100 protein-coding genes and 12 pseudogenes (2 of these 112 running past the window's edge) are annotated in these 113702 nt (G+C 71.3%); 55 read left to right on the top strand and 57 right to left on the bottom strand.

What is annotated here, in order from left to right; translation table 11 throughout:
* The 4 genes from ACQEV8_RS05485 to ACQEV8_RS05470 form a co-directional block, all read left to right on the top strand.
* On the top strand, positions 1 to 1526 hold the 3' portion of the coding sequence (locus ACQEV8_RS05485; RefSeq protein ID WP_432957825.1) for a putative baseplate assembly protein. Its footprint begins 2335 nt before the window's first position; 1526 of the gene's 3861 nt are visible here — the last part of the coding sequence; its start codon lies beyond the left edge, outside the window; the stop codon is at positions 1524 to 1526.
* On the top strand, positions 1526 to 3709 hold the full coding sequence (locus ACQEV8_RS05480) for a hypothetical protein (RefSeq protein ID WP_432957823.1): 2184 nt from the start codon (positions 1526 to 1528) through the stop codon (positions 3707 to 3709). Before ACQEV8_RS05485 ends, ACQEV8_RS05480 begins: the two co-directional genes overlap by 1 nt.
* Positions 3710 to 3805: 96 nt before the next feature.
* Entirely contained in the window at positions 3806 to 5350 is a 1545-nt protein-coding gene (locus ACQEV8_RS05475; protein WP_432957821.1) for a DUF6519 domain-containing protein, read from the top strand.
* A complete protein-coding gene (locus tag ACQEV8_RS05470) occupies positions 5350 to 6246 on the top strand; it encodes a peptidoglycan-binding protein (RefSeq protein WP_432957819.1) in 897 nt (298 codons plus the stop codon). Before ACQEV8_RS05475 ends, ACQEV8_RS05470 begins: the two co-directional genes overlap by 1 nt.
* A gap of 37 nt (positions 6247 to 6283) precedes the next feature.
* Here ACQEV8_RS05470 and ACQEV8_RS05465 read toward each other — a convergent pair whose 3' ends face one another.
* From ACQEV8_RS05465 to ACQEV8_RS05440, 6 genes are all read right to left on the bottom strand, one after another.
* Positions 6284 to 7534, bottom strand: a complete 1251-nt coding sequence (locus tag ACQEV8_RS05465; protein ID WP_432957817.1) for a glucarate dehydratase family protein — start codon at positions 7532 to 7534, stop codon at positions 6284 to 6286.
* Positions 7531 to 8439, bottom strand: coding sequence for a 5-dehydro-4-deoxyglucarate dehydratase (locus ACQEV8_RS05460; protein WP_432957815.1), 909 nt, complete (start codon positions 8437 to 8439; stop codon positions 7531 to 7533). Before ACQEV8_RS05460 ends, ACQEV8_RS05465 begins: the two co-directional genes overlap by 4 nt.
* A gap of 27 nt (positions 8440 to 8466) precedes the next feature.
* On the bottom strand, positions 8467 to 9411 hold the full coding sequence (locus ACQEV8_RS05455) for a carbohydrate ABC transporter permease (protein ID WP_432957813.1): 945 nt from the start codon (positions 9409 to 9411) through the stop codon (positions 8467 to 8469).
* Positions 9408 to 10319, bottom strand: coding sequence for a carbohydrate ABC transporter permease (locus ACQEV8_RS05450; protein ID WP_432957811.1), 912 nt, complete (start codon positions 10317 to 10319; stop codon positions 9408 to 9410). Before ACQEV8_RS05450 ends, ACQEV8_RS05455 begins: the two co-directional genes overlap by 4 nt.
* A complete protein-coding gene (locus ACQEV8_RS05445) occupies positions 10316 to 11659 on the bottom strand; it encodes an ABC transporter substrate-binding protein (RefSeq protein ID WP_432957809.1) in 1344 nt (447 codons plus the stop codon). Before ACQEV8_RS05445 ends, ACQEV8_RS05450 begins: the two co-directional genes overlap by 4 nt.
* A gap of 205 nt (positions 11660 to 11864) precedes the next feature.
* Entirely contained in the window at positions 11865 to 12257 is a 393-nt protein-coding gene (locus ACQEV8_RS05440; protein WP_432957807.1) for a DUF5997 family protein, read from the bottom strand.
* Between the two features lie 58 nt (positions 12258 to 12315).
* On the opposite strand from ACQEV8_RS05440, the gene ACQEV8_RS05435 reads away from it, so the two are divergent.
* Positions 12316 to 13119 (top strand): LysR family transcriptional regulator substrate-binding protein, encoded by an 804-nt coding sequence (locus tag ACQEV8_RS05435; RefSeq protein WP_432957805.1) that lies wholly within the window; start codon positions 12316 to 12318, stop codon positions 13117 to 13119.
* A 51-nt stretch (positions 13120 to 13170) separates the two neighbouring features.
* On the opposite strand, the gene ACQEV8_RS05430 is transcribed toward ACQEV8_RS05435, so the two are convergent.
* The 4 genes from ACQEV8_RS05430 to ACQEV8_RS05415 form a co-directional block, all read right to left on the bottom strand.
* Positions 13171 to 13935 (bottom strand): DUF4142 domain-containing protein, encoded by a 765-nt coding sequence (locus ACQEV8_RS05430; protein ID WP_432957803.1) that lies wholly within the window; start codon positions 13933 to 13935, stop codon positions 13171 to 13173.
* A 151-nt stretch (positions 13936 to 14086) separates the two neighbouring features.
* Positions 14087 to 16909, bottom strand: coding sequence for a beta-L-arabinofuranosidase domain-containing protein (locus ACQEV8_RS05425; RefSeq protein ID WP_432957801.1), 2823 nt, complete (start codon positions 16907 to 16909; stop codon positions 14087 to 14089).
* A gap of 146 nt (positions 16910 to 17055) precedes the next feature.
* Complete coding sequence (locus ACQEV8_RS05420) at positions 17056 to 17751, bottom strand: HAD family hydrolase (RefSeq protein ID WP_432957799.1); 696 nt, start codon at positions 17749 to 17751, stop codon at positions 17056 to 17058.
* A gap of 43 nt (positions 17752 to 17794) precedes the next feature.
* Entirely contained in the window at positions 17795 to 18274 is a 480-nt protein-coding gene (locus tag ACQEV8_RS05415; RefSeq protein WP_432957797.1) for an Lrp/AsnC family transcriptional regulator, read from the bottom strand.
* A gap of 196 nt (positions 18275 to 18470) precedes the next feature.
* Here ACQEV8_RS05415 and ACQEV8_RS05410 point away from each other — a divergent pair, with 196 nt between their 5' ends.
* Positions 18471 to 19961 (top strand): FUSC family protein, encoded by a 1491-nt coding sequence (locus ACQEV8_RS05410; RefSeq protein WP_432957795.1) that lies wholly within the window; start codon positions 18471 to 18473, stop codon positions 19959 to 19961.
* Positions 19962 to 20111: 150 nt separating this feature from the next.
* Positions 20112 to 21140, top strand: coding sequence for a lactonase family protein (locus ACQEV8_RS05405; protein WP_432957793.1), 1029 nt, complete (start codon positions 20112 to 20114; stop codon positions 21138 to 21140).
* Between the two features lie 146 nt (positions 21141 to 21286).
* Here the strand turns inward: ACQEV8_RS05405 and ACQEV8_RS05400 are convergent, their stop codons facing one another.
* Both ACQEV8_RS05400 and ACQEV8_RS05395 read right to left on the bottom strand, forming a co-directional pair.
* On the bottom strand, positions 21287 to 22210 hold the full coding sequence (locus ACQEV8_RS05400; protein WP_432957792.1) for a sirohydrochlorin chelatase: 924 nt from the start codon (positions 22208 to 22210) through the stop codon (positions 21287 to 21289).
* A 125-nt stretch (positions 22211 to 22335) separates the two neighbouring features.
* Entirely contained in the window at positions 22336 to 23322 is a 987-nt protein-coding gene (locus ACQEV8_RS05395) for an N-acetylglucosamine kinase (RefSeq protein WP_432957790.1), read from the bottom strand.
* A 168-nt stretch (positions 23323 to 23490) separates the two neighbouring features.
* On the opposite strand from ACQEV8_RS05395, the gene ACQEV8_RS05390 reads away from it, so the two are divergent.
* The 3 genes from ACQEV8_RS05390 to ACQEV8_RS05380 all read left to right on the top strand — a co-directional run bounded on the left by ACQEV8_RS05390 (position 23491) and on the right by ACQEV8_RS05380 (position 25803).
* Positions 23491 to 24168: a uracil-DNA glycosylase gene (locus ACQEV8_RS05390; RefSeq protein WP_432957787.1), complete on the top strand. Its 678-nt coding sequence runs from the start codon at positions 23491 to 23493 to the stop codon at positions 24166 to 24168.
* 131 nt (positions 24169 to 24299) lie between these two features.
* Positions 24300 to 25052 (top strand): LamG domain-containing protein, encoded by a 753-nt coding sequence (locus ACQEV8_RS05385; protein WP_432957785.1) that lies wholly within the window; start codon positions 24300 to 24302, stop codon positions 25050 to 25052.
* 154 nt (positions 25053 to 25206) lie between these two features.
* Positions 25207 to 25803, top strand: a complete 597-nt coding sequence (locus ACQEV8_RS05380; protein ID WP_432957783.1) for a sigma-70 family RNA polymerase sigma factor — start codon at positions 25207 to 25209, stop codon at positions 25801 to 25803.
* On the opposite strand, the gene ACQEV8_RS05375 is transcribed toward ACQEV8_RS05380, so the two are convergent.
* Positions 25785 to 26750, bottom strand: a complete 966-nt coding sequence (locus tag ACQEV8_RS05375; protein ID WP_432957781.1) for a hypothetical protein — start codon at positions 26748 to 26750, stop codon at positions 25785 to 25787. The genes ACQEV8_RS05380 and ACQEV8_RS05375 overlap by 19 nt on opposite strands.
* A 218-nt stretch (positions 26751 to 26968) precedes the next feature.
* The gene (locus tag ACQEV8_RS05370; RefSeq protein WP_432957779.1) at positions 26969 to 27346 is read right to left on the bottom strand and encodes a hypothetical protein; all 378 of its coding nucleotides are present in this window, start codon (positions 27344 to 27346) and stop codon (positions 26969 to 26971) included.
* 422 nt (positions 27347 to 27768) lie between these two features.
* Between ACQEV8_RS05370 and ACQEV8_RS05365 the strand changes: the two are divergent.
* A pseudogene (locus tag ACQEV8_RS05365) lies at positions 27769 to 29376 on the top strand (FtsK/SpoIIIE domain-containing protein); the annotation flags it as partial.
* A 423-nt stretch (positions 29377 to 29799) separates the two neighbouring features.
* Positions 29800 to 31431, top strand: a complete 1632-nt coding sequence (locus ACQEV8_RS05360; RefSeq protein ID WP_432972449.1) for an FtsK/SpoIIIE domain-containing protein — start codon at positions 29800 to 29802, stop codon at positions 31429 to 31431.
* 122 nt (positions 31432 to 31553) lie between these two features.
* On the opposite strand, the gene ACQEV8_RS05355 is transcribed toward ACQEV8_RS05360, so the two are convergent.
* The 10 genes and pseudogenes from ACQEV8_RS05355 to ACQEV8_RS05310 all read right to left on the bottom strand — a co-directional run bounded on the left by ACQEV8_RS05355 (position 31554) and on the right by ACQEV8_RS05310 (position 40963).
* Positions 31554 to 31994 (bottom strand): SMI1/KNR4 family protein, encoded by a 441-nt coding sequence (locus ACQEV8_RS05355; RefSeq protein WP_432957777.1) that lies wholly within the window; start codon positions 31992 to 31994, stop codon positions 31554 to 31556.
* A 47-nt stretch (positions 31995 to 32041) separates the two neighbouring features.
* Positions 32042 to 32308, bottom strand: a complete 267-nt coding sequence (locus ACQEV8_RS05350) for a hypothetical protein (protein ID WP_432973418.1) — start codon at positions 32306 to 32308, stop codon at positions 32042 to 32044.
* Positions 32309 to 32413: 105 nt separating this feature from the next.
* Positions 32414 to 33327 (bottom strand): annotated as a pseudogene (locus tag ACQEV8_RS05345) (RHS repeat-associated core domain-containing protein); the annotation flags it as partial.
* 1980 nt (positions 33328 to 35307) lie between these two features.
* Positions 35308 to 35580: pseudogene (locus tag ACQEV8_RS05340) on the bottom strand (DUF6531 domain-containing protein); the annotation flags it as partial.
* A 946-nt stretch (positions 35581 to 36526) separates the two neighbouring features.
* On the bottom strand, positions 36527 to 37252 hold the full coding sequence (locus tag ACQEV8_RS05335; RefSeq protein WP_432957775.1) for a hypothetical protein: 726 nt from the start codon (positions 37250 to 37252) through the stop codon (positions 36527 to 36529).
* A 31-nt stretch (positions 37253 to 37283) separates the two neighbouring features.
* Positions 37284 to 37598, bottom strand: a complete 315-nt coding sequence (locus tag ACQEV8_RS05330) for a hypothetical protein (protein WP_432957774.1) — start codon at positions 37596 to 37598, stop codon at positions 37284 to 37286.
* Positions 37599 to 37671: 73 nt separating this feature from the next.
* The gene (locus tag ACQEV8_RS05325) at positions 37672 to 37971 is read right to left on the bottom strand and encodes a WXG100 family type VII secretion target (protein ID WP_432957771.1); all 300 of its coding nucleotides are present in this window, start codon (positions 37969 to 37971) and stop codon (positions 37672 to 37674) included.
* Between the two features lie 125 nt (positions 37972 to 38096).
* Positions 38097 to 38297, bottom strand: a complete 201-nt coding sequence (locus ACQEV8_RS05320) for a hypothetical protein (protein WP_432957770.1) — start codon at positions 38295 to 38297, stop codon at positions 38097 to 38099.
* 42 nt (positions 38298 to 38339) lie between these two features.
* Positions 38340 to 39785: an MFS transporter gene (locus ACQEV8_RS05315; protein WP_432957767.1), complete on the bottom strand. Its 1446-nt coding sequence runs from the start codon at positions 39783 to 39785 to the stop codon at positions 38340 to 38342.
* On the bottom strand, positions 39782 to 40963 hold the full coding sequence (locus tag ACQEV8_RS05310) for an FAD-dependent monooxygenase (protein WP_432957766.1): 1182 nt from the start codon (positions 40961 to 40963) through the stop codon (positions 39782 to 39784). Before ACQEV8_RS05310 ends, ACQEV8_RS05315 begins: the two co-directional genes overlap by 4 nt.
* Positions 40964 to 41115: 152 nt before the next feature.
* Between ACQEV8_RS05310 and ACQEV8_RS05305 the strand changes: the two genes are divergently transcribed.
* Positions 41116 to 41721, top strand: coding sequence for a TetR/AcrR family transcriptional regulator (locus ACQEV8_RS05305; protein ID WP_432957763.1), 606 nt, complete (start codon positions 41116 to 41118; stop codon positions 41719 to 41721).
* 144 nt (positions 41722 to 41865) lie between these two features.
* Here the strand turns inward: ACQEV8_RS05305 and ACQEV8_RS05300 are convergent, their stop codons facing one another.
* Entirely contained in the window at positions 41866 to 42018 is a 153-nt protein-coding gene (locus tag ACQEV8_RS05300; RefSeq protein WP_432957761.1) for a hypothetical protein, read from the bottom strand.
* Between the two features lie 39 nt (positions 42019 to 42057).
* Positions 42058 to 43215, bottom strand: coding sequence for a WD40/YVTN/BNR-like repeat-containing protein (locus ACQEV8_RS05295; protein ID WP_432957758.1), 1158 nt, complete (start codon positions 43213 to 43215; stop codon positions 42058 to 42060).
* Positions 43216 to 43427: 212 nt separating this feature from the next.
* Here ACQEV8_RS05295 and ACQEV8_RS05290 point away from each other — a divergent pair, with 212 nt between their 5' ends.
* Positions 43428 to 44012 (top strand): Rv1733c family protein, encoded by a 585-nt coding sequence (locus ACQEV8_RS05290; protein ID WP_432957756.1) that lies wholly within the window; start codon positions 43428 to 43430, stop codon positions 44010 to 44012.
* 142 nt (positions 44013 to 44154) lie between these two features.
* Here ACQEV8_RS05290 and ACQEV8_RS05285 read toward each other — a convergent pair whose 3' ends face one another.
* Together ACQEV8_RS05285 and ACQEV8_RS05280 are read right to left on the bottom strand one after the other, a co-directional pair.
* Entirely contained in the window at positions 44155 to 46182 is a 2028-nt protein-coding gene (locus ACQEV8_RS05285; RefSeq protein WP_432957753.1) for a HEAT repeat domain-containing protein, read from the bottom strand.
* A 152-nt stretch (positions 46183 to 46334) separates the two neighbouring features.
* Complete coding sequence (locus tag ACQEV8_RS05280) at positions 46335 to 48011, bottom strand: acyl-CoA dehydrogenase family protein (protein ID WP_432957752.1); 1677 nt, start codon at positions 48009 to 48011, stop codon at positions 46335 to 46337.
* A 75-nt stretch (positions 48012 to 48086) separates the two neighbouring features.
* On the opposite strand from ACQEV8_RS05280, the gene ACQEV8_RS05275 reads away from it, so the two are divergent.
* Complete coding sequence (locus tag ACQEV8_RS05275) at positions 48087 to 48845, top strand: PaaX family transcriptional regulator C-terminal domain-containing protein (RefSeq protein WP_432957750.1); 759 nt, start codon at positions 48087 to 48089, stop codon at positions 48843 to 48845.
* 75 nt (positions 48846 to 48920) lie between these two features.
* On the opposite strand, the gene ACQEV8_RS05270 is transcribed toward ACQEV8_RS05275, so the two are convergent.
* Both ACQEV8_RS05270 and ACQEV8_RS05265 read right to left on the bottom strand, forming a co-directional pair.
* The gene (locus tag ACQEV8_RS05270) at positions 48921 to 49709 is read right to left on the bottom strand and encodes a pectate lyase (protein ID WP_432957747.1); all 789 of its coding nucleotides are present in this window, start codon (positions 49707 to 49709) and stop codon (positions 48921 to 48923) included.
* Positions 49710 to 49758: 49 nt separating this feature from the next.
* Positions 49759 to 50736: a pectate lyase family protein gene (locus ACQEV8_RS05265; RefSeq protein WP_432957745.1), complete on the bottom strand. Its 978-nt coding sequence runs from the start codon at positions 50734 to 50736 to the stop codon at positions 49759 to 49761.
* Between the two features lie 293 nt (positions 50737 to 51029).
* On the opposite strand from ACQEV8_RS05265, the pseudogene ACQEV8_RS05260 reads away from it, so the two are divergent.
* The 4 genes and pseudogenes from ACQEV8_RS05260 to ACQEV8_RS05245 all read left to right on the top strand — a co-directional run.
* Positions 51030 to 51692: pseudogene (locus tag ACQEV8_RS05260) on the top strand (non-reducing end alpha-L-arabinofuranosidase family hydrolase); the annotation flags it as partial.
* 98 nt (positions 51693 to 51790) lie between these two features.
* A pseudogene (locus ACQEV8_RS05255) lies at positions 51791 to 51961 on the top strand (non-reducing end alpha-L-arabinofuranosidase family hydrolase); the annotation flags it as partial.
* Positions 51962 to 51976: 15 nt separating this feature from the next.
* On the top strand, positions 51977 to 52126 hold the full coding sequence (locus tag ACQEV8_RS05250; RefSeq protein WP_432973415.1) for a hypothetical protein: 150 nt from the start codon (positions 51977 to 51979) through the stop codon (positions 52124 to 52126).
* Positions 52127 to 52178: 52 nt separating this feature from the next.
* Positions 52179 to 53495, top strand: a complete 1317-nt coding sequence (locus ACQEV8_RS05245; RefSeq protein ID WP_432957743.1) for an extracellular catalytic domain type 1 short-chain-length polyhydroxyalkanoate depolymerase — start codon at positions 52179 to 52181, stop codon at positions 53493 to 53495.
* Between the two features lie 31 nt (positions 53496 to 53526).
* On the opposite strand, the gene ACQEV8_RS05240 is transcribed toward ACQEV8_RS05245, so the two are convergent.
* Complete coding sequence (locus tag ACQEV8_RS05240) at positions 53527 to 54606, bottom strand: NADH:flavin oxidoreductase/NADH oxidase (protein WP_432957740.1); 1080 nt, start codon at positions 54604 to 54606, stop codon at positions 53527 to 53529.
* Between the two features lie 118 nt (positions 54607 to 54724).
* Between ACQEV8_RS05240 and ACQEV8_RS05235 the strand changes: the two genes are divergently transcribed.
* On the top strand, positions 54725 to 55075 hold the full coding sequence (locus ACQEV8_RS05235) for an ArsR/SmtB family transcription factor (RefSeq protein WP_432957739.1): 351 nt from the start codon (positions 54725 to 54727) through the stop codon (positions 55073 to 55075).
* On the opposite strand, the gene ACQEV8_RS05230 is transcribed toward ACQEV8_RS05235, so the two are convergent.
* Complete coding sequence (locus ACQEV8_RS05230) at positions 55072 to 56415, bottom strand: FAD-dependent oxidoreductase (protein ID WP_432957737.1); 1344 nt, start codon at positions 56413 to 56415, stop codon at positions 55072 to 55074. The two genes, ACQEV8_RS05235 and ACQEV8_RS05230, sit on opposite strands and share 4 nt — an antisense overlap.
* A 210-nt stretch (positions 56416 to 56625) precedes the next feature.
* Between ACQEV8_RS05230 and ACQEV8_RS05225 the strand changes: the two genes are divergently transcribed.
* On the top strand, positions 56626 to 57090 hold the full coding sequence (locus tag ACQEV8_RS05225) for a DUF6214 family protein (RefSeq protein ID WP_432957735.1): 465 nt from the start codon (positions 56626 to 56628) through the stop codon (positions 57088 to 57090).
* Between the two features lie 265 nt (positions 57091 to 57355).
* Here ACQEV8_RS05225 and ACQEV8_RS05220 read toward each other — a convergent pair whose 3' ends face one another.
* Together ACQEV8_RS05220 and ACQEV8_RS05215 are read right to left on the bottom strand one after the other, a co-directional pair.
* Positions 57356 to 57727 (bottom strand): VOC family protein, encoded by a 372-nt coding sequence (locus tag ACQEV8_RS05220; protein ID WP_432957733.1) that lies wholly within the window; start codon positions 57725 to 57727, stop codon positions 57356 to 57358.
* Positions 57728 to 57795: 68 nt separating this feature from the next.
* Positions 57796 to 58449 (bottom strand): DUF305 domain-containing protein, encoded by a 654-nt coding sequence (locus ACQEV8_RS05215; protein ID WP_432957731.1) that lies wholly within the window; start codon positions 58447 to 58449, stop codon positions 57796 to 57798.
* Positions 58450 to 58639: 190 nt separating this feature from the next.
* Here ACQEV8_RS05215 and ACQEV8_RS05210 point away from each other — a divergent pair.
* Positions 58640 to 60141, top strand: a pseudogene (locus tag ACQEV8_RS05210) (LVIVD repeat-containing protein).
* On the opposite strand, the gene ACQEV8_RS05205 reads toward ACQEV8_RS05210, so the two are convergent.
* From ACQEV8_RS05205 to ACQEV8_RS05185, 5 genes are all read right to left on the bottom strand, one after another.
* The gene (locus ACQEV8_RS05205; RefSeq protein ID WP_432957730.1) at positions 60129 to 60815 is read right to left on the bottom strand and encodes a TetR/AcrR family transcriptional regulator; all 687 of its coding nucleotides are present in this window, start codon (positions 60813 to 60815) and stop codon (positions 60129 to 60131) included. The pseudogene ACQEV8_RS05210 and the gene ACQEV8_RS05205 sit on opposite strands and share 13 nt — an antisense overlap.
* A 175-nt stretch (positions 60816 to 60990) precedes the next feature.
* Positions 60991 to 61680, bottom strand: coding sequence for an HAD family hydrolase (locus ACQEV8_RS05200; RefSeq protein ID WP_432957727.1), 690 nt, complete (start codon positions 61678 to 61680; stop codon positions 60991 to 60993).
* A 40-nt stretch (positions 61681 to 61720) separates the two neighbouring features.
* The gene (locus ACQEV8_RS05195) at positions 61721 to 62389 is read right to left on the bottom strand and encodes a phosphatase PAP2 family protein (protein WP_432957725.1); all 669 of its coding nucleotides are present in this window, start codon (positions 62387 to 62389) and stop codon (positions 61721 to 61723) included.
* A gap of 115 nt (positions 62390 to 62504) precedes the next feature.
* Entirely contained in the window at positions 62505 to 63437 is a 933-nt protein-coding gene (locus ACQEV8_RS05190) for a M56 family metallopeptidase (RefSeq protein ID WP_432957723.1), read from the bottom strand.
* Positions 63438 to 63548: 111 nt separating this feature from the next.
* Positions 63549 to 64082 (bottom strand): DUF5134 domain-containing protein, encoded by a 534-nt coding sequence (locus tag ACQEV8_RS05185; protein ID WP_432957721.1) that lies wholly within the window; start codon positions 64080 to 64082, stop codon positions 63549 to 63551.
* A 162-nt stretch (positions 64083 to 64244) separates the two neighbouring features.
* Between ACQEV8_RS05185 and ACQEV8_RS05180 the strand changes: the two genes are divergently transcribed.
* Both ACQEV8_RS05180 and ACQEV8_RS05175 read left to right on the top strand, forming a co-directional pair.
* The gene (locus tag ACQEV8_RS05180) at positions 64245 to 65909 is read left to right on the top strand and encodes an FUSC family protein (protein ID WP_432957720.1); all 1665 of its coding nucleotides are present in this window, start codon (positions 64245 to 64247) and stop codon (positions 65907 to 65909) included.
* Positions 65910 to 66162: 253 nt separating this feature from the next.
* A complete protein-coding gene (locus ACQEV8_RS05175; protein WP_432972446.1) occupies positions 66163 to 66798 on the top strand; it encodes a MarR family winged helix-turn-helix transcriptional regulator in 636 nt (211 codons plus the stop codon).
* Positions 66799 to 66810: 12 nt separating this feature from the next.
* On the opposite strand, the gene ACQEV8_RS05170 is transcribed toward ACQEV8_RS05175, so the two are convergent.
* Positions 66811 to 67572 carry a VOC family protein gene (locus ACQEV8_RS05170; RefSeq protein WP_432957718.1) on the bottom strand — a complete coding sequence of 254 codons (762 nt, stop codon included), beginning with the start codon at positions 67570 to 67572 and terminating at the stop codon, positions 66811 to 66813.
* Positions 67573 to 67748: 176 nt separating this feature from the next.
* Between ACQEV8_RS05170 and ACQEV8_RS05165 the strand changes: the two are divergent.
* Positions 67749 to 68655, top strand: a pseudogene (locus ACQEV8_RS05165) (N-acetyltransferase).
* Between the two features lie 2 nt (positions 68656 to 68657).
* On the opposite strand, the gene ACQEV8_RS05160 reads toward ACQEV8_RS05165, so the two are convergent.
* Positions 68658 to 69050 carry a VOC family protein gene (locus ACQEV8_RS05160; protein ID WP_432957716.1) on the bottom strand — a complete coding sequence of 131 codons (393 nt, stop codon included), beginning with the start codon at positions 69048 to 69050 and terminating at the stop codon, positions 68658 to 68660.
* Between the two features lie 71 nt (positions 69051 to 69121).
* Here ACQEV8_RS05160 and ACQEV8_RS05155 point away from each other — a divergent pair, with 71 nt between their 5' ends.
* Complete coding sequence (locus ACQEV8_RS05155; RefSeq protein WP_432957714.1) at positions 69122 to 69670, top strand: GNAT family N-acetyltransferase; 549 nt, start codon at positions 69122 to 69124, stop codon at positions 69668 to 69670.
* Positions 69671 to 69862: 192 nt separating this feature from the next.
* On the opposite strand, the gene ACQEV8_RS05150 is transcribed toward ACQEV8_RS05155, so the two are convergent.
* On the bottom strand, positions 69863 to 70546 hold the full coding sequence (locus ACQEV8_RS05150) for a glycerophosphodiester phosphodiesterase (RefSeq protein ID WP_432957712.1): 684 nt from the start codon (positions 70544 to 70546) through the stop codon (positions 69863 to 69865).
* A gap of 250 nt (positions 70547 to 70796) precedes the next feature.
* On the opposite strand from ACQEV8_RS05150, the gene ACQEV8_RS05145 reads away from it, so the two are divergent.
* From ACQEV8_RS05145 to ACQEV8_RS05135, 3 genes and pseudogenes are all read left to right on the top strand, one after another.
* Positions 70797 to 72194: a DUF6421 family protein gene (locus tag ACQEV8_RS05145; protein ID WP_432957711.1), complete on the top strand. Its 1398-nt coding sequence runs from the start codon at positions 70797 to 70799 to the stop codon at positions 72192 to 72194.
* Positions 72195 to 72244: 50 nt separating this feature from the next.
* Positions 72245 to 72994: an SDR family NAD(P)-dependent oxidoreductase gene (locus ACQEV8_RS05140; protein ID WP_432957709.1), complete on the top strand. Its 750-nt coding sequence runs from the start codon at positions 72245 to 72247 to the stop codon at positions 72992 to 72994.
* A pseudogene (locus ACQEV8_RS05135) lies at positions 72991 to 74060 on the top strand (threonine aldolase family protein). The gene ACQEV8_RS05140 and the pseudogene ACQEV8_RS05135 overlap by 4 nt, the downstream one beginning before the upstream one ends.
* A gap of 10 nt (positions 74061 to 74070) precedes the next feature.
* Here ACQEV8_RS05135 and ACQEV8_RS05130 read toward each other — a convergent pair.
* Positions 74071 to 75381, bottom strand: coding sequence for a hypothetical protein (locus ACQEV8_RS05130; RefSeq protein WP_432957707.1), 1311 nt, complete (start codon positions 75379 to 75381; stop codon positions 74071 to 74073).
* Between the two features lie 248 nt (positions 75382 to 75629).
* On the opposite strand from ACQEV8_RS05130, the gene ACQEV8_RS05125 reads away from it, so the two are divergent.
* Positions 75630 to 76202: a transglutaminase domain-containing protein gene (locus ACQEV8_RS05125; protein WP_432957705.1), complete on the top strand. Its 573-nt coding sequence runs from the start codon at positions 75630 to 75632 to the stop codon at positions 76200 to 76202.
* Positions 76203 to 76238: 36 nt separating this feature from the next.
* Here the strand turns inward: ACQEV8_RS05125 and ACQEV8_RS05120 are convergent, their stop codons facing one another.
* Positions 76239 to 76967, bottom strand: a complete 729-nt coding sequence (locus tag ACQEV8_RS05120; RefSeq protein WP_432957703.1) for a lysophospholipid acyltransferase family protein — start codon at positions 76965 to 76967, stop codon at positions 76239 to 76241.
* Positions 76968 to 77152: 185 nt separating this feature from the next.
* A complete protein-coding gene (locus tag ACQEV8_RS05115) occupies positions 77153 to 77569 on the bottom strand; it encodes a DUF4395 domain-containing protein (RefSeq protein WP_432957701.1) in 417 nt (138 codons plus the stop codon).
* Between the two features lie 77 nt (positions 77570 to 77646).
* Here ACQEV8_RS05115 and ACQEV8_RS05110 point away from each other — a divergent pair, with 77 nt between their 5' ends.
* The 4 genes from ACQEV8_RS05110 to ACQEV8_RS05095 all read left to right on the top strand — a co-directional run bounded on the left by ACQEV8_RS05110 (position 77647) and on the right by ACQEV8_RS05095 (position 80681).
* Positions 77647 to 78060 (top strand): thioredoxin family protein, encoded by a 414-nt coding sequence (locus ACQEV8_RS05110; protein ID WP_432972443.1) that lies wholly within the window; start codon positions 77647 to 77649, stop codon positions 78058 to 78060.
* Positions 78061 to 78155: 95 nt separating this feature from the next.
* A complete protein-coding gene (locus tag ACQEV8_RS05105) occupies positions 78156 to 78647 on the top strand; it encodes a flavin reductase family protein (protein ID WP_432957699.1) in 492 nt (163 codons plus the stop codon).
* Positions 78648 to 78874: 227 nt separating this feature from the next.
* A complete protein-coding gene (locus ACQEV8_RS05100; RefSeq protein ID WP_432957697.1) occupies positions 78875 to 79663 on the top strand; it encodes an electron transfer flavoprotein subunit beta/FixA family protein in 789 nt (262 codons plus the stop codon).
* 55 nt (positions 79664 to 79718) lie between these two features.
* On the top strand, positions 79719 to 80681 hold the full coding sequence (locus ACQEV8_RS05095; RefSeq protein ID WP_432957695.1) for an electron transfer flavoprotein subunit alpha/FixB family protein: 963 nt from the start codon (positions 79719 to 79721) through the stop codon (positions 80679 to 80681).
* A 57-nt stretch (positions 80682 to 80738) separates the two neighbouring features.
* On the opposite strand, the gene ACQEV8_RS05090 is transcribed toward ACQEV8_RS05095, so the two are convergent.
* Entirely contained in the window at positions 80739 to 81644 is a 906-nt protein-coding gene (locus ACQEV8_RS05090) for an endonuclease/exonuclease/phosphatase family protein (RefSeq protein ID WP_432957693.1), read from the bottom strand.
* A gap of 194 nt (positions 81645 to 81838) precedes the next feature.
* Here ACQEV8_RS05090 and ACQEV8_RS05085 point away from each other — a divergent pair, with 194 nt between their 5' ends.
* Both ACQEV8_RS05085 and ACQEV8_RS05080 read left to right on the top strand, forming a co-directional pair.
* On the top strand, positions 81839 to 83140 hold the full coding sequence (locus ACQEV8_RS05085; protein WP_432957691.1) for a DUF6986 family protein: 1302 nt from the start codon (positions 81839 to 81841) through the stop codon (positions 83138 to 83140).
* Positions 83141 to 83284: 144 nt separating this feature from the next.
* Entirely contained in the window at positions 83285 to 85018 is a 1734-nt protein-coding gene (locus ACQEV8_RS05080; RefSeq protein ID WP_432957690.1) for a serine/threonine-protein kinase, read from the top strand.
* On the opposite strand, the gene ACQEV8_RS05075 is transcribed toward ACQEV8_RS05080, so the two are convergent.
* Positions 84964 to 85782, bottom strand: coding sequence for a hypothetical protein (locus ACQEV8_RS05075; RefSeq protein ID WP_432957688.1), 819 nt, complete (start codon positions 85780 to 85782; stop codon positions 84964 to 84966). The two genes, ACQEV8_RS05080 and ACQEV8_RS05075, sit on opposite strands and share 55 nt — an antisense overlap.
* 7 nt (positions 85783 to 85789) lie before the next feature.
* Positions 85790 to 86854, bottom strand: coding sequence for a LacI family DNA-binding transcriptional regulator (locus tag ACQEV8_RS05070; protein WP_432957686.1), 1065 nt, complete (start codon positions 86852 to 86854; stop codon positions 85790 to 85792).
* Between the two features lie 172 nt (positions 86855 to 87026).
* On the opposite strand from ACQEV8_RS05070, the gene ACQEV8_RS05065 reads away from it, so the two are divergent.
* From ACQEV8_RS05065 to ACQEV8_RS05005, 13 genes and pseudogenes are all read left to right on the top strand, one after another.
* Positions 87027 to 87980, top strand: a complete 954-nt coding sequence (locus tag ACQEV8_RS05065; protein WP_432957684.1) for an ROK family protein — start codon at positions 87027 to 87029, stop codon at positions 87978 to 87980.
* Between the two features lie 148 nt (positions 87981 to 88128).
* The gene (locus tag ACQEV8_RS05060; protein ID WP_432957682.1) at positions 88129 to 88551 is read left to right on the top strand and encodes a hypothetical protein; all 423 of its coding nucleotides are present in this window, start codon (positions 88129 to 88131) and stop codon (positions 88549 to 88551) included.
* Between the two features lie 46 nt (positions 88552 to 88597).
* Complete coding sequence (locus ACQEV8_RS05055; protein ID WP_432957680.1) at positions 88598 to 89071, top strand: helix-turn-helix transcriptional regulator; 474 nt, start codon at positions 88598 to 88600, stop codon at positions 89069 to 89071.
* Positions 89072 to 89081: 10 nt separating this feature from the next.
* A complete protein-coding gene (locus ACQEV8_RS05050) occupies positions 89082 to 89495 on the top strand; it encodes a VOC family protein (RefSeq protein ID WP_432957678.1) in 414 nt (137 codons plus the stop codon).
* Between the two features lie 96 nt (positions 89496 to 89591).
* Positions 89592 to 91985, top strand: coding sequence for an ATP-binding cassette domain-containing protein (locus ACQEV8_RS05045; RefSeq protein WP_432957675.1), 2394 nt, complete (start codon positions 89592 to 89594; stop codon positions 91983 to 91985).
* Positions 91986 to 92055: 70 nt separating this feature from the next.
* Entirely contained in the window at positions 92056 to 92280 is a 225-nt protein-coding gene (locus ACQEV8_RS05040) for a hypothetical protein (RefSeq protein WP_432957673.1), read from the top strand.
* 66 nt (positions 92281 to 92346) lie between these two features.
* Complete coding sequence (locus ACQEV8_RS05035) at positions 92347 to 92589, top strand: hypothetical protein (RefSeq protein ID WP_399015509.1); 243 nt, start codon at positions 92347 to 92349, stop codon at positions 92587 to 92589.
* A 147-nt stretch (positions 92590 to 92736) separates the two neighbouring features.
* The gene (locus ACQEV8_RS05030) at positions 92737 to 93780 is read left to right on the top strand and encodes an NUDIX hydrolase (RefSeq protein ID WP_432957670.1); all 1044 of its coding nucleotides are present in this window, start codon (positions 92737 to 92739) and stop codon (positions 93778 to 93780) included.
* Positions 93781 to 94086: 306 nt separating this feature from the next.
* A complete protein-coding gene (locus ACQEV8_RS05025; RefSeq protein ID WP_432957668.1) occupies positions 94087 to 95118 on the top strand; it encodes an ABC transporter permease in 1032 nt (343 codons plus the stop codon).
* A 77-nt stretch (positions 95119 to 95195) separates the two neighbouring features.
* A complete protein-coding gene (locus tag ACQEV8_RS05020; RefSeq protein ID WP_432957666.1) occupies positions 95196 to 96872 on the top strand; it encodes an ABC transporter substrate-binding protein in 1677 nt (558 codons plus the stop codon).
* Positions 96873 to 96950: 78 nt separating this feature from the next.
* Positions 96951 to 97942: pseudogene (locus ACQEV8_RS05015) on the top strand (ABC transporter permease).
* Between the two features lie 26 nt (positions 97943 to 97968).
* Positions 97969 to 99060: an ABC transporter ATP-binding protein gene (locus tag ACQEV8_RS05010; protein WP_432957664.1), complete on the top strand. Its 1092-nt coding sequence runs from the start codon at positions 97969 to 97971 to the stop codon at positions 99058 to 99060.
* Positions 99057 to 100142, top strand: a complete 1086-nt coding sequence (locus ACQEV8_RS05005; RefSeq protein WP_432957662.1) for an ABC transporter ATP-binding protein — start codon at positions 99057 to 99059, stop codon at positions 100140 to 100142. The genes ACQEV8_RS05010 and ACQEV8_RS05005 overlap by 4 nt, the downstream gene beginning before the upstream one ends.
* Positions 100143 to 100382: 240 nt before the next feature.
* Here the strand turns inward: ACQEV8_RS05005 and ACQEV8_RS05000 are convergent, their stop codons facing one another.
* A complete protein-coding gene (locus tag ACQEV8_RS05000; RefSeq protein WP_432957660.1) occupies positions 100383 to 101738 on the bottom strand; it encodes a dipeptidase in 1356 nt (451 codons plus the stop codon).
* Positions 101739 to 101871: 133 nt separating this feature from the next.
* On the opposite strand from ACQEV8_RS05000, the gene ACQEV8_RS04995 reads away from it, so the two are divergent.
* Positions 101872 to 103113, top strand: a complete 1242-nt coding sequence (locus ACQEV8_RS04995; protein ID WP_432957659.1) for a geranylgeranyl reductase family protein — start codon at positions 101872 to 101874, stop codon at positions 103111 to 103113.
* Here the strand turns inward: ACQEV8_RS04995 and ACQEV8_RS04990 are convergent.
* Entirely contained in the window at positions 103097 to 103546 is a 450-nt protein-coding gene (locus ACQEV8_RS04990) for a nitroreductase family deazaflavin-dependent oxidoreductase (RefSeq protein ID WP_432957657.1), read from the bottom strand. The two genes, ACQEV8_RS04995 and ACQEV8_RS04990, sit on opposite strands and share 17 nt — an antisense overlap.
* Positions 103547 to 103730: 184 nt before the next feature.
* Between ACQEV8_RS04990 and ACQEV8_RS04985 the strand changes: the two genes are divergently transcribed.
* The 3 genes from ACQEV8_RS04985 (at position 103731) to ACQEV8_RS04975 (ending at position 106490) form a co-directional block, all read left to right on the top strand.
* Positions 103731 to 104441 carry a TetR/AcrR family transcriptional regulator gene (locus ACQEV8_RS04985; protein WP_432957655.1) on the top strand — a complete coding sequence of 237 codons (711 nt, stop codon included), beginning with the start codon at positions 103731 to 103733 and terminating at the stop codon, positions 104439 to 104441.
* Positions 104442 to 104564: 123 nt separating this feature from the next.
* Complete coding sequence (locus ACQEV8_RS04980; protein WP_432957653.1) at positions 104565 to 105788, top strand: sensor histidine kinase; 1224 nt, start codon at positions 104565 to 104567, stop codon at positions 105786 to 105788.
* Positions 105789 to 105824: 36 nt separating this feature from the next.
* On the top strand, positions 105825 to 106490 hold the full coding sequence (locus tag ACQEV8_RS04975; RefSeq protein ID WP_432957651.1) for a response regulator: 666 nt from the start codon (positions 105825 to 105827) through the stop codon (positions 106488 to 106490).
* On the opposite strand, the gene ACQEV8_RS04970 is transcribed toward ACQEV8_RS04975, so the two are convergent.
* Together ACQEV8_RS04970 and ACQEV8_RS04965 are read right to left on the bottom strand one after the other, a co-directional pair.
* A complete protein-coding gene (locus tag ACQEV8_RS04970; RefSeq protein WP_432972440.1) occupies positions 106451 to 106555 on the bottom strand; it encodes a DUF6332 family protein in 105 nt (34 codons plus the stop codon). The genes ACQEV8_RS04975 and ACQEV8_RS04970 overlap by 40 nt on opposite strands.
* Before the next feature lie 59 nt (positions 106556 to 106614).
* Positions 106615 to 107112 (bottom strand): annotated as a pseudogene (locus tag ACQEV8_RS04965) (MFS transporter); the annotation flags it as partial.
* A 72-nt stretch (positions 107113 to 107184) separates the two neighbouring features.
* Between ACQEV8_RS04965 and ACQEV8_RS04960 the strand changes: the two are divergent.
* Positions 107185 to 107580, top strand: a complete 396-nt coding sequence (locus tag ACQEV8_RS04960; RefSeq protein ID WP_432957649.1) for a MarR family winged helix-turn-helix transcriptional regulator — start codon at positions 107185 to 107187, stop codon at positions 107578 to 107580.
* Between the two features lie 19 nt (positions 107581 to 107599).
* Here the strand turns inward: ACQEV8_RS04960 and ACQEV8_RS04955 are convergent, their stop codons facing one another.
* The 3 genes and pseudogenes from ACQEV8_RS04955 to ACQEV8_RS04945 form a co-directional block, all read right to left on the bottom strand.
* The gene (locus ACQEV8_RS04955; RefSeq protein ID WP_432957646.1) at positions 107600 to 108328 is read right to left on the bottom strand and encodes a maleylpyruvate isomerase family mycothiol-dependent enzyme; all 729 of its coding nucleotides are present in this window, start codon (positions 108326 to 108328) and stop codon (positions 107600 to 107602) included.
* Between the two features lie 55 nt (positions 108329 to 108383).
* The gene (locus ACQEV8_RS04950) at positions 108384 to 109262 is read right to left on the bottom strand and encodes an SDR family oxidoreductase (protein ID WP_432957644.1); all 879 of its coding nucleotides are present in this window, start codon (positions 109260 to 109262) and stop codon (positions 108384 to 108386) included.
* Positions 109263 to 109366: 104 nt separating this feature from the next.
* Positions 109367 to 110625: pseudogene (locus tag ACQEV8_RS04945) on the bottom strand (MFS transporter).
* Positions 110626 to 110722: 97 nt separating this feature from the next.
* On the opposite strand from ACQEV8_RS04945, the pseudogene ACQEV8_RS04940 reads away from it, so the two are divergent.
* Positions 110723 to 112199 (top strand): annotated as a pseudogene (locus ACQEV8_RS04940) (glutamate--cysteine ligase).
* Positions 112200 to 112218: 19 nt separating this feature from the next.
* Here the strand turns inward: ACQEV8_RS04940 and ACQEV8_RS04935 are convergent.
* Together ACQEV8_RS04935 and ACQEV8_RS04930 are read right to left on the bottom strand one after the other, a co-directional pair.
* Entirely contained in the window at positions 112219 to 113340 is a 1122-nt protein-coding gene (locus ACQEV8_RS04935; protein ID WP_432957642.1) for a Gfo/Idh/MocA family protein, read from the bottom strand.
* A protein-coding gene (locus ACQEV8_RS04930) for a ThuA domain-containing protein (RefSeq protein ID WP_432957641.1) crosses the window boundary here: on the bottom strand, positions 113310 to 113702 show its 3' portion. 318 nt of this gene lie beyond the right edge of the window; the window shows 393 of its 711 coding nt (coding positions 319-711); its start codon lies off the right edge, out of view; the stop codon is at positions 113310 to 113312. The genes ACQEV8_RS04935 and ACQEV8_RS04930 overlap by 31 nt, the downstream gene beginning before the upstream one ends.

Raw genomic sequence — 113702 nt, 5'->3', positions numbered from 1 at the left:
ACGAGCCCCTCGGCGAGGACGTGCACGGCAACGAGATCGAACTCGCCGAGCTGTACGAGGGGTTGCGGCCCGGCCGCACGCTGATGGTGGCGGGTGAGCGCAGCGACATCCCGGGCACGGCCGGAGTGAAGGCCACCGAGGTGGTCACCGTCGCCGCCGCCGACCCGGCGGTCGACCCGCAACTCCCCGGCGACCACGTTCACACGCGGCTCACCCTCACCGCAGACCTCGCCCACCGCTACCGTCGCGAGACGGTCCGCATCCTCGGCAACGTCGTCGAGGCCACCCACGGCGAGAGCCGCGAGGAGGCCATCGGCAGCGGGGACTCGGACCGCGTCAACCAGACCTTCGCGCTCTGGCAGTCCCCGCTGACCTGGCTCGCCGACGACAACCCCCTCGGCGCCACCCCCGTGCTGGAGCTCCGCGTCGACGGCGTGTTGTGGCACGAGGTCGACAGTCTCGCCGGGCGCAGCCCGACCGAGCGGGTCTACATCAGCGGTGCCACGGCCGACGGCCGGACGACCGTGACCTTCGGCGACGGAGTGCACGGCGCCCGGCTGCCCTCCGGTCACGAGAACGTCCGCGCCCGCTACCGCTTCGGCACCGGCAGGGCCGCCAACGTGCCCGCCGACCGCGTCACCCAGCCACTCACCCGGCCCCTGGGCGTCACCGCGGTCACCAACCCGCGCCCGGCCACCGGCGGCGCCGACGCCGACGGCCCCGGCCTGACCCGCCGTACGGTCCCGCTGGCCGTCTCGGCGCTGGACCGGCTGGTGTCCGAGTCCGACTACGAGGACTTCGCCCGCTCCCGCGCCGGCATCGGCCGGGCCTCGGCACGCGAACTCTTCGACGGGCGGCGGCGGGTGCTGCACGTGACGGTGGCGGGCACGGACGATGTGCCCATCGCCCCCGACTCGGACACCCTGCGCGCCCTGCGCGGCGCCCTCACCGAGTACGGCGACCCCAACCTCCCGGTCCGCGTCGACGGCCGGGAACTGGTCCTGCTGCTGATCGCCGCGCAGGTGAAGGTGGCCCCCGACCACGCCTGGCACCACGTCGAGCCGCGCCTGCGGCAGGCCCTGCTGAACCGGCTCGGCTTCGAGGGCCGGGAGCTGGGCCGGCCCGCCCGCCTCTCCGAGGTCCTGGCCACCGCCCACACCGTGCCCGGCGTCGACTACGTGGACGTCGACGTCTTCACCGGCGTGCCCGCTTCCGCCACCCCGGAGGAACTCACCGAACTGCTCACCCGGCCAGGCCCGCCCAAGGCGTCCGTCCCCGCGCACCCGGCGACGTACGACGAGAAGATCCACACGGTCCGCGCCGAGAACGGCGAGACGCTGTCGGAGATCTGCGTGAAGTACGGCGTCCCGCTCGCCGAACTGCTGCGCCTCAACCCTGACATCACCGACACCCGGCGCCTGCCCAAGGGCCGGTCGGTGTACGTCTTCCGCGGCATCCGCCCGGCCCAGCTCGCGCTGCTGTCGCCCCGGGCCGCGGACACCCTGATTCTGACGGAGGTCAAGTGATGTCCCCGGATCCCCAGTTGGAGGCCCCGGCCCCGGTGGTGCCCAGGGAGCCGGACGGGCTCGCCGACCTGCTGCCCCGCTGGCACCGGCTGCGCGACACCGAGGAGGGCGAGCCGCTGCGCGCGCTGCTCGCCGTGATCGCCGAACAGGTCGACCGCGTCCGCGACGGCGTCCAGCAGGGCTACGAGGACCTGTTCGTGGAGACGGCGGCCCCCTGGGTGCTGCCGTACCTCGGCGACCTCGTCGGCTACCGCACCCTGCCCGGCTACGAACGAGTCCTCACCACCGGCCTCCACGACGGCGGCCGGGCCGCTCTCGCCGAGGCCGTGGCGCCGCGCCGGGACGTGGCGGCCACGGTCGCGAGCCGCCGTCGCAAGGGCACCCTGCACCTGCTGGAGGAACTGTCCGAGCAGGTCGCGGCCTGGCCCGCGCGTGCCGTCGAACTGTCCCGGCAGGTGGCCCACACCCAGCCGGTGAAGCTGTACGGCACCGGCACCCACAGGGGCGAGCGCGGCCGGCTGACCGATCTGCGCGACGGAGCCGAACTCGCCCTCGGCGGCGGCCCCTTCGCGAACGCGGCCCGTACGGCCGACGTCCGCCGCGCCGAGTCACGGCACCGGCAGGGCGGCTGGACCCCGGCCGGCGTCGCCCTGTTCGTATGGCGGCTGAAGGCGTACGCGCTGACCCGGACCCCGGCCTACTGCATCGACCGGGCCCGCAACCTCTACACCTTCTCGATCCTCGGCAACGACACCCCGCTGGTCACCAAGCCGTTCCCGGAGCCCTCGCCGACGCTCCCCCACTCTCGACTTCGCTCGAGCGGGGGGACCCCCACCGCCACCGTCGACAACGTGCCGGCGTTCGTCACCCGCCGTCTCCTGCACGACCGGCTGCTCGACTTCTACGGCCCCGGCAAGAGCTTCGTCATCCGGCGCGACGGCGAGGACAACCCGGTTCCGCCCTCGGACATCGTGGTCGCCGACCTGTCGGACTGGCGCTACCGCCCCAAGCGTGGCCAGGTGGCCGTCGACCCCGAACTGGGCCGGATCGCCTTCGGTTCGCGGTCCGCGCCCCGGCAGGGCGTATGGGTGGACTACCACTACGCGTTCGGGGCCGACATGGGCGGCGGCGAGTACGAGCGCGACCGTGAGCCGCGCCCGGACGCGGATTTCTACCGGGTCGGGCCCGGACAGCCCTACCGGCAGATCATGGACGCCTACCGGGCCTGGCAGCACGACCGCCGGGCGGGCCGCACCGGGCCCGACGGCATCATCGAGATCACGCACAGCGGCGCCTACCAGGAGCAGCTGGACTTCGACCTCGACCCGGGCGACCGGCTCGAGGTGCGGGCGGCGGAGGGCACACGCCCCGTGATCCGCCTGCTCGACTGGTACAGCAACCGCCCGGACGCGCTCAACATCCGCGCGGTGTCGGATGACTGCGGCCCGCACGAGCGTCCGCGCGTCGTCCTCGACGGGCTGCTGGTCGCCGGACGAGGCATCAACGTGACCGGCGCGATGGGCGCCGTCGTCGTACGGCACAGCACGCTCGTGCCCGGCTGGTCCCTGGAGCCGGAGTGCGATCCGCACTCGCCCGAGGAGCCGAGCATCGTCCTGGACCGCACCACCGGGTGCCTCCAGATCGAGCACAGCATCCTCGGCACCATCGAGGTCATCGGCGACGAGGTGGGCGAGGACCCCCTCGACATCCACATCCGGGACAGCGTCCTCGACGCCACCGCCGACGACCGCGAGGCCCTGTCCGCCCCGGACTGCCGCCACGCCCACGCCGTGCTGCACCTGCACCGCACCACCGTCATCGGCGAGATCCACACGCACGCGGTGAAGATCGCCGAGAACAGCGTCTTCACGGGCCGGCTCCACGTGGCCCGGCGCGGCATCGGCTGCGTGCGCTACTCCCGCGTCCCCACCGGCTCGCGCACCCCGCGCCGCCACCGCTGCACGGACATCAAGCCGTCGTTCACGTCCCAGCGCTACGGCACGCCCTGGTACGGGCTGCTCGCCGATCGGTGTCCCGAGGAGATCCGGCGGGGGGCGGACGACGGCGCCGAGATGGGCGCCTTCCACGACCTGTACCGGCCGCAGCGCGAGGACGGCCTGCGGGCCCGGCTCGCCGAGTACACGCCGGCCGGCACCGACGCCGGGATCTTCTTCGTGACGTGAGCCGCACCGCCACCGGCTGAGCCGCATCGCCACCGGCTGGCCGTACCGCCACCGACTTCGTGAACCCGCACTTCTGAACCCGAGGGGACACCCTTCATGCACGCAGACCTCTCCCGCTCCACGTTCCGCCCGGAGCGGCACTACTCGGCGGTCGTCGCCCAGCAGGGCCGCGTCCAGCTCGACGCCGATCTCAACGAGCAGACCGCCATCCAGCTCCACCAGGCCCGCAGTCTCGCCGCCGACCTGATCGGACCGCACGGCGGACCGCGCGACGCCGCCGGCTTCCGCATCGAGTACGTGGGAGGCAAGCACGAGATCGACACCCTCGTCGTCCACGGCGGCCGCTACTACGTCGACGGCATCCTGTGCGACGCCGACCGCCCCGCGGCCGGGGTGCCCGTCACCGACGAGGAGAGCGAGGAGTCCGCGCCGGAGCCGCCCGCGCAGTGGACCTACTGGGACCAGCCCGACGCCTTCCGCGACCCGGAGAAGCCCGGCGACCGGCTGCCCTCGCCCGCCCAGACGCCGTTCCTCGTCTACCTGAACGTGTGGGAGCGCTCGGTCAACGCGGCCGAGGACCCCGCGCTGCGCGAGGTCGCCCTCGGGTCGGCCATGCCCGACACCGCCGCCCGCCTCAAGGTCGTCTGGCAGGTACTGCCGCTCTCCCTCACTCAGCTGGAGATCGAGGAGACCGACCCGTCCAAGGAGGTCGTCCGGGCCGCCTTCACCCGCTGGGCGCAGCGCCAGTCGGCGCCCTCGGCCCGGCTGGCCGCCCGCAGCGAGCGGCCCGGCCACGCCGACGAGGACCCGTGCCTGGTCAAGCCGGACGCCCGTTACCGTGGCCCGGAGAACCAGCTGTACCGGGTGGAGGTCCACGCGGGCGGCGAGGCGAAGGACGCCACCTTCAAGTGGTCCCGGGAGAACGGCTCCGTCGTCTTCCCCGTCGACGAACTCGACGGCACCTGGGTGCAGTTGGCATCCCTCGGTCATGACGACAAGCTGGACCTGGACGTCGGCGACCACGTGGAGTTCACGGACACCGCCTACGCCTCCCGCCTGGAGCCCCTGCCGTTGCTGCGTGTCGAGGAACTGGACCTGCCCGGCCGCCGGGTCCGCCTCTCGGCCGAACCCGACCCGGGTGTCGGACGGCTGGCGCATCTGAACCCGTACCTGCGCCGCTGGGACCACCGGGGCGGCCCGAAGCGCAAGGGCCGCAGCACCGATCTGCGCGGCGGCGCGATCCCCGTCACGGAGGGGGAGTGGCTGCCCCTCGAGGACGGCGTCGAGGTGTACTTCGCCAAGGGCGGCGCCTACCGCACCGGCGACCACTGGATCGTGCCCGCCCGCACCGCCACCGGCGGCGTCGAGTGGCCGGTCGATCCGGCCCGCCGCCCGCTGCTCCGGGGACCGGCCGGCATCGCCCGGCACTTCGCCCCGCTGGCCCTGATCAAGGGCGAGGGCAGCGCGGTCGATCTGCGCCTGGCGTTCGGCCCGCTGGCGAGCAGCATGCCGGCCGCCGACGAGGCGACGCTCGCCGCCGAAGAACAGGCCCGCCGCGAGGAGCTGGCCGCCGAGGACCCTTCACAGGGGAGGTCCCAGACCACAGCGGAGGCGGAAGCCTCCGTCGAAGGAGAGAACTGATGGCCAAGCCGCTCAGCGCGTCGAAGCTGGTGGAGATCCTGCGGGCCGAGGGCGTGACCGTCCACGAGGTCCGCAGCTGGCGCACCCACAACCGCAACAGCAAGGGCCCCTGGGGCCCGGTGAACGGCGTGATGATCCACCACACCGTCACCTCCGGCACCGCCTCCTCCGTCGACATCTGCTACGACGGCTACTCGAGCCTGCCCGGACCGCTGTGCCACGGCGTCATCGACAAGAAGGGCCATGTGCACCTGGTCGGCAACGGCCGGGCCAACCACGCCGGTCTCGGCGACAGCGATGTCCTGCGCGCCGTGATCAACGAGTCGAAGCTGCCGGGCGATAACGAGGCCGACACCGACGGCAACCGGCACTTCTACGGCTTCGAGTGCATCAACCTCGGCAACGGCAAGGACCCTTGGCCCGAGGCGCAGAAGGAGGCCATCGAGAAGGTGTCGGCGGCGATCTGCCGCCACCACGGCTGGTCCGAGCGCTCCGTCATCGGTCACAAGGAGTGGCAGCCGGGCAAGGTGGACCCGCGCGGCTTCACCATGGACGGCATGCGCAAGCGCATATCGGACCGGCTGAAGGGCGCCGGGGGCGGCACCAAGCCGGACCCGGACCCCAAGCCCGCGCCCAAGCCGTCCTACGAGCCGTTCCCGGGCGCAGCGTTCTTCCACGTCGGACAGCGCTCCCCGATCATCACGGCGATGGGCCGCCGCCTGGTCGCCGAGGGCTGCAGCCGCTACGAGGAGGGGCCCAGCCCCGACTGGTCCGAGGCCGACCGCCGGTCCTACGCGCTCTGGCAGCAGAAGCAGGGCTTCTCCGGACGGGACGCCGACGGCATCCCCGGGAAGCACACCTGGGATCGGCTGAAGGTGCCCCGGTCCGGGAAGTGAGCGCGTGCGCCCCTCCCGGCGGAGGGGCGCACGGGTGTCACCAGCGGGGGAGCAGCCGCTCGTACTCCGGCTGGAACCGTTGCATGTAGCCGGTGTCGTCCCGGCTGCGCATCCCGGACTCCACGTACCGCCGGTGCAGCCGGTCGAGCTGGTCGTGGTCGAGTTCCACACCGAGACCAGGACCTGTGGGCACCTTGACCTCCCCGTCGCGCAGCTCCAGCACACCCGGCACGATGACGTCGTCCGCCGAGTTCCACGGGTAGTGCGTGTCGCAGGAGTGGTCGAGGTTGGGGATGGCCGCGCCGACATGGGTCATCGCGGCGAGGCTGATGCCCAGGTGCGAGTTGGAGTGCATCGACAGGGCGAGCCCGAAAGCCTCGCAGACGGCGGCCAGTTCACGAGTGCGGCGCAGTCCGCCCCAGTAGTGGTGGTCGGTGAGCAGGACCTGGATCGAGTCCTGCTCGACGGCCGGCTTCAGATGCTCCCAGGCGATCACACACATGTTGGTCGCGAGCGGCATGGGGGAGTCCTTCGCGACCTCCGCCATGCCGGGGATGCCCAAGGCCGGGTCCTCCAAGTACTCCAGCACACCGTCCAGTTCACGGGAGACGTACTTGGACGTCTCGACCGTCCAGGCCCCGTTCGGGTCCAGCCGCAGCGGCTGCCCGGGGAAGGCCTCCGCCAGCGCCCGGATCGCGGCGATCTCCTCGTCGGGCGGGAACACCCCGCCCTTGAGTTTGAACGACTTGAAGCCGTAGCGCTCCTGCATCAGCCGGGCCTGCTCGACGATCCCGGCCGGGTCGAGGGCCTCGCCCCAGTCGTCGGTGATGGCCGGGCGGCCGTCCAGCGCGGGGTGCTCGGCCCACTTGTAGAACAGGTACGCGGCGAACGGCACCGCGTCGCGGACCCGGCCGCCCAGCAGGTCGCTGACCGGGCGGTCGAGCAGCTTGCCCTGTGCGTCGAGGCAGGCCACCTCGATCGCCGAGGTGGTCCAGCCGCGCTCGTGGGAGCTGGGCACGGTCGGCAGCAGGGCCGCGTCGATCGCGGCGGCCAGGGCCGTGGTGTCGAAGACGTCCAAGCCGACGATCGTCTGCGCGGCGATGTGCAGCCGCTCCAGGCGGGCCGTGCCGCCCGGGGACTCCCCGAGGCCCACCGTGCCGTCCTCCAGCACCAGTTGGAGGATGATCCGCAGGGCGAGCGGCTCGTGCACACCGTTGGAGTTGAGCAGCGGCGGGTCGCCGAAGGCGATCGGGGTGATGATCAGTTCCCGGATGCGCGTCGCGCTCATGCGGCGGCCACCTTCAGTCCGTGGTCGAGGAGTTCGGAGAGCCGGGCGAGGTGCTCCGGTGCCGGATCGAGCAGCGGGGCCCGTACGCCGCCGACGTCCAGGCCGCGCAGCGTCACCCCGGCCTTGACGAGCGACACGGCGTAACCGGGAACCTCGTCGCGCAGGGCGACCAGCGGACCGTAGAACTCGTCGAGGAGTCGGTTGACCAGGGCGTCGTCGTCCTCGGCGAGGGCCCGGTGGAAGGCCAGGGCGATCTCCGGGGCGAAAGCGAACACCGCCGAGGAGTACAGGTCGACGCCGACGCCCTTGTAGGCGGGCGCGGTCATCTCGGCGGTGGGCAGGCCGTTGAAGAACTGGAAGTCCTCCGTGCCCGGCACGGCACGCACCGCGCGGACGATGCGGTGCATCCGCTCGATGTCCCCGATCCCGTCCTTGAGTCCGACGACCCCGGGCAGGGCGGCGATCTCGGCTGCCGTCTCCGCGGTCAGCCGTGCGGTGCCGCGCTGGTAGAAGACGACGGGCAGCCCGGTCGCGGACGTGACCTCCTCCACATACCGCACGAGACCCTGCTGCGGGGCGCTGACCAGGTAGGGCGGCAGCAGCAGGATGCCGTCGGCACCGGCCCGTTCGACGCGGGTGGCATGATCCCGGGCGACCGGGGTCGGGCCGCCGGCCGCCGCGAGGACCGGGACGCGTCCGGCGGTGGTCTCGACGGCGACCCGGGTGGCGCGTTCGATCTCCTCCGCCGACAGCGCGTGGAACTCGCCGGTGCCGCAGGCGACGAACACACCTCCCGCCCCTGCGGCGACACCCGACTCGATGTGCTGGGCAAGCCGTTCCTCGTCCAGTGAACCGTCCGCCGCGAACGGCGTGACCGGGAAGAACAGCACTCCGTGGAACTTCATGTCTCCCTCAAACGTGGGGGTGAGTGGTCAGCCCTTCGTGGCCCCGGCGGCGATGCCGGTGACCAGCGAGCGCTGGAGGAGCAGATAGACGAGCAGGCTGGGTATCAGGGCGATGACCGCACCGGCCAGCACCACCCCGGAGCCGACCTCGGGGTCGGTGCGCAGGATGGACAGGGCGACGGTGACCGTGTAGTCGGTGGGGTCCTTGGCGGCGATCAGGGGCAGCAGGTACTGGTCCCAGATCATGATGAAGCCGAGCACCCCGGCCACGCCGAGCGCGGGCTTGCACAGCGGCAGGATGACCTGCCACAGCATCCGCAGCTCGCCCACGCCGTCGATACGGGCGGCCTCCTCGATCTCGGTGGGTATGTCCTTCATGAACTCGGTGAGCACCATCACCGAGAAGCCCCAGGCGCCGAGCGGCAGGATCACACCCCAGACGGTGCCCTTCAGGTCGATGCCGACCACGGGCACATGCCCGAGTACCAGGGACAGCGGGATGGCGATGACCTCCTCGGGGAGCATCATCGTCAGCATGAACAGGGTCAGGATCAGGGCCTGCCCACGGAACTTGTGCCGGGCCAGCGCGTACGCGGCGAGCGTACAGACGACGAGCTGGAGCAGCAGTCCGCCGCCGGCGATGACCAGGGAGTTGCCGAAGTAGTCCCAGATGCCGCGCTCGCCCGCCACCTTGAAGTTCAGCAGGGTCGGGTGGTGCGGGAGGAACGACAGGGTCGAACCACTGGCTTTCTCACTGAAGGAACCGGAGAAGATCGTCAGGAACGGCGCCGCGAAGACGCCCAGGGCGAGCAGGCAGAGCAGCACGCGCAGCGCCCAGGCGGGGCCCGGCCGGTCGTTCCAGCCGAGGGCGGTGTCGAAGCGGGCGGGGGTGGTGCGCTGTTTCCCGGCGGACTTGCGCGCGGGAGAGGAGGTCACCGGTGTCCGGACGGGGTCGATGGCGGGAGCGCTCATCTCACGTCTCCCCTCTTGCGGAGGTAGTTGACCGTGACGGTGAGCAGCAGCGTCACGCAGAGCAGAACCACGGAGGCGGCCGAGGCGCCGCCGATGTCGTTACGGGTGAAGCCGAGGGTGTAGGCGCGGGTCATCCACACATCGGTGGACCCGGCCGGGCCGCCGCCGGTGAGGACGTACACCTCGGTGAAGACGCGCAGCCCGCGGATGGCGGCGAGGGTGAGGACGATGCCGAGGGCGGGCCGGATCGCGGGCAGCGTGATGTGCCGCAGCCGCTGCCACAGCGAGACACCGTCCATCGCGGCGGCCTCGTACAACGAGCGGTCCACGCCCGCCAGTCCGGCGAGGATGATCACCATGTTGTACGGGGCGAGCATCCAGATGCCCATGACCATCGTCGCCCACAGCGCCGTGTCGGGGTTGTCCAGGTAGGGCACGGGCCCCAGACCGAAGAGTCCGAGACCGCTGTTGATGAGGCCGTCGGAGGTCGGGTAGTACATCAGCCGCCACAGTTCGCCGACCACCGCGGTCGCGGTGACGACGGGCAGGAACACGGCGGTACGGATGAACTTCAGCGAGCGGGCCTGACCTTCCAGCAACAACGCCAGTGCGGAGCCGACGACTATGCCGCCGAGCGACATCCCGACGCCGAGGAGCAGGGTGTGGCCGATGGCGTCCTGGAAGCGGTGGTCGGTCAGGACCCGGGTGTAGTTGTCGAGGCCGACCCACTGGTCACCGAGGAAGGGCCGCACGTCGAAGAAGCTCAGCCAGACGCCCTTGCCCATGGGCAGGAACTTGAAGACGAGGGCGAGCAGCAGGCCCGGGGCGAGGAACAGCCAGGGCAGTACGGTCTTCTTGCCGATGATCCGGGCTCTGCGCGGCCCGGGTGTCGTCACGGTCGCGGTCATTTCAACAGGTCCTGGTCCTTGAGGTCACCGGCGAGGGTGTCGTTGAGTTCCTTCAGGCCGGAGCGGACGTCGCTGCCGCAGTACGTGAAGATCGCGTTGAGCGCGTCGGCGGTGTCCTGCTTGATCGGGGCGAAGTTCGGCGCGTTGGGGAACTGCACGGAGGCCGTCTCGTACGCCTTCTGCACCACGCTCCAGCGGGGGTCCTTGCGCACCTTCGCCGCGTCGAGCGTGGAGTTGACGGGGATACGCACCACGGGTTGGTGCTCGCCTGTCATGGCGAGCTCCTGGCCCTCGGGGGAGACCAGGAACGCGGCGAGCGTCTGTTCCTGCTTCGCCTTGCCGGTCTTGGCGCCGAAGTAGACGTTCTCGCCGTCGGCCAGCACGTTGTTGTTCCCGGCCGGGCCCGTGGGCGCGGGCAGGACCTCGTACTTGTCCTTGCCGAGCGCCTGGTCGAACGTGGAGATGTTGTACGGGCCGGTGAGGTACATCCCGGCGTTGCCGTCCTGGAAGTTGGTGGTGTTCGCGGTGACGGAGGTCAGGGCGCTGGGCTGGATGACACCGCTGTCGCCGCAGAAGAGGTTCTTCTTCATCCAGGTGACGGTGCGCAGGGCCGCCGCCGAGTCCATGGCGGGCCGGTAGCCCGTGCCCTCCTTCTGGAGGATCTGCACGCCGCCCTGCCACAGCCAGCTGGAGCCCCACCAGGCGGCATAGCCGTTCTGGGCGCTGCCGGGCACGACCATGCCGTACGTGTCCTTCCTGCCGTCCCCGTCGGGATCGCGGGTGGCGAAGGCCTTGGCGAGGGCGAGGGTGTCCTGCCAGGTCTTCGGCTGCGGAAGGCCGAGCTTCTCCCGCCAGTCCTTGCGGACGAACAGCGTCATGGCCTGACGGGAGTACGGGATGCCGTAGTGCCTGCCGTCGCGGCCCACGGTGGAAGACCAGGACTTGGCGGTGATCTCGTCATGTCCGGAGATCGAGTCCGGGGTGATCGGCTTGAGCAGGCCCTGGGCCTGGTAGCTGCCCATCAGGGCCGTGTCGTTGATCATGACGTCCGGCAGGTCCTTGGTGGACGCGCGGCTCTGGAGCTGCTGGTCGAAGTTCATGACCGGCTGGTAGTCGATCTTGATGCCGGTCTTCTTGGTGAAGGCGGCGAAGACCCTCTGGTAGGTCTGGGCGGACTCCGGATCGCTCCGGGTCCACACCTCCAGCGTGTTCGGATCGCCGGCACGGGAGCTGCCGGAACCGGAGCCGCAGGCGGCCGTTCCGAACAGGAGCCCCGAGACGGCGAGCGCGGCAGCCAGGCGGCGGAGCCGCATGTCGATGCAGCGTCGGCGATCCCGCATGGGTGGTTCTCCGTTCATATTCGTGAACTCACTTCACGAATCTAAATGATCGGCCAAGCTACGGATCGTTTCATCGGCATGTCAATACATGGCCGAAAGATTTCACCGAGGCCATACTCGCGGCCGTACGGTGCGGGATCTTCGGCCGGAGAACGACGAAGGCCCCGACCGGATGATCCGGTCGGGGCCTTCGGGGCAGGGGGCGTCAGGCCTGGCGTTCCGCCTGCTCGGCGTTCTTCTTCTTGATGCGGGCCGTCTCCTTGCGGACCTCCGCCTGGGTGGCGCGCTCCCGCTCCAGCCACTCAGGACCTTCCTGCCTCAGTGTCTCGATCTGCTCGGTGGTCAGGGGCTCGGTGACCCCGGCGCGGGCGAGCCCCGCGATGGAGACCCCGAGCTTCGCCGCGACCACCGGGCGGGGGTGCGGGCCGTTGTGCCGCAGGTCCTGCAGCCACTGCGGCGGGTTTGCCTGGAGCTCGTTGAGCTCGGCGCGCGAGACGACACCCTCCTGGAACTCGGCGGGTGTGGCCTCGAGGTACACACCCAGCTTCTTCGCCGCGGTGGCGGGCTTCATCGTCTGGGTGCTCTGGTGCGACGTCATGGCATCAAGCGTATCGAGCGTGTGCACGACCCCTGACCACGCCCGGTAGCCTGGCCCGGTGACAGGCTCGGATGTTTCTCTCTCGTTCCGGCTCGTATACGTCCCCGGGGTGATGCCCGACAAGTGGGTGCGTATCTGGAACGAGCGGCAGCCCGACGTCCCGCTGGCTCTGACGCAGGTGGCCGCCGGGGCGGTGGCCGAGCGGCTGCTGGGCGGGGACGCCGACGCGGGCCTCGTCCGGCTGCCCGTGGACCGGACGGTCTTCAGCGCGATCCCCCTCTACACCGAGCAGACGGTCGTCGTGGTGCCCAAGGACCACCTGGTCACGGCGGTCGACGAGGTGTCCCCGGAGGACCTCGCCGACGACATCGTGCTGCACCCCCTCGACGACGTCCTCGAATGGGAGAGCCTCCCCGGACGGCCCGCCTTCGAACGCCCCGCCACCACGGCCGACGCGATCGAACTGGTCGCTGCCGGGATCGGCGTCCTCGTCGTGCCCCTGTCGCTCGCCCGTCTCCACCACCGCAAGGACCTCACGCACCGCCCCCTCAAGGACGCCCCCGAGTCGAGCGTGGCACTGGCCTGGCCCCACGACGCGACGACGGACCAGGTCGAGGACTTCATCGGCATCGTCCGGGGCCGCACGGTCAACAGCACGCGGGGCCGCAAGCAGCCGGACGAGTCCGCGGCGTCCGACCGGGGCGGCGCCCGGCGTAAACCGGTGTCCGGGAAGCCGGCGGCGGGGAAGCCGGCGGCGGGGAAGCCGGCGGCCGGGCGGTCCGCGGGCGCGAAGCGCACCGGCAAGGGCGGCCGTGGCGCCCCCAAGGGCGACGGGCGCGGCAAGCCCCGCCGCCGTTCCTAGTCGGTTCCGGGGCCCGCCGCAGTGCGCGAGGCCCTCGCGAACCGTTCCGACTCAGCCGGCCGACGGGGACGGCTGAGGCGCCCCGTAGGACGGGTTGGGGGCGACCGTCTGCAGATCCTTCAGGTTCTCCGGGACCTCCAGCACACGGACCGGCGCACCCTGCTGCGGCGGCGGCGGTGTCGTCTGCTCCTGGGGCAGCTTGGGCGGGGCGGTGATCTGGAAGCTGACCTGCTCGTGGTTGATCAGACCGGTCTTCTCCAGGACCGAGATGTGGTCGAGCACGGTGTCGTTGGTCGTGTCGGCGAGCTCCCGGACCATGCTGTTCCGGGTGGTCGCCCGGATCTTGGCGATCGTCGGGAAGATGCCCCCGTGCGCGATGCGCATGAGGGTCACGGCCGTGGACTCGAACTCCCTGCCGGTGCTGCCCTCCGCCGTCGCCACGAAGTTCTGCTGCTGCGGCGACGCCTCGTTCGGCAGGGTGATGCCCAGGTCCGTGGAGACCTTGCGGCAGCCCGCGTCGAGCCGGCCGTGCCCCACGAGCAGATGCTCCGCGACCTCGATCATCGCCGGCGACTTGCTCCGCTCCAAGATCATTTGCCCCAGCGGCTGCTCCCACAGCCCGGCCGCGCGCACCTTTACCACGAAGTCGCGGTCCGCCTCGGTCAGCGGGCCCCACTGAGTGTTGGCGATGATGCGGTCCTGGCCGGAAGCCGCGTTCTCCACACCCAGCATGCTGGGGTAGGCGAGCGCGGTGAGCGTCAGGATCATCGCACCGCCCACGAACGCGGTTCCTGCCGTGCTGCGCGAGATGCGCATCGTGCCTCCTGGGGTATGAACGGCCCAACACCGAGAAGTACGGATGCCGGACGCGAAACAATCACCCCTGCCGCAAAAAAGTTCCGGATGTGACGGAGCCCGGTGCCGGAACCGCACAGCACCGGGCCCACCCGAACGCCGCTCCGCCCCCTCAGGGTTCGTAGGAGGCCGCTCCCGCCGTGCTCACGGCCTTGTCCCCGTCGGCCCTGCTCAGCAGTCCGGCCGTCACCCACGCGTCCACCGTGAACCGCACCCGCGCCACCAGCGCCCCCTTGTTCCGGAAGGGCGCCCCGGCCCAGACCTCGTCCAGCAGCGTGGTGCCGTCGGCCTTCGCAGGGTTCGCGACGCCCGAGTCCCGGCCGCCGAAGACGACCTTCGGCTCCGCGCGCCGGAAGTAGGCGTGCGTCGGATCCTCCGTCCCCTCGGCGAACGGCGCCCATTCGGTCCCGTCCAGCGTGAAGTGGAGCGGCTTGCCCGGCACCGGCGTGAGGGAGGCCGTCAGGTCGCCGGACAGCCCGGCGTCGCGGTACAGCCCGGCCCTGAGGAACTCCGTCGCGGAGGAGCGGGCGACCAGGTTGACCGGGCCGTGGAACAGGGTCTGCAGGGACGGGTCGTCGAGAGCCTTCTCCACCCGTGTCCGGAACGGCAGGGAGACCCGGACGGTGTCGCCGGCCCGCCAGGTCCGGGACACGGCGAAGTAGCTCCCCGGCGTCGGAGCGCCCGGCACCGCACTCCCGTTGACGGTCACCCGGAACCCTGCGGTCGCCCACGACGGCACGCGCAGCCGCAGCGTGAAGGCGGCGCGAGAGCCGCCGAAAGTGAGGGTGCTGCCCTGCTCCCTGGGATAGCCGGTGGTCTGCGTGACCGTCACGCCCTTCTCGGCCCAGGTCAGCGTGGACGGGCTGTAGAGGTTGACGTACAGGGCGCTGCCGTCGGACTTCGCGAAGTACACCGAGTCCTGGTACTTCGTGGCGCTCTCCATGCCGGTGCCCTCGCAGCAGGTCGTGCCCTGCTTGGGTGTGTAGTCACGGACATGACCGGGCGTCAGCCCGATGAAGTACGTGACGAGCGGCTTCTCCGCATCCGGCTTGTCCTGCTTCGAGCCGAGCACCTGGTTGTACAGGGCCCGCTCGTAGTAGTCCATGTACTTCGGGTCCTGCGCGTGGAAGAACAGGGTCCGGCTCAGCTTGAGCATGTTGTACGCGCAGCAGGTCTCGGCCGTGGTCGCGCTCAGGGTGCCCGCGATCACGTCCCGGGCCTTCCAGAACTCCCCGGTGCTGGTGCCGCCGATGCCGTACATCCGGTGCGGAACGACCATGTCCCAGAAGTTCTTCGCCGAGGTGAGATACCGCTCCTCGCCCGTCTCGTCGTGCAGCCGCACGTACCCGGTGAAGATCGGGATGTGCTGGTTGGCGTGCAGCCCGTCGAGGACGTCGGTGTTCGCGGCGCACGCGTCGATCAGCCGGTCCAGGTCGAACAGCTTGGCCAGCGCGAGGTGTTCGGCCTTGCCTGTGATGCTGTGCAGATCGCAGATCGCCTCGACGATGCCGCCGAACTCCCCACTGGAGAAGATCCCCCACATCCGCTGGAGCGTGGACTCGGGCAACTTGGACAGCCGGGAGTGCATCCAGTCGCACATGCCGGACGCGAGGTCCAGGGCCCGGTCGTCGTCCGTGGCGGTGTACGCGTCGAGCAGCCCTTTGAGGATCTTGTGCGCGGTGTAGTACGGCGCCCACACCTTCGTGTAGTCGGGAGAGGTCCTCGACTCCAGGTCGATGAACTGCGTCTCCGGGTACGCCGCGAGGAACCCGGGGTGGCTCGGTGCGCCCCAGGTGCGGCGCAGGGTGGCGGTCAGTCCGCGTCCGGAGGCGTCCGCGAAGGTCCCGCCGGCCGTCTCGTCGAAGGCGTACGACGCCAGGTCGCCCCGGCCCGTCGAGGCGTCGGCGGCCCGGCGGCTCTGCAACTCGGTGATCTCGGCGGCGGTCAGCGCCCGTGAGAAGACGTTGAACTCCTCGAAGGCGCCCGCGAAGACGGGGTCCGCGGAGTAGTTCGAGCGGCCCAGCCAGTTGTTCTTCAGCGTGCCGAGAGCCGCCGGGGTGAGGCTCATCGCGGTGTTCCGGGCCACGGCGGTGCCGTTGACGTAGAGGGTGCCGGTGCCGCCCGCGATCGTCACCGCCAGATGGCTCCACTGGTTCAGCGGCAGCGGGGCCGTGCCGTCGAGGCCCTGCTCGCCGCCCGCTCCTGACGTGGTGACGGCGAAGCGCGGCACCCCGGTCTGGTTGCGGGCGGCCAGGTACAGGTAACGCGTGGTGTCGTTGCCGAAGTCGAAGACACGGGTCCAGCCGGCGTCGTGCGTGGGCCGCACCCAGACGGAGAGGGTGACGGCCGGGGTGCCGCCGAGCGCGGCGGCCGGCAGATCCACGTACTGGTAGGAGCCCCGTACCTGGTCCGCGGCGGTCCCGAACTTCCCGGCGACGCTCAGCACCGCCGGCTCTCGCCGCAACGCCGTCCGCACCTCGGCCAGCGCCCCGACCATGGTGCCGATCCGGTCGGCGAACACCTGCTCCTTCGTGCTCCGGTACGCCTGCGCCAGCATGGTCAGGAAGTGGCCGGTGTAGTGCCCGCGCAGATTGCCGTTGGCCTCGCCGTCCAGGCCTTCCCAGCCGCCCGGGGCGACCGCGCCGCCCGTGGCGAGACCGGCGTTGGCGCGGAACACCTGGAGCAACCGGTTCACGTCGTAGCCGCGGGCGTGGTCCAGCATCAACTGCCGCTTGTCGGCGAAGACGCCCCGGCCGAGGCTCACGTCCTCCAGCCCGAACGGCCGGACGGTCCAGGAGGCCGGGATGCCGGCGGCGGCCGTGGCGGCCGCGGGGGCCGCGACGGCCCGGACGGTCGCCGCCTCGGAGAGTGCGGGTACGGCGGCGGCGAGGCTCGCTGCCTTGAGAAGGGATCGTCTGGAGAGGGGCCGTGCCATGTGTGCTCCTCCACGGGGCCAACGGGTCCACGCACTTGACGCGTTCGACGTATGTCAACGCATTCGACATGTCGAACGCCGTACGAGTGATCGACCAGACCCTAGGGAGGGGACGGGAGAGCGTCAACGGGGCGGGGGAGGTGAGTTCAGGAAAGACGTGCTGAGCGGACCAGCCAGTCGACAGCCGCCCGTGCGGTGAACTCTTCCTGACCGCCCCGCAGGAGCAGGCCGGCGGTGGTGAACTCCGGGGCGTCCGCCTGCGCCGGGACGTACGGGATCGCGATGCACCGCATCCCCGCCGCGTGCGCGGCGGCGGCCCCCGGGGCGGCGTCCTCCAGAACCACACAGCCGGCCGGGTCCGCGCCGAGCCGGCGGGCCGCCTCCAGGAAGACATCGGGGGCCGGCTTGCCCTGCGCGACCTCGTCGGCCGAGACGACGGTGCGCAGATGGGCGTCCAGGCCCGTGCCGGACAGGACCGCCTCGATGGCCCCGGGCGAGGACCCCGAGGCCACGGCCATGGGCACGCCCTCGGCCGCCAGCAGCTCGACGAACCTGCGCATTTCGGGGTAGGCGCGCGTGGAGCTGCGGGCGAGTTCGAGATAGCGGCGGTTCTTGACGGTGAACAACTCCTGCACCGAAGCCCGCAGACCGTACCGCTCCTTCCAGTCCGCGACCGTCTCCTGGGTGCTGATGCCGACATACCGCTCGTGGTCCGCCCAGCTGAAGTCAGGGACGCCGTGTTCGGCGAGGGTCTGCCGGCCCGCCTCGTAATAGTTCGGCTCGCTGTCCACGAGCGTTCCGTCGAGATCGAAGATGACCGATACGCCGCCGAGATTGCTCATGGTGTCAGCATGTCAAAGGCCATGATCCGGACGCCTTGAGGGGTCAGGACCGGGCCGCCGCCCGGCCGATCGACTCCACCAGCGGCAGCAGCCGGTGGGGGACGCGCTCCCGCAGGGCGATCTCGGTACGGGTGCGGACCACCCCGGGCAGGCTGATCAGCTTCTGCACGACGTCCTCCAGATGCGCGTTGTCCCGCGCCACGACCCGGGTCAGCAGATCCCCGCCACCTGTGATGGAGAACGCCTCGACGATCTCCGGCACCGCCGCGAGCGCGTCGCCCACCTCGTCGAGATGTCCCTGGGTGACCTCGATGTGCACGAACGCGAGCACCGGATGGCCGAGCGCGGCGGGGGAGAGGTCCGGCGCGGTGCCGGTGATCACACCGTCGCGCTCCAGCCGGTCGAGCCGGGCCTGGAGCGTGCCCCGGGCCACGCCGAGGACACGGGCGTACTCGCGCACGCTCGTGCGCGGCTGCTCCAGCAGCAGCCGCAGGATGCGGGTGTCGAGCTCGTCCACGGGCATGCCGCGCCCTCCTCGTCCGTTGGCTCTGCCGCGGCCGCTCCAGGACCGCCCCGGCTGTACCAATGGCTCAGTCTAGAAGGAGCCAGTTGAGCCAGTGGCGTCCGGGATGCTCATATGGACGCGTCGATGGCGCTGCGGACCCCGTGGCGCCTTTTTCATGCTTTCCCATGCCTGTGCGCGAAGGAGGCGGTAAGCGGTGCTGACGAGGGTGTTCCTGGCTCCGGATCCGGGGCGGACGCGGTTGCGGTTCGGCGCGCGAGCCGTGTTCGGCATCGCGGTCGCGGTCGCCGTCTGCGGCCTCGCCGGACACTCCCTCACGGGGGCCGTCACCGGCGGTCTCGCCGCGCTGCTCGCCCTGTTCACGGTCACCGACGCCACGGTCCGCGGCCAGACGGTCACCACCGCGCTGCTCCCCGTCGTCGGACTGCCCGTGCTCACCGCCGCGGCCGGACTGCACGACCACCCCGTGGCCCGGGACCTCACCTTCCTCGCCGTGGTCGGCGCGGGCGTGTACGCCCGCCGCTGGGGCCCGCGCGGGCACAGCCTCGGCGTCTTCGCCTTCATGACCTTCTTCGTGGCGCAGTTCCTGCGCGCCACCACGGACCAGCTGCCCGAGCTGTACGCCGCGGTCCTGCTGTCCGTCCTCGCCGCCGCCGCGGTGCGCTTCGGGCTGTGGTGCTACGAGCGCCGCCTGCCCCCGCCTGCCGTGCCCGCCCCGCCGGGCGGCACCGGTCTGGCCCGGGTGACCACCCGCCAGGCGATCCAGGCCACCGCCGGGGCGGGCTTCGCCCTGGTCGTGGGCCAGCTCGTGTCCGGCCAGCGCTGGTACTGGGCCGTCGGCGCCACCTGGTGGATCTTCGTCAACACCACCTCGCGCGGCGAGACCCTGGTCCGGGGCTTCCGGCGGCTGCTCGGCACGGTCATCGGCATCGCCCTCGGCCTGCTCGTCGCCGTGCCGGTGCACGGGAACCCGGTCGCCACGGCCCTGCTCGCCGCCGTCTGCGTCTTCGGCATCTTCTACACGGCCGCCGTGTCCTACACCTGGATGATGCTCTGCGTGACCCTGCTCGCGGGCCTGCTCTACGGCCTGCTCGGCGTGCTCGGCCCCGGCCTGCTCGCCCTGCGGCTCGTCGAGACGGGCGTCGGGGCGCTGGGCGCCGCACTCGCCGTGATCCTCCTGCTGCCCGTCACCACGCACAGCGTCACCGACACCTGGATCCGGCGGGCCCTGCGCTGCGTCCACGCCTGCACGGTGGAGACGGCCCGGCGGCTGGCGGGCGCCGCGGACGCCGACCCGGCCCCGCGGGTGGCCGAGCTGGAGCAGCTCCTCGCCCGGGTACGGCTCTCGGTCGCCCCGCTGGTGCACCCGCTGAACCCGATGCTCGGCCGCAAGCGGCGGGCCCGGCACGTGCTCGCCCTCCTCGACGACTGCGCCCGGGAGGTCCGCGGCCTGGTCGCCGTCGCCGCCGACCCGGAGGCCTCCCACGACGCCCGTCTGGCCACCGCCGCGCGGCGCGTGGAAGTCGCGGTCGAGGCGCTCACCGAGGGTGGCGAGGTCCTGGTCCAGATGGACGGACCGTCCGCGACGGAACCGGTCCTGGCCCACCTGCACGGCCTGGAACGAGCCCTGGCGGAGCTCGCCCGGCCGCTGCGGACGCCGTCGGGCTCCCCGCTGGTCGGCGCCTGAGCGCCTGACCGGAGCCCGAGTGCTTGCCCGGGGCCCGAGCGCCTGACCGGAGCCTGAGCGACGAGCCGTACCCCTTGACCCTTTGGTCTAGACCGCGCATGATCGACCGCGCGGTCATTCCGGACGGCGCAGGGGCGAAAGGGCACAGCGATGGCGGACGGCAGCAGGCGGCGGGCGTTCATCGGGTCGTTCACGGCGGCAGGCGGCCCCGGGATCGTGACGGCGGAGGTCGACGCCGACAGCGGCGCGCTGACCATCCTGAGCAGCGTGAACGCCGTCCCCGACCCGGCCTACCTCACCTTTTCTCCCGACGGGGACATGCTGTACGCGGTCAGTGAGACCGCCGCGGGCGCGGTGGCCGCGTACCGCGTGACCGGAGACAAGCCCGAACCGGCCGGACCGCCCGTGCCGCTCGGCGCCGGCGGGCCGACCCACCTGAGTCTGTACGCCGGACACGTCCTGACCGCCAACTACGGCTCGGGCAGCGTCACCGCCGTCCCCGTCCGCTCCGACGGCACCCTCGCGCGGTCCGCCTCCGGCGTGCTCCAGCACACCGGCGGGGGTCCGCACACCCCACGCCAGCACGGGCCGCACGCCCACCAGGTGCAGCCCGACCCGAGCGGGCGCTGGGCCGTCAGCGTCGACCTCGGCACCGACTCGGTACGGGTGTGCACACTGACCGACGGCACCCCTGCCGTGCACCGGGAGACCGCCCTGCGGCCCGGCTCGGGACCGCGCCACCTGGCCTTCCACCCGGACGGCTCGTACGCCTACGTCGTCAACGAACTCAGCCCCTCCGTCACCGTCTGCCGCTGGGACGCGGCGGAAGGCGTGCTGGCCCCGCTGACCGAGACCCCGGTCCTGCCAAGCGCACCGGTGCGCGACGCCTACCCCTCGGGGATCGTCACCTCACCCGACGGCCGCTTCGTCTGGACCGCCACCCGAGGCGAGGACGTCCTGTCCGTGTTCGCGGTGGAAGGAGCGGACCTGCACCTGGTCACCACGGTTCCGTGCGGCGGCCACTGGCCACGCGCCCTGACCGCGTCCGACGGCTTCCTGTACGTGGCCAACGAGCGTTCGGGGGATGTGACCTGGTTCACCGCGGACTCGCGCACGGGCATCCCGAGGCGAGAAGGGGCCATCAGGGTGGCGGCGGCATCATGCGTGGTCATCGGCTGACCCCAGGGGCGCGGGGCGGTGCTGATATGCGGCGCTGCCGCGTGCGCGCGCCCGGCCACGACGCACCCGCGCCCGGCCGAAGAGCCACACCCCTACGGCGAAGGCCCGCCCCGAAACGGAGCGGGCCGTCCCAGCAGTAGGCCGCGTCAGCGAACCGGCGTCTGCTGAACCTGCTGCGGCGTGATACCCAGCGTCGTCGTGTACTTCGCCAGCGCCAGCTTCCCGATCGCCGGGTACGGCCCGAGCGACTCCGCCGCGGAGCACCCCGCCTCCTTGGCCGCCTCCTCGACCAGCCCCGGCTCGATCTCCGGGCCGATCAGATACGGCGCGAGGGCCAGCTGCTGCGAGCCCGAGTTGCGCAGCTGCTCGGCGACGGAGGCGATGGAACCCTCCTGGTCCAGGGCCGCGGCCATCACCGGCACCGCGAGGCGCGCGGCCAGCAGCATGCCGGTGATCCCGGCCGCCTGCACGGCCTCGTCACCGCCCACGGAGGCCAGGACGATGCCGTCGGCGGCGGTCGCCACGGTGAACAGGCGGGCACGGTCCGCGCGGGCCAGGCCGGCTTCGGAGAGCCGGACGTGCAGCGCCTCGGCGAGCAGCGGGTGCGGGCCGAGGACATCGGTCAGCTCCGCCGCGATGTGGCTCTCCATGACGGCCTGACGGACCCGGCGCAGCAGCGCGCTGTCCGGGCCGGCGAGCAGCGGCACGACGACGGCGACGGGCCCGTCGGGCTCCCTGACGTCCATGCCGGCGGCACGGGCCTGCTCGAAACGGGCGGTGCGCTCCTCGGCGGCGTGCGCGAGCACGGCCTGGAGCGTGAAGTACTCCGCGTTGTCCCCGTCGAGATACCCGATACGGGCGTCGAGGCCGGGCAGCTCGGAGCGGGCGATGCTCACGACCTCCTCGGCGAGGCTGCGCGTGGCGCTACTGGGCGTGCCCGGCACGGCGAGGACGAGCGCGGGCGCGCCCTCGGGAGCCACCAGCGGCTCGGGACGGCGGTGCCGTCCCGGCTGGCGGGGTCGCGGCATTCGTACTGGCAGGCCGGACTCGGGTCCAGTGGGGGAACTCATGGCGCCGCATGTTACTGGTTTCCTGGGCTCTCCTGTTCGGGGAGGGTGCAGGTGAGCGGTATACGTCCGGTTTTGTCTGATGAGTTACGTACGGATTGAGTTACGTACGGATCATGCGGGTCGGATTATTCACCCGAATGGGTTGTCACGGACAGCATCGCCTCGTGACCCGGCAGCGTGAGGGGACCGGTACTCAACTCGGTCGCCAGACGCACGGAGCCGTGCAACGGGTCGCCCTCGGCCCGCACCCGGCGCGCGTGCGGGAGCCGCTTTGCCAGTTCCTCGTCCACGGGCCCGAGGAGGGGGTCGCCCAGCTTGAACAGGCCGCCGGTGACGGCGACACGGGGCTCGCCGGCTGAGGGGCACACGGCTGCCGCGGAGTCGGCCATGTGCCGCGCGGCACCGCGCAGGATGTCCGCCGCGACGGGGTCCTTGTCGGCGCAGGCGGCGACGTGGGGCGCGAAGGACGCGAGGACGGCGGGCCGGTCCGGCCGTGGATACAGCCGTCCGGGCAGCCCGGCGATGGGCCCGAACACCTCCTCGGCGCTCGTCAGCAACCGGGCCGAGCCGCCCTCGCGACCGTCATGGGCGCGCAGCGCGGCCTCGAGTCCGGCCCGCCCGATCCAGGCACCGCCCCCGCAGTCGCCGAGCAGATGCCCCCAGCCGTCCGCACGACGCCAGCCGGTCAGGTCGGTGCCGATCGCGATCAGCCCCGTACCGCCGGCGATCACGGCACCGGGACGTGACCCGAGAGCGCCCACGTACGCGGTCACGGCGTCGGCGGCCAGCGCGATCCTCCGTACGCCCAGCTCCCGGGCCAGCGCGCCCGGCAGTTCGGCGCGCAGCGCGTCCCCGAGGGAGGCGAGCCCGGCGGCGCCGACGGCGACGGCGGTCAACCGCACCGGTCCGGCCTCCGCGGTCAACGCGCGCACCAAGGGCATCAGGTGTGCCATGAAATGTCCGGGGTCGATGCCACGGTCGCCCGTGCGGACCGGCTCCGCCGACTCCCGCCGGGCCACCGGCCCGCGCTCGGTGGTTCCCACCACCGCCCGGAGCCCGGATCCGCCGGAGTCCACGGCGAGAAACGCGGATCCCTCCGACACCCCGGTCACGGCGGACGCCGGTCCACCGGCCGGCCGCCCCGGCGGAGTGGTTTGAGCACTGGATGCAACGGGATCCCCTCCTTCCCGTAAGGCAGAGTAGCCCCGTGGGCGGCGTCCGGGCGTGCGGGATCGTGTGCTTGTGCGGGGACCGGTTGTGTGCCAGTAGGGTGACGCGCTGTGGCACCACGACCCTTGCATGAACTTGTCGAAGCAGGCTGGGCGAAGGCCCTGGAACCTGTGTCCGAACGTATCGCCGCGATGGGGGACTTCCTGCGGGCCGAGATCGTGGCCGGCCGGACCTACCTCCCGGCCGGGGCGAATGTCCTGAGGGCCTTCCAGCAGCCCTTCGACGACGTCCGCGTCCTCATCGTCGGCCAGGATCCCTATCCCACGCCGGGGATGGCCGTCGGGCTGAGTTTCGCGGTGGCGCCCGAGGTGCGATCACTGCCGGGCAGCCTGGAGAACATCTTCCGGGAAATGCATACGGACCTGGGGCTGCCCCGCCCGTCCAACGGCGATCTGACGCCGTGGTCGCAGCAAGGGGTGCTGCTCCTCAACAGGGCGCTCACCACCGCCCCGCGCAAGCCCGGCGCCCATCGGGGCCAGGGCTGGGAAGAGGTCACCGAGCAGGCGATCCGGGCCCTGGCGGGTCGCGGCAAGCCGCTGGTGTCGATCCTTTGGGGCCGCGACGCCCGCAATCTGCGGCCACTCCTGCGAGACCTTCCGGCGATCGAGTCCGCTCATCCCTCGCCGATGTCGGCGGACCGCGGTTTCTTCGGTTCGCGCCCGTTCAGCCGGGCCAACGATCTGCTGGTGCGGCAGGGGAGCACGCCGGTGGAGTGGCGTCTGCCGTAGGCCGGGGCGTCCGGGGCGCTTGCACGGGTGTTCACATCGGCCTGTCACACTTTGGTGGTACGTCAAACTATCTCCAGAACGGACAGTTGATCACCAGTGACATTGCTTTACCGCGCGTACCAGGGAGCATCATGACGCGCAGATGGTCGCTCATCACCACGATCGCCGTACTGACCGTCGCCCTGGCCTTCGTCGTCACCCAGTTGGTGCGCGGTCAGGAATCAGGGGAGTCGAAGGAGCAGCGGGCCTCGCCGGATACGAGCGCCGAGTCGCTGCGCGGCGCGGGGTGGTGGCCCCTGCACCGGTCCGGCACCGCGAAGGCGGGTGAGCACGACGCCGTCGTCAGCGGCGACGTGGAGTGGACCGATGAAGGTCCCGAGGGCGGCGCCCTGAGGCTGGACGGCAACGGATACGTGGACGCCGCCTCCCCGGTCGACACCACCGGCGCGGACTACTCGGTCGCCGCACGGGTCCGGCTCACCTCCACGAACGGCTTCCACACCGCCGTCTCCCAGGACGCCCTCGGGATCAGCACGTTCTTCCTCCAGTACTCCGGCCAGGACGAGAACTTCGCGTTCAGCTTCCCCGGTGCCCGCACCGTCGCGGAGAAGACCGAGCGGCCGCGGACCGACCGCTGGTACCACCTCACCGGCACGTACAGCGACAAGGACCACCGGATGCGGGTCTACGTGGACGGCAGACTCGCGGGCAGCAGAGAGGCCTCCAGCAAGGAGAAGCCCACCGGCGACGTGGTGATCGGACGCGGCAAGATCGGGGGTGAGGCCGCCGACCACTGGAACGGCGACATCTCCGACGTGCACGTCTACGACCGGGAACTGACGCCCGGTGAGGTGGACTCGCTTTCCGCCCGTGAACCGGACTGACATCCGCGAACCGGACTGACGGCGGGCATCGGCGCCCCTCCCCCTACGAGGGGCGCCGGCCCCCGGACGATGCGCCCCGGCCGCCGGAACGACGGCGGCACCGGGGCGCGTTCACCGTCGCCACCCCCACAGGCGACAGGAGAGGAAAAGGCCTTTGTCGGCCAGCACTTCGACCGAATCCTCGACCGAAACCCGAACAACCCGTCCCCCCACCGCGGAACTCCGTCCCGAGGAGTTCCTCAGAGCCTTCTACCAGGTTCACGGCCGTGCGTTGCTGCAGTTCGCCGCACGGCGACTGCACGGCGACTGGCACCGCGCCGAGGACGTCCTCCAGGAGGTCGCGATCCGCGCCTGGCGCCATGCCGGGAAGCTCGACCCGACCACGGACGCGGCGAGACCGTGGCTGTTCACCGTGCTGCGCAACCTCGTCATCGACGATCTCCGGGCCCGCCAGGCCAGACCGGCGGAGACCGGCGACCCGGAACTCGCCCACCCGGCGGTGCCCGACGACGTGGATCACATGCTCACCTCCCAGGTGCTCTTGGAGGCACTGCGGGATCTGCGGCCGCCGCAGCGTGAGGTGCTCATGCACGTGCACTACCTGGGGCGCAGCGTCAACCAGACGGCCAGGGTCCTGGGCGTCCCGCCGGGCACGGTCAAGTCGCGGACGTTCTACGCCTCCCGCGCCCTGCGGGAGGCGCTGTACAGCCGAGGTCTGTACGCGGACGGCCGCTACCGCGACGCCGGGTGAGACTCGGCGAGACGCCCCACGTGCCGGGTGATCTCCAGGCCGAGCGGGCCGGTGTCGAGCGATCCGCCCGCACCGGCGCGCCAGCGCCACCCGGCGGGCGCGTCGCCGAGCACCAGCAGCGCGTCCCCGCGCCGCAGGCCGTCCAGCGCGCCCTCCCGCCGTGGGAGCTGTGAGGCGTCCACAACGAACAGGTGCGGCGCCACACCCTCGACGGCGACCCGGCTGCTGCCCTCGATCAGCCGGAAGATCTGGGTGACGTCGGACGATCCGGGCTCCGGCCGCACCGGGCCCGCCGCGTCCGCCACGGCGAACGCCTCCTCCAGGCTGGCCGCGGTGTGCAGCCGCGAGCCCTGCGGTACGTCGTCGGCGACGAGCCCCTCGCCGGCCACGGATCCCACCAGGGTGACCTCGGCGAGAGCCCCCACCGGGCCTGCGAGCGCCTCGGTGACGACGGCTCGCGCCAGGCTGCGCACCTCCTCGTCGGGACCCGCCACCGAGACGGGCCCCGACGCCCGGGAGAGGTCGACCAGCACCCGGTCGGCGCCCTCCAGCCCCACCGTCACCGTCAGCGCGTAGGGCAGGGCCGGTTCGCCTTCCGGGCCGGAGCGGCGCAGAGCGTCGGTCGAGACCGTCCAGCGCTCGCCGTCCGCCTCGGCGGTCCAAGGCGCCGGAGCGTCCTCCTCCGCGCCGGCCAGCAGCAGCCCGAGCCGCTCCTCGGAGCAGACGACGGCATACATGTCGGGCAGCGACCGGCCCGAGCGCAGGCACTCGCCCGTCAGCCGGCGCAGGCCCGCGTCGACCACGTCCAGTGCCTCCCGCCCCTCGACGGCGGCCGAGGGGGCGACGGGCTTCGGCGGGCGGGTCTGCCGCTCGGTGACGACCAGCGCGGCCACCGCTCCGATCAGCGCCAGCCCCAGCACCACGGCCAGGACGTACCACCAGATCATTTTCTGACTCCTTGTCGGGACCCGGCGGCGGAGCCGGGACGGTCGAGAGCGAGGGGAGAGAGGGGAGAGGGGAGAGGGGAGAGGGGAGAGGGGCGGCACCGCGGCGGAGTCGCGAAGCCGAGCACCCCAAGGCGTCTACGGGGCCCACCGGCAGACGGTTCACGACCACGTGGCCGCCAGGCCCGTGAACCATCCGCGGGCGGGCGCCGTAGGCCCAGTCAGTGGCGCGAGAGCTGCCGGGCACGGCCCGCCGCGCCCCCGTGAACACGCTGGCTGGAGGACGTTTCGTGTCGTTGATGTTGACCGTGGTCGATGGGGAGAGTGATGCGTTCGACGTCCACCTCGACGCCGACCCCGACACGCCCGTGGGCGGCGTCGTGGAGGCGCTGGCAGGGGCGGGAGGCGTCCCGGCCCCGGAGGGCCTCGGCCTGTACGTCGGCGACCGGCTGCTCCCCGCGGACATGGCGCTGCGGGACGCGCCGCTCCACCACGCGGCCGTCGTGGGCCTGGGCCGCCCGGCCGGTATGTCGCCGGCCGAACCGGGCGGGCTGGCGGAGGTCCGTGCGGTCGGCGGGACCGGGGCGGGCGCGGTGCACCGGCTCGACCTCGGCGAGTACCGGATCGGTCTGGCACGCGACGGGGCCGCCCAGGTGCTGCGCACGGTACCGGAGCGTCCGCTCGCCGTCCTGACGGTGGGCCCGGGGGACGCTGCCGCGTGGCGCCCGACGCGTCCGCCCCGGACGGCGACACCCTGCAACTGGACCGCGAGGACCTCACCGTGGCCACCGCCTGGCCGGCCGGCGCACAGCTCCTCGTCGGCGGGTGCCTGCTCGAACTCGCCCTCCCGCAGCGGCCGGACGCGGCCGTGGAGCCGTCGGAGGACGGCACCGGCTGGGACTACAACCGGCCGCCCCGGCTGCGGCCGAGCGAGAACGCCACCCGCTTCACCCTGCCCTCTCCGCCCGCGTCGCCCGCGGCCCGGCCGCTCCCGTGGCTCGCCGCGGCCGCCCCGCTGGTGATGGCGGTGGCCGGGGCACTGGTCCTCGGCCGCCTGACGATGCTGCTGTTCGGGCTGCTCTCCCCGGTCGTGATCGTCGGCAACCACCTGATGAGCCGGCGCAACGGACAGCAGTCGCACTCCGAAGCGGTCGCCGCCTACGAGGAGAAGAAGGCGCGCATCGAGGGTGACGCGGAGCAGGCGCTGACGGCCGAACGGACCGCCCGGCGCCGTGGCTTCCCGGACCCGGCCGAGGTCGTCCTGACCGCCGTGGGCCCCCGGCACCGCCTGTGGGAACGCCGCACCACCGACGCCGACTTCCTGGAACTGCGCGTCGGGACCGCCGACCTGCCCTCCGACGTGGTGCTCCAGGACCCGACCAAGGACGAGCACCGCCGCCAGGACCCGTGGACCGCGTACGACGTCCCGGTGACCGTTCCGCTGCGTGAGCACGACGTCCTGGGAATCGCCGGCGAGGGCCCGGCCGCGCGCTCCGTGGCACGGTGGGCGGTCGCCCAGGCCGCCGTCCTGCACAGCCCCCGTGACCTCCAGATCCACCTCCTGACGACCGGCGGCCCGGGCCGGGACGGCTGGTCCTGGCTGCGCTGGCTGCCGCACGTGCGAAAGAAGTCCGGCGACACCCCGGCCAGCATCGGCTACGGCACGGAGACCTGCGCCCGCCGGGTCGCGGAACTGACGGCGCTGATCGCCGAGCGCGCCGGACGACAGGACCGGCGCAGCCGGCCCGCCGGACCAGACGTGCTCGTCGTCCTCGACGGAGCCCGCAGGCTGCGTTCGCTGCCCGGCGTGGCGCAGATCCTGCGCGATGGACCGTCCGTCGGCGTCCGCGCGGTCTGTCTGGACGCCGAGGAGCGGCTGCTGCCCGAGGAGTGCCACGCCGTCGTCGTCGAGGAGCCCGGCGGAACCGTGCGGGTGGGACGCTCCGGAAGGGGCACCGTCGGGAGCGTACGCCCCGACGCGGTGTCCCAGGACTGGTGCCGCTCACTGGCCCGCGCGATGGGCCCGCTGCGGGACCCGGGCGGGGACCAGGAGGAGGCCGCGGTGCTCCCCGGTTCCGCGCGGCTGCTCGACGTGATCGCCCTCGACCCGCCGCAGGCCGCCGGAATCCGGGCGCGCTGGACCGCCGGGGGCCGCTCGACCAGGGCGGCCGTCGGCGTCTCCCTGGACGGCCCGTTCTTCCTGGACCTGCGGCGCGACGGCCCGCACGGGCTGGTGGCCGGTACCACCGGCTCCGGCAAGTCCGAACTCCTCCAGACGCTGGTCGCCTCGCTCGCGGTGGCGAACCGTCCGGACGCGATGACGTTCGTCCTCGTCGACTACAAGGGCGGCTCCGCGTTCAAGGACTGCGTGGACCTGCCGCACACCGTCGGCATGGTCACCGACCTCGACGCCCACCTCGTCGAGCGGGCCCTGGTGTCGCTGACGGCGGAACTCACCCGGCGCGAGCACATCCTCGCCGCGGCCGGCGCCAAGGACATCGAGGACTACGTCGAGGCACTGGAGCGGAGCCCGGCGGGCCACACTCCGATGCCCCGGCTGCTCATCGTCATCGACGAGTTCGCCTCGATGGTGCGTGACCTGCCGGACTTCGTGAAGGGCCTGGTCAACATCGCGCAGCGGGGCCGCAGCCTCGGCATCCACCTGATCCTGGCGACGCAGCGCCCCAGCGGTGTCGTCTCCTCGGAGATCCGCGCCAACACCAACCTGCGCATCGCGCTGCGGGTGACGGACTCCGGCGAGAGCCAGGACGTCATCAACCCCACAGAAGCCGCCGGGATCTCGCAGGGCAACCCCGGCCGCGCATACGTACGGCTCGGCCAGAACTCCCTCGTGCCGTTCCAGTCAGGGCGGGTCGGCTGCCGCCGGCCCGGCGCCGCGGCGACCTCGCTGCCGGCACCCTGGGCGGTGGCGGTCGGCTGGGAGCGGCTCGGCGAGCCCCTCCCGCCGCGGCCCCGGGGCGCTGTCGCCCCCGCCGAGGCGGAGACCGACCTCACCGGACTCGTCAAGGCGATCCGCGACGCGGACCGCGAGATGGGCATCCCCTCGCAGCACAGCCCCTGGCTGCCGCCGCTGCCCGAGAAGCTGGTCACCGGCGAACTGCCACCGGCCCCGCGCTCGGACTACGACCTCGCGCCCGTCGCGTACGGCGTGGTGGACCTGCCCGCGCAACAGGCCCGGCTGCCCCTGGTGATCGACCCGGCGACGCTCGGGCACCTGCACGTCGTCGGTTCGCCCCGGCAGGGCCGGTCGCAGACGCTGCGCACGCTCGCCGGAATGCTGGCCCAGGCCCACACCCCGGCCCAGCTGCACCTGTACGGCATCGACTGCGGCAACGGCGCACTGCTGGCCATGGAGGGGCTGCCGCACGTCGGCGCCGTCACCCAGCGCACCCAGCCGGACCGGGTGGCCCGGCTGCTCGCCCGGCTGACGGGGGAGCTCGCCCGGCGGCAGGAGATGCTCGCCGCCCGCGGCAGCGCCGACCTGACGGAACTGAGGCGTGCGCTGCCCGAGGACGAACGGCCGCCGCACCTCGTGCTGTTCATCGACCGGTGGGAGGTCTTCGACAAGCAGCTCGGCGAGTACGACTCCGGGAACCTGCTGTCCGGGGTGCAGACCCTGCTCCGGGACGGCGCGAGCGTCGGTATCCACCTGGTGATGAGCGGCGACCGGGCGCTGTTCTCCAGCCGGGTCGGCAACTCCACCGAGGACAAGCTCGTGCTGAAGCTGAACGACAAGTCCGAGTACGGCATGATCGGCGTCACCCAGCGGAAGGTGCCCGACGAGATCCCGCCGGGCCGGGCACTGCGCGCCGCCGACAAGGCGGAGGTGCAGATCGCGCTCCTCACGGACGACCCCGGGGGCCAGGCACAGGCCGCGGCGCTCCAGCGGATCGCCGAGCAGTGCCGTGAACGGTCGGCTCACCTGCCCGCCGCCACCCGGCCGTTCCGCGTCGACACCCTGCCGGACCGGCTCACCTGGGAAGAGTCGGCCGGGTACGCGCCGCAGCCGTGGCCGCACCCGCGGTGGGCGCTGGCCGGCGTCGGCGGCGACGAACTGACCGCCTCCGGACCGGACTTCTCGGTGACGCCGACCTTCCTGGTGGCGGGCCCGGCCAGGTCCGGGCGCAGCACCGTCCTGTCGACGCTGGCACTGTCGCTGCTCACCTCCGGTACCCCCGTCGTGATCGGGGCCCCCGCCCGCTCGCCGCTGCGCGACCTCGCCGGACGGCCCGGCGTGCTCGCGGTGTTCGACGGGCCCGACATCGACCCGAGGGCGCTGGAGGAGGTGCTGGACTCCTCGCCCGACGGGGCCGTGGTGCTCCTCGACGACGCCGACCTGCTGCTGAAGACGAAGGCGGAGCCGGTCCTCACGCAGATCGCCAAGTCCGGTGCGGAGGCCGGCCGGGGGCTGGTCGTCGCCGGGCAGACCGACCGGCTCTCCTCCGGCTTCTCCGGCTGGCACACCGAGGCCCGCCGCAACCGGTGCGGACTGCTGCTGAAGCCGCAGAACATGAGCGACGGCGAACTGATCGGCGTCAAGGTGCCCCGCAGCCGACTGGGCGCGGCCCGTCCGGGCCGGGCGATCCTGCACCTGGGCGACGGCGTGCTGCGCACGGTCCAGGTGCCGGAGACGGTGATCGCGGAGCCGGACGCACCTGCCTGACCCACGCCCCGGACTCGCCGTCAACACACGACAGAGGGCTCCCGCCGATGAGGTCGGCGGGAGCCCTCTGTCGTGTGCGGGGCGGGGCCGTGGGACCAGGTCGCCCAGAACAGTGAACGAAGTCAGTCGGGGCGGAACCAGTCCGGGTTGTCGGCCTGGGCGGTTCGCTCAAGGTACTGACCGAGGCCGCCGGCGACCCATGTGCGGCTGTCGTTCTCGTGGTCCCAGACGTAGATCTCCGAGCCGGTCCCCGTCCGCGCGAAGGCGAACTGGTCGCCGCCTCCGTTGTCACCGAAGAAGAGCAGCGAGTCGAACGGCATGTAGAGCTCGCCGATCGAAGCGTCCGTGCGCAGGAAGGCGTTGTCCTCTCGGATCCTCTTCAGGTCCCAGACGACGCCGGCGCCGAGGTCGTCGAGTACGCCGTCGCTCTCCAGCAGCAGCGCCTTGAGGTCGTCGGGGAACGGATGCCGCAGTTCCTCCTCAGCCGCCGCGATGCCGTCCTGTCGGGCGGGATCGGCGAGTTCCCAGTCGATACCGAGGCGGTTGATGAGTTCTCTCCACACGTGCGTCACCTCGCGGGTCGGTTGCCGGGGTCCGGGATCGGTGAACACTAGCGAACGGGCGGATCGAACTGTTTCCCGTACTTGTTGTCGATCTCCGTCGCCTTGTCGAGGAGATCCTTCCGGGTCGACGGGGTCGTGGTGGGGTTGCTCTTGTAGAAGGAATCCCAATCCTTGCGGATGTCCCTCAGGTGCACCGTGTTGTTGATCTTCTTGGGAATGCCGCGCAGGTTCTCCACGGAGTTGATCTCATCCTTCCTGAAGACCCCCGGGTACTTCTTGAAGACCTGCTGCTCAACGGCGTGATGGATCACCATCGGCTTCCCCTGCTGGGCGGGGTTGGCGTTGAAGAACGTCTTCCGGTAGGTGGTCTTGCCGTTCTGGCCCACGGTCGCCGACTTGGACTTGGACTTGGAGCGCGTGCAGACGGCCAGACCCCAGGGGTCCATGTTCGTCCGGGGGTCGTCGACATAGGCGACGGGGTTGGGCGCGGGTGCCAGCCCCAGCGGGTCCGGTGACGCGTACCGCCCGGTCTCCGGATCGTAGTGGCGGAAGTAGTTGTAGTGGAGGCCGGTTTCGGGGTCTTCGTACTGGCCGGGGAAGCGGAGGGGGTGTGGGCGGTGGCGTCGGTGTTGCGGGTGGTGGTGCCCCAGAGCGTCGTACGGGAGCGCCAGGTGATGTCGCCACGCTCGTCGACGAGTTCGGTGGGGGTGCCCACCAGATCGGTGACGATCGCGAAGAAACGGGAGTCCCACTCGGCCTGGGTGTGGTCGCCGTCCGGGCGGGGTTTGCGTTCGAGTTGGGTGAGGGGGCGGTAGTCCTCGTGGTCCCAGGTGAGGGTGACGCCGGTGGTGGTGTCTGTCTGTTCGGCGAGGCGGGTGCCGTCCCAGCTGAAATGGACGGCCTCGGCCACCGATCCGTCGGTGTTCATGCGGTACTTGGCCGTGCGGCGCCCCAGCGGGTCATAGGTGTAGCGCCACAGGACGCCGTCGGGGGTGGTGCAGGACAGGAGGTGGTCCTCGGCGTCCCACGCGTACCGCCACGTGTCGGGATTCCGCGACAGACGCCGCTTCTGACGCAGCACCATGCGGCCTGCGGCGTCGTGTTCGTAACGCACCGTGCCGGCCGCGTCGATGCGGGTGCCGGTGTAGGTACGCTCGCCGCGGGACTCGGAGCGGCCGGCCTTCTCCGGCCAGTTCGCGGAGGTCTGGTTGCCCGCTTGGTCGTAGGCGTAGGACTCGCTCCAGCCGTCCGCCGTCACCGTCAACGGGCGGCCGACAGGGTCGAGTTCCATCCGCTGGACGGTGCCGGCAGCCGCGTCGGTGACAGCTATGAGGTGATCGTCGGCCCGGTAGCTGTAGCCGCGGTCGCGGAGGGTGCGGCCGGAGGCGACGAGACCGTGGGAGACGCGGCGTCCCGCCTTGTCCCAGGCAGTCGTCGCTTGCACGGGCGAAACGTCCGTGCCCCAGACGCGGGCCAGTTCGCGGCCGAGGACGTCGTGGCTGAATTCCAGCCGGTGTCCCTCGGTGGTGAGGGACTCGCGATTGCCGGCTTCGTCGTAGCCGAGTTCGGTGACGGCGCCGGTGGGGGTCACACGGGAAGCGCGGCGGCCGAGGAGGTCGTAGGCGAAGCGGGTGGTGCGGCCGTCCACCGTCTCGGCGAGGACGCGGCCCATGAGGTCCCGCTCGAACTCCAGCGTCGAGTGGGGCGATGCCGCTCGGACGAGTTCCCCGCCCGCGTCGTACGTGTACGACGTGAGCACCCCCGCGACGTCCTTGGCCAGCAGCTCACCGACGGAGCTGTACCGGTAGGTGATCTCCTCGCCCAGGGGCGTGGTGTGGGAGACCACACGGTCCACGGCGTCGTGGGCGTAGGCGATTTCGCGGTTGTCGAAGTCGGACTCGCGGGTCAGCCGACCGGCCCGGTCATAGGTGTAGTCCCAGCTCAGACCCTGCGAGTTGAGCACCTGCGTGAGGCGCAGCTCCGAGTCGTAGGCGAAGGTGTGGCGGACGCCGTCCGGGCCGGTGCGGGCAGCGAGCTTGTCGAAGTGCGTGTACTCGAAGGTGCTGACGCCGCCCGCCGGGTCGGTGCGCTCCAGGCAGTTGCCCTCACCGTCCCAGGCCAGGTACTCGTTCCGGCCGTCGGGCATGGTCCGCGCCGATATGAGGCCCTCGACGGTCCATGTGGCGCGGGCGACGGTGCCCAGCGCGTCGGTCACCACCGTGGGCCGGCCGAAAGCGTCGCGTTCGATGGTCGCCCTGTGCTCGGCCGGGCCGACGAGTGCCAGCGGGAGACCCGCGCCGTCGGCCTCGTACGTGACCACCGCGCCGGACGGGTCCGTCTCCGAGGCGATCGCGCCGGTGCGGTGATGGGTGAAACGGCTCGTGGTGCCGTCCGGGGCGATGACCGTGGTCAGGTTGCCCCATTCGTCGAACTCCTGGTGCCACGTCGTCCCGTCGGGGCCCGTCGACGAGGTCGGAAGGTTCAGCTCGTTGTACGACGCTGTCGCCGTGCTGTCGTCCGGGAGGTGGATGACGGTCGGGTTGTGGGCCCTGTCGTACTCGTACCGGGTCGCGTTGCCGAGGGGGTCGGTGTGGGAGAGGAGGTTGTCGTAGCGGTCCCACTCGGAGGCCGTGGAGTGGCCGAGGGGGTCGGTCTCGCCGATGACCTGGTGGAGGTCGTTGAGCTGGTAGACGGTCGTGGCGCCGCAGGCGTCGGTGTAGTGCGTCCGGTGCCGGTCGGGGTCGTAGCTCCAGTGCGAGGAGAGGTAGCCCTCGGGGCCGATGGTCTCCGTGACGCGGTTGTCCTCGTCGTAGACGTAGCGGTACGTGGAGTCGTTCCGGTCCGTCCAAGAGGTGATGCGGGACCGGTCGTCGTAGGCGAACACCAGCGACTTGCCCGACGAGTTCGCCACGTGCGTGAGGTTTCCGTCCGCGTCATGGCTGTAGGACATGACCTCGACCGGGCCTTCGGGTGTGCTCACCGTCAGACGGGTCAGAAGCCCGGCGAGGCAGTGCACGTCGACCCGGTAGCCGCCGGAGTGGACCAGACTCGTGGGGGTGCCGTCCTCCAGGCGGGAGACGGTGACCTCGTTGCCGTTGCGGTCGTGCCACCCGGTCAGCCAGTACCAGTCGTTCTCGTCGTCGCCGGGATGGTCCGCGAAGGCGCGGACGACGCCCGAGTGGGGATCGGTGATGCGGTAGGTGACCTCCCCCTCGGCGCCCGTGCCGGCAGAGGTCAGCGGCAGGCGGGGGCCCTCCTCGGGCCACGCCGCGTCGTCCGACCCGGTGGCGGGAAGCCTCGGGTAGGTCAGGATCGAGCCGTCCTCGCGAGCCCACGACACGCGTCCCCGGTCGTCGACTTCGAGGCGCTCGTCCAGGGTGGAGGCCCAGGACGAGCCGAAGAACTGCCCGTACCGGTACGTCGACAGGTGCGTACGCGTGATCACCAAGGGCAGGATGCCGGGCAGCTCCAGATCGGTCTGCGTCAGCAGCATCTCACCGCTCGCCACATCGACCGGGTCGGTCTTGCAGGTACGGCTGTCCGCGCCCCGGCTGTTGAGGCGGGTGCCGCCCTGCGGATTCTTCATCGAGGAGGGCTTGACTCCCTTGAGAGCCGAGCCGATCCCCCCGACGCCCTTGAGGAGGGCGGCCCCGCCCGCGACCATGCCCACGACGCCGAGCACGATCTCGGCGATGTTCCACTCGCCGGTCTCCGCCATGATGGAGATGTTGATCCCCAACGACGCCGCACCGGCCACGATGCTGCCGATCGTCAGGGCGATTCCCAGCCCCTGCAGGCCGGGCACCAGCAGGGCCAGGACACCCAGCACCGCGCTGATGATGCCGAGGGCCGTGCTGAACGCCTTCTTGATCTTGTCCCACAGGCTGTAGCCCGCGACCGACTCGTCCTTCGCGTCGTCCAGCTTCTGGGCCGCGATGGAGGCGTCCTCCTCGCGCACCTGCCGTGCGTCCTCGGCGAGCATGCGGGCGGCGTCGAGGTCGGCCTGCGCGTCATCGGCCTGCATCTGCGCCGTGGACTGCTTGCTGTGGGCCTCGTCGAGCGCCCGCCGCGTACTCGCCCGCGCCTCCGCGTCATCCGGAGGATGCCGGGCCTCGTCCAGCCGGCCGATGTCGGCACCGGCCGAGAGCACCACCTCGGTGGCCGACGCCAGCCGCTCCTTGGCCTCCCGCCCCTTCTCCAGCGCGTTGTCGGCGTTCCGCTGCTGGTCGAGCAGTGAATGGACATATGTGTCCAGCGCCCCGGCCGCCTGGTCGTACGAGCTGTGCAGCTTGCGCACTTGCCCGGCCAGGTCGCCCAGCTTGTCCCGGAGCTTCTCCATGGACTTGCCCTCGCCCACCTGCTGGTTCTCCAGCCCGGAGACGAGGGGGAGGGCATCGCCCGCATTGTCCGCCACGGAGCGATAGCTCCTCGCGAGCTGCCCCAGTACCTCCGCATCACCCGGAGTCGGGTCGTCCGAGAATCCGAAAACCGATTCCCACTCGGACACCGCTGGGCGCGCCATGGCCGCGACCTCACTTTCCCTTGTCTGCTTCGCCCATGGGGCCTCCACCGGCCGCTTCCGCCGCCGGATCCGCTGCGCCGGACGTACCGGCCTGGTCCTCGAAGCGGAACGACTCCGCGATGGCGTCGAAGACCTCGTGGAACTGGTCCGCCAGATCCACGTTGGGGGTGGAACTGGCGAGCACCAGATAGTCCCGGCTGTTCGGCACCGGGATCAGGGTGTGACGCATCGTGGTGGGGACGGGCGTCCCGTTGTGGTCCACGTCCTCGATCCTGGTGATCCGCCCGGCCGCTCCGACGTGGGGCAGTTCCACCAACTCCACCTCGCCGGGGGGCAGTCCGGTGCCTTCCGCCTGGGTACCGAGCTGCATGCCCGCCGCGACGACGAGGTCCGCCAGATCCTCCGACTGACCCTCGGGAACTGAGATCCGGAGTACGACCGTCGTGGCGCTGAGCACCAGGGGTCCGCTGCCCGCCTTGAGGATCCTGAGCATTCCCGACGCCCGCAGCGCGCCCCGCGCGTGCGCCTCGCGGGCGGTGCGCCGGGTACTGCGGATCAGCTCCTCCACCTGCTCGCGGGAGAGCTGCGGTGCCTTCTTCACCTGGGACTCGATACGGCGGCGGATCGACGCGTCCCGGGTGTTCGGGTCGAGGTCGAGTTGCCACCAGGAGTCGGGGAACCTCAGCGTGTAGCCCGCGGGCGCGCCCTCGGGCTGCTCCGTGACCGGATGCGTCATGACGCCTTTCCCTTCCGCACGACGTCTCCTGTCACGCTTGCTTCTTCGCTTCGTCCAGCGAGTCGGCGCTGTCCTCGTCCGTCTTCGTGAAGTTCTCGGAGATCGCGTCCGCGTTCTCGGAGAACTTCTTCACGTTGTCGTGAACCCGTTCGTGGCCCGCCACCCACGCCTTGTCGAACCCGTCGAGAGCCTCCGCGAGCCGGCTGTCGCCGACGAAGCTCTCGAAGTCCTCCCGGTCTCCCGCGGCGTGGAAGAGGGTCGCGCTGTCGCCGATCAGATCCCCGATGTTCTGGAGCTCCCTGGCCGTGTCCTTCAGATCCTGCACGGGCACGCTGATGCGACCCACCGGCGTCTCCTCTCCTGCTCCGGCCGTCCGGCCCGCCTCACAGGGAGGGTGGGGCCGGACGGGGCCGGACACGTCAGCCGATGGAGCCGGACGTCTGGTCGTCGGTGTCGACGAACGCGTCGGCGACCTGCTTGATGAACTCGCTGACGCCCTGCAGCCCCTCGATCGCCTCCTGGGTGCCGTTCTTGTACTCCTCCCAGTAGGGACGGAACTTGCTCTCGGAGCCCGGAGTCGCGTAGGCCGCCTCGACCATCTCTTCCATCTTGGTGTTGGCCTCGTGGAGGCTCTGCTGCATCAGCTCCTTCTGGTTCTGCAGCCAGGTCGAGGCCTCCTGCATCTCTTCCGGGCTGATCTGGATGTTGCCGCCGGCCATGCCGATTCCCTCCGTCGCTCCGTTTCGCCGCGGCCGTCGGGGCCGCGTACACCGGGCTCTACGGGGCACTTGCCGGGGTGGTTCACGCCTGTTGCGAAACGGCGGGGAGGTCCGCGCTGCGAAGGTCAGGGTGGACGCGGCCGGCTTCCGGCCGCCGCCACACGCTGGTCGGGGGCGAAGTCGTCGTAGAGGCGGACGTCCGGAGAGCCGAAGTCGTAGAACTCGCCGAAGGTGCGCCGGAAGCCGAACGGCGCGTCCCCCTCGTCGTGTTCCCAGCCGAACACCCACCGGCCGTGCGGGTCCGCGACCAATTGTTCAGCGTTCATGACTCGACGCTTTGGCCGCGTGCGAAAGCCAGGGAGGGTCCGTCACACCCACCCACGCTTCGCCCGCCGGTGCCGTGCCAGCATGATCGCGGGCACCGCGGCGAGGACGAAGAGCACTCCCGCCATCGCGACGTAGAGGTACACGCCGGTCGCCGTGCTCACCGGGGCGCCGTCGGCGGAGATCCCGGGAACAACCGTCGCCTTGAGTACCTCGCCCCCGGCGAAGTTGAAGACGACCGAGCCGAGGGCGAGTACGACCGACACCAGACCGGCGATCGTGCCCTGCCGCTCGGGCGCTGCGATGTCTGTCGCCAGGTTGTAGCCGGAGGCGCCGATCGCGCCGGCGGCCATGCCCAGCATGGCGCCGCAGGCGACCGCCAGCGGGAGTACTGATACGCCCGCCAGCATCGCGAAGGTCGCCACCGTCCCGACGGCGATGCCGCCGAGGAGGGGCAGTGCGGGACCGAACCGCCCCGCGATCCAACCGGCGCACGTGCCACCGATCACGATGCCGAGATTGGGCGCGGCGAGCAGCACCGCGACCGCCTCTCCGTCGCCCAGCCCGTACCCGAGCCCCAGCTCGGAGGGCACCTGGGCGATGACGCCCGTCAGTTGCAGCATGCTCCGGAAGGAGCCCGCCGCCAGTACCAGGGCCAGCAGCGTCAGCAGGATCGGGCCGCTGAGGCCCCGGATGTCGATGATGGGTTCGTCGATCCGCAGCGCGTGGAACGCCCAGCCGGTCAGCGCGGCGGCACCGGCCGCCAGCAGCGCGAGCATGCCCCCGGACAGCCATCCGAGGTCACGCCCGAGGCTGGTGTAGGCGAGTACCGCGCCGAGGCCGCCGCCGAGCAGGAGCGCCCCGCCCACGTCGATCCGGCCGGCGCCGCGGATCGGCGACTCCGGGATGAAGGAACGCACGCAGAGAGCGGCCGCCGCGGCGAGCAGCGCCGCCACGATGAACACGCTCCGGTAGCCGAACACATCGATGACCGGCTGCATCAGGAACGGCTCGATGATTCCGACGATCGACGAGCCGGACGTCACGAGCCCGACCAGGGCCATCGCCACCCGCGGGGTGCAGATCTGGCGTGCGAGGGCCACCGTGAGGAAGACCGCGGCGAAGGCGGCGCCTTGGAGGAAGCGCCCCACCAGGAAGATCCAGACGTTGGGGGCCGCGAGGCAGACCAGCGCACCCGCGCAGGCGAGGAACAGAGTGGCGATGAGGATCCGGCGCTTGCCGAAGATGTCGGAGCTCTTGGCGAGGAGCGGTGACCAGATGGCCCCGGCCAGCATCGCGCTCGCGTTCAGCCAAGCCGCCTGGTCGGTGTCGAAATGCTCCAACAACTGGGGCAGGACCATCATGGGCGAGCCGATGACCACGTCGGCCAGGACGTTGGCGAGGGTGAGAACGGCCGCCCAGAGGATGAGCTGCCTGCTCCAGCGTTGCTCCTGGGCGCGAGGGGCGGGCTTGTCCAGTGTGTCTTTCACTCCGCGTTCTCTCCAGCGCGTCGGGAGGTGTTCTGCTGAGGGCCGTCAGGCGTTGTGCGCATCGCTCGCAGCGCCTCGTTGCGGGCGGAGATGGCGGCCCAAGTGGTCGGCAGCATGCGGTCGCGACCGCTGTAGGCACGGTTCTGGGCGAACGTGACATACGGGCGCTGCCGGGTTTCGTACCGTGCGAACGCGGCGGTGTGGTCATCGCCGCACCGTTCGAGTTCCTCGGCGAGGAAGCGGGCGCCGGTGAGAGCGAGGGAGGTGCCCCGGCCGGAGAGGAAGGCCGGGCTGTACCCGGCGTCCCCGACGAGGGCGACGCGGCCGCGGTGCCAGGAGGGCAGATGGATCTGGCTCGCGGAGGTGAAGAAGAGACCGGGATCGGCGAGGGCGGCATCGAGCAACTCCGGGATCCGCCACGAGCGGTGGCCCGCGAAGGCTTCGACGAGGATCTTCTTCTGGGACTCCAAGTCGTGGTGGTCGTAGTCGATCCGTTCCGAGCGGAACTGGAAGACCGCGACGGCCCGGCCCTTGTACCGGAAGAGGCCCGCCATGCGGCTGGGGACGTTGTAGATGGAGTTGGTGCCCTCCGACAAGGCCTCGCCGGGGTGGTCGGCGAGGGCGAAGTAGACACCCAGGTGCCGGAGGTAGTCCTTCTCGGGCCCGAACACCAGCCTGCGTACGGCGGAGTGCTGGCCGTCGGCGCCGAGCACCAGGTCGTACCGTCCGGTGCGGCCAGATGCGAAACGCACGTCGATGCCGCCGCCGTTCTCGCCACCGCTCACGCCGTCGTCGGTCAGAGTCTCGATCGCGTCGCCGAAGCGGATCGCCGCGGTGTCCGGGAGTGCCTCGGCGAGGATGCGCACGAGGTCCTCGCGGAGGAGTTCGATGTCGTCGTCGGAGTCGCTGATCTCCGCCATCGGGATCCGGGCCACCGGCTCTCCCGCGCTGTCGACGAATTGGGTGAGTTCGGACATCCGCAGCCGTTGGTTCTGGATCTTCGAGAGCAGTCCCATTCTGTCCACGGTCTCGATCGCGTCACCGCGGATGTCGATGGGTGTGCCGGTGGACCGGAGGTGTCGGGCGTACTCGACAACGGTGACGTCGTGGCCGCGGGCGCCTAACTCGACTGCGCAGGCGAGCCCGGCGACGCCGGCTCCGGAGACAAGGATTTCCACGTATGCGCTCCAGGTTTCGCAGAGGTGGGTGCGCGACGCTTAAAGAAACAGTTCGTCGCTTTTAGCGAGCTTACTGAGCACCGGCTTGCACCGCAACGCCGCACCTGACGAGAATCGGCACCCGAGCGGAGAAACAGGAGGTGAGCGCGGCGATGGCCGACGGGACCGCTGACCGGGCGCCCGCGCGGCGCCCCGGTGGCCGCAACGCGCGGGTGAGGGCACAGATCCTCGCCGCGACCGTCGAACTGGTGGCGCGCGACGGCATCGCGGGGTTCCGCTACGAGGAGGTCGCCGAGTTCGCGGGCGTCCACAAGACCAGCGTCTACCGCAACTGGCCCGACCGCGATGAGCTGGTGGTCGAAGCTCTGCTGCGCTACGCCGAGGATCTCGCCTCGGTCGCTGACACCGGCGACATCCACCGGGACCTGGCGGACTTCCTGCTGGCCCTCGCCGGTGGCCTGGAGACGCCGTTCGGCCGGACGCTCGAACAGGCCATCCAGCCCGCACGCCAGAGCGCCACCGTCGAGGCGCTGACCAAGATCCTCGACCAGCGCGTGGCCGCCCTGCGGCGACGGGTGGACACCGCCGTCGACCGAGGCGAACTCCCCCCGGTCGACAGTGCCTTCCTCGGTGAGATGATCTCCGGCCCGGTGCACCTCATCGTCAACCGCGGGATGCGGGCGTTCACTCGCGAGGACGCGGAGCGCATCGTCGGCGTGGTGCTCGCGGGCATCCGGGCCACGGCACCGCACGTCTGAGTGGGCGCACGACGGCACCGTGACCACCGGCGCCTCGCCGGAAACCGTCTGGAAGCTGCTGGTCGACGCCGCGACCTGGCCGCTGTGGTCCTAGGTGGACGGTCCGCTGGCCTACGAAGACGCGTTCAACTCGTCGCCGCACAACTATCGCGCGCGCATCGAACTGAAGCCGACAGCGAGTTCGGGCACGGTGATCCGCTGGTACGGCGAGTACGAGACGAGCCGGCTGTCGTGCTGGTTGTGCCGCGCTACCTCCAGGAGTTCATGCAGGGCATGGCGGAAGGGCTGGCCCGCCATGCCGAGGAGTGCACGCCGGCCCGGTGACGCCCAGGTGGCTCATCCGACGGTCGCGGCCCGCACGCACAGCACGTCCGGCAGATGGGAGGCGAGCTGCTGCCAGCTGTCGCCGTCGTCCGCGGAGGCGAACACCTCGCCGTTGCGGTTGCCGAAGTAGACACCCGCCGGATCGCCGTCGTCCGTGCACATCGCGTCGCGCAGCACCGTGCCGTAGTGGTCCTCCTGGGGCAGCCCTGCCGAGAGCGGCTCCCAGCTCTTGCCCGCGTCCGCCGTCCGGTAGACGCGGCACCGGTGGTCGGCCGGGACCCGGTCGGCGTCGGCGTTGATCGGGAACACATACGCCATGTCACCCCGGTGGGGGTGAGCGACCGCCGCGAAGCCGAACGTGGACGGCAGCCCCTCGCCGATGTCCGTCCAGTGCGCGCCCGCGTCGTCGCTGCGGTACACACCCCAGTGGTTCTGCAGGTACAGCCGGTCCGGGCTCACCGCGTCCCGGGCGACCTTGTGCACGCACTGGCCGAACTCCGGGTTCGGGTCGGGCAGGAACACCGCCGAGACACCCGAGTTGGAGGGCGCCCAGCTGGCGCCGCCGTCGAGCGTGCGGAACACGCCGGCGGTCGAGACGGCGACCGTCACGGCCTTCGGGTCGCGCGCGTCGGTGAGCACGGTGTGCAGGCCCTCACCGCCGCCGCCCGGCATCCACTTCGACCGCGTGGGGTGCTCCCACAGGGGCCGGACCAGCTCGAACGTCTCCCCGCGGTCCTCCGAGCGGTACAGCGCGGCCGGTTCCGTACCCGCGTACACCACGTCCGGCTCGGCGGCGGCCGGGTGCAGTTGCCACACCCGCTCCAGGGACGCCCCCGTGTCCTTGGGGAACTTGACGGCGGGGCGCGCCGGTTCGGTCCAGGTGCGGCCGAGATCGTCGGAGTGGAACACCGACGGGCCCCAGTGCGCGCTGTCGCCTCCGGCCAGCAGCCGAGGTGTCGTGCCCCGGGTGTCGACGGCGACCGAGTACACGGCCTGCGCGTTGAAGTAGGGACTCTCGTCGAACTCCCAGGCGCCACCGCCCCGCCGGCGCCCGATGAACAGGCCTTTGCGCGTGCCCACGGCCAGCAGTACCTCGGCCATGCCGATCACCTCCGCGGCGTCGTCGTTGACGCCCTCGTAACTGACACCGGCCAGTCTGCACCCCACCACTGACAGTCACCTCTGGAGCGGGCTCCGACGCAGGTCAGGCGGGTGTCGAGGGCCGTCGCGGGGTTCGGCGGGGCGCGTGCCGGGGGGTGCCCGCACGGGCCGGGCGGCGTGGGGGCCGTCACGTCGGAGTAGGTGCAGTGAGCATCCAGGGTCCGTCTTCCGTATGCAGAGGGCAGCGGGATGGTCATGCGCTCATGAGGAGGATGCCTTCGATGGCGTTACGAGGTCCGAAGGTGTGGCTGTGGCGCTGGCGGCGCAATCCGCTCAAGCGCCGCGCCGACAGGGTGGAGGCCTGGGTCGTGCTGGGCGTGTGGACGCTCACCGCGTTCGTCGGGATGCTGGCCGGCACGACGGTGAGCCGGTCCGTCGAGGACGGGATGGCCAGGGAGCGCGTCGAGTGGCGGCCCCTCGTGGCCCGACTGGAGGAGCGGGCCCCAGGGAGGTCCGCCGAGAGCGGCGGCGTGTCCCGTACCGAGCAGGTGTGGGCGAAGGCGACGTGGACCGCTGTGGACGGATCCGTGCACACCGGACAGCTCCGGGTCCCGGCGGGCAGCGCCGCCGGGACACCGGTCACGGTGTGGACGGACCCCGAGGGCCGCCAGGTGACCCGCCCCGTCACCGCGTCCCAGGCCCATGTACGGGCCTTCCTGGCCGGCGGCGTGGCGGGCATCGGCGCCGCGCTCCTGCCGCTCGTCGGCGGCCGTGCCCTGCGCAGCCGGCTGGAACGAGGCCGCATGGACCAGTGGGACGCCGAGTGGTCCCGCTTCGGGCCGATGTGGGGACGCACCACAGGGTGAGGCTCCAGGGGCGGCCGTGCGCAGTGGACGGCCGCGGCCGACCGGGGTCCCCGCCCGGTGGGGCCCAGCGGGCAGCCCTGCGCAGGGCTGCCCGCTGGCCGACCCAGACCGTGCCGGCCACCGGGGCGCTGGCGGACCGCGCTCACCCATGCCCTACCCCGGCCAGCGCCCCCCGGCACACCCGCAGCAACTCCTCGTCCTCGTGGATGTCACGGCTGCCGTAGCCCGGGACGTCGGCTTGGTGCCGCCGCGGGGACGCCAGCTCCGCCCGGAGCAGGTCGTGCAGGGGCGCTCCCGCGGACCCCAGGGCCGCCGCGCACCCGGCGACCGTCGTGCGGGTGCGCGGGGCCTCCGCCCAGGCGGAGCGGAGGAGAGGCAGGAACTCTTCCGGCTCCCCGGCGATCCGCCACACCGCGCACGCGGCCGTGGCCCGCTGCCGTACGGCGCCGGAGCCGGCCGTCCGCCGCAGCCCGGGCAGAGCCGGCCGGGCCGCCGGTCCCAGTCGTGCGAGCGCGTCCGCGGCGGCCGCGCCGCGACGCGGGTCGCCGCCGGTGTCCGTCAACTCCCGGAGCAGCACGGGCACCACGGCATCCGGTTCGCCCGTGATCGACCACAGCGCTTCCGCCGCCGCTACGGCGTGGTCCGTCTTCAGCAGTGCGCGCAGATCCGGTATCGCCTCGTACGCGGCGCTGCCGAACGCGCCGAGGGCACGGACCGCCGCCCTCGTGACGGCCTCGCGCGACCGCAGCCCGTCCGGTATGCCGCGCAGGAGGCGTAACACCGCCGGTATGGACTCGGCATCGCCCACTGCGGTGAGCGCCGACAGCAGGGGAGCGGCCCGCGCGGACGTGTCGGGGCCGTCGAGCGGGACGCGGGCCAGCCGGCGCCGCAGAGCGGGAGCGAGCGGCAAGGCCGCCGGCCCGAGGTGGGGTATCGCGTAGCCCAGGTCGTCCGGTACGACCGGACCGGCCAGCACCTCGGACATCACCGGCGTGGCCCGTGGATCCCCCGTCCCGGCCAGGGCCTTGAGCGGACCGCCCAGCGTCGGCGCACCCCGCTCCCCGTGCCGTACGCGAAACTCGGGACGGCAGATCACCAGCGCGTGGAGATGGTCAGCGGCCGGCCCGGCCAGCTCGAACAGCTCCGACAGGACGGCTACCGCCGCATCATGCAACCGGCCTTCCTCGGCGCCCAGTTGGTCACCGATGAGGGCGACCGGCTCCGCGCCGCTCGTACGCCACTCGCGGAACAGCCCGGCCGACATCCACACGGCGTTGCACCGGTCGAGGGGATCCGGGCTGGTCAACTGCCCGCACAACAGGGCGACCCGGTCCGTGACCCGGCTGCCGAGCGCGGAGTGCAGCGTGCGCATCAGCTGGGAGCCCTCTTCGTCCGAGGGGCGCAGGCGCCGCAGCCGGTCGGCGAGCGTGTCCGGGCCGGGACGGTCGCTCACGTGGCCGGTGCGGGTGCGCTCCCCGGATCTGTCCCTGAGCAACCGGACGACGGCCGGTACGAGATTGGCGGGAAGCAGCTCCGGCGCGTACCCTGCCAGCTGGCCGAGCGCGGCGAGCCGCAGCCCCGGGCCGTACGGGGGACCGCTCAGCTCCGCCAGCAGGTCCACTGCCCCGGAGGCGTGTCCTTGGTGCCGCTCCACGAACAGGCCAAGACTCGCGGCCAGGGCGAGCAGGACCCGGTCGTCCCGCTCCACGGTGATCCGCTCCCGCACCAGGGCGAGCACACGCTCCGGCGAGCCGAGGAACCGCACGAGCGCGCCCGGGGCCGCCCGGCGAACCCCGGTGTCCGCGTCCCCCGCGAGCCGGACGAAGACCTCGGCACCCGCGTGCAGGGCAGCACGGGCTCCAGCCGCCAATTCCCTCGAGACATCCCCGTGACCTGCGATGTCACCGATGCTGACGAGGAGTTCCACAACGCCCGCCCGGTCCCGCACCTCCTCGCGGACGGCGAGCGCGAGGAGAAACGGAACACAGGCGAGCGTCGCGTCGTACACACCTCCCTGGTGGTGCACGGCGCCGTACATCCCGTCGAGCGCGCTCTCCCGCTCGGCCGGGTCGGCGGAGGCCAGTCCCCGCAGTAGTCCGGGCACGTCCTCCGCGCTGCCGTACGCATGCCGCAGCGAGGCCCAGTCGACCTCGTCGATCCCCCTGAACACGTTGTCCTCCCCAGGCGAAGTACCAACTGACGGGGAGTCTGCACCACGGCACTGACAACGAAGCGCAATCGGGAGATGACGGTGCGCGATCCGTGCGCCGGTTGGCTGACGACAGCTCAGCCCCTCGCCGGCGAGGGGTGGTTCGGTCCCGTTCAGTCCCCGTCGGGCAACGCGCGCTCCAGGATCGCGTCAAGACCGGCCGTCTCCGGCAGCGTCCCGAACGCCTGCCCCCAGTCGCCCCCGAGCCGGCTCGCGCAGAACGCGTCGGCGACCGCCGGCGGGGCGTGCCGGACCAGGAGGGAGGCCTGGAGCGTCAGGGCCATCTGCTCCACGAGCCGGCGGGCCGTCGTCTGCGACGCCTGGGGCAGCCCGTTCCTGAGCCGGGTCACGGCCGCGTCCAGCCGGGCGTCCGCGCCCCGGGCGAGGTCCAGCTCGCCGAACAGCGCCTCGGCGGTGCCCGGTTCGCGGCTCAGCGCCCGCAGCACGTCGAGCGCGTTGACGTTCCCCGAGCCCTCCCAGATCGACAGCAGGGGAGCCTCGCGGTAGTGCCGGGGCATGCCCGAGTCCTCGACATAGCCGTTGCCGCCGAGGCACTCCAGGGTTTCCGCGGTGAAGGCCGGGCCCCGCTTGGTCACCCAGTACTTCCCGACGGCGGTGGCGATCCGGCGGAACGCGGCCTCCGCCCCGTCCGCATGGTCTGAGCGGATCGCCCGGTCGGCCGCCCCGGCCAGCCGCAGGGTGAGCGTGGTGGCCGCCTCGGACTCCAGCGCCAGATCGGCCAGGACGTTGCGCATCAGCGGCTGGTCCACCAGCCGGGCGCCGAACGCGCTGCGGTGACGCGCGTGGTGCCCCGCCTCGACAAGGGACTTGCGCATCAGCGCGGCCGACATCATCACGCAGTCCAGCCGCGTGCAGTTGACCATTTCGATGATGGTCTTGACGCCGTGGCCCTCGGGCCCGACCAGCCAGGCCACGGTCCCGTCGAACTCGGGCTCGGAGGAGGCGTTGGAGCGGTTGCCCAGCTTGTCCTTCAGTCGCTGGATGCGGAAGGTGTTGCGGGTGCCGTCGGGCAGCACGCGGGGCACCAGGAAGCAGGACAGGCCGCCCGGGGCCTGCGCCAGCACGAGGAACACGTCGCACATCGGCGCCGAGGTGAACCACTTGTGCCCGCGCAGGGTGTACGCCCCCGGCTCGGCCGTCGGCGTGGCCGTCGTGGTGTTCGTCCGGACGTCGGAGCCGCCCTGCTTCTCGGTCATCCCCATGCCCGCCAGCAGGCCCCGCTTCTCCGTGGGCACCCGGAGGCCGGGCTCGTACTCCCGGCTCGTCAGCAGTGGCTCGTAGACCTTCGCCAGCTCCGGCTGCCTGCGCAGCGCGGGGACCGCCGCATAGGTCATCGACGTCGGACAGCCGTGACCGGCCTCGGTGTGCCCCCAGACCAGTCCGCCCGCGGACCGGGCGACATGCGCGCCGGGCCTGTCGTCCGCCCAGGGCGAACCGGCCAGTCCCTCCGTGATCGCGGTGCGCATCAGGTGGTGCCAGCTCGGGTGGAACTCGACCTCGTCCACCCGGTTGCCGTACCGGTCGTGCGTGCGCAGCTCCGGCTCGTGACGGTTGGCCAGATCGGCCCACTCCTGGGCCTGTGCGCTGCCGGCCACTCTGCCGAGGCGGCGCAGTTCCTCCTCGGCCCACCCGGCGCCCTCCCGTCGCAGACCCTCCAGCAGGGCCGTGTCGTCGGAGGCGTCGTACGGGGTGAGGGCCGGGGCCTGGTTGGTGACGTCGTGCGTGGCGGATCCGCCGTACGCAAGCTGTTCGTCGAGTGTCGAGACCATACGTCGAGTGTTGCACTCTGTCTGCGGTCGCAGCAATACTGCAACAAGGAAAGCGGCCGCGTACAGTACGTGACCATGCCGATGAACGTCCCGGCGCGGCAGGGCGCGCTCGACCTGCGCCCCCTGTCCGCGCGGTCGGTCGTGCTGAGCCTGCTGCTCGGGACGCATCCCCCCGAACTGCCGGTCAGGGAACTCGTGCGGCTCGTGGCGGGCTTCGACGTCGGCGGCTCCACGCTGCGGGCGGCGCTCAGCCGGATGGTGGCCGCCGGTGACCTGCGGCGCACGGACACCGGCTACCGCCTCAGCGACCGGCTGCTGGAACGCCAGCGCCGCCAGGACGACGCCGTGCACCCTCGTACCCGCGCGTGGGACGGCGACTGGGAGATGGTCGTGATCACCGCGACGGGGCGCGGCCCCGCCGAACGCGCCGACCTGCGGGCCCGGCTCATCGGACTCCGTCTCGCCGAACTCCGTGAGGGGATCTGGCTCCGGCCCGCCAACCTGGACCGTGCCCTCCCCGGCGATCTGGACCGGGTGTCCCAGCGCTACACGGCCCGCCCCGACCGGCCCCCGCGCGACCTGGCCGCGTCCCTGTGGCCGCTGGACACCTGGCCGGCCACGGCCCGCGCGCTGCTCGGCCACATCGCCGACGCACACCGCCCGGCCGATCGCCTGGCCGCCTTCGCCGCCGTCGTACGGCACCTGCTGGCCGACCCGGTCCTGCCGCCCGGGCTCCTGCCCGCCGACTGGCCCGGCGCCGAACTGCGCGGGGCCTACACCGACTACCAGCGGCAGCTGATCGGGGAGGTCCGCGCGCGCGTGCGGGGCGCATGACGCGGACGGCCGTGCTCGGCGCCCGTCGGGGCGCCGAGCACGGCCGCCTTCACCGTGGGGGGGCTGCCTTAGGTACTACCTGTAGGTGACGTCCGAGGTGGAGTACAGGCAGTTCTTGCTGTCGGGTCCAGACCCGACAGCGGTGTTGTTGTTGTACTTCTGGCAGGGGACGACCTTGCGGCCGGAGTCGTTGCGGATGGTGATGCCGCGCAGCGTCGCCGCGTCGTTGCGGTTGACGTTGATGCCGACGATCCGCGCGGTGGAGCCCGTGCCGGTCACGTCGATGTTGCTGAGGTTGACCTTGCGCGTGTACTGCGTGGAGCAGTCGCCGCAGGAGCGGTAGAGCGTCTTGAACTCCTGCACCGCGAAGTTTGAGATGCTCAGCGTGCCGCCGCCGTTGTGCTGGAAGACCTTGTCCGCCGCCTTCTTGGCGCCGCCGCCGATCACCTGGTACGTGGCGCCGTTGCCGCCGCGGAAGGTGGCGGCGTCCTCGCCGACGTCCTCCCACCAGACGTTCTGCAGCGTGCAGCTGCCCTCGCAGTGGATGCCGTCGGCCGCGGGGCCGCCCAGGATGACGTTCTTCAGCACCGCGCCGTTCGCGAGCTTGAAGATGGGGTCCTGGCCCTCCTCCTGGCCGTCACCGGCGAGTTCTCCGGTGCCGTAGTACCGCTTCATCCCGTAGTCCTTGGTGCCGGACACGGAGATGGTGGTGGAGGTGCCCTGGCTGCCGTTGGGGGTCGGCCAGGTGGCGGCGCTCGCCGTTGGCGCGTTGGTAGTCATGATCATGCCAACCGAGAGGCCGAGGGTGGCCAGCGCTCCGGTCAGCGCTCGCCTGCGGGCGCGCGGACGTGTCGCAGAAGTCATGTCCCGATTCCTTCTGTCGTCTGAGTGAGTGGGGGAGGGAGGTGGGGTGTCAGAGCTTTCCGGCACCCGCACCCGTCGTCACCGAGGTGACGACGGACGAGGCCGGCTCCGCCGAGTAGCCGTACGGCGGGCTGGTGAAGGTGCCGACGCGCGAGACCTCGGTCGCGGCTCCACCGAGATCGTTGCCGCGCAGGTTGGCGTATCCGTCGACGTCGCTGCTGCGGTTCGTGGTGACCGCGATCTTCGTCGAGCGGAAGACGTTGTTCTCGACCAGCATCTGGGCGCCCATGCGCGAGTGGCAGGCGGTGTCGGCGCCCTCGACGTAGTTGTTGTAGAAGTGGCCGGTGCCGAAGCGCAGGCTGGGGATGCGCGAGTACACGTTGGCGAAGTGGTTGTGGTGGTACGTCACCTTCAGCTTGCCCGTGTCCTGGCTCGCGTTGTTGTCGCTGTGACCGGCGAGCGAGCCCTTGAAATGGTTCTTGAAGGTGTTCCAGGACACCGTCACGTTGTCCGCGCCGTGGTTGACGTCCAGCAGACCGTCGTAGAAGTCCTTGTCGTGATCGCGGTCGGCCGAGAAGGAGTTGTGGTCGATCCAGACCTTGGTGGACGCCTCGACGGTGATGCCGTCGGCGGGCGCGACGGGCTTGCTGATGTTCAGGTTGCGGACGACGACGTTCGAGACCTTCTTCAGACGCAGACCGCCGCCGGTGAACCCGGACGCCGAACCCACGCCCAGGACGGTCGTGTTGGACCCGATGTCGACCTGACCGCTCAGGGAGATCAGGCCGTTGACCCGGACGACCTTGGCCGAGTTGCCGGTCACCGCCGACTTGAAGGCGCTCAGCGTGGAGACGGTGACCGCCGAGGCGCTGCCTCCGCCGGTCGTCCCCGCGCCGAACCCGATCGGCGAGGTCTCGGCGGCCCCGGCCGGCTGGGGAACGGCCAGGACCGCCACGGTCGCCAACGCGGACGCGGCGGCGACGGCCAGGGTGGATCTGTGTACACGTGTACGTGGGGGAGTACGCATGTGGGGTGCGTCCCTTCGTGGTGCCGTCATGGTGCAGGTCGGTCATGTACATGAATGACGTTCGCCATGCTGTTCACCGCGCGCGCTGAGTACGACTGGCCCGGAGGCCTCGGTCACACTGCTGAACGGAACGTAGGCGGCAAGCGCTTTCTAGTCAACGCCTCGCGCAGAACACATTCGGCCGGTCCTGGTCGGGGCGGGGGTGTCGTGGAGGCAGCGTGGGAGCGCTTCCATGAAAGCCATGTGCATGTCACCATGCGGACGAACGCTTCCCTTCATGAGAGGGCGGGTCGATGAGGACTCCGCGCATGCGTAGGTTCGTCAGTGGGCTCGTGTTCATGCTGGTGGCCGTCGGCGTCCTTGCCGTGCCACCGGGACCGGCGGCCGCCGGCACCTCGCGGCCCGGCCACGAGGGCGCGCTGCCCGGTTCGTTCACGTGGTCCTCGAGCGGCCCGCTGATCAGCCCCAAGCCGGACGCGGCCCACCCGGTCCTCTCGGTCAAGGACCCGACGGTCTTCCGCTACCGGGACCGCTGGCACGTCTACTTCACGACCGCCGACACCGCCGGACGCTGGAGCCTGGGACACACGAGCTTCACCGAGTGGTCCCAGGCTGCCTCGGCGCCCCAGACGTTCCTGGACGCCAACCCGAACATCGGCGACCGGTACGCCGCCGCGCCCCAGGTGTTCTACTTCGCGCCCCAGCAGACCTGGTACATGGTCTACCAGACCGGCCCACCGTCCTACTCCACGACCAAGGACCCCTCAGATCCGCTCAGTTGGAGCGCGCCGCGCGACTTCTTCGACAGTGAGCCGCCGATCGTCACCGAGAACAAGGGCGACGGCGCCTGGCTGGACTTCTGGACGATCTGCGACCGAACGGACTGCCACCTGTTCTTCTCGGACGGCAACGGCCACCAGTACCGCTCGCGCACCAGCCTCGCCGCGTTCCCCAACGGCTTCCGCGACACCGCCATCGTGCTGTCCGAGCCCAACCGCTTCGACCTCTTCGAGGGGGCAACGTCTACCGGCTCGGCGACGGCTCCGGCTACCTCATGCTCGTCGAGGCGCTCGCGACCGGATCCGACTGGCGGCGCTACTTCAGGGCCTGGCGGGCCGACAGTTCGGGCGGCGCCTGGACACCCCTGGCCGACACCGAGGCCAACCCCTTCGCCCGCAACGGCAACGTCACCTTCGAGGCCGGACAGCCGGCCTGGACCAGGGACTTCAGCCACGGCGAGATGATCCGCTCCGGCGTCGACCAGACCCTCACGATCGACCCGTGCCGCCTGCGGTTCCTCTACCAGGGGATGGACCCCGCATCGAGCGGCGAGTACTACCGGCTGCCCTGGCGGCTCGCCCTGCTGACCCAGACGAACCCCACCTGCTGAACCGCCGTACGACGTCCTGCGAGCCGCGCCCCGCAACGGAAGGAAGACGGACGTGCCTGCCACTCCCCGCACCACGACGAGGAGACCGCTGCGGTCGATCCTCCTCGCGCTTGTCGCCGCGCTGCTGCCGCTGCTCGCGGCCACGGTGCTCACCGCACCCCCGGCCGCCGCCCGCGAGGAGGCCGTGCCCGCCGCCGCACTCACCGAGGTCACGAACTTCGGTACGAACCCCAGCAATCTGCGGATGTATCTGTACGTGCCGGAGAGCGTCACACCGAACCCGGCGGTCGTGGTCGCCGTGCACTGGTGCACCGGCTCGGGCCCGGACATGTACAACGGCACCGAGTACGACACGCTGGCCGACCGGTACGGGTTCATCGTGCTCTACCCGTCTGTCACCCGCAGCAGCAAGTGCTTCGACGTCTCCTCGCCCCAGGCACTGCGCCGCGGCGGCGGCAGCGACCCCGTCGGCATCAAGTCGATGATCGACTGGGTCACCCGCACCTACGACGCCGACACCGGCCGCGTGTTCGCCACGGGCATCTCCTCCGGCGCGATGATGACGAACGTCCTGCTCGGCGACTACCCCGACGTGTTCGCGGCGGGTGCCGCCTTCTCGGGCGTCCCGTTCGCCTGCTTCGCCACCGCCGACGGCTCCGAGTGGAACAGCAACTGCTCGGGCGGCACGCTCACCCGCACCCCGAAGGAGTGGGGCGACCTGGTCCGGAACGCCTACCCCGGCTACACCGGCCCCCGTCCGAGGATGCAGACCTGGCACGGCACCCAGGACGACGTCCTGCGCTATCCCAACTTCGGAGAACAGATCAAGCAGTGGACGAACGTGCACGGTGTCAGCCAGACGCCGACCGCCACGGACACACCCCAGTCCGGCTGGACCCGTACCCGCTACGGCGGCACGGGTGACCGGCCTGCCGTGGAGGCGATCAGCCTCCAGGGCGTCGGTCACAACCTGTACGCCAACGGCATGGCCGCCCGCGTGCTCACCTTCTTCGGCCTGGACAGCTCGGGCCCGGCGCCGCAGCCCCAGCCCGGCGCCTGCAGGGTGACGTCCACCGTCAACGCCTGGAACACCGGCCTGACCGCGTCCGTGACCCTCACCAACACCGGCACGACGGCGGTCAGCGGCTGGAAACTCGGCTTCACGCTCCCCGCCGGCCAGACCGTCACGGGCGGCTGGGGCGCCACGTACGAGCCCTCGTCAGGGGCCGTCACCGCCACCAACGTCTCGTACAACGGCACGATCGCCCCGGGCGCGAGCGTCGGCATCGGCTACCAGGCGAGCCATGGCGGAAACAGCGCCGCTCCGGCCGCGTTCACGCTCAACGGGACGGCGTGCACGGCCGGGTGACGCACCGGATGCTCCGAGATCCGGGTGCCGGTCAGACCGACCGGTGGTACTGGTCGGGCACCCGGACCTCACCGCCGAGTTCCCGCGCCGCGTGCCGGGCCCACGAGGGGTTGCGCAGCAGTTCCCGGCCCAGCAGGACCGCGTCCGCCTCGCCGTTGGCCAGGATCTTCTCGGCCTGCTCGGTGTCGGTGATCAGCCCCACCGCGGCGACCGGCAGGGCCGTCTCGGCCTTCACCCGGGCGGCGAAGGGCACCTGGTAGCCGGGGCCGGTGGGGATGCGGGCGCCGGAGGCGTTGCCACCGCTGGAGACGTCCAGCAGGTCGACGCCGTGGGCCCGCAGATCGGCGGCGAAGCGGACGGTGTCGTCCACGGTCCAGCCGCCGTCCTCCAGCCAGTCGGTCGCCGAGATGCGGAAGAACAGCGGCTTGTCGTCCGGCCACACCTCCCGTACGGCGTCCACCACTTCGAGGGCGAAGCGGACGCGGTTCTCGTACGAGCCGCCGTAGGCGTCGGTGCGGTGGTTGGAGTACGGGGAGAGGAACTCGTTGATCAGGTAGCCGTGGGCGCCATGGACCTCGGCGATCTCGAAACCGGCGGCGAGGGCGCGGCGGGCGGCGGCCGCGAACTGCCCGACGATGTCCTGGATCTGGTCGACCGTCAGCTCGGCCGGTGCCGGGTGCTTCTCGTCGAACGCGAGGGGGCTCGGCGCCACGGAGTCCCACCCGTACGAGTCCGGGCCGACCGGGGCGCCGCCCCTCCAGGGCTGGTCCGTCGAGGCCTTGCGGCCCGCGTGGGCCAGCTGGACGGCCGGCACGGTGCCCTGCGCGGCGAGGAAGCGCGTGATGCGGCGGAACGCCTCCACCTGCGTGTCGTTCCAGATGCCGAGGTCGTAGGGGGAGATGCGGCCCTCCGGCGACACAGCGGTGGCCTCGACGATGATCAGACCCGTGCCGCCGGCCGCGCGGGCGGCGTAGTGCGCGAAGTGCCAGTCGTTCGGGGCGCCGGCCTCCGGGCCCTCCGGTGCCGCCGAGTACTGGCACATCGGGGGCATCCACACGCGGTTCGGGATCGTCACATCGCGCAGGGTGCAGGGCTCGAAGAGCGCGGTCACGGCGGACTCCATTCGGTACGGGGCCGGTGTCGACTCGTACGATAGGCATCGTAGTACGGCGGATGTCAAACTACGATGGTTCTCGTATCATGGAGGTCCCCTAGGAAGTGGAGTCGCCGTGACGTCCCCCGCCGTGAGCAGTCGCGTCCTGCCGCATCCCGAGCGCGACGAGATCCGGCTCGAGGACGTGCTGCACGCGCTCTCCGATCCGATGCGGTTGCGGATCGTGCGGGAACTCGCCGCGGTGAGCGGGGAGTTGTCCTGTTCGCGTTTCGATCTGCCGGTGACGAAGTCCACGACCACGCATCACTTCCGGGTGTTGCGGGAGAGCGGGGTGATCCGGCAGGTCTATCGCGGGACAGCGAAGATGAACGGGCTACGGCGGGATGATCTCGAGGGGCTGTTTCCGGGGTTGCTGGATGCGTTGCTCGACGCGGCGGGGAGGCAGGCCGGGAGGCTTGCCCGTTAAGGAACCTTGCTGTGCGCGGCGTGCAATAGGGACTGCCAGTCGGGGAGCTTGACCACTCCGCGTCCGAGTGATGCTCCCAGCTCCTGCTCCGCCCGTTCGATCGCCTGCCAGCCCGTCCATTCGACCGGGTCGATTCCCTCCGCTCGCAGGGCCGTGAGTGTGTCCTGGGGGACGTCCTTGGCGGTGAGGAGCGGGGCGTCCTCCAGGAGGGACATCGCCGTCTCCTTCGCGCAGGGGCGGTTCGTGCCGATCACACCCGTCGGGCCGCGCTTGATCCAGCCGGCCACGTACTCGCCCGGCGTGACGACGCCCTCGCGCAGGACCCGTCCGGCCAGGTTCGGTACGGTGCCGGTCTTCGGGTCGAACGGCAGCCCCTCCATCGGCACTCCGAGGTAGCCCACCGAACGCAGCACCAACTGCGCCTCGATGTCCTCGAACCGGCCCGTGCCCGTCACGCCGCCGTGCCCGTCCGGTGCCGTCCGCTCGAACCGCACCGCGCCCACGTGGCCCCGCTCGGCCAGCAGTTCGACCGGGCGGAGGAAGAAGCGCAGGTGGATCCGGTGCGGGGCGCCGGCCGGCGGGGACTCGGCCCAGCCGCGCAGCACCTCCACGTTGCGCCGCTGCGGGGCGGGCAGTGCGGACGGGTCCGTGTACCCCGGGTCCGCCGCCAGCTCCGCGGGGTCCGCGACGACGTCGGTCCCCGGCAGGGTGCCCAGCTCGCGCAGCTCCTTGGTGGTGAAACGGGCCTGGGAAGGGCCGCGCCGGCCCGCCATGTGGATCTCGGTCACCCGGCTGGCCGCGAGCGCGGTCAGGGCCGCCTGCGGCATGTCGGTCGGGCTGAGCTCGGCCAGCCCCCGGGCCAGCATCCGGGTGACGTCCACGGCGACGTTCCCCACGCCGATGACCACGGCCGATCTCGCGTCCTGCAGGAAACCGCCGTCCACGGCGTCCGGGTGGGCGCTGTACCAGGACACGAACTGCGTCGCCGACCAGCTCCCCGGCAGGTCCTCCCCGGGAATGCCCAGATGCCGGTCCGTGGCGGCGCCCACGCAGTACACCACCGCGTGGTAGAGCTCCCGCAGCCGGGCGGCAGGCACCCCGCCGGGGCCCACCTGCACCCCTCCGAGGAACTGCACCCGGTCGTGCTCCAGGACCGCGCGCAGATTGTTCTGCAGCGACTTGATCTTCTCGTGGTCGGGCGCCACGCCGTAGCGGACCAGACCGTACGGGCACGGCAGCCGGTCCAGGACGTCGACGCACACCTCGGAGTCCAGCTGGACGAGGCTCTGGGCGGCGTAGCACCCGCTCGGCCCGGAGCCTACGACGGCGACTCGCAGCACGGCGGAACTCCTTACCCGTGGGATCCCGGGGGATCTCGGGAGAGCGCTGATGTCTCCAGCATCGCACCGGCCGGGCTCCGCTGACAGGGTGCTGTGCTCCGACCGGGGCGCGTGTCGGATCTATAGCGAATGTGATCATGCGGTTACGTTCCGTGTGTGCTGGAAGCATCCTTTCTTAATCTTTCTGATCGCTCTTGGGCGGACGGCGCGGTGTCCGTGCGGCCCGCGTGGGAAGTGCGGGAGAACGAGGACGCCACGCGGTGGTTCGACGTCCGGCTCGCCTTCGCGGACGGCGCCCATGTCGACGCGCTGGCGGTCGTGGCCGGCGGATGCGTCGGTGTCGAGGAGGTGCGCGCCCGGCCCGCGCTGTCCCTCGACGACCTGGCGGTGCTCGCCGACTGGCTCGAGGATTCGCTGGCCGAGGCGTGCGGCGCCGCCGCGGGCCCGGATCCCGAGGGCTGCGCGGGCCCGGGACGCCGGGCCCGGCCGGTCTGGCCGACTGGCGTCGAGGGGCGGTGGCTGGTGGCGCAGGAGTACCGCGCGGCCCAGCAGGACGGTGCCGACCCGGTCCTCGCCGTGATGTGCGCGACCGGGCACAGCCGCCGCAAGTCACTGAGGCTGATCGGCCAGGCCAGGGACGCGGGCCTGCTGGCACCACGCCGCGCACGTCGCTGAGCGGCCCGGCCCGGGGTGCGACCAGCTTGGCCCATGGGTCTTGCCTGCGTCGATACCGGCCCAGATCGCGGCCATGTGGTGCCTCCGTGCGGTGTGTTGCTGATGCCTCCCGACGGACGACCTCGCTGTCGATTCCCTACAGAGCGATCATTCGAATTTCTGATTGGCAGCCGAGTCGTCGTGGGGCGTCGGGCGGCCGATCCGGGCAAGCCACAAGCGGCGGAAGCGTGAAAGCCACACCCGACGCCCCCGGGCGGTGGCAGGGTCAGGCTCCCTCGGGAGTGATCAGGCAGAAGGGATGACCGACGGGGTCCTCGTAGACGCGGTAACCGATCGGCTTGTCCGAACCATCCAGCAGCGTCCCACCGAGGGCAAGCACCTGGGCTTCAGCCGTATCGAGGTCCGTGACCATCACGTCGATGTGCATTTGCTGAGGACGCGCGGAATCCGTCCACCGCGGCGCGCGAAAATCGTCCACCCGCTGGAAGGCGACCACCGGGGCGCCCGCCGCGTTCTGGAGCACGACGAAGTCGCCGGTGTCCGCCTGTCGTGAGAGCGACAGCAGCCTCTCGTAGAAACCGGCGAGCTCGTCCGGGTCGGGGCAGTCGATGACAACGGTGTACAGGCGTCCGATCATCCGGCTCACTCTTCCACTGGCCCACGAGCGGGCCAAAAGGCAGGCCGGCCCAAGGTTGGAGAACAAGCTCAGAGCATGTTCCGCATCCGCGTGATCTCGCTGGTCTGCTGGGCGATCACCTCGTCGGCCATCTCCTCGACGCGGATGTTGTTGCCCTGCCCCTTCACGTCCGTGGCCATGGTGATCGCGCCCTGGTGATGGGTCGTCATCAGGGTCAGGAAGAGGTGGTCGAAGGCCTTGCCGTCGGACGCGCGGAGCTTCTGCAGTTGGGCCTCGGTCGCCATGCCGGGCATCGTCGCGTGCTCGTGCCGCCCGGCCTTCAGCGGCTTGCCGTACGACTTCAGCCAGCCCTTCATGGCCTCGATCTCGGGCTCCTGGCCGGCCGCGATGCGCTCGGCGATGCGCTTCACGTCCTTCGACTCGGCACGCTTCGGGGCGAGTCCGGTCATCACCAGAGCCTGGGCGTGGTGCTCGATCATCATGCGGGCGTAGGAGACGTCCGCCGAGTTGGGGGAGTCGTTCTCCGGGTTCTGCTCGGCGGCCTCCTCGGCGGACAGGGTGCGGTTCGCCTCGCCGGGCTCACCCGGCGCGATCACGGCGGGCCCATCGGCTGCGGCCTGCTTCCGGTCCGGGCCGGAGTCACAGCCCCCGGCCCCGAGCACGGCCAGGGCGACCAGCCCCGTCGTGACCACGGACGCACGAGACACGCGGCGGAAGAGCACAACGACCTCCTGTGACGGGCGGGTTGGGACGCACCTCGTGTTGCGGACGGCGTGCTGGCACGCTTCCGCGGGTCATTGATCGCAAAACTTCATTGCGATTCCGTTGCCCTCTGTTGGTATGTGCATGGCGAAGACGATACTGCGTGGTGCGTGAACCGTTCCGCAGTGAACGGAACCAGGGAGGAAAACAGTGATCCTGTTGAACGACCGCAGAACACGCCGTAGACGCCTGGGCGTCGTCGCGGCCGCCGGTGGACTGCTGGCCGCGCTCCTCACAGCGGCACCGGCGGGGGCCACCCCGACCCCGGGGACGCGCCGCCCGCGCCGAAGAAGGTCTCCAAGAGCGACCAGGCCGAGGTCCGTGAGGCCATCGAGAACGGCGAGATACCCGCCCAGGACGAGATCGTCCACTCCGACAACATCCAGCACCTGGCCCACGTCCCCAAGGACGTGCTCCAGGGCACGAACTCGGACCTCGCCTTCCAGGGCAGGTACGCGTTCGCGGGCAACTACGACGGCTTCCGCATCTTCGACATCAGCAACCCCAAGGCGCCGAAGACCGTCGCCCAGGTGCTGTGCCCCGGCTCGCAGAACGACATCTCCGTCTCCGGCAACCTGCTGTTCCTGTCCACCGACTCCTCGCGCAGCGACAGCAGTTGCACCAGCACCACCCAGCCGGCGACCGAGAAGTCCTCGTGGGAGGGCATGAAGGTCTTCGACATCAGCGACAAGCGCAACCCGAGGTACGTCGCCGCCGTCGAGACCGCCTGCGGCTCGCACACCCACACACTGGTGCCCGAGCGCCGCAACGTCTACGTGTACGTCTCCTCGTACTCGCCGAACGCCACGTACCCCGACTGCCAGCCGCCGCACGACGGCATCTCCGTCATCAAGGTGCCGCGCAACGCCCCCGAGAAGGCGAAGGTCGTGGGCTTCCCCGTGCTGTTCCCCGGTGAGGGGCCGGACGGCGGCGGCAACCCGGGCGGGCCCACCAACCCGGGCGTCTCCAAGACCACCGGCTGCCACGACATCACGGTGCTGCCGTCGAAGGACCTGGCCGCGGGCGCCTGCATGGGCGACGGCATCCTGTTCTCCATCAAGGATCCGGAGCAACCCAAGGTCATCGACCGCGTCCAGGACAACGTCAACTTCGCGTTCTGGCACTCGGCGACCTTCAACCAGAAGGCGAACAAGGTCGTCTTCACCGATGAGCTCGGCGGCGGCGGCGCGGCCACGTGCAACGCGGAGATCGGTCCCGACCGCGGCGCCGACGGTATCTACGACATCGTCGGCAAGGGCGACAAGCGCAAGCTGGTCTTCCGCAGCTACTTCAAGATCCCGCGCCATCAGGCGGACACCGAGAACTGCGTGGCCCACAACGGCTCGCTGATCCCGGTCAAGGGCAAGGACCTGATGGTCCAGGCCTGGTACCAGGGCGGTGTCTCCGTCTGGGACTTCACCGACTCGAGCAATCCGAAGGAGATCGCCTACTTCGACCGTGGTCCGCTGACCACGGACACGATCAAGTCGGGCGGCTCGTGGTCGGCGTATTACTACAACGGCTACATCTGGTCGAACGAGTACGCCAGGGGCTTCGACGTCCTGAAGATCGACGACCGGCGCACGGACCCGGCCCGCCGGGTCCACCTGCGCGAACTCAACGCGCAGACGCAGCCGGACTACTTCGACTGACCCTCCGGGCCGTGCCCCGGTTCGGCCCCGGTCGCGAAGAACCGTGACAGATCCCTGTCACCCGTCCCGTCGGAGGCTCCGGTCTCCGGCGGGACGCCCAGCTCCCGGTCGAGCCGGTAGCGCTCGAACAACTCGGCCCGCAGCACCGGGACCGGCATCGGCACCCCCGGCACCAGCGCCGCGTACACGGCGCCCATGAGCAGGGCGCGCAGCATCGGGTAGTCGCTGTCGACGTCCCGCGACCCGAGCCGGGCCACGGTGTCCCGCAGCAGTTCGGCGAGCCGCCGTTGCTCCGGGCAGGGCACGAAGCCCTCGGCCTGCAGCAGCCCGGCCATGTGCTGGCGCATCAGCACGGGCCGGTCCTCGGCCAGGCCCAGGATCGCGTCGATGGCCCGCGCCATCCGCTCCCGGCCGTCCTCGGTGCGCGGCTCGCGCTCCAGCGCCTCCTCCAGCGTGCGGTGCATCAGCCGGTGCACGGCGGACTGCACGAGCTGGCGCTTGCCGGGAAAGTAGTACGAGACCAGACCGCGCGCCGAACCAGCCCGGTCGGCGATGTCGCCGAGCGTGGTCGCCTCGAACCCGCGCTCGTCGACCAGCTCGACCGCCGCCTGCAGAAGCCGCTCCTTCGAACGCCTCCGCAACTCTTCATTGACCGAGGCGCTGCGCGGGGACATGCTGAAACTCCTGCGTTGACTGGCTGCCAGCCAACTATACTCGGAGCATCCGGCCGGGACCGCGCGGTCCCAGCCGGGGATGCCGTCTGCCTCGGGCGACACGGGGGATCGTCCGAGGCGGGCGAGCAGAAGCCCGGATGGTCGCCTCGGGCAGCTTGTTCCGGCGGTGCGGCCCTCAGCTCACCAGGTCCAGGACCGGCCGCAGCCCGTCCGGCCGGTCGGTCACCGGCAGATGGTCCACGAAGTGCACCCCGCAGCCCAGAGCCGTGGCACCGCCGTCCGCCCTGCGGTCGTCGCCGACCATGAGCGTCCGGCGCGGATCGGCGCCCAGTGCCTCGCATGCGGTGGCGAACAGCCGAGGGTCGGGCTTCTGGATGCCGTGCTCGTACGACAGGACGTACACGTCGATGTAGGGGTCCAGGCCGTGCGCGCGGAAGACCGGGCGCAGATCCCAGCCGATGTTGCTGACCACCCCGACCGGGATGCCCCGCTCGCGCAGCGTGCGGAGCACCTCGACGGCGTCCGGGTACGGGGCCCACGCGGCCGGGGCCATGTGGCGCTCGTAGAGCGCGTCGTGCAACGTCGGGTCGGGCAGCGCGACTTGGCGGGAGACGCCGGTGTAGGCGGCGCGGTGCAGCTCGGCACTCTGGTCCCGGATCTGCCAGGCCTCGGCCAGTTCCTCGGGCACCCGGGCGGGACCGCCACCGCCCGGCAGCGCCCCCGCGGCCTCCAGTGCCCGGGCCGCGGCGGCCACCTCCGCCTCCGCGAGCCGGATCGCGGTCCCGGCCAGGGTGCCGCGCAGCCAGGAGTCGGTGGACTCGACACGGAAGAGGGTCCCGGAGAAGTCGAACAGCACGGCGGTCATGGGGTGATCCTACGTAGGCGCGCCTCGCTCCCGAGGGTGTTCACGGATGCCGGCGCTGGTGCACCCACACCGCCAGGGCCACCACCATCGCGCCCAGCAGCCAGCCGCCCACCACGTCCGACGGCCAGTGGACGCCGAGCCAGATGCGGGTCAGCCCGACCCCGATCACCGAGATGACGGCCACGGTCAGGGCCGTACGCCACGCGGCACGGCTCACGCCGTGGCGGTGCAGGAGCCACAGGAGGAGGCCGCACACGACCGTGGCGGTCATGGCGTGGCCCGACGGATAGGCCGAATAGTGGGCCGAGTCGACCGGGTCGGGCCAGACCGGGCGGGGACGGTCCACAGCCGCCTTGAGTCCCTGCTGCAGCAGGGTGCCCAGGGTGACGGCCAGTGCCAGCCACACCGCCGTCCAGCGCGCCGCGAGCCGCACGACGAGCCAGATGACGACCGCCGCGCACAGCAGACGCATCGTCCAGGGATCCCACACCCAGTCCGTGAGGATGCGGAACGCCTGGGTGATACCGGGTTCGTCGACCGCCCAGCGGTGGGTGGTGCCGGAGATGTCTCCGTCCGTGGTGATCAACGGGCTCCATCTGACCGCGACGAGGGTCAGCAGCAGAGCCGAGCACAGGGCCAGGACACCGGCGGAACCGGCGGCGGTGCGGTGCTCGGGACGGGGCGGGGAGTCGACGGACGGGGAGTGCATGATGCGATCCTCGCCGAACCGGGGGGTCCGGATCCAGTACGGCGGCGATCTTCCGGGCCGGAGGGCACATGCTTCGGCCACTTCGAGGCCCCGGCGGCCGGGTCACGGCCGGCGGCTATCCCAGCGCGCGCAGCCCCGGTACGAACGCCAGGAGCACCGGCACCACGGGCACCAGCGCGGCCGCCGCCGTCAGCCGCAGGCGGCGTGCCGCGGTCAGCCGGTCCGGGGGAGTGAGCAAACGGCGCACCCGTGCCGGGACATGGGCCTGCGGCGCCGGGCAGGGGCCGAACACACCGCGGTGCTCGTTCAGTTCGACCAGGGCCAGGGCTGTGGTCAGACGGCCGAAGCGGCGGGAGGCCGTGTCGTCGGCGGCGAGTTCGACCAGGCGGTGCATCTCGTCGCGGAACGCGGCGAACACCGGCACCTGCGGAAAGCCGCCCGCCAGGGCGGAGGAACAGTTCAGCAGCCAGTCGTGCCGGGCCCGCGCGTGCCCCTGCTCATGGGCGAGCACGGCATCCAGCTGCCGGCCCTTCAAGCGGCGCAACGCGGCCGTGGTGACGACCAGTTGCGGCGGGCCGGGCAGCCACCAGGCGTCGGGCCGCTCGCTCTCCAGGACGACGAGTCGGCCGGACACGGCCACCTCGCCCGGCAGCAGCGGTGCCCGGACCAGCAGATCGGCGCGCCGGCTGTGGCGCCGGGCCCGCGCCCGGCCGATCTCGCGGACCAGCATCGCAGCGCTCCACAGACCCCCGCAGGCCAGCGCCACCGCCGTGGTCGCCGCCCAAGGGCCCGCCGTACCGAGGGCATAGGCCTCGACGGCGGCGCTCGGCGCCGTCGCGAAGACATGCCCGCCGACCGCGTGCCAGGCCGCCGCCGCGCTCAGCGTCATCGACAGCGCGCAGCACACGAGTACGGCCGCCACCGCGCACTGCCACGCCCACAGCGCCACCACCGGCTCACGATCCGGCCAGTCCGCGCGGGCGAGCAGCCGGGGAGCCACCACGGCGGTCAGGGCGCCGAGCAGCAGCAGTGCCGCGGGGAGCATCATGGGAGGCAGCCTATGAGCGCGGCGCCGCCCAGGGGTACGACTTGTGCCGCCGAAGTGACGCAGGCAACGGACCCGTACGGCGATCCGTGTCGTGCGACCGGGCTGTCCTGCTCACAGTGTCAGCAGCATGGTCACCATCGCGATCCCCATGGACAGCCGGCAGGCCCGCGTCAGCTCCGGCCGGCCGCCCCAGGGGGTGGACCCGCCACCGCCGGCCCCGCTTCCGGCCACGGCGGTCACCGGCACCAGCCGGACGCCGGTCAGCAGCACGTAGCCGGCGAAGTACAGCAGCAGCGCCCCCGTCAGGAGCGGAACTCCCGATCCGCCCTGACCGTGCGCGTGCGCGGGCGAGCCGGCCATGACGACGGACATGTAGACCATCGCCGCGGCTCCCGCCAGATGATGGAGATGGTGCGCCCCGGCCCGCGCCGCCCACAGTGCGTGCACCGCGGCCACCCCGAACACGAACGCGTACGCGAGCCAGGCCCACGAGGGCGGCGAGAAGGCCGCCGCCGGAACCGCCATCGCGGCCATCCCGAACCCCATCAGCGCCTCGCCGCCGCTGCGCATCCGCACCAGACAGTAGGCGCCGGTCACCGCGCAGAGCGCCACCAGCAGCCAGCCGGACGAAGCCGGTCCGTGCACGCGCACCTCCCCGCTCGACAGTCGGTCATTCGATGCCCAGGCCATGCGGCGCGCACGCGAGCGCAAGGGTGTACACGGGGAGCATTCGACGGAGCACACCAGGTGAGCCGCTATGCCATCGATATATGTTTCACGAGTAAAACACCTGCTAATCTTGTGGGAATGAACAGCGCGAACCCCACTCCCGCCTCCCCGCCCGCCCGGCGTCTTCCGCTGGCGGGCGTGCTGCGCGTCGGCCGGCCCTCCGAGATCTGGTTCAAACCCGCGCTGAGCGTGGTCGCGTCGGTCGGCCCGCCCAACCTCACCCTCCTGGCGCTCGGCCGGCTCGACCTGGCGATGTACACGATGGCCGGGTCCCTGTGCGCGCTGTACGCCCACAACCGCCCCTACGCCGCCCGGGCCGGGGCCCTGGTGTGGGTGGTGCTCGGCATGCTCGGCGGACTCGCCGTCGCCCTGGTCGCCGCCTCGCTCACCGGCAGCGCCGTCGTGCTGGTCACGGTCGGTGCCCTGCTGGCCGCCGCGCAGAAGGTGCTGTGCGACGCCACCCGTGTCGGGCCGCCGGGCAATGTCGTCCTCACGTTCGTCAGCTCCGCCTCGCTGTTCGCGCCCCAGACCCTCGACCGGGTGCCCGGCCATCTGGCGCTGGCCGCCGCGACGGGTGCCTGGGCCTGGCTGGTCTGCATGGCGCCCGCGCTGGTCCGGCCGCACGGCCCGGAACGCCGTGCCACCGCCGGTGCGCTGAGGGCCGCGGCCGCGTACGCCGACACCGGCGGCGCGGGCGAGGGGTATGCCCGGGCCCGTGCCGCGGGCTACGCCGCCGTCCAGGCCGCCTGGCAGTCGCTGCTGTCCACCGGCGCGCCCTCCCGGACCCGGCGCGGCCTCGAACGGCTCGTCATACGGGCCGAGGTCGCCCTCGCGGCGCCGGCGGAGTCGGATGCCGGCCGGCTGCGTGCGTGGGCCCGCGTGCTGCGCGGTACCGGGCCCGTTCCGCAGGCCGGTCTGCCGCGGGCGGCCGCCGACGAACTGCTCGGTGTGGACGCGGCCCGCTCCCTCTGGATGCGGCTCGGCCCGCTGACCCCGCTCGCGGTGCGCACGGCGCTCGGCTGCGCGCTCGCCGGCTACGCCTCCCTCGCCCTCGGCATCGGCCGCCCCTACTGGGCCCTGGTCACCGCCGCCTCGCTCTACCAGGCCAATATCGCCCTGACCTGGAGCCGGGCCGTCCAGCGGGTCGTCGGCAACGTCGTGGGCGTGCTCGTCTTCGCGGCCGTCGCACCGCTCGCGCATCTGGATCAGGCGGTCCTCGTGCTGTGCTGCCTCGCGTTCAGCTTCGGTGCCGAGGTGCTGATCAGCCGCAACTACTGGCTCGGCAGCGTCTGTGTGACCCCCATGGCCCTCCTCATCACCGAGTTCGCTGGATTCCAGGAGCCCGGCGAGCTGATGACGGAGCGCGTCGTGGACACCGTCGTCGGCGCCCTGGTCGGCTTCGTCGCCGCCGTGGCTGTCACCAACCGGCGCGCGGGCGACCGTGTCGAACGGGCACTGACCTCCGCCGACCAGGCCCGCGAGCAGGCCGCCCGCCTCCTGTCCGAGCCGGACCCCGACGCCTCGGCCCTGGAGTCGGCCCGCCGCGGCCTCGCCGTCGCCCTGGTCGACCTGCGGGCCACCGCCGACGCGGCGGCCGGCGAATGGTGGCAGCGCGCTCTGCCCCAGGAGCGGGTCGTGCTCGCCGAGCAGTCCGGACACCGTACGCTCGCCGCTACGGCACGACGCCAGGGGCTGCTCCCGGAGCGGGGCACAGGCACGGAGACGGAGGACGCACGGCCATGACGGCGACGGAAGGACCATCGCCCACGGGGGACGAGCCGGGAACCGGACCGCGATCGGCGGCCGGTGCCGGGCGGGCGGGGGACGGCCTGGCCGAGGGGCGTACGGCCGACCGGGCGCGGTCGGCCGGAGGGGGCCTGGCGCACGGGAGGGCAGCCGACGGGGCGCGCGCGACCGGAGAGGAAGCGGCCGGTGAGCGCGGGATCCCCGGGCCCATGTGGCCGGGGACGGCCCCATCGGCGGGACGGCGGGCGGCATCGTTCCCGCGACCGGAGGGGAGCGGGCCGGCGGGACTCACGGGGAGCATGCGGCCGACGGGGCCGGTACGTCCGCAACGGAGCCGGCCGACGAGGCCCCTGCGGTCGAACCCGCCCCGGGCGGTGGCCGGCGGGGCGACACCGTCGCCGGTGTCGTGCGGCAGTGGCGGGCCGTGCACCCCGGGCTCGACACCGGGCCGATGGAGGTCATCGGCCGGATCAACCGCTGTGCCGCCCTCCTCCAGCAGGCCGAGGACGCGCCGCTGCGCAGGGCGGGGCTGAGCCGCCCGGAATTCGACCTGCTGGGCGCGCTGCGCCGCACCGGGCACGAACTGTCCCCCGGGGAGCTGGCCCGGGAGACCTTCTCTTCGGGCGCCGCCGTCACCAAGCGCCTCAAGCAGCTGACCGAACGCGGTCTGGTGGAACGCCGGGCCGACAGCCGCGACCGCCGCATCGCCCACCTCCGCCTCACCGACGCCGGACGCGAACTCGTCGACGGCGTCCTGCCCGCCCAGCTCGCCTACGAGACAGCGGTCCTGTCCGGCCTGGACGCCCCGGAGCAGGGCGAACTCGCCGCCTTGCTCGGAGAGTTGCTCGGCCAGCTGGAGGGCCGCCTGGGCGCGCTGCGCGGGTGAGCCGGACCTGCCTCAGTCGTTCTCGCCGGCCCGGTACACGCCGAACACCGCCCCCTGCGGGTCCCTCAGCACCGCGATGCGCGGCCCCTCGGGCACGGACGTGGGCACCATCAGGACGTCCCCGTACCGCTGGACGACGGCGGTCGTCGCGTCCACGTCCGCCACGGCGAAGTACGGCAGCCAGTGCGCCGGCACCTCGGGCGGGAACTTGTCGTCCATGGACACCATCCCGCCGAAGTCCGCACCGCCGACGCCCCATTGCGTGTACCGCTCCGAGGCGTTGACGCTCCAGCCGAAGACCCGCGGGTAGAAGGCGACGGCCTGCTCGGGATCCCGGGTGAACAGCTCCACCCAGCCCAGCGCACCGGGCGCGTTGAACAGCCCGGCGCCCGGGAAGGCCCCCGCCTGCCACAACTGGAACACGGCACCGGCCGGGTCGGCGACCACCGCGAAACGGCCCACGTCGAACACGTCCATCGGGCCGAACAGCACCGCCCCGCCCGCCTCCGCCACCGCACGCGCGGCGGCGTCCGCGTCGGTCACCGCGAACGAAACGTTCCAGGCGACCGGCTGCGACGGCTGGTACAGCGGGGCGAGCGCCGCGACGGCCGCGTCCCCGAGGTGCGCGACGGAGTAGCCGCCCGCTTCCTGACGCGGATCCGTCACGGGCCGCCAGCCGAACAGTCGCGTGTAGAAGCGCTGGGCCGCGTCCAGATCACCGGTCCCCAGCTCGGTCCAGCAGGGCCCGCCGATCACCGGTGCGTCGAGCTTCATGGCGTGCGTTCCTTCCGCCGGCGGAGAGGCGCCCCCTCCCAGCACGCTAAGCCGCGCCCCGGGCCCCCTGCCAGCCGGGAAAACCCACTGGCGTGCCGCACCGGCCCCGACGTACCCTCGCCCCGTACCGCACCGCGTGGCGGCCTCCAGCTCCTTCACCTGCCCGGAGGTACCCCATGCCCGCGCCCGAGGTGCGCCCCTTCCGCCGAGCCGACCGCGACCAGCTCACCGACCTGGTCAACATGCACGTGGCGGCCGTCGTCCCCGGTGTCTCCGTCTCCGTGAACACCGTCCTCGGCCACCTGGAGCGACAGCCCGGCGAGTTCATCACCGATCCGTGGGTGGCCGAGCGGACGACGCTCGTCGCCGAGCAGCGTCGTCGCCGCGGCCCACCTGCTGCGCTACCGCGCCGATGCCGAGGTCGGCGAGAGCTATCGGGACATCGCCGAGATCAACTGGTTCGTGCACGGCCCGGCGGCGGCGCACCGGCCGGACACCGGCCGGGCCGCCGACCTGCTGATGAGGGCGTGTCTGGCGCAGCTCGCCCGCTGGAACGTCCGCGGCCGCTACGCCGACGGCGCACTGCCCGCCCCGCTCGTCTACGGCCTGCCCCGCAACTGGCCCCACATCCGGGCCGTCTACGAACGCGCGGGGTTCCAGCACATCGGGGACACCGAGGTCATCCTGATCGCCCGGGTCGCCGACCTGCCGGCGCACGAACCCCGGCCGGGCGTCACCGTCGAACGCACCCTGGGGGAGTGCGGCACCCGCTTCACGGCCTACGCCGACGCGCACGCCCTCGGCTTCGTCGAGGTCGACACGGCCCTGGCCCGCCCGGAACGGCATCCCCGCGCGGCGGGCCTGGCCGACATCGGCAACCTGCACGTCGACCCCGCGCGGTACGGCACCGGCCTGGAGCACTGGCTTCTGGCCCAGGCCGCCGACTGGCTCCGCCTGTGCGGCGTCGACCGGCTCGTCGCCTACGAGTCGGCCGCCGACAGCGCCAGGCTCGACCTCCTGACGGGCGCGGGCTTCCGTGAGCTGACCCGTACCGACCGGGGCTGGGAGCACCGCCCCGGCTGATCTCAGATGCCGGGCCGGTACCGCATGGGGTGGTCCGCCGGGACCTCGACCAGCACGATCGGCGTCCCGTCCGGGTCCGCGATCCACATCTCGACCAGCCCCCACGGCTCCTTCACCGCCGGTCGCACGATCTCGACGCCCTTCGCCCGCAGTTCCTCCTCCGCCGCGGCCACGTCGTCGACCTGGAGCCAGAGGCGTACGGCGGGTGACGGGGGAGTGTCGGACCGGCCCGCGACCTCCAGGAAGCCGCCGCCCGTGAAGTAGACCGTGCCGCGTTCGGGACCCGTGCCGAACTCCCGGTAGACGGCGAGGCCGAGCTGCTCGCCGTAGAAGGCACGGGACCGCTCGGGGTCAAACGGGCGGAGCAGGATCCGGCTGCTGAGTACATGCACCATGCACGAGAGCCTAGTGGCGGCGCTACTCTCGTCCATGCCCCAGCCACGCCCGGAAACGGAGACGCACGCCCATGGACACCGCTGACACCGCCGCCACCGCACTGACCTTCCGCGATGCCACCGACGCCGACGTGGACGAGCTGGTCGCTCTGATCGAGTCGGCGTACCGGGGGGACGACAGCCGGGCCGGATGGACCACCGAGGCGGACATTCTCGAAGGCCAGCGGACCGACCCGGAGGGCGTGCTGGCCGTCATCCAGTCGGCCGACAGCCGGCTGCTCGTCGTGGAGCGGGAGGGCGGGATCGTCGCGTGCTGCCAGCTCGAGCACCGCGGGGACCACGCCTATTTCGGGATGTTCGCGGTCAGCCCCCGGCTACAGGGCGAGGGCCTCGGCAAGGTGATCATCGCGGAGGCGGAGGGGCTGGCCCGCGCGACGTGGGGCGTGACGGAGATGCACATGACCGTGATATCCGTACGCGACGACCTCATCGCCTGGTACGAGCGGCGCGGATACCGCCGTACGGGTCGGATGACGCCCTTCCCGTACGGCGACGAGCGCTTCGGCATCCCCCAGCGCGAAGACCTGAGGTTCGAGCTGCTGGTCAAGGAGCTCGGCTAGCTGGGCGTCCCGGGACGTCGGTGACAGGCGACACGCGTTGAGTGGTCCTCGAACGGGGCGAGGGCCTCTGGGTTCGGTGTGGATTGCGAAGTCTGCACCGATGCCCAGGAGGCCCTCTTTGTTCCGCTGCCACACCGCACTCGGCAGCCAGCCACCCATCAGCCGCGTGAACAACGCTGCGACTCAATACACCTAGGCCGTGAAACGGCCCGTGCGCTTGATGTCCGGGTGGTCGGTGGTCGCGCCGTCCAGGCCGAACGCCCGGACGAGCCGCAGATGGTCCTGTGTGTTCACCACCCAGCCGATGATCCGCAGGTCCGCCCTGTGCGCGCGCTCGACGATCTCCAGGGTGAGCCGGCGGATGTTCAGGCAGACGGTCTCGGCGCCGACCGCGACGGCACGGTCCACGATGTCGGTCCCGTAGCGGCTGGCGATCAGCGCGGTGCGCACACCCGGCACCAGTGGCTTGATCTCGGCGATCGCCTCGTCGTGGAACGAGGACACCTCGACCCGGCCGGCCAGCCCGCGCTGGTTCATGACCTCCGCCAGGGCCCGCGCCGCCTGCTTGTCCTTGATCTCGGCCTGCAGTGGCGACTGCACCGCCTCCAGGACCTCCTCGAAGACCGGCACCCGTTCGCCCCGGCCCGCGTCCAGGGCGCGCAGCTCGGCGAGGGTCTTCTCGGCGATGGGCCCGCTGCCGTCGGTCGTGCGGTCCACGTCCGTGTCGTGCATGACGACGAGCGCGCCGTCCTTGCTCAGATGCAGGTCGAGTTCGATGGCGTCGAGGCCGGCCTCCTGGGCGGCGACGAAGGACCGGAGGGTGTTCTCGGGTTCCACACCCATGATTCCGCGGTGACCGATGGTGAGGAAGTTCAAGACGCGACTCTCTTCCGTCGACAGGCGGCACTGGAGGCCTTACGGCCCACCTGGACCGTATCGCCTGTACCCGCCCTCTGCAGAGGCCGAGGGCATGGTCGGCACACATCCGGGCATAAGCATGGCCGACAGGAAAAAGTGCGGCGAAGCACAGGGTGCGGCAGGATAATTTTCGGAGGGTGCCCTTGCTGGGAGGAACCTCGTGTGTATACGGTCGAGGTACGCGAGATTCTCCCGTGGAAGGTGGGACATGACGGAAATTCTTGTGCAGGTGGGTTCGGAGGACCTGGTTCCTCCCGTGGTCAGGGTGGTGGAGCACCCGGCATGGCCCGTGCTCAAGGATGCCGTGGAGCGGATCCGGCCATGGCAGTCCAAGGACGGGTCGATCGACTTCGACGCCGAGGGCGCGCCGGAGCCCGCAGACGCCGAGCTGGCCGTCCGCCGGGCCGCCGACGCGGTACTGGAGCTCTCCCCGCTGCTCCCGCACGACGCCGCCTATCACGAGGCCCTGGTCAAGGACCTGCGCCGGTGGGCCGACGGCGGCTTCGAGGTGCCCGACTTCCTCGACTCCCTGCTGGCCTTCCAGCCCGCCGCGAGCCGGGCGGACGGCCTCCAGCACCTGGTCGTCTTCCCGATGTACACGCAGAACGGCAACCCGGACCGCAATCTCGAAGCGGTCGTCCTGCGCATGGTCTGGCCGGACTGGCTGTCCGAACTGGAGCGCACGCGCTACGACAACCCGCTGTTCTGCGGCATCAAGTTCGAGGACTTCACGGCCGGATACGACACCAACTCCGCCGTCCTGTTCCCCGAGACCATCGCCGTGCGCGAGGCGCCCGAGCGGTTCAGCTGGGGCGGCATCTTCTGCGACCGCGAGGCCGCCCGCTTCCGCCGGGTGACCGACGCCGCCGTCGACATCCTGGGCCTTCAGCTGCCCGAGGACGTCGCCGCGATGGTCCACGACCAGAAGCGCTGCGAGGAGGCGTTCGTCCTGTGGGACATGGTCCACGACCGCACCCACAGTCACGGCGACCTGCCGTTCGACCCGTTCATGATCAAGCAGCGGCAGCCGTTCTGGATGTACGGCCTGGAGGAGCTGCGCTGCGACCTCACCGCCTTCAAGGAGGCCGTGAAGCTGTCGGCCGAGGGCGTCCCGCAGGCCCGTGACGTGCAGGTCGCGGTGCTCCTCGACCGAATGTTCCGTTTCCCGGTCACCGGCGAGCGCGTGCGCAACTACGACGGCCTCGGCGGCCAGCTCCTCTTCGCCTACCTGCACAAACACGATGTCGTCCGCTGGACCGACAACAAGCTGACCATCGACTGGGAGCGTGCCCCGCAGGTCACCAATCAGCTGTGCGCCGAGATCGAGCAGCTGTACCGCGACGGCATCGACCGCCCCAAGCTCGTCCACTGGTTCGCCGGGTACGAGCTGGTCTCCACGTACCTCTCCCCGCACCCGGGCTCCAAGTGGGCCAAGGGCCCCGATGCCCTGGACGTGACACAGCCGCCGCGGAAACTCGTCGATGACGTGCTTCCGGACGAGTTTCCGCTGAGCATGTTCTATGAGGCACTGTCCAAGAAGCTGAAGAACGTGATCGCCTCCACCAAGGGCATCACGGCGGACGGCGCCGAGCGGATCGCCGCGTGAGCGGCGGAACCTTCCGCGGAACCGGGAACACTGCTCAGGAGGCGAAGAAGATGGCGGGGAACGGAGCTCTCAGCGGTGCGGTGATCGCGGTGGCCGGCGCGGGCGGGCCCGCCGGCCGGGCGGCGCTGCTGCGACTGGCCGAGGCGGGGGCCACCGTCGCCGCCGCCGACAACGATCCCGAGCGGCTGGCGGAGGCCGTGGACGCGGCCCGCTACGCCTCGGGCGGCGCCAGCGTCATCGGCGAGCCCGTCGACCTGCTGGATCTGCAGTCCACCCGAGACTGGGCCGAGCACATCGAGAAGGACTTCGGCCGCGTGGACGGCGTGGTCCACCTCGTGGGCGGCTGGCGCGGCAGCGAGACCTTCATCAAGACCAGTCTCGACGACTGGGACTTCCTGGAGCTGCTGCTGATCCGCACCGTGCAGCACACGTCGCTGGCCTTCTTCGAGGCCCTGCAGCGCAGCGAGCGCGGCAGGTATCTGCTGATCAGCGCGGCCGGTGCCACGAAGCCGACCGCGGGCAACGCCTCGTACGCCGCCGCCAAGGCCGCCGCCGAGGCCTGGACGCTCGCGCTGGCCGACGCCTTCCGCAAGGCGGGGGGCGCCGAGGGCCCGACGTCCGCCGCTGCCATCCTGGTGGTGAAGGCGCTGGTGCACGACGCGATGCGCGCCGAGCGACCCAACGCGAAGTTCGCGGGCTTCACCGACGTCAGGGACCTGGCCGAGGCCGTCGTGGGTGTCTGGGACAAGCCCGCCGCCGAAGTGAACGGAAACCGTCTGTGGCTCACCGAGAAGCCGTGAACCCGCCGAAGACCGACGCGCGCCGCCATCACGACCCGGAAGTCCGCGGTTTCGCCAGCGACAACTACGCCGGCGCCCACCCGGAGGTGCTCGCCGCGCTGGCCCTGGCCAACGGCGGGCACCAGGTCGCGTACGGGGAGGACGCGTACACCGAGAACCTCCAGAGCGTCGTCCGCAGCCACTTCGGCGCCACGGCCGAGGCGTTCCCGGTCTTCAACGGCACCGGCGCGAACGTCGTCGCCCTCCAGGCGGTCACCGACCGCTGGGGCGCGGTGATCTGCGCCGAGAGCGCGCACATCAACGTCGACGAGTGCGGGGCCCCGAACGGGTCGGCGGCCTGAAGCTGCTCACCGTGCCGACGCCCGACGGCAAGCTCACCCCCGAGCTGATCGACCGGCAGGCGTACGGCTGGGACGACGAGCACCGCGCGATGCCGCAGGTCGTCTCCCTCGCCCAGACCACCGAACTGGGCACGGCCTACACGCCGGACGAGATACGCGCCATCTGCGAGCACGCCCACGCGCACGGCATGAAGGTGCACGTGGACGGCTCCCGGCTGGCCAACGCCGCCGCCACCCTGAACGTCCCGATGCGGACGTTCACCGACGCCGCCGGCGTCGACCTCCTCTCCCTGGGCGGCACGAAGAACGGTGCCCTCTTCGGCGAGGCCGTCGTGGTCCTGAACCAGGACGCCGTCAGCCACATGAAGCACCTGCGCAAGCTGTCCATGCAGCTCGCCTCCAAGATGCGCTTCGTGTCGGTGCAACTGGAGGCCCTGCTCGCCCGGGACCTGTGGCTGCGCAACGCCCGGCACTCCAACGAGATGGCCCAGCGCCTCGCCGAGGGTGTACGCGCCGTGCACGGGGTGGAGATCCTTTACCCCGTGCAGGCCAACGCGGTGTTCGCCCGCCTGCCGCACGAGGTGAGCGAGCGTCTGCAGAAGCGGTTCCGCTTCTACTTCTGGGACGAGGCCGCGGGCGACGTCCGCTGGATGTGCGCCTTCGACACGACCGAGGAGGACGTGGACACGTTCGTGGCGGCGCTCAAGGAGGAGATGGCCCGCTGACCCGCGCTGTTCAGCGGTTGACGACGATCTCCGCGCTGTTGTTGCGCAGGTTCGGGTCGAACTCGCTGATGGACAGCTCCGGGTCGTCGTTGAGGGTCTCGACGGTGGTGCGTGCCCCGCGCACCACCCGGTCGATCCGCAAGGGGATCTCGAAGGTGTACGACGCCTTGTCGTGCAGGTAGACCGGCGTCCGGCAGAAGTAAGTCGTGCCGGACGTCCCTTCCGGCTCCTCCGGCAGCGACCAGCAGCGCTCCTGAGACAGGTTCACGGCCGTGGTGCCTTCCGGCGCCCGGAACCTCACTGTGGCCACGGGGGCGCCCACGCCCAGCGACGCCACCCAGGCCGGGCCGCGGTTGTGCACGGTGACACGGGCGGTCACGGTGTCACCGGCGCCACCGTTCACCCTGCTGCCGGTGAGCTTCAGGTCGGCGCTGTTCCGGGCGTCGAGGATGACGGTCCGGTAGTCGTCCTGAGGGTCGATGTCGGGATCCGTCGCCGTGGCACCGGCGGCGGCCACCGGACGCGGGTCGAGCTCGGACCCCGTGCCCCGGGTCCACGTCCACTCGCCGCGCATCTCCGCGAGCGCCTCGTCCGAGTAGGGATGGACGGAGTGGTCGAACCGCTCGTACATCGCCTTGCGCCCGACGCCCAGCCCGGTCTTCAGCGCGTACCGCTGCCCGGGCGCCACCGCCTCGTCCAGTACGCACAGGGCGGACGTGCCGGTTTTGTGCTGCCGGTACTCGCAGTTCGTGTGCCGCTCTTCGAAGCGCAGTCCGTATGAAGCGTTGAGCCACGGCAGGGTGCGCTCCGCGGTGCGGTTGCCGCTGTTGGACAGGGTCGCCCGCACGCTCGTCCGCGAGCCCGGCCTGAGGTCTCGCTGCCAGTCGGCCTGGCTGAGACCGAGGTCCGGCCCGTTGCCCACGCCGACCCGGGTCTCGCCCGGATGGGATGTCGCCTCCCCGGCGGTGGCCGCGTAGCGCACGTACCCCGAAGCGCTGACGTCCGCCCCCGGCAGCGCGCGCAGTTCGAAGGTGGCGGCCTGCACGAGGTCCGTCCCCGCCGGCATCTCCGGGACGGCGCAGACCGCCTCGGCCTCCGACTCCGGTGCGCAGTTCGCGGGCCACGACACCCGCGCGAACGAGGCGATCTCGCTCACGTCGACGGTCAGTCGCCCGGCCGGCAGGGCGTCGTCGGCGACATCGCGGCTGACCTGCACGGCCACGGTGCGCGCACGGGCGTCACCGTTCGCGTCCGCGCCGGGCAGCACCGTCTCGTACGGTGCGCTGATCCACAGCTGGTTCTCCATGGCGTACGCGGGCACGGCCCCGACTCCGGCCGCCGCCAGGGCGCAGGAGACGAGCGTGGCGCCGAGCAGGCGGTGTGGGTCCTTTCATGTCTTCCCCCTGGTCACAGATCTGCGGAGGCCGAGACCGGTGGCGCGGGAGGAGGGTTGTGGTCGGGCAGGTGGTTGCGGCGCTGTTCAGCCGTTCTCCCCCAGTGATGCATATATATACGTCGCGTCGAAAATGCATTGACCGAGGAGGGGTGTCGTTCCTATGCTCAACTCGCATGCAGCTGATCCAGGAAAACCCAGACCTCTCCGCCTACTTGGCCGCTGACGAGGTGATCGACCATCACCATCCGCTCGTTCGCGGAACAGCGGCCGAGCTGGCCAAGGGTGCGGCGAACTCGTATGAGTATGCGCAGGCGGCATTCGAATTCGTACGCGACACCATTCCGCACTCGCAGGACTCGGGCGATCTCCGCGTCACCTGGCGCGCCTCCGACGTCCTGGAACAGGGCACCGGCATCTGCTACGCCAAGGCCCACGCGCTCGCGGCGCTGCTCCGGGCCGAGGACATCCCGACCGCTCTGTGCTATCAGGAGCTGGAGGTGGTGCACGGTCTGGTCGCCGTGCGGTTCGACGGCGCGTGGCACCGGCAGGACCCGCGGGGCAACAAACCAGGTGTGGACGCGCGGTTCTCCCTCGACGGTGAGCGGCTCGCCTTCACACCGGATGCGGCGTCCGGTGAAACGGACTGTCCGGTCCTGTATGCCGCGCCTCACCCGGTCGTGCTCGACACTCTGATGTCGGCCCGTGACCGGCCCCACTTGTGGCAGACACTCCCCACCGCGCTCTGAGGCGGGATCCGAGCCCGGGACGGCCGGCCCGGGGTGTCAGTGCGCCTCGGCCGCCTTCACCTGCTCCGGCGTCGGTGCCGTGCCGCCGAGGTGGGCCGGCATCCACCAGGTGTCCTCAGGGCCCTTCGGGCGTACGGGGTAGGCGCGCTGGGCGGCCTCGAGGAGTTCCTGGACGCGCTCGCGCAGCTGACGCGTGATCGCGCCGGCGTACTTGTCACGGGAGGCCTCGATCGCCTCGCCGACCCGGATCGTGATGGGGATGTGGCTGCGCTTGAAGTTCCGGGGGTGGCCCTTCGTCCACAGCCGCTGCGTGCCCCATACGGCCATCGGGATCAGCGGGACGCCGGCCTCCTGCGCCATGCGCGCCGCGCCCGACTTGAAGCTCTTCAGCGTGAACGACTGCGAGATGGTGGCCTCGGGGAAGACCCCGACGATCTCGCCCGACCGCAGCGAGTCCAGGGCGTGCGCGTAGGCCGTCTCGCCCTGCTTGCGGTCCACGGGGATGTGCTTCATGCCGCGCATCAGCGGGCCGGAGACCCGGTGCCGGAAGACGGACTCCTTCGCCATGAAACGTACGAGACGCTTCTGCGGCAGGGCCGCCAGGCCGTCGAAGACGAAGTCCAGGTAGCTGATGTGATTGCTCACCAGCACGGCGCCGCCCGAGCGCGGGATGTTCTCCGAACCCTGGAGGTCGATCTTGAGGTCCCACGCCTTGAACAGCGTGCGGGCGAAACCGACGACGGGACGGTAGACGAACTCTGCCATGGGCGGGTCGGACCCTTCCTGCTCTGCCTGGGAAGGGATTCCCAGCGGAAGTTACGCAGCCGTAGGTTTACGGCTTGTCGCAGATCGTGCCCGAAGAACGGCCGGGTAGCCAGTCCTCGTGCCCGGCGGGGAGGAGATTCTCGTCACGTCGCCGCGTGATCTCACCTCGTGCTTTTACGCCCGTATTACTCCGCGCGTACCGCCACCCGGCGCACGAGCAGGTACAACTCGCAGCCCAGGCAGTACCCGAATGCCGCATTCAGGAAGGCCGCCGCGAGCGCCGCGCCGGTCGCCGCGAGTCCCAGCCAGTCGGGCCCCAGGGTGTAGCCGACGAGCCCGAGCCCGGCGAAGAGCAGTCCCACCGCCTGGGCGAAACGCGGCGGTTCGGGCGCCTCGAAGTCGGTCGGCGGCCCGAGTCGCGGCCGTACGGCCGTGCGGAACAGCAGGCCGTACGGCGACCGGCTCACCCCACCCGCCGCGCCGAGCAGGAACGCCAGCGTCTGCCAGGCCAGCAGCCACGCGCTCCCCGTGACCAGAACGACCGCCAGGAAGACGGCCGTCACGGCCGCGCCGAAACGCGGCCCTCTCGCATCGATGTCCATGGAACCAAGCATTCCGCAACGCGGCCCCGTGGGGAGGGCGGGAATCTTTGCGGTCTCGTGAACGCTTGACGCAGGTGATGACCGGACTGGTGGTGTGTGTCCTGGTGCTCGCGGCGGCGAGCGCCTACGGAGTGCTGCAACGGCGGCGGAGCGGGAGAGTGCGGGTGCGAGGGCGGGACGACGGCAAGCGGCTCGGCGTGGCGGAGCTGGGCGCGGAACTCGGTGAGCGGGCCACGCTCGTGCAGTTCTCCAGTGCGTTCTGCGCGCCCTGCCGCGCGACCCGGCGGGTCCTCGCAGAGGTCGCCGGCGTGGTCCCTGGAGTGACCCACGTCGAGCTCGACGCCGAGGCCCATCTGGACCTCGTGCGACGCCTGGACATCCTCAAGACCCCGACCGTGCTGGTCCTCGACGCCGACGGCCGGGTGGTGCGGCGGGCCACCGGGCAGCCGCGCAAGGCCGATGTGATCGCCGCGCTGGGGGAGGCGGTGTGAGGCCCCGGCACGGCCGGTGAGTGCGTCCAGTGAGTCATCTCCCACATCACGGAGCGAACTTGACTGTGCACACCATTTATCGTCAGCCTGACCCCATGCCTTCGGACCTCCTCGCCACGCCCGACCTCCTGCGCTCGGTCTTCCGGCGGCACGCGGCGGGGGTCGCCGTGATCACCGCTCGTGGCGACACCGGTCCGGTGGGCTTCACCGCCACCTCCCTCGCCTCCGTCTCCGCGGAACCGCCCCTGCTGTCCTTCGGTGTCGGCACCGGCTCCTCCAGCTGGCCCGCGATCGCGGCGACCGATCATGTCGGCGTCCACATCCTCGGCGAGCACCAGCAGGAGCTGGCCGCCACCTTCGCCCGCAACGGAGCCGACCGCTTCGCCCCGCCCACCGCCTGGCGGGAGGGGCCCGAGGGTGTTCCCCTGCTCGACGGCGTGCTGGCCTGGCTGGTGGCCCGGGTCGTCGCCCGCGTGCCCGCCGGAGATCACCGGCTCGTGCTCGCCGAGGTCCTGCACGGGGACCCCACGGGCGCAGGCCGTCCGCTCCTCTATCACCAGGGGCGCTTCCGGAGACTGCCCGACTGAGGGGCATGCCCTGCCCCCCCCGGGCTGCGGGACCGTCGAGTTCCGGTTACGCTGCGTTGCGAAGGTCACAGTTCAAAGCGCTTGCTTAGCGGGAACGAACTAGGTGTACTGACGAGTAATATTTCGCTCGGAGCGTGGGTCGCCCCGACCGGAATCGGCCGCTTGAGGCGCCTATGCTGCCTGCAAGTAGGCAGCCGAGAAATGACGATTGCAGTAGGAGAGCCGGCGTGAGCTTGAGGATCGTTGTCACTGTGAAGTACGTGCCCGACGCCACTGGCGACCGGCACTTCGCCGATGACCTGACCGTCGACCGGGACGACGTGGACGGTCTGCTCTCCGAGCTCGACGAGTACGCGGTCGAGCAGGCGCTGCAGATCTCCGAGAACTCCGACGACGACGTGGAGATCACCGTCCTGACGGTGGGCCCCGAGGACGCCAAGGACGCGCTGCGCAAGGCGTTGTCCATGGGCGCCGACAAGGCGATCCACGTCGAGGACGACGACATCCACGGCACCGACGCCATCGGCACCTCCCTGGTCCTGGCCAAGGCCGTCGAGAAGGCCGGCTACGACCTGGTCATCTCCGGTATGGCCTCCACCGACGGCACCATGGGTGTCGTTCCCGCGCTGCTCGCCGAGCGCCTGGGCGTGCCGCAGGTGACCCTGCTGTCCGAGGTGTCGGTCGAGGACGGCACGGTCAAGGGCCGCCGTGACGGCGACGCCGCCTCGGAGAACCTTGAGGCGTCCCTGCCGGCGGTCGTCTCCGTGACCGACCAGTCGGGCGAGGCGCGTTACCCCTCCTTCAAGGGCATCATGGCGGCCAAGAAGAAGCCGGTTGAGTCCTGGGACCTGTCCGACCTGGACCTGGAGGCCGAGGAGGTCGGCCTGGAGGGTGCCTACACCACGGTCGACAACGCGGCCGAGCGCCCGGCCCGTACTGCGGGCACGATCGTCAAGGACGAGGGCGAGGGCGGCAAGCAGCTCGCTGAGTTCCTCGCGGGCCAGAAGTTCATCTGAGCCCGGCATTCGCTGACCGCCCCTCATCTTTCGCAAGCAGGAGAGAAGAAGTCCCATGGCTGAAGTTCTCGTCTACGTCGACCACGTGGACGGCGCCGTCCGCAAGCCCACCCTGGAGCTGCTGACCCTGGCCCGCCGCATCGGCGAGCCGGTCGCCGTCGCGCTGGGCAACGGCGCCGCCGACACCGCCGCCACGCTCGCCGAGCACGGCGCGGTCAAGGTCCTCACCCACGAGGCCGCCGAGTACGCCGACTACCTGGTCGTACCGAAGGTGGACGCCCTCCAGGCCGCGCACGAGGCCGTCTCCCCGGCCGCCGTGCTGGTCCCGTCCTCCGCCGAGGGCAAGGAGATCGCCGCCCGGCTGGCGCTGCGTCTGGGTTCGGGCATCATCACCGACGCCGTCGACCTGGAGGCCGGCGACGAGGGCCCCGTGGCCACCCAGTCGGTGTTCGCCGCGTCCTTCACCACCAAGTCCCGTGTCTCCAAGGGCACCCCGGTCATCACGGTCAAGCCCAACAGCGCCGCTGTCGAGGCCGCTCCGGCCGCGGGTGCGGTCGAGGCGCTGTCCGTGTCCTTCTCCGCCCAGGCCACCGGCACCAAGGTCACCGGCCGTACCCCGCGTGAGTCGACGGGCCGTCCGGACCTGACCGAGGCCGCGATCGTGGTCTCCGGTGGCCGTGGCGTCAACGGCGCGGAGAACTTCGGGATCATCGAGGCGCTCGCCGACTCCCTCGGCGCGGCCGTCGGTGCCTCGCGTGCCGCGGTGGACGCTGGCTGGTACCCGCACACCAACCAGGTCGGCCAGACCGGCAAGTCCGTCTCGCCGCAGCTGTACATCGCCTCCGGCATCTCCGGCGCGATCCAGCACCGCGCCGGTATGCAGACCTCGAAGACGATCGTCGCGATCAACAAGGACGCCGAGGCGCCGATCTTCGACCTCGTCGACTACGGCATCGTCGGCGACCTCTTCGACGTCGTCCCGGCCCTGACCGAGGAGATCAAGACCCGCAAGGGCTGATCGAATCCGGCTGAGGAAGGCCCCCGTGACCGCGCGAGCGGTCACGGGGGCTTCCTCTCATCCCAAGGTCATCGAGGCCTGCACCGGCAGATGGTCGCTCGGATACGTCCCGTCCATGCTGAAGGTGTTCATCCCGGCCCAGTGCGTGGTCACCCCGGGCGTGGTGAGGATCCAGTCGATGCGCCGCCCGCCGGGCCTGAGCTCCCGGTAGCCGTGGTGCGTCCCGAACGCCGGGCTCCGCGAGGCCGCCGTGTCCCAGGCGTCCACCAGTCCGATGTCCAGCATGAGGTCGTACACCCGGTTGTCGTGAGCGGCCGCGTTGAAGTCTCCGGTGACGATGACCGGTAACGACCGGTCCCACCCGGCGATCGTCTCGCCGATGAGCCCCACCGAGCGTTCCCGGGCGTACTGGCTGACGCTGTCCAGGTGAGTGTTGAGGACGTAGAACTCCCGTCGGCCTTCGGCGAGATCCGCGAATCGGACCCAGGTCACCATGCGCAGCCAGTCCGCGCCCCAGGTGTTCGAGGCGATCGTGTACGGGGTGTCGGACAGCCAATAGTGATCGAACTCGATCGGTTCGAGTCTGCGCGTGTTGTAGAAGACCGCCATGAACTCGTCCTTGCTGCCGCCCCCGCGTCCGGTGCCGATCCAGTCGTAGTGCGCGCCGAGATCCTTCTCGATCGCGCGCACTTGCCGGTAGAGCCCTTCCTGGGTGCCGATGACGTGCGGTCGCTCGCGGCGCAGCAGTTCTCGCATCACCGGTCGGCGTACGTCCCAGCGCGGTGTGCTGTCGACGACGGTCCCGAAACGCACGTTGAACGTCATGACGTCCAGGGCGCCCGGGTGCTCGCCGGCGGAAGCGGGCTGTGTGGGGCCCGCGGTGGTGAGCAGCGGTCCTGTGATGGCAGCGGCGGCCGCCGCCTTGAGCCCGTGGCGGCGCGTCACTCCGACCTCGTTCGGCACGTGGCCTCCCTCCCCTTGCACGTCAGGATGAAGCTTGCCTTCTGAATACGGAAGATGAGGGCGGGTCGGCGGTGACCATGGGTGAAGGATGGGGAATCCCACTGCATGACGGTGTTGACCAGGGCGAAGGTCGGCCGATAACTTCGCTCTACGGATTGTTGATTCCGTACAGCGGAAAACAGGAGGGTCTCGGAATGGGTCAGGGCCAGCAGGAGAAGGTGACGACCAGCCTCGCGGGTGCCGTCAGCGAGGAGATCAGCGCCTCCCTCGCGCCGGTCGACGCGGAGCTGGAGCGCCGCTACCCCGGGGACCCCGGCACCCGCCAGCCCGTCCACACCGTCTACGTACCCGGCGACGTCTTCGCCGCCGACACCGTCCGCTCCTGGGGCGACCGTGCCCTGGCGGCCCTCGATGACCACGCACCGGACGCCGCGTCCTTCGCCGCCGCCCTCGGTCTCGCCGAGGAACTCGCCGAGCCCGTCCACGCGCGCGTGCGCGCCAAGCTGGAGCGCGAGCCGATCGAGGACCTGCGCGTCGACTTCGAGGACGGCTACGGCAACCGCCCCGACACCGAGGAGGACGAGGCCGCCGCCCGCGCCGCCCGCCTGATCGCCGAGGCGTACGAGGACGGCACCGCGGCCCCGTACATGGGTATCCGGATGAAGTGCATGGAGGCACCCGTACGCGACCGGGGCATCCGCACCCTCGACATCTTCCTCACCGGCCTGCTGAAGGCAGGCGGCCTGCCCCGCGGGCTGGTGCTCACCCTGCCGAAGGTGACCTACGCCGAGCAGGTCACCGCCATGGCGCGGCTGCTGGACGCCTTCGAGAACACCCACGGCCTGGAGCCCGGCCGGATCGGCTTCGAGATCCAGATCGAGACCAGCCAGTCCATCCTCGCCACCGACGGCACCGCCACCGTCGCCCGCATGATCCAGGCCGCCGAGGGCCGCGCCACCGGCCTGCACTACGGCACCTTCGACTACAGCGCCTGTCTCGGCGTCTCCGCCGCCCACCAGGCCAGTGACCACCCCGCCGCCGACCACGCCAAGGCCGTCATGCAGGTCGCGGCGGCCGGCACCGGCGTCCGCGTCTCGGACGGCTCCACCAACGTGCTGCCCGTCGGCCCCACCGAGAAGGTGCACGCGGCCTGGCGCCTGCACTACGGCCTGACCCGCCGCGCCCTGGCCCGCGCCTACTACCAGGGCTGGGACATGCACCCCGGCCACATCCCGACCCGGTACGCGGCCGTCTTCGCCTTCTACCGCGAGGGCTACGAGCAGGCCGCGGCCCGTCTCGCCCGCTACGCCAACCGCACCGGCGGCGACGTCATGGACGAACCCGCCACCGCCAAGGCTCTCAGCGGCTACCTGCTGCGCGGCCTGGACTGCGGCGCCCTCGACATGGGCGAGGTCGCACGGCTGACCGGCCTGACCCGCGCCGACCTGGAGAGCTTCGCGACGCCCAGGCGGGCGGACTTGACGGCGTCCGCCTGACCGCGTCGCTGAGACCGGGGCCGGCACGTACCGGCCCTGTCACAGCCGTCGCCGCCGGCTGTCGGCGTCATCGCCGCCCCGTACTCTGTACGCCACGTACTGACGTGTCGGTGGATCCAGTGGTGTCACAGGAACGGGGCAGCGGTGTCAACGGGGGAGCACGGGCAGACCGACGGGGCCGGTCGGCTGCTGGCAGGCCGCTATCGCGTCACGGGCCGGCTGGGACGCGGCGGCATGGGCATCGTCTGGAAGGCCGTCGACGAGGTCCTGGGCCGCGAGGTCGCCGTCAAGGAACTGCGCACCTACACCGACGTGGCCGGCCCCGAACTGGCCGCTCTGCGCCTGCGGATGCAGCGCGAGGCGCGTGCGGCGGCCCGGGTGCGCCACCCCGGTGTCATCGCCGTGCACGACATCGCGGAGGTCGACGGCCGGCCGCTCATCGTCATGGAACTGGTCGACGGACCGTCCCTCGACGACGTCCTGCGGGAACGCGGCACACTGGAGCCGGGCGAGGCGGCCGGGATCGGCGCCAAGGTCATGGACGCGCTGTCCGCCGCCCACCGTGCGGGCGTCCTGCACCGTGACGTGAAGCCCGGCAACATCCTGCTCGACCGCTCGGGCCGCGTCGTCCTCACCGACTTCGGCATCGCCACCATGGACGACCCGGGCGACGGTTCGGCCACCCACCTCACCCGCAGCGGCGAACTCGTCGGCTCCCTCGACTACCTGGCCCCCGAGCGCGCCCAGGGCGCCAGCCCGGGCCCGGCCTCCGACATCTGGGCCCTGGGCGCCACGCTGTACGCGGCCGTCGAAGGGGCCTCACCCTTCCGCCGTACGTCCACGTTCTCGACACTCACCGCGATCGTCACCGAGCCGCTGCCGGAGCCCGTGCGGGCCGGACCTCTCGCCCCCGTCCTCCAGCAGCTGTTGGACAAGCGCCCCGAGACCCGCCCGGAAGCCGGCCAGGCCCGGGAGCTGCTCCAGTCGGTGGCCGACTCGGACGGTACGGACACGCCGACATCTCCGCTGCGAGACCCTGCGGCATCGGCATCGGCATCGCCCTTGTCCTCGCGCCCGGAGACGGAGCGGAGCGTGCCGGCGGTACCCCCGGGGTTCGGACCGCCCCAGCACGTACAGCCGGACAGTACCGCCCCCGGCGCCGCCGCTCCCACGGGGCCGGTGGACTCCGGCCGCACGCCCCGCCGTAGGTCCCGCGTCCTGCTCGCCGCCGCGGCCGCCACCGTCGTTCTCGCCGCCGGTGTCACGGCCGCCGTGCTCAGCGACTCCGGTGACAAGGGAGAGGGCGCCCGGACCGACGCCGCCCGTGCGGATGCCGTGGCACCCTCCGAACCCGGCCGCACCGACGACGGCTCGAACGCTCCCCGGCCCACGCAACAGGGCGACGAGAAGGGCAAGGCCCCGTCCAGAAAGCCCAGCAAGGACCCCGAGCCCACCGGCGGGGCGGACACCCCGGCCCCCGCCAAGTCCTCCGGCGGCACGACCGGAGGGACGTCGGGCACGTCCGGCGGCAGCGACACCGGAGGCGGTTCCGGCAACGGCGGGACGGGCGGCGCTCCGACCACCCCGGCCCCCGAACCGGCCTGCCACGCCATCGGCGGCGGCAAGTACAACTGCCAGGTCTGGAAGACCGCCGACTCCTACACCGCTTCCGGCACCAAGGTCGGTGTCCTCAACGCGGGCACCAACTACTTCTACTGCCAGCAGAACCTGGGCCGCCGCGAGACGGACGGCCGGTGGACCAACGTCTGGTGGGCGAAGACCGACGACGACAGCGGCAACACGGACGTCTGGGTCAGCGACGTCTACGTCAAGGGCGGGGACAACGACGCGCCGGTCCCCGGACTCCCGGTCTGCTGAGACCCCGTCGCCCGGGCATCGACGTACCGCTCCAGGCCGGAGGCGGTCACCAGCTTCTCCTCGATGAACAGCCGCGTGCCCCGCTCGCACAACCGCCGGTCACCGCGGGCTCGCGCGCTGAACTCCTCGGGCACCACGCCGAACAGCTCCCTGAACCGCGGCAGGCCGGAGAGCAGCTCGGTGAGCAGCTCCCGCTGGCCCGGGTGGGTGCGCGGCGCGCCGGTGCCGTCGTGCAGGACCCCGTGCCGGTTGACGTACGCGTACGCGCCGGGCAGCCGGGTGCCGTCCGCCAGGTCGATCCGCACATCGGGCGCGGGCAGCCAGGCACGGTTGAAGTTGCCGCTCGGCACGGGCGCGCCCTCGCTCGCGTCGATCACCGCGAGCTGCTCGTCGTCGAGCCAGAGGACGAACAGCTCCCGCACGGTGTCGGGGGCGCTGACGGGCGAGGCGGACATGTACCCCATGCGGCTCACATGCGCCGAGACGCCCGCGTCGACGCCCCGCACCCGGGTCTTGACCATCGGGAGCGGGGACATGATGCCGAACTCGGCCATCTTGTGCCGCAGTTGTCCCGGGCAGGCGTTGGACCCGATGGCGAGGACCGGCGTGCGGTCCTCGTGCACGAGCTGCCCCAGTGGCAGGAAGCAGTCCCCGTCCAGGAGCCCGGAGTCGGCCGGCCACGCGCCCGGATACAGCAGCGGATGCTCGCGCGGCGCCTCGGCCAGGCCCAGTGCCCGCAGCGTGCGATCGGTGAGGTGATCCATGGGCCGCTCAGTCCGCCGGGGGCAGCTCGCCGGAGCCGCGGGTGATCAGCCGGGTCGGCAGCTCGATGCGCTCGGGGGCGATCTGGGTGCCGTCAAGCTGCCGGAAGAGACGTTCCGCCGCGGTGCGGCCGATGTCCGCCGCGTCCTGGGCGACGACCGTGACGCCCGGCTGCAGGAGGTCGGCCAGCTCGATGTCGTCGAAGCCGACCAGGGCGACGCGCCGGGCGTGCTCGGCGAGTACACGGATCACGGTGACCGTCACCCGGTTGTTGGCCGTGAAGATCGCGGTGACCGGGGCAGGCCCGGACAGCATCTCCTCGGCCGCCCCGCGCACCCGCTCGGGGTCGGTGACGCCGAGGGACATCCAGGAGTCCGCCACCGGTATGCCCGCGTCCTCCATCGCGGCCCGGTAGCCGCGCAGCCGCTCGGCGGCGGTGTGGATGCGGGGCATGTCGCCGATGAAGCCGATCCGGCGGTGCCCGTGCGCGACGAGATGGGCGACGCCGTCGCGGGCGCCGCCGAAGTTGTCCGACAGGACCACGTCGGCGTCGATGCGGCCGGCCGGCCGGTCCACGAAGACCGTGGCGACGCCCGCCTTGAGCTCCGGCTCCAGATACCGGTGGTCGTCGCCGGCCGGGATCACCACCAGCCCGTCCACGCGCCGGGCGCACAGGGCCAGCACCAGCTCCTGCTCGCGCTCCGGGTCCTCGGCGCTGGAGCCGTTGATCAGGAGGGCGCCGTGCGCGCGGGCCACCTCCTCGACCGAGCGGCTCAGCGGCCCGTAGAACGGGTCCGCGAGGTCCTCCAGGACCAGGCCGATGCTGGCCGTACGGCCCTTGCGCAGCACCCGCGCGCTGTCGTTGCGCCGGAAACCGAGGGCATCGATCGCCTCCTGGACCCGCCGCTCCGTCTCCGGGGTGACACCCGGCTCCCCGTTCACCACCCGGGAGACCGTCTTGAGCCCGACTCCGGCGCGTGCCGCGACGTCCTTCATGGTCGGCCGGGTGCCGTAGCGCGTTGCGGATCGGAGGGGCGTCTGGGGCACGGTGCGGCGTCCTGTCCTGTCGTCCACGGGGGTGCGTCGATCCTGGGTTTGTATGAGGATGTGGCGTCGAGCATAGAGCCTGGACAACGTTGTCAGGCTCGGGGGAGACTGTCCACCGCAATCCCCGGCCCGCGCACCCGTGCGGGACCGGTCCGCCGCTCGGCGTTTTTCTCATGGTTGACGGGGAGATCCGACACTGATGCACACCGACCTCGTGGCCGCGCTCGACATCGGCGGTACCAAGATCGCCGGCGCTCTGGTGGACGGCCACGGCCGGATCCTGGTCCGCGCCCAGCGGCCGACGCCCGCCCGGGAGGACGGCGACACCGTGATGCGGGCCGTGGAGGCGGTGCTCGGTGAGCTCACCGTGTCGCCGCTGTGGGAGCGCGCCACGGCTGTGGGCATCGGCAGCGCCGGGCCCGTGGACGCCTCGGCGGGCACGGTGAGCCCGGTGAACGTGCCCGGCTGGCGTGACTACCCGCTCGTGGGGCGCGTCCGGGCCGTGGCCGGGGATCTGCCCGTGGAGCTGATCGGCGACGGTGTGGCGATCACGGCGGCCGAACACTGGCAGGGCGCCGCCCGAGGCCACGACAACGCGCTGTGCATGGTGGTCTCCACGGGTGTCGGCGGCGGCCTGGTGATCGGCGGCCGGCTGCACCCCGGGCCCACCGGCAACGCCGGCCATATCGGCCACATCAGCGTGGACCTCGACGGCGATCCCTGCCCGTGCGGCTCGCACGGCTGCGTCGAGCGCATCGCGAGCGGTCCCAACATCGCCCGGCGTGCCCTGGAGAACGGCTGGCGGCCCGGCCCCGACGGTGACACCTCCGCCGCCGCGGTGGCCGCCGCCGCCCGGTCCGGCGATCCGGTCGCCGTCGCCTCCTTCGAGCGTGCCGCCCAGGCCCTGGCCGCCGGGATCGCTGCCACCGCGACCCTCGTGGAGATCGACATAGCGGTGATCGGCGGGGGAGTGGGGAAGGCGGGCGACGTCCTCTTCGCCCCTCTGCGCAAGGCTCTGAGCGCCTACGCGACCCTGTCCTTCGTTCGTCGGCTGACCGTGGCACCGGCCCAGATGGGCACCGACGCCGGCCTGGTGGGTGCCGCTGCGGCGGCGCTCGCGAAGCGGCCGGACGCGGCCGCGGCGGGGGTGTGAACACCGGCAGGAACGTTCAGGCGGTGGAGCCCTGGCGCCTCCCGGGCCCCACCCGTCCCTGAACCGGAGGGAACCACTCCGCCTGACGCGGCATCTGGCCCGGCGTGAGCGCCGGGATGATGTTCTTCGGGCTGGTCTTCATGGGCGGGTGGGTGGCGGCGCTCGGGGGCTGGTGTTCGCCGTCGTCACGCTGGTGCGTGCCCGGAAGCGGGACTGGGTGCGCCGCCAAGGGCACCCCGCGGTACGGCTGGTGCTGCCGGCGCCCGCCTTCCGGCGCTTCGACGTGGCGCTCGCCGTGACGGCCCTCCTGGCCGACCTGTGGTTCGTGTCGGCGGTCCTCGTGTTCGGGGCGGACGGCGTCTTCACCGAGGACTGGATGGGCTACCCCGGCATGGTCGATTCCACCGGGAGGGGATACCAGGCCGCAGTCGTGAGCGCGCTCAGCTCCACCGCGTGGTGGACCTTCGGGATCGCGGTGCTCGGCCGCTGCTGGATCACGGCCTGCGTGCAGGTGTGCCTCCTGCCGCTCGCGGCATGGTGGATCGGAACGTTCGACACGTACTTCACCTGACGGGCCCTGGTCCGGGGCACTGGCATTTCCCTCCGAAATCGTCCGAATGTCAGTGCGATGTGACACGATCCGGCATGTGACCAGCAGACCCACCTCGGAGCAGCGCCTGCGTGACCTCGCCCGTCTGCGCCGGGTCAAGGACCGGATCGACCGGGAGTACGCACAGCCGCTGGACGTGGAGGCACTGGCCCGGGGCGTGCACATGTCGGCCGGGCATCTGAGCCGCGAGTTCCGGCAGGCGTACGGCGAGTCTCCGTACAGCTACCTCATGACGCGGCGCATCGAGCGCGCGATGGCGCTGCTGCGCCGGGGCGACCTCAGTGTCACCGAGGTGTGCTTCGAGGTCGGCTGCGCGTCGCTGGGCACGTTCAGCACCCGTTTCACCGAGCTGGTCGGCATGCCGCCCAGTGCCTACCGGCGTGAGGCGGCGCGCGCGACGGCGGGCATTCCGTCGTGCGTGTCGAAGCAGGTGACCAGACCGGTCAGGAATCGAGAAGCGCCCGCCGCGAGCCGAAACTAGCGTGATGGCCATGGACCTTCACATTCACGCCAGCTTCCTTCCGCACGACGGCCCGGACGCCGCCCTGGCGTTCTACCGCGACACCCTCGGCTTCGAGGTCAGAAACGACGTCGGATACGAGGGCATGCGCTGGATCACCGTCGGCCCCGTCGGCCAGCCCGGCACGAACATCGTGCTGCACCCGCCGGCGGCCGACCCCGGCATCACCGAGGACGAGGGCCGGACCATCGCCGAGATGATGGCCAAGGGCACCTACGCGAGCATCGTCCTGGCCACCACCGACGTCGACGGCACCTTCGAGCGGCTGCAGGCGGGCGACGCCGAGGTGGTCCAGGAGCCGGTGGACCAGCCGTACGGCGTCCGCGACTGTGCCTTCCGCGATCCCGCGGGAAACATGATCCGCATTCAGCAGCTGAAGCCGTGACGCCGTAGCGGCGGCCGGTCCCGCGGAGCCCGTCCCCGCACCGCACCCCCGGGTCCGGTGCGGGGAGAGAACGTCCGAGCGACAGATGGAGAGACGATGAGCAAGGCCACGACGGCGGACAGACGGTCGCCCGGGCCGCACGCTGCCGACAGCCATGACGTGATCCGCGTGCACGGTGCGCGCGAGAACAACCTCAAGGACGTCAGCATCGAGATTCCGAAGCGCAGGCTCACGGTGTTCACGGGCGTCTCCGGCTCGGGCAAGAGCTCGCTGGTGTTCGACACGATCGCCGCGGAGTCGCAGCGGCTGATCAACGAGACGTACAGCGCCTTCCTCCAGGGCTTCATGCCGAACCTGGCCCGGCCCGAGGTCGATGTGCTGGACGGGCTGACCACCGCGATCACCGTCGACCAGCAGCGCATGGGGTCCGACCCGCGCTCCACCGTCGGCACCGCCACCGACGCCAACGCGATGCTGCGCATCCTCTTCAGCCGGCTCGGCACCCCGCACATCGGCCCGCCCGGCGCGTTCTCCTTCAACGTCGCCACGGTCTCGGCGAGCGGCGGCATCACGGTCGACCGGGGTGCCGACAAGACCAAGACGCAGAAGGTGACCTTCAGCCGCACCGGCGGCATGTGCACGCACTGCGAGGGGCGGGGCAAGGTCTCCGACATCGACCTCACCCAGCTGTTCGACGACTCCAAGTCGCTCTCCGAGGATCCGTTCACCATCCCCACCTACACCGGGGACGGCTGGGTGGTGCGGGTCATCGCCGAGTCGGGCTTCTTCGACAAGGAGAAGCCGATCCGCGAGTACACCAAGAAGGAGCGGCACGACTTCCTGTACCGCGAGCCGACCAAGGTGAAGATCAACGGCGTCAACCTCACCTACGAGGGGCTGATCCCGAAGATCCAGAAGACCTTCCTCGCCAAGGACCGCGAGTCGATGCAGCCGCACATCCGGGCCTTCGTGGACCGGGCGGTCACCTTCACCGAGTGCCCCGAGTGCGACGGCACCCGGCTCAGCGAGCTGGTCCGCTCCTCCAGGATCGGCAAGGTCAGCATCGCCGACGCCTGCGCGATGGAGATCCGCGACCTGGCCGAATGGGCCCGCGGGATCGAGGATCCGTCGGTGGCCCCGCTGCTCGCCAAGCTTCGGCACACCCTGGACTCGTTCGTGGAGATCGGGCTCGGCTATCTGTCGCTCGACCGGGCCTCGGGCACGCTCTCCGGCGGCGAGGCGCAGCGCACCAAGATGATCCGGCACCTCGGCTCCTCGCTCACCGACGTCACCTACGTCTTCGATGAGCCGACCATCGGGCTCCACCCCCATGACATCCAGCGGATGAACAACCTGCTGCTGCGGCTGCGCGACAAGGGCAACACCGTGCTCGTCGTGGAACACAAGCCGGAGACGATCGCCATCGCCGACCATGTCGTGGACCTCGGCCCCGGCGCCGGCACGGCGGGCGGCACCGTCTGCTTCGAGGGCACCCTGGAGGAGCTGCGCAAGAGCGGCACCGTCACCGGCCGTCATCTCGGCGACCGGGCAGCGCTGAAGGAGACGGTCCGCGAATCCACCGGCACCCTCGCGATCCGCGGGGCGACAGCGAACAACCTGGCCAACGTCGACGTCGACATCCCGCTCGGTGTGCTCACCGTCATCACCGGTGTCGCCGGCTCCGGCAAGAGTTCCCTCGTGCACGGCTCGATCCCCACCGATGAGGGCGTGGTGTCGATCGACCAGACCGCGATCCGCGGCTCCCGGCGCAGCAATCCGGCGACGTACACCGGGCTGGCCGACCCGATCCGCAAGGCCTTCGCCAAGGCCAACGGTGTGAAGCCGGCGCTCTTCAGCGCCAACTCCGAGGGCGCCTGCCCCACCTGCAACGGCGCCGGTGTCATCTACACCGACCTGGCGATCATGCAGACCGTCGCCACCCCCTGCGAGGTGTGCGAGGGCAAGCGGTTCGACGCGTCGGTGCTGGAGTACCGCTTCGGCGGCCGCGACATCAGCGAGGTGCTGGCGATGTCGGTGACCGAGGCCGAGAAGTTCTTCGGCGCCGGTGAGGCACGCACCCCGGCGGCCCACCGGATCATCGAACGGATGGCGGACGTCGGCCTCGGCTACCTCACCCTCGGCCAGCCGCTCACCACACTCTCCGGCGGCGAGCGGCAGCGGCTCAAGCTGGCCACGCACATGGGCGACGAGGGCGGCGTTTACGTCCTCGACGAGCCGACCACCGGCCTCCACCTCGCCGACGTGGAGCAACTGCTCGGCTTGCTCGACCGGCTCGTCGACGCCGGCAAATCGGTCATCGTCATCGAGCATCACCAGGCGGTCATGGCGCACGCCGACTGGATCATCGACCTCGGCCCGGGTGCCGGACACGACGGCGGCCGGATCGTCTTCGAAGGCACGCCGGCCGAACTCGTCGAGGCCCGCTCCACCCTGACCGGGGAGCATCTCGCGGCCTACGTGGGCGCCTGACGGAATCCGGGGACGGCTGAACGGCCCACCCCGGCGCGCGCCCGGCGCCGTCCTCGCGCAGCCTGGTGCCATGGCGTCCGTGAAGCCCGTCGTGGTCTACCCGCCCGCCGTGGACGGCGGCAGGCGGGTCCGTGTGGACGACCAGTTCCTCGGGATCGCGTACGGGCTGCTGGACGTCGCCGAGTTTCTGCGCCGGGCGGGCATCGAGGACGCCGACGAGGCGTACGCGGCGTCGTCCGGGCTGATCGAATGGCGCGGCGGCGGGCCCGGGGCCTGGGACACCGGTCCCGAATGAGGCCGTCGCGTCGCCCGAACGGCCCAGTGGCGTGACCCCGGAGCGGGTCAGAGCGTTGAGTCGGTCATGAAGAAGCGCAGCATGCTCGCCATCGCCTCCCTGGCCACCGGCTTCGTCGTCGCGGCGGTCACCCCGTCGCACGCTGTCGGAGAGAAGCTCCCCGGGATCAACGTGGACGAGACCCTCAACACGCTCAACCAGGCCGTCGGCAAGGACGGCCTGTCCGTGGCCGGGAAGGACGGCCTCCAGAAGAAGGGCGCCCAGAAGAAGGCTGCCCCGAAGAAGGGCGTTCAGAAGAAGAAGGGCTGACGAGCCGCTCCGGCCCCGGCCCACGGCGCCGGCGCTCCCCGCGTGAGGGGAGCGTCGGCGCCGTCGTCATGCGCCCTCAACTGGGGCTGGTTTTCGTGGCAGGGTGGAGCGGGCAAGCCTCAGGGGGCCAACAGAAGAGGGGGACCTGTGACCGTCGTCTGGATCAACGGCGCGTTCGGTGCGGGGAAGACCACCACCGCACAGGAACTGATCGAACTGATCCCGAACAGCACGCTCTTCGACCCCGAGGTCATCGGCGGAGCGCTCCGGTATCTGCTGCCGCCCAAGCGCCTCGCCGAGGTCGGCGACTTCCAGGACCTGCCGATCTGGCGACGGCTCGTGATCGACACGGCGGCCGCGATGCTCGCCGAGCTCGGCGGAACCCTGGTCGTCCCGATGACGCTGCTGCGTCAGGAGTACCGCGACGAGATCTTCGGCGGCCTGGCCGCGCGCAGGATTCCGGTCAGCCACATCCTGCTCGCTCCGGCCGAAACGATACTGCGGGAGCGCATCGCGGGCCGCGCGGTTCCGCGGGACCTCCCCGACGGCGAGATACGAATACGCCAGTGGTCCGTCGACCACATCGAGCCCTACCGGGCCGCGCTGGCCTCCTGGCTCACCGCGGACGCGCACCCGGTCGACACCAGCGACCTCACCCCGTACGAGACCGCCGCCCGCATCGCAGAGGCCGTGCAGGGCGGCTCCGCGCCCGTCTGCGACATCGTGCAGACGCCCGAGCCCACCGCCGAGACGCTCGCCGCCGGTGTGCTCCTGTTCGACGAGCGGGACCGCGTGCTGCTCGTCGACCCCACCTACAAGCCCGGCTGGGAGTTTCCCGGCGGAGTCGTCGAACCCGGTGAGGCGCCCGCGCGGGCCGGTGTGCGGGAGGTCGCCGAGGAGACCGGCATCCACCTCGACGAGGTACCGAGCCTGCTCGTCGTCGACTGGGAGCGCCCCGCGCCCCCCGGGTTCGGCGGTCTGCGGCTCCTCTTCGACGGTGGTCTCCTCGACTCCGCGGAGGCCGGACGGCTGGTGCTGCCCGGTCCGGAGCTGCGCGACTGGCGGTTCGTCACCGAGGAGGAGGCCGCCGATCTGCTGCCCCCGGTGCGCTACGAGCGGCTGCGCTGGGCCCTGAGGGCGCGCGAACGCCGGGCGGCGCTCTACCTGGAGGCCGGGGTGCCGGTCGGCTGAGCCGGGCTCCGTGCCCGTGCCCTTTACCCGGCGCGGGGGATTCCGAGGGAAAAGCGAGAGGAAACGCCCTCGGCAGCAATGCTAAGTACTGCCCAAGGAATCTCCCTCATTCCCTCACGCGGCGGGTAATCACATTCCCCGCTCTCGTCAACACTTTTCCATGACCGCAAACAATCCCTTTTCTGGCCCCTGCTCGGCTTGACCGGCCTCGTACGGCATTGCGAAAGTCCGCAATGTCTCACGGCGGCGTTCACGACCGCCACTCAATTTTCCTTGCCTCAGGGGCAGATCCGGGATGTCCGTACGATGACCACGCAACACCAGCCGGTCGACACCGGCGGCGGCGCCGCGCTGCTGACCGAGCCGTCGACGCAGGACAGCAGACCCGGCGGCCCGGTTGCGGCCGGCCGCTCACCGGCCCGGATGGCCTGGCGCCGGATCAGGCGGGACAAGGTCACCACGGCCGCCCTGGCGGCCACCGTCCTGTTCATCATGATCGCCCTGCTCGCGCCGGTCCTCACCGCGCTGACCGGCTGGGGACCGATCACCCCCGACAACAGGGCGATCAACCCGGACACGGGCAACTTCCCCTACGGGTCGCTGGGCGGCATCAGCGCCCAGCACCTGCTCGGCGTCGAACCGGGCACGGGCTACGACCTGTTCGCCCGCATCGTCTACGGCCTGCGCACCTCGCTGTACGTGGGCTTCGCCTCGGCCGTGCTGTCCACCGTCGTCGGTGTCGTCGCGGGGCTCGCCGCCGGCTACTTCGGCGGCTGGGTCGACTCCCTGCTGTCCCGGATCATGGACGTGATGCTGGCGTTCCCGCAGCTGCTGTTCATCATCGCGCTCACCCCGGTGATCCAGAACGCGCTGCAGACCAACACCCACGGCGGCACCGACGAGAACCTCCGCCTCCTCGTCCTGGTCCTCAACATCGCCGTCTTCGCCTGGGCGTACGCCGCCCGACTGGTGCGCGGACAGGTACTGTCCCTGCGCGAGCGGGAGTTCGTCGACGCCGCGCGGCTGATGAGCGCCGGCCGTCGGCACATCCTCTTCCGGCAGCTGCTGCCCAACCTGTGGGCGCCGATCCTGATCTCCTTCGCGCTCGCCGTCCCGCAGAACATCACCACCGAGGCGGCCCTTTCGTACCTGGGCGTCGGCGTCATCCCGCCCAACCCGGACTGGGGAGCCCTGCTCTCGGACGCCTCGCAGTTCTTCCTCCAGGACCCGATGTACCTCTTCGTGCCCGGTGTCCTGCTCTTCCTCCTGGTCCTGGCGCTCAACCTCCTCGGGGACGGCGTCCGGGACGCCCTGGACCCCCGCGCCCGGCGCGGCTGACAAAGCCACCCCCCGAGTATCGGCCCGGCGGTCCCACGAACGGCCGCCGTGCCCGTAGCAAGAACGGAGTTTCCCCAATGACGCGCAGCACGCGCAGATCGCGCACGGTCGCTCTCACGGCCTCCGCCGTGATGATCGCCCTGGGGGCCACCGCATGCGGAGGTTCCTCCAGCACCACGGGAAGCGGCGCCCCCGGAAAGGGCGGCACCCTGACCATCCTGAACAAGGCGGACTACGACCACCTCGACCCCCAGCGCGTCTACACGACCGAGGGCCAGAGCATGGACCAGGAGATCGTCCGGACCCTCACGGGCTGGGACGAGACGGGCTCGACCCCGAAGCTGGTCGGCGACCTGGCCACCGACACCGGAACGCCCAGCAAGGACGCCACGGTGTGGACATTCCATCTGCGGCACGGCGTCAAGTACCAGGACGGCACCGAGGTCACCGCACCGGACGTCAAGTACGGCGTGGAGCGCTTCTTCTCCTCCGACATCAATGGCGGCCCGCCCTACGCGTCCCAGTGGCTCGTCGGCGGCTCCGACTACAAGGGCCCCTACCAGGGCAAGCAGCTCGACTCCATCCAGACGCCGGACAAGTACACCCTCGTCTTCCACCTCGACCAGCCGGTGGCCGACTTCAACGAGACCACCACCATGACCGGCTGGTCCGCCGTGCCCAAGGCCCATGACACCGGCTCGACCTACGACACCAAGGTCTGGTCGGACGGCCCGTACATGATCAAGTCGTACACCAAGAACAAGGAACTCGTCCTCACCCGCAACACGCACTGGTCGCAGTCGACCGACCCGATCCGGCAGCAGAACGTCGACGGGATGGACGTCAAGTTCGGTCAGGACGAGTCGGCCATCGACCAGCAGCTCAAGGCCGACGCCGGCACCGCCCAGACCTCGATCCAGCAGTGGCCGATCGCCGGATCCGACCTGGCCCAGATGGCCAACGACCCCTCCCTGAAGGGCCGTTACTACAAGATTCCCGCGCCCGGCATCAACTACCTGGCGATCAACACCACCCGTGTCAAGGACCTCCGGGTCCGCCAGGCCATCGAGTACGCCATCGACAAGACCACGGTCCGCGGCGCCTTCGGCGGCTCGGCGTACGGCGACTACGCCACCACCATGCTGAGCCCCGGCATCGGCGGCTACCAGAAGTTCAACCAGTACAGCGCCAACCCGGCCGGCAACCTCGCCAAGGCCAAGGCCCTGATGAAGCAGGCGGGCAACCCGAAGCCGGCCATGTCCATCGCGGTGGAGAACACCCCCACCCAGGAGCACTTCGCCGACGCGGTGAAGACCGCGCTGGGGCGCATCGGCATCCACGTCAACATCTCCCCGATCGACGCGTCGAACTACTTCAGCACCATCAACAACACGAAGAACCAGTACGACCTGACCTGGGGCGACTGGATCGCCGACTGGCCGAACGCCTCCACGGTGCTGCCGACCCTCTTCGACGGCCGGCTGATCAAGAAGAACCCGCAGGCCAACCAGGACCTGTCGTACCTGAACGACCCGAAGGTCAACGCGCTGATCGACAAGGCCGCCAAGCTGTCGGACGTCAAGAAGCGCAACGCCACCTACGGGCAGATCGACCAGCAGGTCCTGAAGGACGCCGCCGTGGTCCCGCTGATGTACATGAACTTCACCGAGATGTCCGGCTCCAAGGTCGGCGGCGTCATTCCCGACACGATCGTGGCCGAGCCGAGCCTGGTCCACGTCTACGTCAAGCACTGACGCACGCATTCCCTCTGAACCCCGCCGGCGGCCCGGTCCGCCGGCGGGCAGCCCACTCACGTCAGGTCCCGGCACCCCATGTTTCGTTACCTCATCAGACGCCTGCTGGCAGCGGCCGTGATCATGCTGGTGATCACCACGATCACCTTCTTCATCTTCTTCGCGCTGCCGTCCGACCCCGCGCTCCTGGCCTGCGGAAAGACCTGCTCCCCTCCCGTCTCGCCGAGATCAAACACTCACTGGGCCTGGACCAGGGCTACCTGACGCAGTACTGGGAGTTCCTCAAGGGGCTGGTCGCCGGCCGTGACTTCGGCGACCAGAGCGTCCGCATCCACTGCGGCGCGCCCTGCCTCGGCGTCTCCTTCCAGACCGACACCCCCGTCCTGACCACGCTGCTGCAGGACTTCCCGGCGGACCTCTCCCTCGGCCTCGGCGCCGCGGTGGCGTTCCTGGTCCTCGGTGTCGGCCTCGGCACCGTCGCCGCGGTCCGCCGGGGCCGGGCGGCCGACAAGGCGGCGGTCGGACTGGCCCTGTTCGGCGTGTCGGTGCAGATCTACTTCATCGGCCTGCTCCTGCTGTACCTCTTCGTCGACAAGTTCCAGATCCTGCCGACCTCCGGCTACACGCCGATCACCGAGGACCCGGCCGGCTGGTTCCAGGGTCTGATCCTGCCGTGGACCACCCTGGTCATCGTCTACCTCGCGATGTACACCCGGCTCACCCGCTCCTCCATGCTGGAGGTCTTCGCCGAGGACTACATGCGCACCGCCCGCGCCAAAGGCCTGCCCGCCGCCACCGTCGTCCTGAAGCACGGGCTGCGGGCCGCCGTCACCCCGATCATAACCATCTTCGGCATGGACGTCGGCTCCCTGATCGGCGGCTCCGCGGTCATCACCGAGTCGGTCTTCGGTATCAACGGCATCGGCAAGCTCGCCGTCGACTCCGTCCAGAACTCCGACCTGCCGGTCATCCTCGGCACCACGCTCTTCGCCGCGACGTTCGTCGTCCTCGCCAACGTCGTCGTCGACCTGGTGTACGGCCTCGTAGACCCGCGCGTGCGCCTCGCCTGAGCCCTTCCTCGTCCTTAGGAACACCCGTGTCCGTTCAGACCTCACCGCAGCCCGCGGACGTCACGTCCGCACCCGCACCCTTCCTCGACGTGACCGACCTGAGGGTGCACTTCCCGACCGAGGACGGCATCGTCAAGTCCGTCGACGGCGTCTCCTTCACCCTGGAGAAGGGCAGGACCCTCGGCATCGTCGGCGAGTCCGGCTCCGGCAAGTCGGTGACCTCGCTGGCCCTGCTCGGACTGCACAAGGGCACCAGCGCCCGGGTCTCCGGAGAGATCCGGCTCGAGGGCAGGGAACTCGTCGCCCTGCCCGAGGCCGAGATGCGTGAACTGCGCGGCCGCACTGTCTCCATGATCTTCCAGGACCCGCTCTCCGCGCTGCACCCCTTCTTCACCGTCGGCGCCCAGATCGCCGAGGCCTACCGCGTGCACCACAAGGTCTCCAAGAAGGAGGCCAGGGAACGGGCGGTGGAGATGCTGAAGCGGGTCGGCATCCCGCAGCCCGAGCGCCGGGTCAGGGACTACCCGCATCAGTTCTCCGGCGGCATGCGCCAGCGCGCCATGATCGCCATGTCCCTGGTCTGCGACCCCGCCCTGCTCATCGCCGACGAACCCACCACCGCCCTGGACGTCACCGTCCAGGCCCAGATCCTCGACCTGATCCGCGATCTGCAGGAGGAGTTCGGCTCCGCCGTCGTCATCATCACGCACGACCTCGGCGTGGTCTCCGACGTCGCCGACGACATCCTGGTGATGTACGGCGGCCGCCGGATCGAGTACGGCACCACCCGCGAGGTGCTCAAGTCGCCTCAGCACCCCTACACCTGGGGCCTGTTGCAGTCGATGCCGGACCTCACCGGCGACGTCGGCGAACGGCTGAACCCCATCCCCGGCACACCGCCGAGCCTGATCAACCTGCCGGACGGCTGCTCCTTCAACCCGCGCTGCGCCTACAAGGGCTGGGTGCCGCAGGGGCGTTGCATCGTGGACCGGCCCGAGCTGCGCCTCGTCTCCGGCACCGCGGGACACCTCGCCGCGTGCCATCTCACCGACGAGGCCAAGCAGGAGATCCGCGGCGGGACCGACGGCGACGAGCTGACGAAAGGGAACACGCCGTGAGCACCACACAGCCTCTCACCGGGCCGACCACCGACCGCCCCACCAGCGGGAACCTCCTCGAAGTGCGCGGTCTGCAGAAGCACTTCCCCCTCCGGCAGGGCATCATCTTCCAGCGGCAGATCGGGGCCGTACGGGCCGTCGACGGCATCGACTTCGCGGTCGGGCCCGGCGAGTCGCTGGGTCTGGTGGGCGAGTCCGGCTGCGGCAAGTCGACCACGGGCCGCCTGATCACCCGGCTGCTCGAACCCACCGGCGGCTCCGTCCTGTTCGACGGCGAGGACATCACGCACCGGCCCGCCGCACGGATGCGGGAAGCCCGCCGCAACCTCCAGATGATCTTCCAGGACCCGTACTCGTCGCTGAATCCCCGGCACACCGTCGGCACCATCGTCGAGACACCGATGCGGCTCAACGGCATCAACCCGCCCCAGGGCCACAAGCGGCGCGTCCAGGAACTCCTGGAGACCGTCGGCCTCAACCCCGAGCACTACAACCGCTACCCCAACGAGTTCTCCGGAGGCCAGCGCCAGCGCATCGGCATCGCCCGCGCCCTCGCCCTGCGACCGAAGCTGATCGTCGCCGACGAACCCGTCTCCGCGCTGGACGTCTCCATCCAGGCGCAGGTCGTCAATCTGCTCCAGGACCTCCAGCGGGAGTTCGGCATCGCCTTCGTCTTCATCGCCCACGACCTCGCCGTCGTACGGCACTTCTCCGAACGGGTCGCCGTGATGTACCTCGGCAAGATCGTCGAGGTCGCCGACCGCGAATCCCTCTACACCCGTCCGCGGCACCCCTACACCCACGCGCTGCTGTCCGCCGTACCCGAGGCCGATCCGGACGCGACCGAGCGGCGCGAACGCATCCGGCTGGCCGGGGACGTGCCCTCGCCGATCGACCCGCCCTCCGGCTGCCGCTTCCGCACCCGCTGCTGGAAGGCCCAGGACAGGTGCGCCGCAGAGGAACCAGCCCTGGTGCGGGCCGCCGACAGCCCCTCCGGGCATCTGACGGCCTGCCACTTTCCCGAGGAGCCGTCCCTCACCGCGCGCGAGGAGGACATCGTCCTGGACCCGGCGCTCGACTGAGGGCCTGCCGTTCGGATCACGCCGCGGACGCGGGGCCTGGCACGCACATCTGCCCGCTTGTCCTCGGTCCGCGTCGATTCCCTCCTCCGCCTTCCAGTTGCACGCACCAGGCCCCGTTCGCGGACGATCACGAGAAACCGCCAGTTCCTGGAGGCGGGGGAGGAGCTCGATGACGTCCATGGGACGACCGTGGAAAAGGCCCCCGTCCGAGGACGAGGGCCTCCGCTGAGGGCAGAGCGGTCAGCTCGCCGCGTAGGTGCGCAGGAACAGGGCCTCCGCCACCGACAGCCGCTCCAGTTCCTCGGGGGACACGCTCTCGTCGACCGCGTGGATCTGGGCCTCCGGCTCGCTCAGCCCGATGAGCAGGATCTCCGCACGCGGGTAGAGGGCGGCGAGGGTGTTGCACAGCGGGATGGAGCCGCCCTGGCCCGCGTACTGCATCTCCTGGCCCGGGTACGCCACCGCCATCGCGGTGGCCATGGCCTGGTAGGCCGGGCTGGTGGTGTCGGCGCGGAAGGCCTGGCCCTCGCCGATCTGCTCGGTGCTCACCCGCGCTCCCCAGGGCGTGTGCGCCTCCAGGTGCGCCTGGAGCAGCTTGGTCGCCGCGCCCGCGTCCACGCCCGGCGGCACCCGCAGGCTGATCAGCGCGCGGGCACTCGACTGAACGGACGGGGTGGCGCCGACGACGGGCGGGCAGTCGATGCCGAGGACCGTGACAGCCGGGCGCGACCAGATTCGGTCGGCGACCGTGCCGGACCCGATCAGCTGGACGCCGTCCAGCACCTTGGCGTCCTGCCGGAACCGCTCCTCGTCGTAACTCAGGCCCTCCCAGGCCATGTCCGAGGCGAGCCCGTCGACGGTTGTCGAACCGTCCTCCGCGCGCAGCGAGTCCAGGACGCGGATCAGGGCGGCGAGCGCGTCGGGCGCGGCTCCGCCGAACTGGCCCGAGTGCAGATTGCCCGCGAGCGTGTCGACGCTGACGCGGACGAGGGTCATGCCGCGCAGCGTGGAGGTCACCGTCGGCAGGCCGACGCGGAAGTTGCCCGCGTCGCCGATGACGATCGTGTCGGCCTCCAGCAGGTCCGGGTGTTCCTCGGCGTACCGCTCGAGACCGCCCGTGCCCTGCTCCTCCGAACCCTCGACGATCACCTTGACGTGCACGGGCACGCCGCCGTTCGCCTTCAGCGCCCGCAGCGCCAGCAGGTGCATGATCACACCGCCCTTGCAGTCGGCGGAGCCACGCCCGTACCAGCGTCCGTCCCGCTCGGTCAGCTCGAACGGCGGGGTGGCCCAGCCGGCCTCGTCCAGCGGCGGCTGCACGTCGTAGTGGGCGTAGAGCAGGACGGTCTTCGCACCCGCGGGGCCGGGCAGGTAGCCGTAGACCGACTGCGTGCCGTCGGGGGTGTCGAGCAGGGCCACGTCCTGGAAGCCCTCGGCGGCGAGCGCGTCCGCGACCCAGCGGGCGGCGCCCTCGCTCTCGCTCCTCGGGTACTGGTCGAAGTCCGCCACCGACCGGAAGGCCACCAGTTCGGTGAGTTCCGCCTTCGCCCCCGGCATCAGTGAGGCGACGGTCTCGGCGACCGGATTCGACGGCATGGGCACGCTCCTTGTGGGTGCGACGTTGAAGAGTTGAGTGCTGTAGATCCTCCCACAGCGGGCTGTGACCAGGTCCGCCGTAGGATGCGGGAGACAGCAGGGCAGGCGGCTTGATCGGGAGCAGTAGACCATCGTGAGCAGCGAGAACTCTTCGTCGGACGACGTGCGGCAGGTGTGGGACGTCGTCGTGGTGGGCGCGGGACCCGCGGGAGCTTCGGCCGCGTACGCGGCGGCGGTCGCCGGGAGACGTGTGCTGTTGCTGGAGAAGGCTGAGCTGCCGCGGTACAAGACGTGCGGCGGCGGCATCATCGGCCCCTCGCGTGACGCCCTCCCGCCCGGCTTCGAGCTGCCGCTCAAGGACCGGGTGCACGCGGTGACGTTCTCGCACAACGGCCGCTTCACGCGGACCCGCCGGTCCAAGCAAATGCTGTTCGGGCTGATCAACCGGCCCGAGTTCGACCAGCAGCTCGTCGAGCACGCGCAGAAGGCGGGCGCCGAGCTGCGTTCGGGTGTCACCGTCCAGCGGGTCGAGCAGCACGGCTCGGAGGTGCCGGACCGGCGCACGGTCGCCGTCGTCCTGCAAGGCGGCGAGGTCCTGCTCGCGCGGTCGGTGGTCGGGGCCGACGGCAGCGCCAGCCGGATAGGAGCGCATGTCGGGGTCAAGGTCGACCAGGTGGATCTCGGCCTGGAGGCGGAGATCCCGGTGCCGGAGACCGTCGCCGAGGACTGGAAGGGACGGGTGCTCATCGACTGGGGCCCGATCCCCGGCAGTTACGGCTGGGTCTTCCCCAAGGGCGACACCCTCACCGTCGGGGTGATCTCGGCGCGGGGCGAAGGCGCCGCGACGAAGCGGTACTTGGAGGAGTTCATCGGCCGGCTGGGCCTCGCCGGCTTCGAACCGAGCATCTCGTCCGGACACTTGACGCGCTGCCGGGCCGACGACTCGCCGCTGTCCCGCGGCCGGGTGCTGGTCTGCGGTGACGCGGCGGGGCTGCTGGAGCCGTGGACCCGCGAGGGCATCTCCTTCGCGCTGCGGTCCGGCCGGCTCGCGGGGGAGTGGGCGGTACGGATCGCCGAGGCGCACGACGCGGTGGACACCCGCCGGCAGGCCCTCAACTACGCGTTCGCGGTCAAGGCCGGGCTCGGCGTGGAGATGAGCGTCGGCAAGCGGCTGCTGACGGTGTTCGAGCGTCGCCCCGGTCTGTTCCACGCGGCGGTGACGGGTTTCCGCCCGGCCTGGAAGGGATTCAAGGACATCACGCGGGGTGCGACGTCGCTGGGCGAGATCGTCCGCACCCATCCGATGGCCCAGCGGGCCCTGACCGCGATGGACCGCCGTCCCGCGACGGGCGGCGAGGTCAGCTCGTCACCGTGATCTCGAAGACCGGGTGGTCCGGGGCGATCCGGCGCAGCTCGTCGTCCGGGGAGTCCGGGCCCACCCCGTTGAAGAACACCCCGACCTCCGCCTTCCAGCGCTTGAGGTAGGCGCGCAGGATCGGGGTCTTGTCGTCGTCGGCCACCTCGGTCGCGGTGAACGTGTCCACGTGCTTGCCGAGGTGCAGCTCGCCGCCGCCCGAGGCGCGCATGTTGTGCGTCCACTGGACATGGCCGCGGGGTGCGACCAGGTACTGCCGGCCGTCCAGGGTCATCAGGTTGACCGGAGTGGTGCGCCACTGGCCGCTCTTGCGGCCGCGGACGGCGAGGACACGGGAGCCCCAGACGCTGATGCCGCGGCGGGTCATCCAGGCCACGAAGCGGTTGAGGACGTTGACGGTGAGCCAGCCGGGCTTCTGGACGTGTGTGGACATGGGATCCCCCTGATCTCTGATGAGTGGAGCAGTGCGCTCGTCGCTGTCGGCGATGGAGCGGTGCTCTCTTTTGTGAGCACTGCTCTCTCCAGCTGGATCCAGTCTGCCCGAGCAGGCGCTCCAAAGCAAGAGCGCTGCTCTCGTTTGTGTGCACCGCTCTTGCTTTCATGGCACACTTTCCCGCATGAGCACCACACACGGCGCCCGGGCCCGGGCCCGGATCGAAGTCACCGCGGCCATCAAGGACGAGGCCCGCAGACAGCTCGCGGCCGAGGGCGCCGCGAGGCTCTCCCTGCGGGCCGTCGCCCGTGAGCTCGGCATGGTCTCCTCCGCGCTGTACCGCTACTTCCCCAGCCGTGACGACCTGCTGACCGCACTCATCATCGACGCCTACGACTCCCTCGGCGAGTCCGCCGAGGCGGCCCACGACGCGGCCGCGGACTCCGGGCCGCAGCAGCGCTGGATCGCCGTGTGCGAGGCGGTGCGGGGCTGGGCGCTGGACCGTCCGCACGAGTACGCGCTCATCTACGGATCGCCCGTCCCCGGCTACACAGCCCCCGAGACCACCGTCCCGGCCGCCTCCCGCGTCGGACTGCTGTTCTTCCGCATCGTGCGCGACGCCCACCGCGGCCTGGGTCTCGCCGAACCGTCGCTGCCGGACGACCTGCGCCCGGAGGCCGAGCGGATGGCCGCCGACCTCGCGCCGGACCTCCCGCCGGAGACGGTGACGGCCCTCGTCGCGGCCTGGGCCCAGCTGTTCGGGCTGGTCGGCTTCGAGCTGTTCGGGCAGTTCCACCGGGTGGTGGAGGACCGGGAGGCGTTCTTCCGGCATGCGGCGGGGCAACTCGCTCACGGGGTGGGACTGGTGTATCCGCAGCGCGGGCCCGCCTCCTAGCGGCGGACCCCAGCCCGACTGGAGTCCGAGGCGCTGAGAGGCCTTCGTACTCCACCGGGAGTACGCGTGATCACCACGCCTGGCTGACGCCGCTGCGGGCGGGCGGCGTCTAGCGTGGCCGGTATGGACGAGGAGCGCGCGCGGGGTGGTCCGCCGCAGTGGTGGCGCCATGGGCCTCCGTGGTGGGACCGGTGGGACGAGGGGGAGCGTGCGCCCCGGTGGCCCTGGCGGTCCACCGTCGCCCTCACGGTGTTCGTGCTGGTCGGCTCGAACTTCGCTGCCCACGGTCAGGAGGGCGAGCGGGCGGGCCTGGACCTCTTCGCGCGCGTGCTGCTGCTGGTGGCCGGTGGGCTGTCGCTGTGGCGAAAGCGGTATCCCGTGGCCGTCATGTTCGGCACGGCCGCCGCCGTCATGCTCTATCTGGGGGCCGGTTATCCGTATGGTCCGGTGCTCTTCACCGTCGCTCTGGCGTGCTTCAGTGCGATCGTCGCCGGGCACCGCTGGGCGGCGTGGGCCGCGATGGGAACGCTCTGGGCCGGGCACGTCCTGGTGGCGCACTGGCTCTACCAGTGGCTGCCGCCCTCGGGGGACTCCGCCGCCTCCTGGGGCGAGGAGATCGTCGTCGCCACCTGGGTGGTGGCGATCGCGGCGGTGTCGGAGCTGTTCCGGGTCCGGCGCGAGCAGTGGGTCCGGGAGCGGGCCGAGCGCGCCGAGGCGGCGCGGCGGCGGGCCGACGAGGAGCGGCTGCGGATCGCGCAGGAGCTGCACGACGTCCTCGCGCACAGTATCTCCGTGATCAATGTGCAGGCGGGGGTCGGCCTCGCACTCCTCGACAGCGACCCCGAGCAGGCCCGTACGGCGCTCACCACGATCAAGGACCAGAGCAAGGAGGCGCTCGGTGAGGTGCGCCAGGTGCTCGACACCCTGCGCGCGCCCGGTGCCGCACCCCGCACCCCGGCGCCCGGGCTCGACCGGCTGCCCGAGCTGGTGGAGCAGGCGGCGAGCGCGGGTCTCACCGTCGAGGTGGAAGGCGAGCCGCCGCGCCTCGCCCCCGGCACGGACCTCGCCGCCTTCCGCATCGTCCAGGAAGCTCTGACCAACGTCGTACGGCACTCGGGTTCACGGCACGCGCGGGTGCGCCTCGCGCACGACACGGACACGCTGCGGCTGCGGATCGACGACGACGGGCCCGCGACCCGCGCCGACGCGGGCGGCGGCGGCAACGGGCTGGTCGGTATGCGGGAGCGGGCCGCCGCGCTGGGTGGCACCATCGAGGCGGGGCCCCGCCCGGACGGAGGTTTCCGGGTGCTCGCCGTACTGCCGATGACGGCGTCCGCTGCCGAGTGAGCCGTCAGCGGACGGAGGACGACGCAAGGAGGACCGGTGATCCGCGTACTGCTCGCCGACGACCAGTCACTGGTCCGCGCAGGGTTCCGGGCGCTGCTCGACGCACAGCCGGACATCGAGGTGGCCGCGGAGGCCGCCGACGGCGAGGAGGCCGTGTGCCGGATCCGCGAACTGCGGCCCGACGTCGTCCTGATGGACATCCGCATGCCCGTGCTCGACGGCCTGACCGCGACCCGGAGGGTCACCGGGGACCCGGGCCTGAAGGACGTCAAGGTGGTCATGCTCACCACCTTCGAGCTCGACGAGTACGTCTTCGAGGCGATCCGCTCGGGTGCCTCCGGCTTCCTGGTCAAGGACACCGAGCCGGAGGAACTCCTGCGCGCGGTGCGGGCGGTGGTCGCGGGCGACGCACTGCTCTCGCCGGGGGTGACGCGCCGGCTGATCGCCGAGTTCGCGGCCCGCTCCAAGGAGCCCGCGGCGGCCGACGCCCTGGCGGGGCTCACGGAGCGGGAGCGGGAGGTCATGGCACTGGTCGGCATGGGCCTGTCCAATGAGGAGATCGCCCGCCGGCTGGTCGTCAGTCCGCTCACGGCGAAGACCCACGTGAGCCGCACCATGGTGAAGCTCGGCGCCCGCGACCGCGCCCAACTGGTCGTGCTGGCCTATGAGTCGGGGCTGGTGCGGCCGGGCTGGCTGGGCTGAGTTCCTGACCGGAACCGGAGCAGCACACTGACGACCCGGGCGGCGAAGCGTACGGGCGCGAGCACCAGCCCGGTGCGCCCGGTGGGCAAGCCGTCCCGCCGGGCGCACTGTGGAAGGCGTCCCCCTAGTCGCGTACGGGAACGCGCTCCGCCTCCCTGGGGGTGGACCGGGCGACCACGACGGACGGCCGGTCCCGGCGGGTCCGCAGGCCCGTGAGGGTGATCAGCAGGCCGGCGAGGGCGATGAGGGTCACGACCACGAGGCCGGGCCGGTAGCTGTCGAGGACGGCCTGCGGGGTGGCGGCGCCCTTCTCCGGACTGTTCGCGGTCACCACCGCCGTCACCACCGCGAGGAAGATCGCGCCGCCCACCTGGACCGAGGTGTTGAGCAGCCCGGAGACCATGCCCTGCTCGTGCTCGTCCACGCCGTTGGTGGCCTGGACGTTGAAGGACGGGAAGGTCAGCGCGAAGCCCGAGCCGACCAGCAGCATCGTCGGCAGGATCACCGACGCGTAGACGGGGTTCAGGTCGATGCGCAGGAACAGGACGTAGCCGGCCACCATCAGGGCGAAGCCGAGCACCATCAGCCGGGCGGTCCCGAACCGGTCGATGACGGCGCCCACATGTGCATGCATGAGATGCAAGTGCATGTAATGCAGGCGCAATGATCCCGGCTCTCTGTTACCGTGCGGCCCATGGCGGCGAAGCAGGCCGAGCAGGCGCTCGTGGAACAGTGGCGGGACATTCTGGCGCTGCACGCGCGAACACAGTGTGAACTCGACCGTGCTCTGCACGGCCACGGCCTGTGCGCCAGCGACTTCGAGGTGCTCGACGTCCTCGCCGGGTGCAGGACGCCCAAAGGCACCCCGTCCTACCGCGTACAGGAGATCTCCGAGCGGGTCCATCTGAGTCAGAGCGCGCTGTCGCGGCTGATCGCCCGGCTGGAGAAGGAGGGGCTCGTGGAGCGCTGCATGTGTTCCGAGGACCGGCGGGGCGTGCAGGTCGCGCTCACGGCCAAGGGGCGCGCGCTGCACGGCGAAGTACTGCCGGTGCAGCGCGCGGTGCTGGCGAGGACGCTGACGGAGGACTGAGCGCCTGGGTGCAGGGCGGTCAGACCCCGGACGTCTCCCGCCACAGCGTGGCGAGCGCCTGGTCGCCCGTGGCCTTCGGCAGGGGCGCCCGGTTCCACAGGGCCAGATACAACTGCTCCGCCGGGCCGGACAGTTCGCACTCCGCCTCGCCGGTCGCGCCCCGCGTGGTCACGGGCGGTTCCGAGGACAGTCGTACGGTCCACACCGCGCCGGTGTCGTCCGTGCGTACGCGCAGGACGCGTGGCTCGGGGGTGCGCACCCTGCTCCTGGAGCGGGCGTGGAAGCCGCGCAGCAGTTCGTCGATGCCGTCGGTCGCGAAGTCCGGGGCGACGGGAGTCGGGGCGCCTCCGCGTGCGGACTCGGCGTCGATCCGGTGCACGGCCGTCTCGTGCGCCTGCCGCCGGGTCCAGAAGGCCAGCGGGGACGGCGCGGGCAGGAAGGCCCAGCACTCCACGTCGGGCGAGGCACCGGCCAGGGTGTCGACGAGGTGGCGGTGGCTCTCGCGGTACCAGGCCACGAGCTCCGCGCCGTCGAGGTCCGGGGCCTCACCCGGAGGGCGCGGATCGGTGAGCCCCTCGGCGACGTAGGACGCGGCCCAGCGGTGCACCGCGCCCGTGTGCCGCAGCAGGTCGCGCACCTGCCACTCCGGGCAGGTCGGCACCTTCGCGTCCGTCCCGGCCTCCTCGGCTGCCGCGGCCAGCAGCAGGCCCTCTGACTCCAGCGCGTGCAGGAACTCGGCGGTCTCCATGACTCCGAGTCTGCCGTATGGAGCACACTCCAGGCCCCGGGATTTCGCGGGGCTGCTACGGCAACGGCGTACCGCCCGTGGCGTTGACGATCTCGGCCGTGATGTACGACGCCTCCTGCGAGGCGAGGAAGACATACGCCGGAGCCATCTCGGCCGGCTGCGCGGGCCGTCCGATCGGCGCCTGCTTGCCGAACGTCTGCGTGTCCGGCAGCGTCGCCGGGATCAGCGGCGTCCACACCGGGCCCGGCGCCACCGCGTTGACACGAACGCCCCGGTCGATCAGCATCTGCGCCAGCCCCTGCGTGAACGTGACGATCGCGCCCTTCGTCGTCGCGTAGTCCAGCAGGTGCGGACTGGGCTTGTAGGCCTGCACCGACGCGGAGTTGATGATGCTGCCGCCCTCCGGGATGTGCGGCAGGGCCAGCTTGCACAGCCAGAACATGCCGTACAGGTTGGTGCGCAGTACCCGGTCGAACTGCTCGGTGGTGATCGCCTCGATGCCGTCGGGCTGCGACATCTGGTACGCCGCGTTGTTCACCAGGACGTCGATCCGGCCGAACTCGGCGACGGCACGGTCGATCAGCGCCCGGCAGTTGTCCTCCTCCCGTACGTCGCACGGGACGGGCACGGCGCGCCGGCCGGCCTCCTCGACCAGGCGGGCCGTCTCGGCCGCGTCGTCCTTCTCGTCGTCGAGGTGGGTGAAGAGCACGTCGGCCCCCTCCCTGGCACACGCCAGGGCGACCGCGCGGCCGATCCCCGAGTCCCCACCGGTGATCACGGCCTTGCGGCCCTCCAGGCGGCCACTGCCCCGGTAGGACTCCTCACCGTGGTCCGGGGGCGGGTCCATGGGGCCGGTCCAGCCGGGATGCGGCTGATCCTGGGACGGAAACTCGGGGGTCGGGTGGAGGTCGCTCGGGTGCTGTTGTTCGGTCACGGGTCTGCCTCCTCGTCCATGACGTACGGTCCGGTGATCACAGACGTACGGCCCGGTGATCGCGACGGGCGTGGCCACGGGTACCCAGGAACGCGGCATGCCGATCAGCAGGCCGCGGCCGGTCGGCGGACTCCGGCGACCGCCTTGTCAGCTCCCGGCCGGCCGCCGTGTCGCCGCCCCACGAGCGCCCCGACCGCCGCCGCCAGCGCCGCGAGCACCGCCACGCTGGTCAGGGCCGTCGGCAGGCTGAACCAGTCCGCCATGAAGCCGATCGCGGGCGGTCCGAGCAGCATGCCGCCGTAGCCGAGGGTGGAGGCCGTGGCGACGCCGCTCGGGCCGGCGAGCGCGCCCGCGCGTTCCACGGCCACGGGGAAGAGGTTCGCGAGGCCGAGGCCGGTGACCGCGTAGCCGAGCAGGGCCGCCCAGAGGGAGGGGGCGAGTGAGCCGAGCAGCATTCCGGCCGCCGCGGTGGTGCCGCCCGCGACGACGGTCCGGGTCCGCCCCAGGCGTTCCAGGAGCGTGGTGCCGGTCAGCCGCCCCACCGTCATGGCGAGCGCGAAGCAGGAGTAGCCGGCGGCCGCGGCGCCCGGCGAGACGTCCAGGTCCTGTTCGAGGTGCAGGGCGCCCCAGTCGGCCAGCGCCCCCTCGCCGTACGCGGTGCACCCCGCGATCACGCCGAAGACGATCACCAGCCCCCGGGTGCGGCCGTCCAGCCGTCGCGGGGCGCCCTTCGCGGAGTGTTCCCGCTCCGGCGGCCTCGGCGGCTCGTGCCGCAGGAGCGTCGGTCCCGCCAGGGCCGTCACCAGCAGTCCGACGACGGTGAGCAACAGCAGATGCCGGGTGGGGGAGAGGACCCCGCGAGCAGCCCGCCCAGACCCGCGCCGATCATGCCGCCCAGGCTGAACGCGGCGTGGAAGCTCGGCATGATCGGCCGCCGCAGCGCGGCCACCAGCTCGACGGCTGCGCTGTTGAAGGCGACGTTGATTCCGCCGTACGCGGCGCCGAAGAGCAGCAGCACGAGGCCGAGCGCGAATACGGAGTGGGTCAGTGGGGGCAGGGCCACGCTGAGGGAGAGGAGGACGGCGCAGACGACGGTGACCTGGTGGTTGCCGTAGCGGCGGCACAGGCGACCGGTGAGGGTCATGGTGATGACGGCGCCGGCCGAGACACCCAGGAGGGCGAGGCCCAGGGCGCTGGCGGAGGCGTTCGTCTGTTCCTTGATGGCGGGGATGCGCACGACCCAGCCGGCGAAGACGAAGCCGTCGAGGGCGAAGAAGACGGTGAGCGCGATACGGAGTCGGGTCAGGGAGCTGCCGTCGCCCGGCACGGCACTGTGCGTTCGGGGTTTGTTTATTTGCGGCACAAACTCAGGCTAGGTGGGTGCGGGGGCGACGACAAGGTGCGACTCTGGGACGAGAGGCATCCGCCGAGAGGGAAGCCGAGGCGACTCGGGAGGACGCATGGGACGTGACGTGCCGGCCCTGGTGTTCACGCGGGAGGACCGCCGTCGCTACCGGCAGAAGATGCACACCGACCTCGAGGCGCTGGCGCGGATGCTCGCCGAGTCGGGCTTCGAGAGCGAGCGGCCCCGGGTCGGGCTGGAGATCGAGCTCAACCTGGTGGACGACGAGGGACTGCCCGCGATGCGGAACACCGACGTGCTCCAGGCGATCGCCGACCCCGCCTGGTCGAGCGAGCTGGGCCGCTTCAACCTGGAGATCAACATCCCGCCCCGGGAGCTCACGACCGGCGGCCCCGGAGACTGGGAGCGGGAGATCCGGGACGCCCTGAACCACGCCGAGGACCGCGCCTCGGCCGTCGGCGCCCACCTGATCATGGTCGGCATTCTGCCGACGCTGGGGGAGACGCATGTGAGCGAGGCCGCCCTGTCCGGCGACCCCGGTACCAGTTGCTCAACGAGCAGATCTTCGCGGCGCGCGGCGAGGACCTGCGGATCACGGTCGACGGTGTCGAGCGCCTCGCGACCTACGCCGACACCATCACCCCCGAGGCCGCCTGTACCAGCACCCAGTTCCACCTCCAGGTCGCCCCGAAGGAGTTCCCGCACTACTGGAACGCGGCCCAGGCCATCGCGGGCGTGCAGATCGCCCTCGCGGCGAACTCGCCCTACCTCTTCGGCAGGGAGCTGTGGCGCGAGACCCGTATCCCGCTGTTCGAGCAGGCCACCGACACCCGCCCCGAGGAGATCAAGGCCCAGGGCGTCCGCCCCGGGTGTGGTTCGGGGAACGCTGGATCACCAGCGTCTTCGACCTCTTCGAGGAGAACGTGCGCTACTTCCCGGCCCTCCTGCCGCTGTGCGACGACGAGGACCCGCAGCAGGCGCTCGACGGGGGCGGCGTTCCGCAACTGGGCGAACTGACCCTGCACAACGGCACGATCTACCGCTGGAACCGCCCGATCTACGCCGTCACCGACAGCGGGCCGCATCTGCGCATCGAGAACCGGGTACTGCCCGCCGGCCCGACCGTCGCCGACACCATCGCCAACGGTGCCTTCTACTACGGACTGACCCGCGCCCTGGTCGACGAGGACCGGCCGGTGTGGACGCGGATGTCCTTCTCGGCCGCCGAGGAGAATCTGCACACCGCGGCCCGCGACGGCATCGACGCGCGCCTGTACTGGCCGGGAGTGGGCGAAGTGCCGGTCACGGAACTGGTGTTGCGGCGCCTGTTGTCCCTCGCCCACCGGGGCCTGGAGCTGGCCGGCATGGACGACGCCTGGCGGGAACCCCTGCTCGGCATCATCGAGCAGCGCTGCGTCACGGCCCGCAACGGTGCCCTCTGGCAGGCCGAGACGGTCCACCATCTGGAGAAGGCCGGCATCTCCGACCGGCGTGAGGCACTGCGGCAGATGACCAAGACGTACATGGACTACATGCACATGAACGCGCCCGCGCACACGTGGCCCGTGGACTGACCCCGGCGGCATCGCCCGGTCAGGCCCGGCCCGGAGCGACCGTGCCCCGCCAGTCCCCGGCGGCCGTCAACGGGACCGGGTCGGGCGCCTGCGCCGAGGTCGTCAGCTCGATCCGCCTCCCTTCGGCCGACGAACGCAGCAGGGCCGTCATCGTCTCCAGGACGTGCAGGGCGAGTTCGCCGTTCGCGCGCGGCGTCCGCTGCCCCGCGGCGGCGATGAAGTCGAGCAGTCCGACGCCGCGTGCGCCGTCCTCGTAGCCCGCCGACACCGGCAGGGTGCGCCAGCGGGTGTCGCCGAGCGCGTGCAGCCTGACCTCGCCGTCGAAGCGGTTCGGATCGGGCACCGAGAGGGTCCCCGTCTCGCCGTGGACCTCGATCGGCGCGGCCGTGGTGGCCACACCGTCGAAGCTCGTCGTGAGCGTCGTCAGCGCCCCGCCCGCGTGTTCGAGCACTCCGGAGACATGGCTGTCCACCTCGACCGGGATCCGTTCGCCCGTGCGCGGCCCGGAACCGATGATCCGCTCGGCGCGCAGCCGCCCGGCCGCCCCGATCACGGCACGCACCGGGCCCAGCAGATGGATCAGGGACGTGAGGTAGTACGGCCCCATGTCCAGCAGGGGGCCGCCGCCCTCGGTGTAGTAGAAGTCGGGGTGGGGATGCCACCGTTCGTGGCCCGGGGTGATCATCACGGCCGAGGCGAACTGGGGGCGTCCGATGCTCCCCGCCTCCACGGCCGCACGAGCCGTCTGGACCCCGGTGCCCAGGACGGTGTCCGGCGCGCACCCCACACCGACGCCCGCCTTCGCGGCGGCCTCCACGACGGCACGGGCGTCGGCGAGTGTGGCGGCCAGCGGCTTCTCCCCGTAGACGTTCTTTCCCTGACCGAGGGCGCCGAGGGCGATCCCGGCGTGGGCGGCCGGGGTGGTGAGGTTCAGCACCGTGTCCACGTCCGGGCTGCCCAGCAACTCCTCGACGGTCAACGCCTGGACGCCGGGCAGTTCGGCGGCGACCGCGGCCGACCGGGAGGCGTCGAGGTCGGCGACCGCCGTGACGCGCACGGCGGGATGTCCGGCGAGCGTGTCGAGGTACGCGCGGGAGATGACGCCGAGTCCTACGACGCCGATGCGGTGCGCGTCGCCCACAGCATGCCCCTCTCGATGATGGTGCGGACGTCGGGGTGCTCCAGCACGTCGAGGCTGTGCCCCGGTGTCGTCACCAGGACGCGCCCGGCACCCCACCGGCGGGTCCAGACCGCCGGCGAGGTGACGGGCCGGTGCCAGGGCTGCCACGGCCGGGCGGGATGCGTGGTGGTGGCCAGGACGTCGATGAGGTCGTCGTGGAGCACCCAGTACTGCTCGGTGTCCAGCTCGAAGTCCTCGATGCCCGCCGTGACGGGGTGGGCGCGGCCGGCCTCGGTGAGGCTGATGGTGTGCGGCAGGAAGTTGTCCTCCGCCCCGCCCCGGCGCTCGCACGGTTCCTTGCCCGGATGGGTGGCGAACTGGCC

It is taken from the genome of Streptomyces sp. CA-179760 (assembly GCF_050937045.1).
GTDB lineage: Bacteria > Actinomycetota > Actinomycetes > Streptomycetales > Streptomycetaceae > Streptomyces.
The sequence above is the reverse complement of the archived record's forward strand: the minus strand, read 5'-3'. Positions and strand labels throughout refer to the sequence as shown.

Bases quoted from the DNA above. Each gene is read 5' to 3' on its own strand.
- ACQEV8_RS04985 (WP_432957655.1), top strand. From the start codon at position 103,731: ATGAGCACCACACACGGCGCCCGGGCCCGGGCCCGGATCGAAGTCACC.
- ACQEV8_RS05145 (WP_432957711.1), top strand. From the start codon at position 70,797: ATGACGGAAATTCTTGTGCAGGTGGGTTCGGAGGACCTGGTTCCTCCC.
- ACQEV8_RS05305 (WP_432957763.1), top strand. From the start codon at position 41,116: ATGGCCGACGGGACCGCTGACCGGGCGCCCGCGCGGCGCCCCGGTGGC.
- ACQEV8_RS04955 (WP_432957646.1), bottom strand. From the start codon at position 108,328: ATGGAGACCGCCGAGTTCCTGCACGCGCTGGAGTCAGAGGGCCTGCTG.
- ACQEV8_RS05220 (WP_432957733.1), bottom strand. From the start codon at position 57,727: ATGATCGGACGCCTGTACACCGTTGTCATCGACTGCCCCGACCCGGAC.
- ACQEV8_RS05040 (WP_432957673.1), top strand. From the start codon at position 92,056: ATGGCGTCCGTGAAGCCCGTCGTGGTCTACCCGCCCGCCGTGGACGGC.
- ACQEV8_RS05415 (WP_432957797.1), bottom strand. From the start codon at position 18,274: ATGCCCGTGGACGAGCTCGACACCCGCATCCTGCGGCTGCTGCTGGAG.
- ACQEV8_RS05075 (WP_432957688.1), bottom strand. From the start codon at position 85,782: ATGGATCACCTCACCGATCGCACGCTGCGGGCACTGGGCCTGGCCGAG.
- ACQEV8_RS05300 (WP_432957761.1), bottom strand. From the start codon at position 42,018: ATGGCGGGCCAGCCCTTCCGCCATGCCCTGCATGAACTCCTGGAGGTA.
- ACQEV8_RS05270 (WP_432957747.1), bottom strand. From the start codon at position 49,709: ATGACTTCTGCGACACGTCCGCGCGCCCGCAGGCGAGCGCTGACCGGA.
- ACQEV8_RS05170 (WP_432957718.1), bottom strand. From the start codon at position 67,572: ATGAAGCTCGACGCACCGGTGATCGGCGGGCCCTGCTGGACCGAGCTG.
- ACQEV8_RS05325 (WP_432957771.1), bottom strand. From the start codon at position 37,971: ATGGCCGGCGGCAACATCCAGATCAGCCCGGAAGAGATGCAGGAGGCC.
- ACQEV8_RS05110 (WP_432972443.1), top strand. From the start codon at position 77,647: ATGACCGGACTGGTGGTGTGTGTCCTGGTGCTCGCGGCGGCGAGCGCC.
- ACQEV8_RS05140 (WP_432957709.1), top strand. From the start codon at position 72,245: ATGGCGGGGAACGGAGCTCTCAGCGGTGCGGTGATCGCGGTGGCCGGC.
- ACQEV8_RS05480 (WP_432957823.1), top strand. From the start codon at position 1,526: ATGTCCCCGGATCCCCAGTTGGAGGCCCCGGCCCCGGTGGTGCCCAGG.
- ACQEV8_RS05195 (WP_432957725.1), bottom strand. From the start codon at position 62,389: ATGCACTCCCCGTCCGTCGACTCCCCGCCCCGTCCCGAGCACCGCACC.
- ACQEV8_RS05350 (WP_432973418.1), bottom strand. From the start codon at position 32,308: ATGGTGATCCATCACGCCGTTGAGCAGCAGGTCTTCAAGAAGTACCCG.
- ACQEV8_RS05360 (WP_432972449.1), top strand. From the start codon at position 29,800: ATGGGCATCCCCTCGCAGCACAGCCCCTGGCTGCCGCCGCTGCCCGAG.
- ACQEV8_RS04960 (WP_432957649.1), top strand. From the start codon at position 107,185: ATGGCGGCGAAGCAGGCCGAGCAGGCGCTCGTGGAACAGTGGCGGGAC.
- ACQEV8_RS05065 (WP_432957684.1), top strand. From the start codon at position 87,027: ATGCACACCGACCTCGTGGCCGCGCTCGACATCGGCGGTACCAAGATC.
- ACQEV8_RS04980 (WP_432957653.1), top strand. From the start codon at position 104,565: ATGGACGAGGAGCGCGCGCGGGGTGGTCCGCCGCAGTGGTGGCGCCAT.
- ACQEV8_RS05055 (WP_432957680.1), top strand. From the start codon at position 88,598: ATGTCAGTGCGATGTGACACGATCCGGCATGTGACCAGCAGACCCACC.
- ACQEV8_RS05465 (WP_432957817.1), bottom strand. From the start codon at position 7,534: ATGAGCGCGACGCGCATCCGGGAACTGATCATCACCCCGATCGCCTTC.
- ACQEV8_RS05200 (WP_432957727.1), bottom strand. From the start codon at position 61,680: ATGACCGCCGTGCTGTTCGACTTCTCCGGGACCCTCTTCCGTGTCGAG.
- ACQEV8_RS05095 (WP_432957695.1), top strand. From the start codon at position 79,719: ATGGCTGAAGTTCTCGTCTACGTCGACCACGTGGACGGCGCCGTCCGC.
- ACQEV8_RS05020 (WP_432957666.1), top strand. From the start codon at position 95,196: ATGACGCGCAGCACGCGCAGATCGCGCACGGTCGCTCTCACGGCCTCC.
- ACQEV8_RS05405 (WP_432957793.1), top strand. From the start codon at position 20,112: ATGGCGGACGGCAGCAGGCGGCGGGCGTTCATCGGGTCGTTCACGGCG.
- ACQEV8_RS05470 (WP_432957819.1), top strand. From the start codon at position 5,350: ATGGCCAAGCCGCTCAGCGCGTCGAAGCTGGTGGAGATCCTGCGGGCC.
- ACQEV8_RS05045 (WP_432957675.1), top strand. From the start codon at position 89,592: ATGAGCAAGGCCACGACGGCGGACAGACGGTCGCCCGGGCCGCACGCT.
- ACQEV8_RS05445 (WP_432957809.1), bottom strand. From the start codon at position 11,659: ATGCGGGATCGCCGACGCTGCATCGACATGCGGCTCCGCCGCCTGGCT.
- ACQEV8_RS05115 (WP_432957701.1), bottom strand. From the start codon at position 77,569: ATGGACATCGATGCGAGAGGGCCGCGTTTCGGCGCGGCCGTGACGGCC.
- ACQEV8_RS05205 (WP_432957730.1), bottom strand. From the start codon at position 60,815: ATGTCCCCGCGCAGCGCCTCGGTCAATGAAGAGTTGCGGAGGCGTTCG.
- ACQEV8_RS05120 (WP_432957703.1), bottom strand. From the start codon at position 76,967: ATGGCAGAGTTCGTCTACCGTCCCGTCGTCGGTTTCGCCCGCACGCTG.
- ACQEV8_RS05440 (WP_432957807.1), bottom strand. From the start codon at position 12,257: ATGACGTCGCACCAGAGCACCCAGACGATGAAGCCCGCCACCGCGGCG.
- ACQEV8_RS05335 (WP_432957775.1), bottom strand. From the start codon at position 37,252: ATGACGCATCCGGTCACGGAGCAGCCCGAGGGCGCGCCCGCGGGCTAC.
- ACQEV8_RS05385 (WP_432957785.1), top strand. From the start codon at position 24,300: ATGACGCGCAGATGGTCGCTCATCACCACGATCGCCGTACTGACCGTC.
- ACQEV8_RS05450 (WP_432957811.1), bottom strand. From the start codon at position 10,319: ATGACCGCGACCGTGACGACACCCGGGCCGCGCAGAGCCCGGATCATC.
- ACQEV8_RS05320 (WP_432957770.1), bottom strand. From the start codon at position 38,297: ATGAACGCTGAACAATTGGTCGCGGACCCGCACGGCCGGTGGGTGTTC.
- ACQEV8_RS05035 (WP_399015509.1), top strand. From the start codon at position 92,347: ATGAAGAAGCGCAGCATGCTCGCCATCGCCTCCCTGGCCACCGGCTTC.
- ACQEV8_RS05105 (WP_432957699.1), top strand. From the start codon at position 78,156: ATGCCTTCGGACCTCCTCGCCACGCCCGACCTCCTGCGCTCGGTCTTC.
- ACQEV8_RS05375 (WP_432957781.1), bottom strand. From the start codon at position 26,750: ATGATCTGGTGGTACGTCCTGGCCGTGGTGCTGGGGCTGGCGCTGATC.
- ACQEV8_RS04990 (WP_432957657.1), bottom strand. From the start codon at position 103,546: ATGTCCACACACGTCCAGAAGCCCGGCTGGCTCACCGTCAACGTCCTC.
- ACQEV8_RS05290 (WP_432957756.1), top strand. From the start codon at position 43,428: ATGGCGTTACGAGGTCCGAAGGTGTGGCTGTGGCGCTGGCGGCGCAAT.
- ACQEV8_RS05160 (WP_432957716.1), bottom strand. From the start codon at position 69,050: ATGGTGCATGTACTCAGCAGCCGGATCCTGCTCCGCCCGTTTGACCCC.
- ACQEV8_RS05420 (WP_432957799.1), bottom strand. From the start codon at position 17,751: ATGAGCAATCTCGGCGGCGTATCGGTCATCTTCGATCTCGACGGAACG.
- ACQEV8_RS05425 (WP_432957801.1), bottom strand. From the start codon at position 16,909: ATGGCACGGCCCCTCTCCAGACGATCCCTTCTCAAGGCAGCGAGCCTC.
- ACQEV8_RS05125 (WP_432957705.1), top strand. From the start codon at position 75,630: ATGCAGCTGATCCAGGAAAACCCAGACCTCTCCGCCTACTTGGCCGCT.
- ACQEV8_RS05000 (WP_432957660.1), bottom strand. From the start codon at position 101,738: ATGCCGTCGAATCCGGTCGCCGAGACCGTCGCCTCACTGATGCCGGGG.
- ACQEV8_RS05460 (WP_432957815.1), bottom strand. From the start codon at position 8,439: ATGAAGTTCCACGGAGTGCTGTTCTTCCCGGTCACGCCGTTCGCGGCG.
- ACQEV8_RS05085 (WP_432957691.1), top strand. From the start codon at position 81,839: ATGGGTCAGGGCCAGCAGGAGAAGGTGACGACCAGCCTCGCGGGTGCC.
- ACQEV8_RS05275 (WP_432957750.1), top strand. From the start codon at position 48,087: ATGCCGATGAACGTCCCGGCGCGGCAGGGCGCGCTCGACCTGCGCCCC.
- ACQEV8_RS05475 (WP_432957821.1), top strand. From the start codon at position 3,806: ATGCACGCAGACCTCTCCCGCTCCACGTTCCGCCCGGAGCGGCACTAC.
- ACQEV8_RS05455 (WP_432957813.1), bottom strand. From the start codon at position 9,411: ATGAGCGCTCCCGCCATCGACCCCGTCCGGACACCGGTGACCTCCTCT.
- ACQEV8_RS05265 (WP_432957745.1), bottom strand. From the start codon at position 50,736: ATGCGTACTCCCCCACGTACACGTGTACACAGATCCACCCTGGCCGTC.
- ACQEV8_RS05430 (WP_432957803.1), bottom strand. From the start codon at position 13,935: ATGCGCATCTCGCGCAGCACGGCAGGAACCGCGTTCGTGGGCGGTGCG.
- ACQEV8_RS05025 (WP_432957668.1), top strand. From the start codon at position 94,087: ATGACCACGCAACACCAGCCGGTCGACACCGGCGGCGGCGCCGCGCTG.
- ACQEV8_RS05180 (WP_432957720.1), top strand. From the start codon at position 64,245: ATGAACAGCGCGAACCCCACTCCCGCCTCCCCGCCCGCCCGGCGTCTT.
- ACQEV8_RS05050 (WP_432957678.1), top strand. From the start codon at position 89,082: ATGGACCTTCACATTCACGCCAGCTTCCTTCCGCACGACGGCCCGGAC.
- ACQEV8_RS05190 (WP_432957723.1), bottom strand. From the start codon at position 63,437: ATGATGCTCCCCGCGGCACTGCTGCTGCTCGGCGCCCTGACCGCCGTG.
- ACQEV8_RS05280 (WP_432957752.1), bottom strand. From the start codon at position 48,011: ATGGTCTCGACACTCGACGAACAGCTTGCGTACGGCGGATCCGCCACG.
- ACQEV8_RS05250 (WP_432973415.1), top strand. From the start codon at position 51,977: ATGATCCGCTCCGGCGTCGACCAGACCCTCACGATCGACCCGTGCCGC.
- ACQEV8_RS05155 (WP_432957714.1), top strand. From the start codon at position 69,122: ATGGACACCGCTGACACCGCCGCCACCGCACTGACCTTCCGCGATGCC.
- ACQEV8_RS05400 (WP_432957792.1), bottom strand. From the start codon at position 22,210: ATGAGTTCCCCCACTGGACCCGAGTCCGGCCTGCCAGTACGAATGCCG.